The 115,343-nt window shown below is 37.0% G+C and carries 120 protein-coding genes, 16 tRNA genes, 2 rRNA genes and 1 other annotated feature (1 of these 139 running past the window's edge); of the genes, 101 read left to right on the forward strand and 37 right to left on the reverse strand.

From position 1 onward, the window contains the following. The 34 genes from NY607_RS17320 to NY607_RS17480 form a co-directional block, all read left to right on the forward strand. Positions 1-125, forward strand: a 23S ribosomal RNA gene (locus tag NY607_RS17320); the annotation flags it as partial. Positions 126-237: 112 nt separating this feature from the next. Continuing rightward, positions 238-353 (forward strand): 5S ribosomal RNA (rrf, locus tag NY607_RS17325). 16 nt (positions 354-369) lie between these two features. Continuing rightward, positions 370-446: transfer RNA gene (locus tag NY607_RS17330), tRNA-Asn, on the forward strand. Positions 447-451: 5 nt separating this feature from the next. Further along, a tRNA-Ser gene (locus NY607_RS17335) sits at positions 452-543 on the forward strand. Positions 544-567: 24 nt separating this feature from the next. Then, positions 568-642 (forward strand) — tRNA-Glu (locus NY607_RS17340). A 15-nt stretch (positions 643-657) separates the two neighbouring features. Beyond that, positions 658-733, forward strand: a tRNA-Val gene (locus tag NY607_RS17345). A 26-nt stretch (positions 734-759) separates the two neighbouring features. Further along, positions 760-834: transfer RNA gene (locus tag NY607_RS17350), tRNA-Met, on the forward strand. Positions 835-837: 3 nt separating this feature from the next. Next, positions 838-913 (forward strand) — tRNA-Asp (locus NY607_RS17355). 15 nt (positions 914-928) lie between these two features. Next, a tRNA-Phe gene (locus NY607_RS17360) sits at positions 929-1,001 on the forward strand. A 12-nt stretch (positions 1,002-1,013) separates the two neighbouring features. Then, positions 1,014-1,089 (forward strand) — tRNA-Thr (locus NY607_RS17365). 9 nt (positions 1,090-1,098) lie between these two features. Beyond that, positions 1,099-1,182 (forward strand) — tRNA-Tyr (locus NY607_RS17370). Positions 1,183-1,195: 13 nt separating this feature from the next. Then, positions 1,196-1,269 (forward strand) — tRNA-Trp (locus NY607_RS17375). A gap of 12 nt (positions 1,270-1,281) precedes the next feature. Continuing rightward, positions 1,282-1,357, forward strand: a tRNA-His gene (locus NY607_RS17380). Positions 1,358-1,392: 35 nt separating this feature from the next. After that, a tRNA-His gene (locus NY607_RS17385) sits at positions 1,393-1,468 on the forward strand. A 4-nt stretch (positions 1,469-1,472) separates the two neighbouring features. Then, positions 1,473-1,547, forward strand: a tRNA-Gln gene (locus tag NY607_RS17390). A 5-nt stretch (positions 1,548-1,552) separates the two neighbouring features. Further along, positions 1,553-1,627 (forward strand) — tRNA-Gly (locus NY607_RS17395). A gap of 8 nt (positions 1,628-1,635) precedes the next feature. After that, a tRNA-Cys gene (locus tag NY607_RS17400) sits at positions 1,636-1,709 on the forward strand. 47 nt (positions 1,710-1,756) lie between these two features. Beyond that, a tRNA-Leu gene (locus NY607_RS17405) sits at positions 1,757-1,837 on the forward strand. Between the two features lie 892 nt (positions 1,838-2,729). Further along, the gene (locus tag NY607_RS17410; protein WP_131521047.1) at positions 2,730-2,990 is read left to right on the forward strand and encodes a PqqD family protein; all 261 of its coding nucleotides are present in this window, start codon (positions 2,730-2,732) and stop codon (positions 2,988-2,990) included. Then, entirely contained in the window at positions 2,983-3,405 is a 423-nt protein-coding gene (locus NY607_RS17415) for a lasso peptide biosynthesis B2 protein (protein WP_227744937.1), read from the forward strand. The genes NY607_RS17410 and NY607_RS17415 overlap by 8 nt, the downstream gene beginning before the upstream one ends. Then, complete coding sequence (locus NY607_RS17420) at positions 3,402-5,129, forward strand: asparagine synthase-related protein (RefSeq protein ID WP_131521048.1); 1,728 nt, start codon at positions 3,402-3,404, stop codon at positions 5,127-5,129. The genes NY607_RS17415 and NY607_RS17420 overlap by 4 nt, the downstream gene beginning before the upstream one ends. A gap of 75 nt (positions 5,130-5,204) precedes the next feature. Next, a complete protein-coding gene (locus NY607_RS17425; protein ID WP_131521049.1) occupies positions 5,205-5,444 on the forward strand; it encodes a hypothetical protein in 240 nt (79 codons plus the stop codon). A gap of 394 nt (positions 5,445-5,838) precedes the next feature. Beyond that, the gene (locus NY607_RS17430) at positions 5,839-6,072 is read left to right on the forward strand and encodes a hypothetical protein (protein ID WP_131521050.1); all 234 of its coding nucleotides are present in this window, start codon (positions 5,839-5,841) and stop codon (positions 6,070-6,072) included. Between the two features lie 123 nt (positions 6,073-6,195). Further along, complete coding sequence (locus NY607_RS24345; RefSeq protein ID WP_373565033.1) at positions 6,196-6,558, forward strand: hypothetical protein; 363 nt, start codon at positions 6,196-6,198, stop codon at positions 6,556-6,558. After that, on the forward strand, positions 6,555-7,046 hold the full coding sequence (locus NY607_RS17435; protein WP_131521051.1) for a MauE/DoxX family redox-associated membrane protein: 492 nt from the start codon (positions 6,555-6,557) through the stop codon (positions 7,044-7,046). The genes NY607_RS24345 and NY607_RS17435 overlap by 4 nt, the downstream gene beginning before the upstream one ends. 2 nt (positions 7,047-7,048) lie before the next feature. Beyond that, positions 7,049-7,561, forward strand: coding sequence for a hypothetical protein (locus NY607_RS17440; protein WP_131521052.1), 513 nt, complete (start codon positions 7,049-7,051; stop codon positions 7,559-7,561). Next, positions 7,548-9,395, forward strand: a complete 1,848-nt coding sequence (locus NY607_RS17445) for an ABC transporter ATP-binding protein (RefSeq protein WP_259420058.1) — start codon at positions 7,548-7,550, stop codon at positions 9,393-9,395. Before NY607_RS17440 ends, NY607_RS17445 begins: the two co-directional genes overlap by 14 nt. After that, positions 9,373-10,173: an ABC transporter ATP-binding protein gene (locus tag NY607_RS17450; RefSeq protein WP_396631600.1), complete on the forward strand. Its 801-nt coding sequence runs from the start codon at positions 9,373-9,375 to the stop codon at positions 10,171-10,173. Before NY607_RS17445 ends, NY607_RS17450 begins: the two co-directional genes overlap by 23 nt. Then, positions 10,166-12,547 carry an ABC transporter permease gene (locus NY607_RS17455; protein WP_259420059.1) on the forward strand — a complete coding sequence of 794 codons (2,382 nt, stop codon included), beginning with the start codon at positions 10,166-10,168 and terminating at the stop codon, positions 12,545-12,547. The genes NY607_RS17450 and NY607_RS17455 overlap by 8 nt, the downstream gene beginning before the upstream one ends. A gap of 59 nt (positions 12,548-12,606) precedes the next feature. Beyond that, positions 12,607-13,146, forward strand: coding sequence for a hypothetical protein (locus NY607_RS17460; RefSeq protein ID WP_205445576.1), 540 nt, complete (start codon positions 12,607-12,609; stop codon positions 13,144-13,146). A gap of 162 nt (positions 13,147-13,308) precedes the next feature. Next, complete coding sequence (locus NY607_RS17465; protein ID WP_193767371.1) at positions 13,309-13,872, forward strand: accessory gene regulator B family protein; 564 nt, start codon at positions 13,309-13,311, stop codon at positions 13,870-13,872. After that, positions 13,872-14,024 carry a cyclic lactone autoinducer peptide gene (locus NY607_RS17470; protein WP_131521057.1) on the forward strand — a complete coding sequence of 51 codons (153 nt, stop codon included), beginning with the start codon at positions 13,872-13,874 and terminating at the stop codon, positions 14,022-14,024. The genes NY607_RS17465 and NY607_RS17470 overlap by 1 nt, the downstream gene beginning before the upstream one ends. Before the next feature lie 223 nt (positions 14,025-14,247). After that, positions 14,248-15,387 (forward strand): sensor histidine kinase, encoded by a 1,140-nt coding sequence (locus tag NY607_RS17475; RefSeq protein WP_193767372.1) that lies wholly within the window; start codon positions 14,248-14,250, stop codon positions 15,385-15,387. A 2-nt stretch (positions 15,388-15,389) separates the two neighbouring features. Beyond that, positions 15,390-16,097, forward strand: coding sequence for a LytR/AlgR family response regulator transcription factor (locus tag NY607_RS17480; RefSeq protein ID WP_131521058.1), 708 nt, complete (start codon positions 15,390-15,392; stop codon positions 16,095-16,097). Positions 16,098-16,475: 378 nt separating this feature from the next. Here the strand turns inward: NY607_RS17480 and NY607_RS24350 are convergent, their stop codons facing one another. Together NY607_RS24350 and NY607_RS17485 are read right to left on the reverse strand one after the other, a co-directional pair. Further along, complete coding sequence (locus NY607_RS24350) at positions 16,476-16,598, reverse strand: beta-lactamase family protein (protein WP_259949915.1); 123 nt, start codon at positions 16,596-16,598, stop codon at positions 16,476-16,478. After that, positions 16,561-16,761: a hypothetical protein gene (locus tag NY607_RS17485; RefSeq protein WP_227744950.1), complete on the reverse strand. Its 201-nt coding sequence runs from the start codon at positions 16,759-16,761 to the stop codon at positions 16,561-16,563. Before NY607_RS17485 ends, NY607_RS24350 begins: the two co-directional genes overlap by 38 nt. Positions 16,762-17,151: 390 nt before the next feature. Between NY607_RS17485 and NY607_RS17490 the strand changes: the two genes are divergently transcribed. Together NY607_RS17490 and NY607_RS17495 are read left to right on the forward strand one after the other, a co-directional pair. Then, complete coding sequence (locus NY607_RS17490; protein ID WP_259420060.1) at positions 17,152-18,183, forward strand: ABC transporter permease; 1,032 nt, start codon at positions 17,152-17,154, stop codon at positions 18,181-18,183. 2 nt (positions 18,184-18,185) lie between these two features. After that, positions 18,186-18,860, forward strand: coding sequence for an ABC transporter ATP-binding protein (locus NY607_RS17495; protein ID WP_131521061.1), 675 nt, complete (start codon positions 18,186-18,188; stop codon positions 18,858-18,860). Positions 18,861-18,900: 40 nt separating this feature from the next. Here NY607_RS17495 and NY607_RS17500 read toward each other — a convergent pair whose 3' ends face one another. The 3 genes from NY607_RS17500 to NY607_RS17510 are packed head-to-tail and all read right to left on the reverse strand — an operon-like array spanning position 18,901 to position 21,011. Then, a complete protein-coding gene (locus NY607_RS17500) occupies positions 18,901-19,710 on the reverse strand; it encodes an SDR family NAD(P)-dependent oxidoreductase (protein WP_259420061.1) in 810 nt (269 codons plus the stop codon). Positions 19,711-19,712: 2 nt separating this feature from the next. Further along, positions 19,713-20,414 (reverse strand): SGNH/GDSL hydrolase family protein, encoded by a 702-nt coding sequence (locus tag NY607_RS17505; RefSeq protein ID WP_259420062.1) that lies wholly within the window; start codon positions 20,412-20,414, stop codon positions 19,713-19,715. After that, positions 20,415-21,011, reverse strand: coding sequence for a TetR/AcrR family transcriptional regulator (locus tag NY607_RS17510; protein ID WP_259420063.1), 597 nt, complete (start codon positions 21,009-21,011; stop codon positions 20,415-20,417). A gap of 176 nt (positions 21,012-21,187) precedes the next feature. On the opposite strand from NY607_RS17510, the gene NY607_RS17515 reads away from it, so the two are divergent. Together NY607_RS17515 and NY607_RS17520 are read left to right on the forward strand one after the other, a co-directional pair. Continuing rightward, positions 21,188-21,547, forward strand: coding sequence for a VOC family protein (locus tag NY607_RS17515; protein ID WP_048391834.1), 360 nt, complete (start codon positions 21,188-21,190; stop codon positions 21,545-21,547). Between the two features lie 82 nt (positions 21,548-21,629). Next, positions 21,630-22,715 carry an S-layer homology domain-containing protein gene (locus NY607_RS17520; RefSeq protein ID WP_259420064.1) on the forward strand — a complete coding sequence of 362 codons (1,086 nt, stop codon included), beginning with the start codon at positions 21,630-21,632 and terminating at the stop codon, positions 22,713-22,715. Positions 22,716-22,754: 39 nt separating this feature from the next. Here the strand turns inward: NY607_RS17520 and NY607_RS17525 are convergent, their stop codons facing one another. Next, positions 22,755-23,501, reverse strand: coding sequence for an arylamine N-acetyltransferase family protein (locus tag NY607_RS17525; protein WP_112116655.1), 747 nt, complete (start codon positions 23,499-23,501; stop codon positions 22,755-22,757). 186 nt (positions 23,502-23,687) lie between these two features. Here NY607_RS17525 and nagB point away from each other — a divergent pair, with 186 nt between their 5' ends. Then, on the forward strand, positions 23,688-24,401 hold the full coding sequence (gene nagB, locus NY607_RS17530) for a glucosamine-6-phosphate deaminase (protein ID WP_048391828.1): 714 nt from the start codon (positions 23,688-23,690) through the stop codon (positions 24,399-24,401). A 20-nt stretch (positions 24,402-24,421) separates the two neighbouring features. Here nagB and NY607_RS17535 read toward each other — a convergent pair whose 3' ends face one another. Further along, positions 24,422-25,321, reverse strand: a complete 900-nt coding sequence (locus tag NY607_RS17535; RefSeq protein WP_131521069.1) for a DMT family transporter — start codon at positions 25,319-25,321, stop codon at positions 24,422-24,424. Between the two features lie 121 nt (positions 25,322-25,442). Between NY607_RS17535 and NY607_RS17540 the strand changes: the two genes are divergently transcribed. Beyond that, on the forward strand, positions 25,443-26,348 hold the full coding sequence (locus tag NY607_RS17540; protein WP_131521070.1) for a S66 peptidase family protein: 906 nt from the start codon (positions 25,443-25,445) through the stop codon (positions 26,346-26,348). A 14-nt stretch (positions 26,349-26,362) separates the two neighbouring features. Then, positions 26,363-26,764, forward strand: coding sequence for a cytidine deaminase (locus tag NY607_RS17545; RefSeq protein WP_131521236.1), 402 nt, complete (start codon positions 26,363-26,365; stop codon positions 26,762-26,764). 43 nt (positions 26,765-26,807) lie between these two features. Here the strand turns inward: NY607_RS17545 and NY607_RS17550 are convergent, their stop codons facing one another. From NY607_RS17550 to NY607_RS17560, 3 genes are all read right to left on the reverse strand, one after another. Next, positions 26,808-28,394 carry a catalase gene (locus NY607_RS17550; RefSeq protein ID WP_259420065.1) on the reverse strand — a complete coding sequence of 529 codons (1,587 nt, stop codon included), beginning with the start codon at positions 28,392-28,394 and terminating at the stop codon, positions 26,808-26,810. Between the two features lie 297 nt (positions 28,395-28,691). Continuing rightward, positions 28,692-29,201 (reverse strand): hypothetical protein, encoded by a 510-nt coding sequence (locus NY607_RS17555; protein ID WP_048391820.1) that lies wholly within the window; start codon positions 29,199-29,201, stop codon positions 28,692-28,694. Between the two features lie 15 nt (positions 29,202-29,216). Continuing rightward, positions 29,217-29,906, reverse strand: a complete 690-nt coding sequence (locus NY607_RS17560) for a B3/B4 domain-containing protein (protein ID WP_048391818.1) — start codon at positions 29,904-29,906, stop codon at positions 29,217-29,219. Between the two features lie 59 nt (positions 29,907-29,965). On the opposite strand from NY607_RS17560, the gene queG reads away from it, so the two are divergent. Both queG and trmL read left to right on the forward strand, forming a co-directional pair. Further along, complete coding sequence (gene queG, locus NY607_RS17565; RefSeq protein ID WP_054548666.1) at positions 29,966-31,096, forward strand: tRNA epoxyqueuosine(34) reductase QueG; 1,131 nt, start codon at positions 29,966-29,968, stop codon at positions 31,094-31,096. Positions 31,097-31,280: 184 nt separating this feature from the next. Further along, positions 31,281-31,754 carry a tRNA (uridine(34)/cytosine(34)/5-carboxymethylaminomethyluridine(34)-2'-O)-methyltransferase TrmL gene (gene trmL, locus NY607_RS17570; protein ID WP_004230835.1) on the forward strand — a complete coding sequence of 158 codons (474 nt, stop codon included), beginning with the start codon at positions 31,281-31,283 and terminating at the stop codon, positions 31,752-31,754. 37 nt (positions 31,755-31,791) lie between these two features. Here trmL and NY607_RS17575 read toward each other — a convergent pair whose 3' ends face one another. Beyond that, positions 31,792-32,637 carry a VOC family protein gene (locus NY607_RS17575; protein ID WP_054548665.1) on the reverse strand — a complete coding sequence of 282 codons (846 nt, stop codon included), beginning with the start codon at positions 32,635-32,637 and terminating at the stop codon, positions 31,792-31,794. A gap of 391 nt (positions 32,638-33,028) precedes the next feature. Here NY607_RS17575 and NY607_RS17580 point away from each other — a divergent pair, with 391 nt between their 5' ends. After that, complete coding sequence (locus tag NY607_RS17580) at positions 33,029-33,199, forward strand: hypothetical protein (RefSeq protein ID WP_175400789.1); 171 nt, start codon at positions 33,029-33,031, stop codon at positions 33,197-33,199. Between the two features lie 79 nt (positions 33,200-33,278). Next, complete coding sequence (locus tag NY607_RS17585; RefSeq protein ID WP_281217497.1) at positions 33,279-34,109, forward strand: aldo/keto reductase; 831 nt, start codon at positions 33,279-33,281, stop codon at positions 34,107-34,109. Positions 34,110-34,151: 42 nt separating this feature from the next. Here NY607_RS17585 and NY607_RS17590 read toward each other — a convergent pair whose 3' ends face one another. Both NY607_RS17590 and NY607_RS17595 read right to left on the reverse strand, forming a co-directional pair. Further along, positions 34,152-34,991: an RluA family pseudouridine synthase gene (locus NY607_RS17590; RefSeq protein ID WP_259420066.1), complete on the reverse strand. Its 840-nt coding sequence runs from the start codon at positions 34,989-34,991 to the stop codon at positions 34,152-34,154. A 54-nt stretch (positions 34,992-35,045) separates the two neighbouring features. Further along, on the reverse strand, positions 35,046-35,471 hold the full coding sequence (locus tag NY607_RS17595; RefSeq protein ID WP_259420067.1) for a disulfide formation protein C: 426 nt from the start codon (positions 35,469-35,471) through the stop codon (positions 35,046-35,048). A gap of 188 nt (positions 35,472-35,659) precedes the next feature. Between NY607_RS17595 and NY607_RS17600 the strand changes: the two genes are divergently transcribed. Both NY607_RS17600 and NY607_RS17605 read left to right on the forward strand, forming a co-directional pair. Further along, entirely contained in the window at positions 35,660-36,775 is a 1,116-nt protein-coding gene (locus NY607_RS17600; RefSeq protein WP_054548662.1) for a GAF domain-containing sensor histidine kinase, read from the forward strand. 12 nt (positions 36,776-36,787) lie between these two features. Beyond that, positions 36,788-37,435, forward strand: coding sequence for a response regulator (locus NY607_RS17605; protein ID WP_048391803.1), 648 nt, complete (start codon positions 36,788-36,790; stop codon positions 37,433-37,435). A 48-nt stretch (positions 37,436-37,483) separates the two neighbouring features. Here the strand turns inward: NY607_RS17605 and NY607_RS17610 are convergent, their stop codons facing one another. Further along, positions 37,484-38,605 (reverse strand): response regulator, encoded by a 1,122-nt coding sequence (locus NY607_RS17610; protein WP_259420068.1) that lies wholly within the window; start codon positions 38,603-38,605, stop codon positions 37,484-37,486. A 555-nt stretch (positions 38,606-39,160) separates the two neighbouring features. On the opposite strand from NY607_RS17610, the gene NY607_RS17615 reads away from it, so the two are divergent. Further along, entirely contained in the window at positions 39,161-40,087 is a 927-nt protein-coding gene (locus NY607_RS17615; RefSeq protein ID WP_048391799.1) for a helix-turn-helix transcriptional regulator, read from the forward strand. A gap of 65 nt (positions 40,088-40,152) precedes the next feature. After that, the gene (locus NY607_RS17620; RefSeq protein ID WP_048391797.1) at positions 40,153-40,890 is read left to right on the forward strand and encodes an effector binding domain-containing protein; all 738 of its coding nucleotides are present in this window, start codon (positions 40,153-40,155) and stop codon (positions 40,888-40,890) included. A 17-nt stretch (positions 40,891-40,907) separates the two neighbouring features. Here NY607_RS17620 and NY607_RS17625 read toward each other — a convergent pair whose 3' ends face one another. From NY607_RS17625 to NY607_RS17640, 4 genes are all read right to left on the reverse strand, one after another. Then, a complete protein-coding gene (locus NY607_RS17625; RefSeq protein WP_048391796.1) occupies positions 40,908-41,810 on the reverse strand; it encodes a cation diffusion facilitator family transporter in 903 nt (300 codons plus the stop codon). A gap of 190 nt (positions 41,811-42,000) precedes the next feature. Next, a complete protein-coding gene (locus NY607_RS17630) occupies positions 42,001-43,320 on the reverse strand; it encodes a hemolysin family protein (RefSeq protein ID WP_004230815.1) in 1,320 nt (439 codons plus the stop codon). Positions 43,321-43,748: 428 nt separating this feature from the next. Beyond that, positions 43,749-44,165 (reverse strand): hypothetical protein, encoded by a 417-nt coding sequence (locus NY607_RS17635; protein ID WP_131521082.1) that lies wholly within the window; start codon positions 44,163-44,165, stop codon positions 43,749-43,751. 171 nt (positions 44,166-44,336) lie between these two features. After that, a complete protein-coding gene (locus NY607_RS17640; protein WP_131521237.1) occupies positions 44,337-44,540 on the reverse strand; it encodes a YheE family protein in 204 nt (67 codons plus the stop codon). Positions 44,541-44,748: 208 nt separating this feature from the next. Between NY607_RS17640 and NY607_RS17645 the strand changes: the two genes are divergently transcribed. From NY607_RS17645 to NY607_RS17660, 4 genes are all read left to right on the forward strand, one after another. Beyond that, on the forward strand, positions 44,749-45,891 hold the full coding sequence (locus NY607_RS17645) for a DUF445 domain-containing protein (RefSeq protein WP_131521083.1): 1,143 nt from the start codon (positions 44,749-44,751) through the stop codon (positions 45,889-45,891). A 15-nt stretch (positions 45,892-45,906) separates the two neighbouring features. Further along, complete coding sequence (locus NY607_RS17650; protein WP_004230811.1) at positions 45,907-46,254, forward strand: YlbF family regulator; 348 nt, start codon at positions 45,907-45,909, stop codon at positions 46,252-46,254. 141 nt (positions 46,255-46,395) lie between these two features. Then, the gene (locus NY607_RS17655; protein WP_259420069.1) at positions 46,396-47,058 is read left to right on the forward strand and encodes a ribonuclease H family protein; all 663 of its coding nucleotides are present in this window, start codon (positions 46,396-46,398) and stop codon (positions 47,056-47,058) included. A 119-nt stretch (positions 47,059-47,177) separates the two neighbouring features. Further along, positions 47,178-48,089 carry a copper amine oxidase N-terminal domain-containing protein gene (locus NY607_RS17660; protein ID WP_237898693.1) on the forward strand — a complete coding sequence of 304 codons (912 nt, stop codon included), beginning with the start codon at positions 47,178-47,180 and terminating at the stop codon, positions 48,087-48,089. A gap of 50 nt (positions 48,090-48,139) precedes the next feature. Here the strand turns inward: NY607_RS17660 and NY607_RS17665 are convergent, their stop codons facing one another. Next, positions 48,140-48,538, reverse strand: coding sequence for a hypothetical protein (locus NY607_RS17665; protein ID WP_054548655.1), 399 nt, complete (start codon positions 48,536-48,538; stop codon positions 48,140-48,142). A gap of 165 nt (positions 48,539-48,703) precedes the next feature. On the opposite strand from NY607_RS17665, the gene NY607_RS17670 reads away from it, so the two are divergent. Beyond that, the gene (locus NY607_RS17670) at positions 48,704-50,209 is read left to right on the forward strand and encodes a coproporphyrinogen III oxidase (protein WP_131521087.1); all 1,506 of its coding nucleotides are present in this window, start codon (positions 48,704-48,706) and stop codon (positions 50,207-50,209) included. A gap of 22 nt (positions 50,210-50,231) precedes the next feature. Here the strand turns inward: NY607_RS17670 and NY607_RS17675 are convergent, their stop codons facing one another. After that, complete coding sequence (locus NY607_RS17675) at positions 50,232-51,329, reverse strand: CdaR family transcriptional regulator (protein ID WP_259420070.1); 1,098 nt, start codon at positions 51,327-51,329, stop codon at positions 50,232-50,234. Between the two features lie 165 nt (positions 51,330-51,494). Between NY607_RS17675 and NY607_RS17680 the strand changes: the two genes are divergently transcribed. The 5 genes from NY607_RS17680 (at position 51,495) to NY607_RS17700 (ending at position 56,396) form a co-directional block, all read left to right on the forward strand. Then, positions 51,495-52,634 carry a glycerate kinase gene (locus tag NY607_RS17680; RefSeq protein ID WP_103118804.1) on the forward strand — a complete coding sequence of 380 codons (1,140 nt, stop codon included), beginning with the start codon at positions 51,495-51,497 and terminating at the stop codon, positions 52,632-52,634. Further along, complete coding sequence (locus NY607_RS17685) at positions 52,635-53,981, forward strand: GntP family permease (RefSeq protein ID WP_048391781.1); 1,347 nt, start codon at positions 52,635-52,637, stop codon at positions 53,979-53,981. Between the two features lie 69 nt (positions 53,982-54,050). Further along, a complete protein-coding gene (locus tag NY607_RS17690) occupies positions 54,051-55,241 on the forward strand; it encodes an MBL fold metallo-hydrolase (RefSeq protein ID WP_237898690.1) in 1,191 nt (396 codons plus the stop codon). Continuing rightward, the gene (locus tag NY607_RS17695; protein WP_048391776.1) at positions 55,228-55,476 is read left to right on the forward strand and encodes a DUF3006 domain-containing protein; all 249 of its coding nucleotides are present in this window, start codon (positions 55,228-55,230) and stop codon (positions 55,474-55,476) included. The genes NY607_RS17690 and NY607_RS17695 overlap by 14 nt, the downstream gene beginning before the upstream one ends. Positions 55,477-55,607: 131 nt before the next feature. Then, on the forward strand, positions 55,608-56,396 hold the full coding sequence (locus NY607_RS17700; protein ID WP_259420071.1) for an HAD family hydrolase: 789 nt from the start codon (positions 55,608-55,610) through the stop codon (positions 56,394-56,396). A gap of 44 nt (positions 56,397-56,440) precedes the next feature. Here NY607_RS17700 and NY607_RS17705 read toward each other — a convergent pair whose 3' ends face one another. The 3 genes from NY607_RS17705 to serA form a co-directional block, all read right to left on the reverse strand. Then, positions 56,441-57,364, reverse strand: coding sequence for a hypothetical protein (locus NY607_RS17705; RefSeq protein WP_259420072.1), 924 nt, complete (start codon positions 57,362-57,364; stop codon positions 56,441-56,443). Beyond that, on the reverse strand, positions 57,354-57,848 hold the full coding sequence (locus tag NY607_RS17710; protein ID WP_259420073.1) for an RNA polymerase sigma factor: 495 nt from the start codon (positions 57,846-57,848) through the stop codon (positions 57,354-57,356). Before NY607_RS17710 ends, NY607_RS17705 begins: the two co-directional genes overlap by 11 nt. Positions 57,849-57,953: 105 nt before the next feature. After that, positions 57,954-59,567, reverse strand: a complete 1,614-nt coding sequence (serA, locus tag NY607_RS17715) for a phosphoglycerate dehydrogenase (protein WP_131521096.1) — start codon at positions 59,565-59,567, stop codon at positions 57,954-57,956. A 159-nt stretch (positions 59,568-59,726) separates the two neighbouring features. Then, positions 59,727-59,968: a binding site (T-box leader), on the reverse strand. 404 nt (positions 59,969-60,372) lie between these two features. Between serA and NY607_RS17720 the strand changes: the two genes are divergently transcribed. Both NY607_RS17720 and NY607_RS17725 read left to right on the forward strand, forming a co-directional pair. Then, positions 60,373-62,022, forward strand: coding sequence for an FAD-binding dehydrogenase (locus NY607_RS17720; protein WP_131521097.1), 1,650 nt, complete (start codon positions 60,373-60,375; stop codon positions 62,020-62,022). 8 nt (positions 62,023-62,030) lie between these two features. Beyond that, complete coding sequence (locus NY607_RS17725; RefSeq protein WP_193767373.1) at positions 62,031-62,171, forward strand: hypothetical protein; 141 nt, start codon at positions 62,031-62,033, stop codon at positions 62,169-62,171. Here the strand turns inward: NY607_RS17725 and trhO are convergent. Next, entirely contained in the window at positions 62,160-63,131 is a 972-nt protein-coding gene (gene trhO / locus NY607_RS17730; protein ID WP_237898689.1) for an oxygen-dependent tRNA uridine(34) hydroxylase TrhO, read from the reverse strand. The two genes, NY607_RS17725 and trhO, sit on opposite strands and share 12 nt — an antisense overlap. Before the next feature lie 137 nt (positions 63,132-63,268). Here trhO and NY607_RS17735 point away from each other — a divergent pair, with 137 nt between their 5' ends. Next, the gene (locus tag NY607_RS17735) at positions 63,269-64,051 is read left to right on the forward strand and encodes an enoyl-CoA hydratase (RefSeq protein WP_131521099.1); all 783 of its coding nucleotides are present in this window, start codon (positions 63,269-63,271) and stop codon (positions 64,049-64,051) included. 52 nt (positions 64,052-64,103) lie between these two features. Here the strand turns inward: NY607_RS17735 and NY607_RS17740 are convergent, their stop codons facing one another. Further along, complete coding sequence (locus NY607_RS17740; RefSeq protein WP_036075853.1) at positions 64,104-64,289, reverse strand: YhzD family protein; 186 nt, start codon at positions 64,287-64,289, stop codon at positions 64,104-64,106. 259 nt (positions 64,290-64,548) lie between these two features. Here NY607_RS17740 and NY607_RS17745 point away from each other — a divergent pair, with 259 nt between their 5' ends. The 4 genes from NY607_RS17745 to NY607_RS17760 all read left to right on the forward strand — a co-directional run bounded on the left by NY607_RS17745 (position 64,549) and on the right by NY607_RS17760 (position 71,058). Next, positions 64,549-65,763 (forward strand): metallophosphoesterase family protein, encoded by a 1,215-nt coding sequence (locus NY607_RS17745; protein WP_237898687.1) that lies wholly within the window; start codon positions 64,549-64,551, stop codon positions 65,761-65,763. Between the two features lie 4 nt (positions 65,764-65,767). Then, positions 65,768-68,656: an ATP-binding protein gene (locus NY607_RS17750; RefSeq protein WP_259420074.1), complete on the forward strand. Its 2,889-nt coding sequence runs from the start codon at positions 65,768-65,770 to the stop codon at positions 68,654-68,656. Next, a complete protein-coding gene (gene yhaM / locus NY607_RS17755; RefSeq protein ID WP_048391758.1) occupies positions 68,653-69,588 on the forward strand; it encodes a 3'-5' exoribonuclease YhaM in 936 nt (311 codons plus the stop codon). The genes NY607_RS17750 and yhaM overlap by 4 nt, the downstream gene beginning before the upstream one ends. A gap of 165 nt (positions 69,589-69,753) precedes the next feature. Further along, entirely contained in the window at positions 69,754-71,058 is a 1,305-nt protein-coding gene (locus NY607_RS17760) for a methyl-accepting chemotaxis protein (protein ID WP_259420076.1), read from the forward strand. 61 nt (positions 71,059-71,119) lie between these two features. On the opposite strand, the gene NY607_RS17765 is transcribed toward NY607_RS17760, so the two are convergent. Further along, positions 71,120-72,100, reverse strand: a complete 981-nt coding sequence (locus NY607_RS17765) for a peptidylprolyl isomerase (protein ID WP_131521103.1) — start codon at positions 72,098-72,100, stop codon at positions 71,120-71,122. Between the two features lie 142 nt (positions 72,101-72,242). Here NY607_RS17765 and NY607_RS17770 point away from each other — a divergent pair, with 142 nt between their 5' ends. Further along, positions 72,243-72,347, forward strand: a complete 105-nt coding sequence (locus NY607_RS17770; protein WP_004230765.1) for a YjcZ family sporulation protein — start codon at positions 72,243-72,245, stop codon at positions 72,345-72,347. A 246-nt stretch (positions 72,348-72,593) separates the two neighbouring features. Here the strand turns inward: NY607_RS17770 and NY607_RS24375 are convergent, their stop codons facing one another. From NY607_RS24375 to NY607_RS17800, 6 genes are all read right to left on the reverse strand, one after another. Then, positions 72,594-72,779 (reverse strand): hypothetical protein, encoded by a 186-nt coding sequence (locus NY607_RS24375; protein WP_008173337.1) that lies wholly within the window; start codon positions 72,777-72,779, stop codon positions 72,594-72,596. A gap of 70 nt (positions 72,780-72,849) precedes the next feature. Further along, positions 72,850-73,395 carry a DUF3267 domain-containing protein gene (locus tag NY607_RS17780; RefSeq protein WP_016992098.1) on the reverse strand — a complete coding sequence of 182 codons (546 nt, stop codon included), beginning with the start codon at positions 73,393-73,395 and terminating at the stop codon, positions 72,850-72,852. Positions 73,396-73,600: 205 nt separating this feature from the next. Then, positions 73,601-74,161 (reverse strand): HTH-type transcriptional regulator Hpr, encoded by a 561-nt coding sequence (locus NY607_RS17785; protein WP_004230760.1) that lies wholly within the window; start codon positions 74,159-74,161, stop codon positions 73,601-73,603. 157 nt (positions 74,162-74,318) lie between these two features. Next, positions 74,319-74,714 carry a YtxH domain-containing protein gene (locus NY607_RS17790; RefSeq protein ID WP_131521104.1) on the reverse strand — a complete coding sequence of 132 codons (396 nt, stop codon included), beginning with the start codon at positions 74,712-74,714 and terminating at the stop codon, positions 74,319-74,321. A 134-nt stretch (positions 74,715-74,848) separates the two neighbouring features. Next, on the reverse strand, positions 74,849-75,385 hold the full coding sequence (locus NY607_RS17795) for a tryptophan transporter (protein ID WP_259420077.1): 537 nt from the start codon (positions 75,383-75,385) through the stop codon (positions 74,849-74,851). Positions 75,386-75,533: 148 nt separating this feature from the next. After that, a complete protein-coding gene (locus tag NY607_RS17800) occupies positions 75,534-75,947 on the reverse strand; it encodes an HIT family protein (protein WP_259420078.1) in 414 nt (137 codons plus the stop codon). Between the two features lie 104 nt (positions 75,948-76,051). Here NY607_RS17800 and NY607_RS17805 point away from each other — a divergent pair, with 104 nt between their 5' ends. After that, a complete protein-coding gene (locus NY607_RS17805; RefSeq protein ID WP_131521106.1) occupies positions 76,052-76,801 on the forward strand; it encodes an ABC transporter ATP-binding protein in 750 nt (249 codons plus the stop codon). Beyond that, entirely contained in the window at positions 76,785-77,966 is a 1,182-nt protein-coding gene (locus tag NY607_RS17810) for an ABC transporter permease (RefSeq protein WP_237898681.1), read from the forward strand. The genes NY607_RS17805 and NY607_RS17810 overlap by 17 nt, the downstream gene beginning before the upstream one ends. A gap of 70 nt (positions 77,967-78,036) precedes the next feature. On the opposite strand, the gene NY607_RS17815 is transcribed toward NY607_RS17810, so the two are convergent. Beyond that, a complete protein-coding gene (locus NY607_RS17815; protein WP_237898679.1) occupies positions 78,037-78,552 on the reverse strand; it encodes an antibiotic biosynthesis monooxygenase family protein in 516 nt (171 codons plus the stop codon). A 233-nt stretch (positions 78,553-78,785) separates the two neighbouring features. On the opposite strand from NY607_RS17815, the gene hemE reads away from it, so the two are divergent. From hemE to hemY, 3 genes are all read left to right on the forward strand, one after another. Next, entirely contained in the window at positions 78,786-79,835 is a 1,050-nt protein-coding gene (hemE, locus tag NY607_RS17820) for a uroporphyrinogen decarboxylase (protein WP_131521109.1), read from the forward strand. 155 nt (positions 79,836-79,990) lie between these two features. After that, positions 79,991-80,911 (forward strand): ferrochelatase, encoded by a 921-nt coding sequence (gene hemH, locus NY607_RS17825; RefSeq protein WP_259420079.1) that lies wholly within the window; start codon positions 79,991-79,993, stop codon positions 80,909-80,911. 14 nt (positions 80,912-80,925) lie between these two features. Further along, entirely contained in the window at positions 80,926-82,347 is a 1,422-nt protein-coding gene (gene hemY / locus NY607_RS17830) for a protoporphyrinogen oxidase (protein WP_237898678.1), read from the forward strand. A 139-nt stretch (positions 82,348-82,486) separates the two neighbouring features. Here hemY and NY607_RS24265 read toward each other — a convergent pair whose 3' ends face one another. Then, positions 82,487-84,895: a beta strand repeat-containing protein gene (locus NY607_RS24265; RefSeq protein WP_310794752.1), complete on the reverse strand. Its 2,409-nt coding sequence runs from the start codon at positions 84,893-84,895 to the stop codon at positions 82,487-82,489. Between the two features lie 179 nt (positions 84,896-85,074). Further along, entirely contained in the window at positions 85,075-86,160 is a 1,086-nt protein-coding gene (locus NY607_RS17840; RefSeq protein WP_131521113.1) for a glycosyltransferase family 2 protein, read from the reverse strand. Positions 86,161-86,343: 183 nt separating this feature from the next. Here NY607_RS17840 and NY607_RS17845 point away from each other — a divergent pair, with 183 nt between their 5' ends. The 6 genes from NY607_RS17845 to NY607_RS17870 all read left to right on the forward strand — a co-directional run bounded on the left by NY607_RS17845 (position 86,344) and on the right by NY607_RS17870 (position 92,925). Continuing rightward, positions 86,344-87,312 (forward strand): YncE family protein, encoded by a 969-nt coding sequence (locus tag NY607_RS17845; RefSeq protein ID WP_227744938.1) that lies wholly within the window; start codon positions 86,344-86,346, stop codon positions 87,310-87,312. Beyond that, positions 87,312-87,995, forward strand: coding sequence for a response regulator transcription factor (locus NY607_RS17850; RefSeq protein ID WP_131521115.1), 684 nt, complete (start codon positions 87,312-87,314; stop codon positions 87,993-87,995). Before NY607_RS17845 ends, NY607_RS17850 begins: the two co-directional genes overlap by 1 nt. After that, positions 87,992-89,380 (forward strand): sensor histidine kinase, encoded by a 1,389-nt coding sequence (locus NY607_RS17855; RefSeq protein WP_131521116.1) that lies wholly within the window; start codon positions 87,992-87,994, stop codon positions 89,378-89,380. Before NY607_RS17850 ends, NY607_RS17855 begins: the two co-directional genes overlap by 4 nt. A gap of 3 nt (positions 89,381-89,383) precedes the next feature. After that, a complete protein-coding gene (locus NY607_RS17860; RefSeq protein ID WP_259420081.1) occupies positions 89,384-89,908 on the forward strand; it encodes a FixH family protein in 525 nt (174 codons plus the stop codon). A gap of 121 nt (positions 89,909-90,029) precedes the next feature. Continuing rightward, on the forward strand, positions 90,030-90,602 hold the full coding sequence (locus NY607_RS17865) for a TetR/AcrR family transcriptional regulator (RefSeq protein WP_009373269.1): 573 nt from the start codon (positions 90,030-90,032) through the stop codon (positions 90,600-90,602). Positions 90,603-90,735: 133 nt separating this feature from the next. Then, positions 90,736-92,925: a YhgE/Pip domain-containing protein gene (locus NY607_RS17870; protein WP_237898677.1), complete on the forward strand. Its 2,190-nt coding sequence runs from the start codon at positions 90,736-90,738 to the stop codon at positions 92,923-92,925. Between the two features lie 397 nt (positions 92,926-93,322). On the opposite strand, the gene yhfH is transcribed toward NY607_RS17870, so the two are convergent. Then, complete coding sequence (yhfH, locus tag NY607_RS17875; RefSeq protein WP_004230455.1) at positions 93,323-93,448, reverse strand: protein YhfH; 126 nt, start codon at positions 93,446-93,448, stop codon at positions 93,323-93,325. Between the two features lie 144 nt (positions 93,449-93,592). Here yhfH and lplA point away from each other — a divergent pair, with 144 nt between their 5' ends. The 15 genes from lplA to NY607_RS17950 all read left to right on the forward strand — a co-directional run bounded on the left by lplA (position 93,593) and on the right by NY607_RS17950 (position 108,011). Further along, a complete protein-coding gene (gene lplA, locus NY607_RS17880; protein ID WP_131521119.1) occupies positions 93,593-94,585 on the forward strand; it encodes a lipoate--protein ligase in 993 nt (330 codons plus the stop codon). 100 nt (positions 94,586-94,685) lie between these two features. After that, complete coding sequence (locus tag NY607_RS17885) at positions 94,686-95,390, forward strand: response regulator transcription factor (protein WP_004230457.1); 705 nt, start codon at positions 94,686-94,688, stop codon at positions 95,388-95,390. Continuing rightward, positions 95,390-96,373, forward strand: a complete 984-nt coding sequence (locus tag NY607_RS17890) for a sensor histidine kinase (RefSeq protein WP_131521120.1) — start codon at positions 95,390-95,392, stop codon at positions 96,371-96,373. Before NY607_RS17885 ends, NY607_RS17890 begins: the two co-directional genes overlap by 1 nt. Before the next feature lie 11 nt (positions 96,374-96,384). Continuing rightward, positions 96,385-96,810 (forward strand): hypothetical protein, encoded by a 426-nt coding sequence (locus NY607_RS17895; RefSeq protein ID WP_131521121.1) that lies wholly within the window; start codon positions 96,385-96,387, stop codon positions 96,808-96,810. 12 nt (positions 96,811-96,822) lie between these two features. Beyond that, a complete protein-coding gene (locus tag NY607_RS17900; RefSeq protein ID WP_004230460.1) occupies positions 96,823-97,599 on the forward strand; it encodes an ABC transporter ATP-binding protein in 777 nt (258 codons plus the stop codon). Next, positions 97,571-99,505, forward strand: coding sequence for an FtsX-like permease family protein (locus NY607_RS17905; protein WP_131521122.1), 1,935 nt, complete (start codon positions 97,571-97,573; stop codon positions 99,503-99,505). Before NY607_RS17900 ends, NY607_RS17905 begins: the two co-directional genes overlap by 29 nt. A gap of 142 nt (positions 99,506-99,647) precedes the next feature. Then, positions 99,648-101,195 carry a fatty acid--CoA ligase family protein gene (locus tag NY607_RS17910; protein ID WP_048390826.1) on the forward strand — a complete coding sequence of 516 codons (1,548 nt, stop codon included), beginning with the start codon at positions 99,648-99,650 and terminating at the stop codon, positions 101,193-101,195. A 249-nt stretch (positions 101,196-101,444) separates the two neighbouring features. Next, a complete protein-coding gene (locus tag NY607_RS17915) occupies positions 101,445-102,092 on the forward strand; it encodes a VTT domain-containing protein (RefSeq protein WP_004227966.1) in 648 nt (215 codons plus the stop codon). Positions 102,093-102,256: 164 nt separating this feature from the next. Next, positions 102,257-103,486, forward strand: a complete 1,230-nt coding sequence (locus tag NY607_RS17920) for an EAL and HDOD domain-containing protein (RefSeq protein ID WP_131521238.1) — start codon at positions 102,257-102,259, stop codon at positions 103,484-103,486. A gap of 164 nt (positions 103,487-103,650) precedes the next feature. Further along, on the forward strand, positions 103,651-104,493 hold the full coding sequence (locus tag NY607_RS17925) for a YitT family protein (protein WP_004227970.1): 843 nt from the start codon (positions 103,651-103,653) through the stop codon (positions 104,491-104,493). 48 nt (positions 104,494-104,541) lie between these two features. Further along, positions 104,542-104,865, forward strand: coding sequence for a cytochrome c551 (gene cccB / locus NY607_RS17930; RefSeq protein ID WP_048390832.1), 324 nt, complete (start codon positions 104,542-104,544; stop codon positions 104,863-104,865). Positions 104,866-105,007: 142 nt separating this feature from the next. Then, complete coding sequence (gene hprK, locus NY607_RS17935; protein ID WP_131521124.1) at positions 105,008-105,943, forward strand: HPr(Ser) kinase/phosphatase; 936 nt, start codon at positions 105,008-105,010, stop codon at positions 105,941-105,943. A 43-nt stretch (positions 105,944-105,986) separates the two neighbouring features. After that, a complete protein-coding gene (gene lgt, locus NY607_RS17940) occupies positions 105,987-106,808 on the forward strand; it encodes a prolipoprotein diacylglyceryl transferase (protein ID WP_259420082.1) in 822 nt (273 codons plus the stop codon). 13 nt (positions 106,809-106,821) lie between these two features. After that, complete coding sequence (gene ppaX, locus NY607_RS17945; RefSeq protein ID WP_259420083.1) at positions 106,822-107,463, forward strand: pyrophosphatase PpaX; 642 nt, start codon at positions 106,822-106,824, stop codon at positions 107,461-107,463. Positions 107,464-107,468: 5 nt separating this feature from the next. Then, positions 107,469-108,011, forward strand: coding sequence for an acyltransferase (locus tag NY607_RS17950; protein WP_237898674.1), 543 nt, complete (start codon positions 107,469-107,471; stop codon positions 108,009-108,011). A 92-nt stretch (positions 108,012-108,103) separates the two neighbouring features. On the opposite strand, the gene NY607_RS17955 is transcribed toward NY607_RS17950, so the two are convergent. Next, positions 108,104-108,307: a hypothetical protein gene (locus NY607_RS17955; protein ID WP_131521128.1), complete on the reverse strand. Its 204-nt coding sequence runs from the start codon at positions 108,305-108,307 to the stop codon at positions 108,104-108,106. Between the two features lie 524 nt (positions 108,308-108,831). Here NY607_RS17955 and NY607_RS17960 point away from each other — a divergent pair. The 8 genes from NY607_RS17960 to NY607_RS17995 form a co-directional block, all read left to right on the forward strand. Beyond that, entirely contained in the window at positions 108,832-110,004 is a 1,173-nt protein-coding gene (locus tag NY607_RS17960; protein WP_131521129.1) for an ATP phosphoribosyltransferase regulatory subunit, read from the forward strand. Next, a complete protein-coding gene (hisG, locus tag NY607_RS17965) occupies positions 109,997-110,632 on the forward strand; it encodes an ATP phosphoribosyltransferase (RefSeq protein WP_048390844.1) in 636 nt (211 codons plus the stop codon). The genes NY607_RS17960 and hisG overlap by 8 nt, the downstream gene beginning before the upstream one ends. A gap of 42 nt (positions 110,633-110,674) precedes the next feature. Further along, the gene (hisD, locus tag NY607_RS17970; protein WP_259420084.1) at positions 110,675-111,949 is read left to right on the forward strand and encodes a histidinol dehydrogenase; all 1,275 of its coding nucleotides are present in this window, start codon (positions 110,675-110,677) and stop codon (positions 111,947-111,949) included. 4 nt (positions 111,950-111,953) lie between these two features. Then, positions 111,954-112,553 (forward strand): imidazoleglycerol-phosphate dehydratase HisB, encoded by a 600-nt coding sequence (gene hisB, locus NY607_RS17975; protein ID WP_004227994.1) that lies wholly within the window; start codon positions 111,954-111,956, stop codon positions 112,551-112,553. Next, the gene (gene hisH, locus NY607_RS17980; protein WP_131521131.1) at positions 112,550-113,182 is read left to right on the forward strand and encodes an imidazole glycerol phosphate synthase subunit HisH; all 633 of its coding nucleotides are present in this window, start codon (positions 112,550-112,552) and stop codon (positions 113,180-113,182) included. Before hisB ends, hisH begins: the two co-directional genes overlap by 4 nt. Then, positions 113,176-113,937: an imidazole glycerol phosphate synthase subunit HisF gene (gene hisF / locus NY607_RS17985; RefSeq protein ID WP_131521132.1), complete on the forward strand. Its 762-nt coding sequence runs from the start codon at positions 113,176-113,178 to the stop codon at positions 113,935-113,937. Before hisH ends, hisF begins: the two co-directional genes overlap by 7 nt. After that, complete coding sequence (gene hisIE / locus NY607_RS17990) at positions 113,934-114,551, forward strand: bifunctional phosphoribosyl-AMP cyclohydrolase/phosphoribosyl-ATP diphosphatase HisIE (protein WP_131521133.1); 618 nt, start codon at positions 113,934-113,936, stop codon at positions 114,549-114,551. The genes hisF and hisIE overlap by 4 nt, the downstream gene beginning before the upstream one ends. Before the next feature lie 90 nt (positions 114,552-114,641). Beyond that, positions 114,642-115,343 carry the start of a tetratricopeptide repeat protein gene (locus NY607_RS17995; RefSeq protein ID WP_131521134.1) on the forward strand. It continues 822 nt past the right edge of the window, so only the first 702 of its 1,524 coding nucleotides appear in the window; the start codon lies at positions 114,642-114,644; its stop codon lies beyond the right edge, outside the window.

Consider the following 115,343-nt stretch of genomic DNA (forward strand, 5'->3'; position numbering starts at 1 on the left):
AAGATGAGATTTCCCATTACGCAAGTAAGTAAGATCCCTCAAAGACGATGAGGTAGATAGGTTCGAGGTGGAAGTGTGGTGACACATGGAGCTGACGAATACTAATCGATCGAGGACTTAACCAAAAAAGTTTGAAACATTCAATGCACCGTTTATCCAGTTTTGAAAGAATAAAATATTAGAATATACTTGTAATTTTTATAAGATATGTTATAATAAGTATTGTCTTTCAAATAGTCTAGTGATGATGGCAAAGAGGTCACACCCGTTCCCATACCGAACACGGAAGTTAAGCTCTTTAGCGCCGATGGTAGTTGGGGGCTTCCCCCTGTGAGAGTAGGACGTCGCTAGGCTATATACTAAAATTATTCCGAAGTAGCTCAGTTGGTAGTAGCACCTGACTGTTAATCAGGTTGTCGCAGGTTCGAGTCCTGCCTTCGGAGCCATTCTTGGAGAGTTGTCCGAGTGGCCGAAGGAGCACGATTGGAAATCGTGTAGGCGGTTAACACTGTCTCAAGGGTTCAAATCCCTTACTCTCCGCCAGCACTTTGATGTGTTCCAAACGATGGCCCCTTGGTCAAGTGGTTAAGACACCGCCCTTTCACGGCGGTAACACGGGTTCGAATCCCGTAGGGGTCACCAATTCAATACCCAGATGGAGGATTAGCTCAGCTGGGAGAGCATCTGCCTTACAAGCAGAGGGTCGGCGGTTCGAGCCCGTCATCCTCCACCATTATTTTAACAATATTATAGTATTATCGCGGGGTGGAGCAGTGGTAGCTCGTCGGGCTCATAACCCGAAGGTCGTTGGTTCAAATCCAGCCCCCGCAACCAAATGGTCCCGTGGTGTAGCGGTTAACATGCCTGCCTGTCACGCAGGAGATCGCCGGTTCGATCCCGGTCGGGACCGCCATTTATTTTAAAATATGGGTCAGTAGCTCAGTTGGTAGAGCATTAGATTGAAGCTCTAAGTGTCGGCGGTTCGATTCCGTCCTGACCCATCTTATTTTTTTGCCGGTTTAGCTCAGCAGGTAGAGCAACTGACTTGTAATCAGTAGGTCGTGGGTTCGATTCCTATAGCCGGCACCAGATATTCCCGGAGGGGTAGCGAAGTGGCTAAACGCGGCGGACTGTAAATCCGCTCCTTAGGGTTCGGCGGTTCGAATCCGTCCCCCTCCACCAGTTTTATTATTTTAGGGGCATAGTTCAACGGTAGAATAGAGGTCTCCAAAACCTTTGGTGTGGGTTCGATTCCTACTGCCCCTGCCAATTAATTTTATGGCGATTGTGGCGAAGTGGTTAACGCACCGGATTGTGGTTCCGGCATTCGTGGGTTCGATTCCCATCAGTCGCCCCATCTCATATAAAATTAATAAACATCATAATACAATGGCGATTGTGGCGAAGTGGTTAACGCACCGGATTGTGGTTCCGGCATTCGTGGGTTCGATTCCCATCAGTCGCCCCATTGTTGGGGTATAGCCAAGCGGTAAGGCAACGGATTTTGATTCCGTCATGCCTAGGTTCGAATCCTAGTACCCCAGCCATTTTTGCGGAAGTAGTTCAGTGGTAGAACACCACCTTGCCAAGGTGGGGGTCGCGAGTTCGAACCTCGTCTTCCGCTCCATGTATGACGGCGGCATAGCCAAGTGGTAAGGCACGGGTCTGCAACACCCTTATCACCGGTTCAAATCCGGTTGCCGCCTCCATATTTTAACTGTTAATCGGTTTATCCGATTTTTTTTATCTCCATTATGCCGGTGTGGCGGAATTGGCAGACGCGCACGACTCAAAATCGTGTTCCTTTGGAGTGTCGGTTCGACCCCGACCACCGGTATCATCAAATTAATAAAAATTAAGAAAGCTCATAAATCTTGATATAACAGGGTTTATGAGCTTTTTATATTAGGGGAATTGCAACAGGTTTAGAAAGAGAAGGATTCTTTTTGAAGAAAAGGTCAACGAGAATAAAAAAAGTATAGAAAATTCATTGGAAGAGAATAGTATGAGTTTTAACATAGAAGTTACTCATGGGTTTGAATCTCCAAAGGAATCATTAGAAACATAATTAAAACAAGAATGTTTATATTAGCATTCTTGTTTTTTTATGTGATAAAACATTGTGTGTCAGAACGTTCGCTATGATAGACTAAGCAGTTATGTTTATGTAAAACAGGTAAATTTGTTTTACAAATTTTACAGGGCTTTAGAGGGTAATAAATATCTTTACAATATTTTTCTATAAAGGTTGTGCCATTTTAGACGCCTGAAAAGAATAGGTTTATCCTATAGATTTTAGGTAAAAGACAAAGACATCTGTTTCAACATCAATAATTTTTTGAACTTTGGTGGAGAGAGAATATTTTCTTTTATACATTGATTTTTAGATTTCTATTTTTAAGATCTTTCATGGACCAATAAAACCCTACGAGTTGCATCTTCTAGTTGATTGAAAGTTAACAATCAACTAGAAGGTGCAGTTTTTATATATGTGTTGAGTGATGGACTTGATGTGGATGTAATCGATAGCACAAGAGTTGTCATTTTACTCCACTACATTTATATAATCATAAACGTAATGGAGTAAGTAGAAAAAATACGGTTATGTGGAAGAAAGAAGATGATAAGAGTAAAGAGACTGTTAGAGCTTATGACTGTGTATAGTAGTAATACAGGAACAGTATTAAAGGATTGTTCACAATGTAAAAGAGGAGGAAGTGGTAAAAGGGATGCGTGTAAAAAAATCAAAGTATCTTCTTTCCTATAAAGAAGAGGATGAATATCTAATTATTAATATTTATACGAATCAAATTTACGCACTAGATAAATTTAGTTCATTTATTTGGGAAGAGTTTGATAAAACACCAATAGTCTCTGATATTTCCAAATTAATAGCTAAAAGGACAAATGAAGATATTTTAATTATTCAAAAGGATTTAGATGGATTTTTAAATTCGTTGTCAAAAGGAGGTTTAATTAAATTTGTATAATATTTTATATTTATACAAAGAATTAATATTTTTAGATTTCCAAATACGGAGAAAAGGTTTTGATGAAGTCTTTAGACGCTATATAAAAAAATATACTATAGAGGGTTCTAAAGAGATTTTTACTGAGGAGAATTCTGAAGAGATTTTGGAGTGGTTTATTCTTTTAGACCAAGTTTGCTGTTGGTATCCTAGGAAAGCAGATTGTATACACAAAACGTTAATTGGTTATAAGATACTTCAATCTAAGTATGGTATACCAGTAAACATGGTAATAGGGATAAAAAAATTTCCCTTAGAGGCACATGCCTGGATTCAATATCAGGGCCACAATCTATTTGAAGAAATGGAAAATCTTGATTCGTTGAAAGTGATTATAGATTCAAACTCGTATATGAAGGGAGTTGAACTTAGGTGAATTGGTATGTGTTTGAATTTATGGATAATTCGGAGGGAGAAGTGGATAAAAATGGACATCTTAAGATCAACAGTAAATCAAAAGTAAATTATTTCAACACATCCTCACAGAACTTTGTTTTGAAAGCAGCATATGCTCAAAATACGACCCCATATGTGTTTTTTGAAAATAATGATGTGTTAATAGTGGGAGACATTGTGATATACAATATTTTGAATCATGGTGTATATGAAAATGTTGATTGGACTGAGCAAGAATTACTCACTAATTTAATTTCCCTTTATAACACATTTGGTTTGGATTTTGTGAAGCGTTTAGATGGCGAGTTTTCATTTGTTCTATTTGATAAAAAGAATTTAACATTAATGGCCTGTAGAGATACCTTGGGGGTAAAAAGGCTCTTTTATTTAAAAACCGATACAAAATTAGTAGTTGCGAGCGATATCTTTCTATTGAAAAGTTATCTAAATACACCTGAGTTGAACGGTGTTTACTTTCAAGAATATCTAAATGCAAAAGGAATTGTTGATTCCTATTTAACGCCATATAAAGAGATCTTGCGTTTACCGAGTGGGAATATGTTTGTTTATGAAAATAAGGAAATTAACCTAATAAACTATGTGAATTATGATGAATTATTTTCTGATAAATGGATGATGAAGGAGACAACTATAAATCGGGAAGCGTTAATTGAAGAATTCGAAAGTATTTTGAACAAAGCAGTTTTGAGGAGAGTACGGAAAAGCGAGCGAAATACGGTGTTATTAAGCGGTGGCTTAGACTCAACTACTATTTTTAATGTGTCAAAACGATTGGGGCATAGATACGGAGAAATTAATTCGGTAAGCGTTGTTTTTGATGAATTAAAGGAATGCGATGAAAGTGCATATATAACGGAATTATTAGAACAATATAATTCTAAAGGTACTTTTCTAAATTATGATTCAGTATTGATGTATGAAGATCTTCGGAATAATATATTACGTTTTGACGAACCGTATGCTACTGCTCCTACATGTGAATTTATTTCTCCCTTAATAGAGTCAAGTGTGAACAATAATACATATAGTATCCTAACAGGTTATGGTGGTGACCAACTTTTAACGAATCCGCCGTATTTATTAAGAGATTACGTTAGAGAAGGAAAAATAAAGGATATGTTCGGCGATTTAACTAAATATTGTATGTATACAAATATGTCTGCTTTTAAAGGATTACGTGAGTACATCATTCAACCACATCCTTTTAGTAGAACAACTAAAAATAAACGGAATCATGCTAGAAATTTATTGCATCAAATGTTAAATGCAAAAGCCAATCATTATATGGATAGGGCGATAGGTGGCTTTTATGGTGCGGATATAAAACATCCTTTTTTAGATAGGGAGTTAATTTCTTTTATGATTAAAATCCCTAGTCATATTCTCTTTGATCCCTTCTACACGAAAAAAATTTTAAGAGACTCTCAGAAAAATAAGTTACCTGACAGTATTCGACTGCGTATAAATAAAACATCACACATTGCTCATACATTAAAGAGTATAAGGAAAAATTGGAATTCAATTTATTCTAATGTAAAGTCACCTTTAGTTGTCTCAAAGTTAGGTCTTTGTTCCGAAGAGTTTTGGGAAGAAAATTTATATAAGTGGAGAAATGGTTTGTTGATAGATGAGGCTTTTTTATTACTGTTCTCCATTGAAGTATGGATTATGCAAGAAGTGTAATGAATCAATATTAATAAGGAGGCTGTTAGTGTAGGTGTATTGTGCTATTTCTAAGGGTTGCAGGAGGAAATAATTATGTTAATGACATATAGCAAACCAATGCTTTTAGATAGTGGAAATAGTTCGGAAATCATTAAAGGTCAATGTGGCTGGGGTAAAGAATTGCCATTTTTTGATGAAACAGGTGCTGTAAAAGGTAGTTATAGAAGACGTAAATATAGAACCGAACCATGTTATGGTCCTGGAGTTGTAAATATATGTTACGTTTGTAAGACTGAAACGGTTAGTTGTTCTGCAGAAAAAGATGACTGCTAACTTATAAATAGGTTAATACCAAAACTATTTTATTTATTTCGATGTTAACTGTAATTAATGTTCTACTTTTTTATTACATAAAAGTTGTAACAGGAATGTATAGTCAAGAACAGGTTTTGGTGAAGAGTCTACGATGAATCGTTATGGTTCTATAGCAGAAAATAAATACAAAAACTAAATTTGCCCTATAGTAATAGCACAATACTCCTACAAAATGTGAAATGAACGTTTTCATATTTTTCTAACTGATAAATAAAGTATGACACTAATTTTCGGGATTGTATTTTTGGTTTTCTTTTTTTACAATTTGACAAAATTAAGAAACTGCATTGATTTTCAGCGGAGATTTATACAGATTGAGCAAATAGATTTCCTGGAAAAGGGAAGAACATATTTGATTTCGGATGAAAATAACATTTTTGATAACTTATATGTTTTGAATGCTTTTTATCGTAGAATTTCAAAAAAGAGAGAAGTTATTTTGATAAAAGTGTTATTTGAAAACGATAACGAGATAAAAGTCGAACATTTGATGAAATTAAATCAATTGCAAATTGAAGAAATTCCAGTATTACTATATATGGGTGAAAAATATTATTGGGAAGATATAATGAATTTTTCTTCATAAGGTAAATCTCTTTGAAACAATATAAAATTTTGTGTGTATTTTACTATTAAAATCCTTGTATATTAAAGGATTTTAATAGTGGCTTGAAAGAAAAGGAGTTGACTGAATATCATTATTGTTTATCTGGTTGTAGCAATTATTTTTCTAAAAAACGGATTCAATAAAGTTTTTAAAATTTATCATTATTACGTGGCGATAAATGAAAAAATAACAATATCTCCGATATTCGTAAGCATTTTAGTGAGTTTAGATGTGCTTGTAGGTATCTCCTTATTAATTCAATTTGTGAATGTTTACATATGTATGACCGCTGTAATGTTGCAATTGTTCAATCTTTTTTTACTGTTTAAACCTTCTAAAGGAGGAAAGACACGTAACTGTGGTTGTTTTGAAAACATACCTATCAATATAAATATAAAAAATTTAGGATACAATTATGTGAAATTCACATTAACTTTCTTAATTTTTTTAGGAGAGATACTATGATTTATATTTTTTGTTATGGTTCTGCTTTAGTATTGATACTTTCTGGGATTTCTAAATTAATCTCACATTCAAATACAAAGCAGTTTTTTTTAAAGTATATTCCTATCAATGATATTTTAATTACATTTTTGGCATTGTTATTCCCATTATTTGAAATTGTAATAGGTGTCAGTTTGTTTATTTATGCTCACCCTATACTTTATATTAGTGCCTTATCTTTAATTTTACTCTTTATAATTATTAATTCGTATGCACTTATTAATAAGATAGAAGAGGACTGTAAATGTTTCGGCAATTTAATTCCAACTAAGACAGGACTGGGTGGCTTAATACAAAGTCTATGCATGTTTTTCAGTATAGTGCCACTACTCTATTTTGATAAAGGTAATATGAATATACTTGACTTTGGCAATATATTTTATCTCGTACCTGTTCTTTTATGGTTCATCACTTTAATAATTATTAGAAGAAACGTAGAGGTGGTGTAACGATGGACATGGAAATTTATTATGCTTTCGTCATCATTTCTTGTGTATTAATGCTTAGCATTTTGATTTCATTAAGAACTAGACGAGTGCTAAATGTAGAAAAATGGGGACCGATGGAAAAAAACGTTTTTCCGTTGATTCCATTGAAGAATAAACAATTTGAATCTGTTAAAGTTCAAGATATTATGAATGAGATTAATGTGCAGACTTTAGTATTTATTGATAGTCAGTGTTCTGCTTGTAAAGCAACATTAAAAAAACTCAATTTTTTAATTCCTGTTAAAAAAGAAAAGTATATTTTTATAGCAACGGATACGATAGAAAATCGGGATAACCTGAGCTATTTAGAGGATGAATATATTTATTTTATAGAAGAAGAAATTCTTTCTAATCAGTTAAAAATAGATGTCTTTCCAATGTATCTAGTTTTGAATACTAATAATTTTGTAGTAGAGAAGAAAGGAATCGCAAGTTTAGAAAATCTTTTGGATGTGAATGACTATGAAGTTGAATGAATTAAAATTCCATGAGAAAGATCGACCTGTTAGAGACTTTTTCTATTCACAGTATTTTTATTTGAAAAATATTTGGAGAGAACAAAAGAGCATATTTCTTTTTTTAACTATTTTAAGCATAATAACTTCTATTATGTTACCTTTAGAAATTTTGCTACAGAAAAGGTTGATAGATCAACTAACGGTGGTGCAGAAAATTCCTAATGAATTGGGGTTTGTGTTAGTTCTCCTTGTAGCAATAACGTTTCTTAGTCTATTTGGACAACTATCTGGAAAAATTCAAGATTATCTATTTCGAAAAATTTCTTTAAGAGTGAATTATTTATTTAAAGCGATGTTAAACAAAAAAGTAACTAGCGTTTCTTTAGAAAACTTTGAGTCTAGCTTTTTTTACAATCAAGTGAATCTGGCAGCCAAAGCATTGGAAGGAAATGGGTTAGGTACAACATATTCTTTTTTGCAGATCATTACAAGTGTATTTTCGTTATTTTCAGTTTTTGCGATTTTAATGGCTATTCATTGGACATTACCTTTAACTGTGCTTTTATCAACAATTCCCGGGGTTGTCATTGTTTTTTTTAGCAAACTTAAAAATTATAAAGTTGAAAAAAACGTTGTATTTAAAGAAAGAGAGCTTTCTTATACAGAATCCCTTTTTTTTGACAAAAGCTATTTAAAGGAAATTAAAGTGTATACATTGAGTGATTATTTACTGGAAAAATGGAAAAAACTTTATTTTTATACGATGAACAAGAGACTTGAAGTGACAAAGTGGGAACTGAAAAATAGTGCAGTGATGATACTATTTGTAGGAGTTATCAATACAGGTGTATCTGTATTCTTCGTTTATCAACTAGTAGAGAACGCTTTAACAATAGGGAGTTATGTGGCGTTAACTGCAGCTATAATTACTTTACAGGGCATTTTTGCTCAAATTGGTGCACATATAGCTTCTATTTTTGAAGCAGCTATTTATAATAATGCATTAATCAAGTTGTTGAAAATAGAACATTTTGATGACGAAAAGAGAGAAGAAATTAATTCTATTGAAACGATTGATATTAAAAATGGCACTTTCAACTATTCTTATTCTGATATTTCAGCTTTTTCAAAATTGAACTTTTCAATACGAAGAGGAGAAAAAATTTCGATTGTAGGTGGAAACGGTTCAGGGAAAACAACACTCGCCCATTGTTTAGTAGGATTATTCAATTTGACAGAAGGAACGATTTTAGTAAATGGAGAAAATATGACCGACATTGATAAATCTAGTTTACATAAACAAGTTGCTGTTGTTTTTCAAACATTCCCTAAATATATGTATTCCTTAAGAGAAAATATTGGTTTTGGCAATGTAGATGACATGGAGAATGACCAGAAAATATGGGATGTCATAAGAAAAGTAGGATTGGGACATAAATTATCAATCCATAATGTTGACTTAGATACTTATTTATCTAAAGAAATGGATGGCGGAATTGATCTATCTGGGGGAGAATGGCAAAAAATAGCTTTAGGACGAGCGCTAATGAAGGATGTTAGTTTGATTTTGTTGGATGAACCTACAGCGTCATTAGATCCTCATTCAGAATTAAAAACACTTGAATTATTTGATAGCATGACAGATGATAAAACAACGATTACGATTACACATAGAATCGGACCCACGAAATTATCAGATAAGATTATCGTAATGGATAAGGGGAAAATTGAAGAAATTGGTACTTTTGATGAATTAATAAATAATAAAGGATTATTTTATCGTATGCATCAAGCCCAATCCAAATGGTATGAGCGAAAGGAGCATTTTCATGAAACCGTTGAAACTACATGAGACACAAAATATGAAAGAAACCCCATTAGTAGTGATGAAAAATGTGTCAAAGGAATTTCAGTCAAAGGATTTTATTGTACAAGCACTAGATACAATCAATTGTGAAATTTACCAAAACGAAATCGTAGCAATAATGGGTACGAGTGGTTCAGGGAAAAGTACATTACTTAATATTTTAGCTGCTTTAGACAAACCTACACATGGGGAATTAATGTTTCAAGGTGTACCAATGATTGAGCAATTTCAAGAACCGATAGCATCGGAATTTAGAAAACGAAATATAGGTTTTATATTTCAAAATTTTAACTTATTAGATGAATTGACGGTATCAGATAATGTGGCTCTGCCTTTAATTTTGCTAGATGAGGACTCTAAAAAAATTGCGCAAAAGGTGAAAGATGTTTTAACAAAAATGTCAATTAGTGATTTAGCTGTGAAGAAACCACATGAATTATCTGGTGGGCAAAAACAACGAGTGGCTATAGCACGAGCGATTATTGCCAATCCGCTATTATTACTGGCAGATGAGCCAACAGGGGCCTTAGATGTGAATACAACTAATGATATTTTAACAACACTTGTTCAATTGAAAAATCTAACAAATCAAACAATTATATTGGTAACACATGATCCACATGTATCGACTTATGCTGATCGTGTACTATTCTTTCATAAAGGGAAATTAGTAGATAGTTATATCAATCAAGTAAATAGCGATAATTTATCGATGATTTTTGACAAATTTAAAAACATACAGAGGAGTTATCTCAATGTATGATTTAAAGAATATTGCTTGGAAACTTTGTAGAGCTGCTAAAATACAAGTAATCATTGCCATACAAGTTGTAGCACTCGCTGTTTGTTTAATTGCAACAATGTTGATCTATGTTGAAAATGCACGAACAGAAATGGAAGACAATATTCGTAACTTGTATGGGGATGTGGATATTTCTGCTGGTTATAACCTTTCATCTAGTCAAGAGTCTAGTCAATGGATTACGAAAGAAAGTTTTAATCAGATTAAAACTTTAGAAGAAGTCGAGCTTGTGGAACCGATTTTACTACAATTTACATCTATTGATAAGATTGAAGGAGCCTATACATTAGGTGTTACAAATGGGCATTTAACAAAAGGATTTTATCATTTGAACGACATACCGAAAGATAATGAAGTTATTATTTCACATTCGTTATCAAAAACATTAAATAAGTCTGTTTCAGATTCAATTATGGTAAATGGTAAGCCGTTTCTTATAAAAGGAGTGCTATCTCCTAATGAATATGGAGAAGATGCGCCTATTCTCTATATGGACATTGATTCTTTGAAAATTGTAAGTAGTATTCCATCGGATGTAAAAGGCTTGTTTGTCATGATTAAAACAACGGATGTGTGGCAGACAGCTACTGTATTACATCAATTTTTCCCAAATATACGTGTAGATATAACGAAAGAAACGGACTGGGTACAAGCAAATTTAAATTCCTTACTCGTTTTCATCATGATGTTAGTGTTTAGTATTATCATTATTAGTGGTCTATTATTGAAGTCCACTTTTTCATTATTATTTAGTCGTTTACAAGCCCAATTTTTCGTTTTAAGAACAATGGGAGCAACGACAGGGCAACTAAAAAAGATTGTCAACTATCAATCGACTATCATATTACTAATAGGTGTGGGGACAGGCACAATCAGTAGCCTTTTGTTGCTAAAATTCGTTGTCCCATCTTTGGTTGAGATGGTTGGCTTACCACAAGCCCATTTTAACATTCCTGTTGTCTATTTTTCAGCAATTTTACTTGCTATTTATTTCTTACTCTACATGTTTGTGTTTGTTCAAGTAGCGAGGGTAACTAAAATATTACCTTTAGCAATGAAAAGAAATTATGAGTTTAAATCATATCATTGGACGAAATGGAAGACCGTACTTACTTTTATAGTAGGTGTGATGTCCTTACTTATTCTTGCACAAGGTATTTTGCAAAATGATGCAATTCAATCAATTATTCTCATTTTTACTGGAAGTGTATGTATCATAGGTTGTCTATTCTTTTTATTCCCATATTTGATAGTATACACATTGAAAAAATATTCTTCCTGGATTCATCGCTATTTAGGAAACAAAGCGCACTATGTAAAAATTCAATTCATCCCTAATTTAAGTAACTATGTTCCTGTTGTTTGTATATTAGCGATTTTGATTATGATTATTACGTTTAATGGTACATTTTTGAAATCTATTGTACAATCCGAGGAAACAACGATTGAAAAAACCTATCCGTATGAAGTAGCGATTGATAATCCTTATTTTGAAAATATTTCTTATAATGATATAGAGTTATTGCGAAAAAAAATTTCAATAAAAGAAATACAATTAGATAGTAAGGGTAGTTCTTTTCTCACTAATAACGGTGTTAATCTGAATTATTTTGCCAAAGATTTTGGTGGAGCAGATAGAGTTGAAATTACAGATGATGTAGCTGATAAGTATGATTTAAAAATAGGCGATGTTTTAGAAGGCGATTACTTAGATAGACGGTCAAATGAAAAAGTCATTCGTTTAAGAATTACTGGAATTGTTCCAACTGAAAACAAATATAAACAACTTTTTGTTGATTGGAATTCCCCTTTGATTAAAGATGTTGTAACAATTGATAAAATCCATTTAACTTTAGGTAATGGCACAACATTAGACGATCTCCAACAGACGATTCATGATTGGCCAACGTTAAAAATTGTGGAGCGAGCTGTTCTTTTAGAGCAAGCCTCGGAATGGTTTTATCAACGATGGGCAATGTTCATGCTCATTTTGACTGCTTTAGTAGTAGCGAGTTGTACTGGTCTAGTGCAAACGATTTTTCATATAATCTTTAAAAGAAGAGACCAATACAATACACAACGTTTAATCGGGCTTGCCCCAAAAGAATTAAAACAGGTTATTTGGTCTGAAGTTCTCTTTATTGTCACTATCGGTTTACTACTTGGATTAACAAGTGGCATGTTTTTAACAAAGTTAATCATGCAAATTGACGCAGATGGGCCAATAGAATGGGATTTCTTATTTATATTTAGTTCAAGTATAGGTACAGCGATGATTATTTTAGTATGTTGTCGACTATATATTGCTCGATTTGTAAAACGGAGTGTTATATAGAAATGTTCGTGTCAGATAACAGAATAATGTATATCTTAGTACATTCAGATTACACGCTTATGCAAGAGCTTTTAAAAAATATGTTCACTATGTATAGACCGTCTTGGGTAGTTGATACCATTAACTTGTTGAGTGAGGTTGTCATAAGGATAAATGCCAATAAAAAATATGATGTTGTGTTAATTGACACATCTTATAAGCATTTTGTTCACTATATACCATATTTAAAAAACCTCGAAACAATGAAATGCCAAATTGTTTTTATGACAGATGAAAATATTGGAGAGATTCATTACTACACAAATAATATCTTGAATTGTAAGGTAATAAATAAAAATATGACGATAGAACAACTAGTTCATATCATTGAAGGAGACTCAATAGAAATAGTTGATACAAGACGATTGGGCGGATTGAATATGTTAGAAATGAATGTGCTCATGGAATTGGCAAAGGGTCACTCCATTGACTTTCTTTGTAACTCTCAAAAATTTACAAATACAGAGATAGAGCAATCGATTAGACATATTAATGCATATTTTGGAACATCTCATTATTTAGAAGCAGTTTATAAAGCATATACAGAAAAACTTATTTAAGGGAACGTTAAGTGGCACTTTACGCTTACGTTCTTTTTTTTGAACGTTTATGTAAAAGAGAAGATTGAAAATAGGTGATTATCTTTAAAAATATACTTTTTAGGATATTTTTAACTATTTTGATGTTACATGTTTTATACTAGTGATCAAGGAGGTGATGAGATGGAATTTACTGCAAAAGAGGAAATGCTAGTAGATTTTTTTGAACATAGAAGACCGTTAACACAGTTAGATAAAATTAAATTAGTGTATGGATTTCGTGTTGTTACAAGCGAGTTAAAAAAATTTTTGATTATTTACGGTATAGCTATAGCGTTCGGTTTATTTTGGAGAATGTTACTGGTTCAAATTGGATTTCTATTGGTGCGTCAAGTAGCATATGGTGCGCATTGTTCATCATTTAAAACGTGTCTTATTGTTAGTTGTATTTCATTTCCGTTCATCACATGGCTAGCTGTAGCATTGCCTATCACTTCACTCGTTGTTTGGGGGGCGTTTTTGCTAGGAGCTGTCATCTTATTGTTTATTGGTCCAGTGAGTTCTAAAAAAACAAAAGTACAGGGTGAAGCTCATCGAACATTTTTGTTTAAAAAACTGTATAGCAGACTTATTGTGTTGGGGGGACTACTCGTTATTTTTCCAACATCCATAAGTGTATTTTTCTTAGCAGGATTTTTGAAGGGGATTGTTTTAGTGGTTATTGCAAAAATAGGAGGATCTCATTAATGAAATTTATTATCGACAATATTATTGATTATTTATATAATTTATTCGTTAAATTGGCTGACTTTAGCTCTGTTTATATGTGTTGGGGAGCTTTAGGAGAAGAGGAGTTGCCACAAGAATTAAATTTCAATAAATTTGAAAAAAATACATAAATATTCTAAGATAGATATTGATTATATGTTATTTTGGAAGGATCATGTTATTCGTATGTGGAGTATATCCTATTTAACTTTGATTATTTATCAATTTTTGATATTAAGTATTTTACCGTTATATTTTAGCAAAATTGCAATAACAAAAAAAATGATATTGAAGATTTCTTTATTAATAGTTTCGCCATCAGTAGTGTTGTTTGCTTTTATAGGTGTCTATGCTATGGCGTACATCCTATTAGTGGAAAGTTTCTTCGTCTACCGGCAAACAAAGCGTTGGCGGAATGTGGCCCATGTGCTGTTTACGATTGTTTTAGTTGTTTTGGCAGATCATATTTCTTCGCTTGTCGTGTATCATTTATCGAATGGCATGGATGCTATCATCACTTCTCCATTGGTACAACTCATTTTTTCGATGAGTATCCTATTTATATTGGTGCTTGTCTACATAAAGTTATTCGATTATTTTGTTAGATGGTATGTGTTTAAGCAATACATTATACCTGCAATGATTCCCTTGATGCTTATGACGATTGTCTTTATGTATACTGATATTGTGTTGATGGATGGTACATCGTTTATCAAAAGTGTCCAACATAATTTGTTCTTTTTTGTGATTTATTTGATGATCTTTATCATTATTATTGGTTTCTTTGTTTACTTAGCTATTAAGAACATACATATTAAACAAAAGGAAATGGAATTAGAAGAATTTAATTCATATGTGTCTTCGCTTGAAGAAATTAATAGAGATATGCGTCAATTTAAACATGATTATATGAATATTTTAACATCAATGCGTCATTTTATAGATTCTAAAAGTTACTCAGAACTAGAAACCTATTTTTATCGACATATTTTACAAACTGAAAAGAAAGAGCAAGCGCATGAAATATCCTTTTCGATGCTTAACTGTTTAAATATAGCTAGTTTAAAAGGACTTTTAACAACAAAACTTATTCAAGCGCAAACGTTTCACGTTCCAATGTACATTGAGATTGTCGAAAAAATCGATAGAATAGCATTGGATGAGATTCAATTAAATCGTATGTGCGGCATACTATTGGACAATGCGCTTGAAGCCAGTAAACATGCTACAGAGCCTTGGATTCGATTAGCATTTATTCGAATGGAAAAAGCTGTGTTAATTGCATGTATGAATACATTTTCATCCAATAAAAGTTATGAGTTAAAAGTGCATGAAATTTTCAAAGAAGGCTTCTCGACAAAAGGAGAGGAGCGAGGCTTGGGCTTATCTATATTACGTCAAATGGTAGATGCATCTCCAAAACTTCGTTTAAATACAAAAATAAATGGCAATTTATTTATACAAGAGTTGTTTATTGAGGAGGAGGGGGTGTAAATATGAAAGTGATTATTTGTGAAGATAATGTTGTACAATTAGAGCATATCAAAAAAACCATTAAAAACTATGCTATGATGGAAGGGAACGGGATTGAAATTGTACTTACAACTACAAACCCTAATGAAGTCATTACATATGAAAAAGCAGATTGTTATTTTTTGGATATTGATTTGAACCATGAGGTGACAGGGCTTATGTTAGGGGATATGATTCGCCAACGTGACCCATTGTGCAGTATTATATTTGTCACAACCCATGCAGAAATGACCTATTTAACGTTTATGTATAAAATTGCTGCGTTAGATTTTATTATTAAGGATCACACAGGTATGTTACAGCAAAAAATATTAACAACACTAAAAGTTGCATATGAAAAGTATATACAAATTGGCCAACAACAATCACCTTCACAGATTCAAATAAGAGCAAATGGTTATACAAGGAATATTGCTATTCAGGATATATACTTTTTTGCGGCATCCCCAAAATTACATAAAATTATATTACATTTAGAAAATGAGCATATTGAGTTTTATGGTCGCTTAAAGGATTTTAAGGAAGCACATACATCGATGTATCAATGTCATAAGGCTTTTATTGTGAATAAACAAAACATTGAATTTGTAGATCATAAGGAACGAGTTGTATATTTCAAAAATGGTGAAACTTGCTTTGCCTCTGCACGACTTATAAAGGGGTTAAAATAGTTAGACATCCACCTAGTAAAAAAACTTATGCTTACTTTTTCATCGATATAACAAGGATTGTGAGTTTATTTTGTATGACTGAACTCGCAATCCTTTTGCTTTAGACGTTCCTTATAAATGTGTGAAACAACCTTTGTTAAATGTGCTATATACTCTGTTGCTTCAATCTATACTACTACGGATAAGAAATGTTTAAAGATACTATTCTAATCACCATTAAACACTGTATTATAATAATGAAATAGTTCTATTATTCTTCCCATATCCAAATTGGCTGCTGAAGAACGATGGAAGTAAAATGAGGGTTGATTCTTTTAGAATTCACTGTCATCTCGTTGCTAAGAACAATCACTGTTAACTTCTCGTCATTGAGCCGTGCTATGACGGAAACGACTTAGATAGGAGATGACTTATTTGAATAGACCCTCCATTCGGAAAGTCTGGAAAGTATTGTGAAATTGGATTATCTAGGTTTAAAAGTCCTTTTTCTTCTAGTTGCATGATCGCTACAGCAGTGAATGTTTCTGAGTGTGGTTGGGCTATTAGGTAAATCAGTGTCTGCCAAACCGTAACCTTTTGTAAATAAAATTTTACCTTTCTTTGCAATAAGAACGATACCTTGAAATTTTTTATTTTTTAAGTATTGATCGATTTTTTCAGCCATACTTCCAATAGATTACTATGATTATTACGTCCAAAATTACTATAGACACTATGACAATAACAAGGGTAGAAATAAAGAAATTCTTGGAAATTTTTCGTGTATATAACTTTTGATTTATGTAATCTGTTAAACAAACCTTATTATAAGTTTTACAAAATATATAATTGTTATTAAAAATATCAACTCATTTATAGTAGGAGAAATTTTGTTAGCAAAAAAGATTTTAGCAAGTAAAGATAAATAAGATTCAAAAAAGAAGCCACTCTATGGGATAAAAATGTCTTTATAGAGCGGCTTTTTATATAATCTCTAAATTTTTACGATTAGTTCATGCTCTGTTCATTTAACAATTTTAAGCTAGGAGTAATCAAAGAAATGGAGGGGTTAGTGATGAATCTTGCCTGGAAAGAAATGAAGAAGAATAAAGTACGGTTTTTAATCTTGGGCTCCATTATCTTCCTAGTTAGTTTTTTAACGTTTATTATCTCGGGTTTAGCAAATGGTTTGTCACAGGATAATGCAGCTTTAATTAAGGATTTACCGAAGGGTCAATTTTATATGGCTGAGGATGCGGATGGCACGTTTAATCTTTCAAGAATCGATAGCGACCTGCAACAGAAAGTCATAAGTAAAGAAAAAGAGGCAGTAGCTTTTTCGATCCAGATGGGCTTTTTAAATGATCAGGATGATAAACAACAAAGTGTAGCCTTTGTGACATCAACGGAATCTACACTTTTTAGCAATGTGCATCAAGACGAGGTGCTTTTGGATAGCTCACTACAAGATAAAGGAATACAAGTTGGAGATATATTAACGAATAATCAATACAGTGGAAAGTTCATTGTAAAAGGTTTTGTAGAGCAAAAAAAATATAGCCATGCTCCCGTTGCTTATATTAGTGAAGAGGCTTATCAGGAGATTTATCGGGTAGCTGATAAACAATTAATTTTTGTACCAAATAGTGAGCCAAATGATATTAAGGGATTGCAAGCATATAGCAATAAAGAGTTTCTCAATACTATCCCTAGTTATAATGCGGAACAATTATCTTTAAATATGATTATATGGTTCTTAGTTGTCATTAGTGGGATGTTGTTTGCTATTTTCTTCTATATGATGAATGTGCAAAAAATTGGCTTGTATGGCATTTTAAAAGCGATTGGATTAAAAACAAGTAAGCTATTTAAAATGATCTGGACACAGATGGCTATTATTACAATCTTTTCACTTGTGGTATCTGTCAGTCTTAGCCAGCTATTTAATATAGTTGCTCCTAAGGGGATGCCATTCACTTTAACAATAGGCACTACAACACAGTTATCCGTTGTATTCCTCCTCATAGGCTTTATTGGTGCGACCTTGTCAGGAATGCAAATTAAAAAAATTGAACCGTTACAAGCAATACAGCAAGGGGAGGCTTAATCATGACGTTATTTACAATTGATGAAGTACGAAAAACGTTTAAGAATGGTGAAGTCGAGGAAGAGATCTTAAAGGGCATCAATCTTTCTTTAAATGAAGGAGAGATTACAGCATTGGTAGGTGCTTCTGGCTCTGGGAAAAGTACATTATTAACGATCGCTGCAGGACTACAACCCGCAACAGATGGGCAAGTGTTATTTGAAGAGCAGAATCTTACGACGATGAAAACCGACCAGGTACGAAAATTACGTGCAAGTAAATTCGGTTTTGTTTTTCAATTTGCACATCTCGTTCCCTTTTTGACAGTGGAGGAACAATTGCTATTAATGCTAGATGTAGCTGAATCTCCATTAAAAAAGAATGAACAGAAATATGAAGTCAATCGGCTATTGGAGTTAGTTGGAATGGAACATCGTAAAACTGCCTATCCTTCCTCCTTGTCAGGGGGAGAGAAGCAACGTGTAGCAATTGCACGTGCTATTATTCATCAACCGAAAGTATTGTTTGCTGATGAACCAACGGCTAGTTTAGATTCACAGCGCTCTAAAGAGATTATGGTGTTATTAAGAACATTAACAAAAACTTTAAATATAACAACATTATTAGTGACGCATGACGAAGAAATGTTGGCATATACAGATCGTATTATTAAAATGAGCGATGGTGTCGTATTATAAAATAAGCAAGGCTCCCATTAGAAGGGAGCCTTGTGAAACATTAGGTTAAACGTGCATTACGACTCACTTTACAAACCATTCTCATTAACGCTTTGTGTAAAAAAGGAAAAATAGTAAAAACAACATCCAGTGTTTTACGCATTGGCATTGGACAAATGATAGGCTTATTTTGATGAACACCCTCTATAGCCATTTTTGCAATTCGCTGAGGTGAGATCATTTTTTGCTGCTTTAATTGTTTGGTGATAATGGATTTATCCATATGAATCGCCTTTGCATTATCGAAAATTGGTGTATCCACAAACGTTGGACATAAAGTACTCACCTTAATCCCGAATTCCTCAGCCTCATAGTGTAGAGAGGTTGTTAGTCCTATAACAGCATGTTTGGTAGTAGCGTATGCAGCAGAAAAAGGAGAAGGTCCTAACCCTGCAGCAGAGGAGGTATTGACGATATAACCAAAACCTTGTTTTTTCATAAGTGGGTAGCCTATTTGAGTCCCATAAATGACACCCCATAAATTAATGGCCATAATTTCCTTCCAATCCTCAATAGTCATTTCACCCATCTCCCCATACATAGCGATACCAGCATTATTAAACAGATAATCTATACGGTGAAATTCTTCAAATACATCATGAATGACAGAAGTTACATTTTTATAATCGGTTACATTTAAATGTACAAATTTTACATTGGCGATATCCTTATTTAACTCTGCTTCTAACACACGACCCTCATGATCTTGAATATCAGCAATAATGACAAATATATGTCGAGCAATTAATTCTTGGCAAATAGCCTTTCCTATCCCTGAAACACCGCCAGTAACAACAGCAATCTTTCTCATCTTTAGGACCTCCCGATTTTGTCTCCTTCGACTTTATAAAGTTCAATGATAGAGCTATATTGCTGTGCCACTAAATCAGCACCTTTACTATTCAAATGAACACCATCTAAAGTTACATGTAGCCCTCTTTTTTGAGATAATTTATCGATACGTAAAGGACTTTTGTAAAATAAAACATCCAGTAGGACTCTTATTACATTCGTATTAATAAAGCCTGAGCACTCCAAATGTTCTAAATGATCTTTAAAGAGATTTTGCATATTTACAAAATAAACATTGCCAGATTTCATTGAAATAGACTCCATAACAGACGTTAATTGTGTTATTTCTTTGTTAGAGGGATTTTGAAGATCTTCTCCTACTAATGCTGGAGATACTAATACAACATTTTTGGAAGCGTCATGTGCTTTCTCTAATACCTTAAGGCAGTATTCTTCGAATTCAATGTGATCCTTCGCCACAGGCTGTGCTTGCACCTTTAATAATTTTGAATAGACGTCATTGACGCCTATCCAAAGAATAAGGAGATCATAGGAAGATTGGAGCGGCATTTTTTCCAAGCGAGTAAATAAACTTTTAATCGTCTCGCCTGGATTTCCAAGATTATCGAATGAAATATGGGGATATTGATGTTTCAAGAGATCATAAAATGAAACGCCTGGACGACCTTCTGTTAAGCTATCACCTATTAAACCTACTTTCATTTAAACCCCACCTTTTTTAATTTCTTTTAAGAAAATCGTTATTGCCTGTTGAAAGAGTGGTTCTAATGATTTCAAGTTATGAGTATTGGTAAGCTGACATAATCCACCTAGCCATGTGCCAAGTAAGACGGTCCATGTATCTACATTGCCATGAACAAATTCGTTTTGGTCGATGCCCTCTTGAAGAATTGCTCGATAAGCATTCATTGGTGTAATAGCTAAATTGTATAACTGTTGTATTGAATCAGGACTTGATTTGGGATTAGATGCCAGTTCCTGACCTGACTTTAGTAAGGGTGTTTGATACTCATAGAGGACATGCATGGCCATACCATACAATTTATCTGTGGATGTGGTGTATGAAGATTCTTGTTGCAACCATTTGTCATGCCAATTTTTCATCGATTGCTGCGCCAAAAGCACAAATAACTTTTCTTTATTTTCGAAATGATAATAAATATGTCCTTTACTATAACCAGAGGCTTTCGAAATATCACCAACAGATGTCTGATTATAGCCATGTTGAGAAAATAATTGGATGGCATGTTTGATAATCTCAATCTTTGCCTTGTCACTGTCATAGCGTCTTTTACTCAATGTTGTACTCCTTTAATGATTTGAACAATCGTTCTAATTTAATTATACATAATTTTCTAACTAATTAAATACATAAATTTTTTATTTGGAATATTGTCAAATTTCTAAAGTTGCAGGAAGGGAATTCCAATTAATTGTTGAATTATTTGTTATGCTAAAAATGAGGGGGTACATGTATGGGAAAAGTGATTGGCTTTGAATTAAATAGTCAGGAACCGGAGAAAGCGGCAGCTTTTTATAGTAAAGTGTTTGGCTGGGAGGTGGCAGCTCCAAAGTGGGATTATTGGGCAGTTATGACTGGGAATGAAGACAAAGCTGGAATTAATGGTGGCATTGGTAAAGGACCAAGCGATTTTCCGCATGGTACAAGAATTCAAATTGAAGTGGAGGCAATTGACGAAGTCATTGCACAGGCAAAACACAATGGTGCTACTATTTTGCGTGACAAAATGGCGTTTGATGATTTCTATCTAGCTTATTTGGTCGATCCGACTGGAATAGGAATTGGATTAATTCAATATAAAAATAACGAATAAAGTCTCTTTTAATAGAGGCTTTTTTCATTTTAAGCATATGGGTACGTCTTTATGGGTATAGAATCGAAGGAGGAGGGATAATGTGAAGAACATATTGAAGCTAGTATGTTTGATCCTGATAACGATTGGTATATTACCGAAGGAAGTGCAGGCAGCCAGCTTTATTGATCTAACGGATGATACATTAACGACGGAAATTCATTATTTAGTAGAACAGGATATTGCGAAAGGCTATTCGACTAACTTGTTCAAGCCGAATGATTTTATTACGAAAGCACAAGTAGCTGTAATGCTAACACGTGCTTTAGGATTAAACACGATCCATGTGCAAAATCCAAACTATCAAGATGTCACAACTACTCATAAATTTTATAAAGAAATTGCGGCTGTGCAAAATAAAGGTATATTTGATACTGCCCATAAATTTCATCCAGATGCACCGCTTACTAGGGGGGAAATGGCGATTGTGCTAAATAGGGCCTTTCAATTAAAAGGTTCAGATCCTTATTATTTTACAGATGTGAGTAAGCAGACACCAGGTTATAAAGAAATTTTAACACTGGCCCATAATCATTTAGTAAGGGGCTATGAGAATGGTTCGTTTAAACCTAATGACCCTGTTACACGCGCCCATTTCTCAGCGTTTTTAGCGAGAGCAATGACTCTTTCTAAACCTAACTTGCTAAGGGACCCCGCATTTGAATATACGTATGCCTATTATTCTTTAAGTGACAATAAGCGTTATACTTTAAACTATCAATATCAGCAACACGACGGTAAAAATGATGTATGGACAGTCAAAAATGTAAGTACAGGACAAACTATCTCTGATGAGCTTTTATATGGTCATGATCGTGCATACGGACAAGCAATTGCTAGTGAAGCTAACACACATTATGATTTATATATAGAACTTCCACTTAGAATAGGTGTTGTTTTACATGAAGATGATCCAGGGGTTTCAGCAGGGGAACGAGTAACTGTAAAATCTACTGATGGTACGGTACAAGCTGGTGATGTGCAATATACGGGCGTGGTTATAGTCGAGAAAAGGTCAGAATTTAGTGATGTAGTGAAAACTTATTACTTTGTAGATGATATAGGTTTAGTTAAAGAGCTACACAATGACATAGTTGTGTTTGAATTGCTCAATAGGACAATGAAATAATGTGAAAGGAAAGCAAGCCAACCGATGGACTTGCTTTCCTTATTGTTGTACAGAGATATGAAAAAAACGCTGTAGAGCTTGCAGCCATTCCTTTTCAGTGTTTGTTGTATAAGTAGTTAAGGATTGTCCTTCATAAATTCTAAATTCGTTGTTCATCATGGTATGACGGCCACCAATGGTTCGAATCATAGCAATTTTATTTTTTTGCTTGGAAAGTCGTGGTGCAAATTTTGCATCATTGGCATCGTCGTGAAAACTATAAAGCAAACGCCAACTATGTTTAGCTTGTTCCAACAGCATCCAACCATTCGCTTCATCATAATCTATTTTATATAACTCTTTACCTTCACGGTGTTGATAGCCAGCAATCAGTGGCACTGGTTTACAGGGTGCTAATGCACCGACACCTACATCCGAGATATAGTATTGCCCACTCATATTTACTAGTAATAATTGATGCATAGGAATTTCCTCTGGAGGGGTATTTTCCGCTACGTTGCGCCAAAACTGGGCATAACGATTGGTGACAGAAAAGCCAAGCTCTCGTAGAAGCCAGCTGAATAAGATATTTAATTCAAAACAATTGCCACCACGTTTATCAATAATTATTTTCTTAAATATATCAGGAATAGCGAAGGAGATACCACGATTCAAGGCAACATCTAAATTTTCATAGGGAATGGTTAATAGATGTTTAGTTTGTAGTTGTCCAAGTAGTTGAATAGATGGCTCTAACGTTCCTTGAAATTGAATATACTGTAAATAGTGCTGAATCTGTTCATTCATAAAATCGCCTCACTTCCTTATTAATAACATAACCGAAATAGTCTTAGATTACACGCATAAACTGAAGTAGGAAATGATAGAAAAATAGCTAAATAACTAGTAAGATTAATATATTAGCTACTATAAAGTGAAATATTTTACATATTAGTTAATAATATTAATGGTAAGGTAGGTATCGTATAAAGAATGAAATGGATAGAAGTGAATACATATGAGGAAATGAGTGAAGTGGCAGCTACTATTTTCTCAAAACAAATACAAGAGAAACCTGATAGTGTTTTAGGTTTAGCAACTGGTGGATCACCTGTAGGCATGTATAAAGAATTAGTGGCACGACACCAAGCTGGCCATTTATCTTTTAAGGAAGTACAAACTTTTAACTTGGATGAGTATGTTGGCATTGAGCAATCAAGTCCAGCAAGCTACTTTACATTTATGCATGAGAATTTATTTAATTTTGTGGATATACAGCCGAAAAATGTCCATTTGCCAAATGGACAGGCAGCCAATTTAGCTGAAGAATGTGCTGCATATGATAAGCGCATTGAAGAAGCAGGAGGCATTGATTTACAGCTTCTAGGTATCGGTGTAAATGGACACATTGCTTTTAATGAACCAGGCACATCGTTTGATGCCAAGACGAATATTGTGGAGCTAACAGAGTCAACAAGAACAGAAAATGCTATTTATTTTGATGATCCGTCTGAAGTACCAACACATGCCATTACAATGGGCATCCACTCCATAATGAAGGCAAAGGAAATCATCCTCATTGCCTTTGGTGAAAAAAAGCTCGCGGCGATTGAGAAATTGAAAAGTGGTCATATTACAGAAGAATTCCCAGCAAGCCAATTATTAAACCATCCTAATGTTACAGTAATTTATGGTGGTACGAATTAGCAAAAATAAGCAAAGGCTTCTTAGGATTGAAGTCTTTGCTTATTTATTTTTCCTGATAAAATAACCCCTGCTACAACGGCTAGTCCACCTATAAGCTGAAAAGAATGCAATCTTTCATGTAGAAAAAGAACAGCAAAAATGGAGGCAAAAACAGGAATGAAATTTAAATAAATACTTGCCTTGTTCGCTCCAAGCTGTATAACACCACTGTTCCAGCAGAGAAAAGCAATGATAGAGGCAAAAATACCAACATATAAAATAGCACCAATGGTTGACCATTCCCAATGAATTGCTGTTGTACTAGACAATGTTTCATAGAGAGAAAACGGAAATAACACAATAGCCCCAAGTCCAATCGTCACTAGAAAGGTAGACTGCCCTGGTAAGCGAGTTGCATATTGTTTAATGAGCAATGAATATATGCTCCAACAAAATACTGCTGCGATTACAATTAAATCCCCTTTATTGAAAGTAAAATCGACAATCCTTGTAAAAGAGCCTCCCATTATAATAAAGGCAACTCCACTCAGTGATAAAACGGTCCCTATTAACTGAAATTTTGATAGTTTTTCCTTCAAAAAAATAAAGGAAAGTATGTAAATCATTATGGGCGTAGAAGAGTTCATTAAAGATGCATTAATAGACGTTGTGTAATGTAATCCAATGTAAACAAGTGTGTTAAATGCTGTAACCCCTGTTAATGAAAGAATGATGACAATCAACCAATGTCTTTTCAGTATCCGCCATTCACGTTTTAGTTGGTGAAATGCAATGGGAAAAAAGATAATAAATGCGACGCACCAGCGTAAAAAGGCAAGTGTTAGGGGAGGGATATCTTCACTAACGGCACGTCCAATAACAAAATTACCACCCCATAAAAGAGTTGCGAGTACTAATAATAGATATGGTGGAATTTTCAAGATGCTTTAACCCCTTTATTAATTGAATAGTAAAGTTAATTATAGGCAGTCAGTATAGCAATAATCAATGCCCCTGAAGTTTTGCTATGCTAAAATAAGGAAAACAAGAGGAGGAATAACTGTGAAAAGTACCGTACCATGTTTACAAAAGGGAGATTTAGTCGGTGTTGTTGCACTTTCAAGTCTTGTAGAGCCTGAAAAACTAGGAGAAGCAGTAGCTTTTTTGGACGAGTTGGGTCTTCGCTATATTGTGGGTGATACGATTCATGCAAAACATGAATATTTGGCAGGAAGTGATGAAATCAGACTAGCTGATTTTCATGAGATGGTAAAAAACCCAGAAGTGAAAGCAATCTTTTGTATAAAGGGTGGCTATGGCTCTGCCAGAATTGCTGATAAAATTGATTATGCTTTAATAGAAGAAAATCCTAAAATTTTCTGGGGCTTTTCTGATGTTACATATTTACATTGTGCGATTAATGAATATGCCAATATGGTGACATTTCATGGGCCAATGCTGATGTCAGCTAATAAGATGGATGATTTATCAAAGAAAATGTTTTTACAGCTATTCTCCCCGATGGAAATTCAATATACAGAGGCAATTTCTCCGTTAACAACGATTGCTGGGGGCATCACACGTGGTGAAATGATTGGAGGAAATCTCTATCGTCTTGTCAGCACACTAGGTACCAAATTTGAAGTGAGGACTGAAGGCAGGATTTTATTAATAGAGGATGTAAATGAAACAATTCCAGTTATTGATTCAATGCTTCAGCATTTAAAACAAGCAAGGAAGTTTGAGCAATTAGCAGGAGTCGTCATTGGTTCGTTTACACAGACAGGATCTGAGGAAGCGGCTCTTCATTCGTTAATGAAGGAGTATTTTGCAGATTTAGGAATACCAGTTGTGGCAGGTTTTAAGTTCGGACATGAAACAACGAATATAGCGATTCCATTAGGAACAGAAGCAATTTTAGACGCACAGGAAAAGGTATTGAAAATATTACCAGGTGTGCATGTATGATAGGAAGAGGAAATATGGCTATTGAAAAAATACTGTATGAAGCTGCCGTTGCACTAGCAGAAAAAAGATATCCCTCTGGATGGGGAGGAGCTGCAGCCTTATATACCGCGGATGGACAAATTTTAACAAGTGTCGCACCCGAGGTCATGAATGCTGCTACTGAATTATGTATGGAAACAGGTGCTATTTTAGAGGCACATAAATTGAATACAAAAGTTACACATTCGATTTGTGTTGCTAGGGAAGATGAAACATCTAAATTTGTAGTGCTGACACCCTGTGGAGTCTGTCAGGAAAGACTTTTCTATTGGGGAGAAAATGTAAAGGCAGCGATTACGAATGCAGATGGAGAATTGGTATTTAAATCATTAAAGGAAATTCAACCTTATCATTGGTATAAAGCATATGAACAATAAAGTAAAAGACATTACAAAAAATGTAATGTCTTTTTTAGCTTCGTTAATAAGGCTCAGCATCGTGTCCTTTATTCATGGCATCTTGAGGTGCTTGGTCACCCTTGATATTGCCAAGTGGTTTTGATGCAGAGGAATCTTTTTTAGCGTTGTGCAAACCTTCCTTGAGTAAGCGACCATATTCTTCGTCGGCTTCTTGTGCCAAAGCAATCATGGCATTTTGAATATCCTCATGACAGACCGATAGATCACGGATTAAATTTTCAAGAAGTTCATCGCGTTCCCACTGTTCAAAGTTACGATAAGTTTCACCAGCCTGTTTCGTATTACTTTGACGATCAATCGATTCACGAACAAGGTTTCCTTCAATGTATGGTGTATATTCTTTACCAGCTTGTGTTGCTTCCTTTAACCCATTCAGCATGGATGGCTCATAGTTAATATGTGGATTTTGTCCAGGTGCCAAATCACGCTTATACATCATTTGCCCACCATGTTGATTGGTCGCTACACGTTTTTTTGGTGCATTAATTGGAAGCTGTAAGTAGTTGGCTCCTACACGATGGCGTTGTGTATCAGAATAAGAGAAGGTACGACCTTGCAACATTTTATCATCAGAGAAGTCTAAGCCATCAACAAGCACCCCTGTCCCGAAAGTAGCCTGTTCCACCTCAGCAAAATAGTCTTCAGGGTTTTTGTTTAGCACCATTTTGCCAACTGGATACCACGGAAATTGATCGTTTGGCCAAAGCTTTGTATCATCCAATGGATCAAAATCAAGCTCAGGGTGTGAACCATCCTCCATAATTTGAACATGTAGCTCCCATTCGGGGAAGTCTCCACGTTCGATAGCATCATATAAATCTTGTGTAGCATGATTGAAATTTTTCTGTTGGATTTCTTCTGCTTCTTTTTGTGTTAAATTTTTAATACCTTGTAGCGGTTCCCAATGATATTTGACAAGGACTGCCTTGCCTTCACTATTCACCCACTTGTACGTATTAACCCCAGAGCCCTGCATCATACGATAATTTGCTGGAATCCCCCAAGGAGAGTAAACGAATGTTACCATATGGAAGGTTTCTGGTGAGCTAGCACAAAAATCAAAAAAACGTTCAACGTTTTGAATATTAGTAATGGGATCAGGCTTAAAAGCATGAATCATATCTGGAAATTTGAGCGCATCACGAATAAAGAAGATCTTTAAATTATTGCCCACTAAATCCCAATTGCCATCCTCTGTATAAAACTTTACTGCAAAACCGCGGGGATCACGCAATGTTTCTGGGGAGTGACCACCATGTATAACAGTTGAAAAACGCACAAAGACAGGTGTTTTTTTCCCTTTATCCTGAAAGACTTTTGCACGTGTATACTTAGAGATAGGTTCATTGCCAACAACACCATAGGTTTCAAAATACCCATGTGCTCCAGCTCCACGAGCATGCACAACCCGTTCTGGAACTCGCTCTCTGTCAAAATGACTCATTTTTTCTAGAAAATCATAATTTTCCAATGTTGCAGGACCTCGATTACCGACTGTTCGCAAATTTTGATTGTTGGTAATTGGATGTCCCTGTCTGTTGGTCAATGTCATATCTTGCTCATGTGTTGCATCATCTTGCTGTGTCATAGTATGACCCCTTTCCTATAGATACTTCCATTTTGTCCTTGAAAGGGGCAAACTAGTCATCCAAATTATCCCTTTGAACTACTTAAAAAAGCTCTCCATACATAAATGTAGGAGAGCCCTGGATGGCGTTTTCAAATGGAATCAAGTTGTTTTGAGTATGGCCATTGCTTATAGTTGGTCATTAGTCATCGGTCATACAGTAACAGGTAACTTGTTATTGGTTTTTAACTAATTAGCTGAAAAGCTAGATTTGAAAACAGCACATCCAACTCGGGTTGGAGTCTCACCGTCCCGAGTCTAGAAATAACGGGAATCGTCAAAATTAATTTGAATACTGTAATTTTTTGAATTAATAAGATTAGATAGCTTATGTGCATCTTTTTCAAGCTTTGTAGCTCGTTCTCTATATTCATCTGGCTCATACAAAGCAATTTCATATAACATTGTATTTTCGCCATAGCCAAATCTTACACTCTCTTTTTCTCGCATACTGAAATCTTTACACATATCAGCCTCGGCACGAAGTTGTGTTGCTAGTTCGATGGCTTCTACTAGTGCTAGCTTTTGACCTTTAAAGTCTACTGTGTTTTGGATGTTTGCTTCGTAAACGAGGCGGTCTAATGTACGAGTATCTAGACGAACTTGGGCTAAGTCAGCTTCAATAAGGGGGAGTGCTCGATTACTTGTTTTAGGGGCTTGTCCCTTTTCAACTGTTACAAAGGCACTGCGATGTAGTTCGTTTACTAGCTCTTGAGTTTTCTTTCCTAAAATACTTTTTAGTTTAACAGCTTCTGCAAGATTAATCACGAAAACACGTCCTTTTTATAGTGTTATAGATGGTACATCATTTGATATAATTGCGATTTGATAATGTCCGCCATGAATTTGATTAAACATTTTCCCAGCTGACGCTAGCAGTTCATTCGCTGCATCATTTGTTAAGGAAGGGCGGAAATAAAAAATATGTAACGCATCAGTTGTTTCCTCTGTGACAGCTGTGCGTTTAGAATCAACAAAAGGTGAGCCAAATGCTCCTACCTCATCACGACTATACAGAATATTTTCTAATGTGTTAAAGCGCCCATTCAAACCTTCATAACCAATCTCGTCATGACCAAGATCAATTGTTACAAACCCTTTGATTTGAGCAACATCATATAGCCCAATTGGCATTTCATATTGAAGTGAAAAGAAATTATTTAAATCAACACCTGAATGAATTGGCGTTAAATAGTTCTGCTTACTAATTCGACGCATAAGGCTTTCTGCTGAGTGACGATAGCGATTTGGATCAGCACCAAGCTTTTTCCAAATTTGTCGCCATTCTGCGATCCCCTCACGCTGTGTTACAGGAAGTTCCTGCATTTCAAGAAAAAGATTTTCCTGATACAATTGCATACGCCCTTTAATCATTTGAGGGGATTCTGCTACAACAATTTTGGTATAATGAATAATGCCGATTTTTAGCTCGGGATGTTGTGTTAATAGAGTTGGGTTAATGGAAATTTCCAATGAACATCACCTACTTTATCTATTTCTAATATTGTACCATGTAAGGAGTTGGAAATAAAATGAACATACACGACCTACAACGTGATTTTGTGGCATATGCGATGTCCATTGGTGTTGATAAAATAGGTTTTACAACAGCAGCTCCCTTTACAGAATTAAAAAACAGATTGCGTCGCCAGCAGGAGCTTGGCTATCAGTCTGGATTTGAAGAAAGTGATATTCAAAAACGTACAGAACCCCTTCAATTACTAGATGAAGCAGAGAGTATTGTAGCGATAGCTGTGGCTTACCCTTCACGTATGCAAAATGCACCAATTGGTAAAAGGGGTGCGCGACGTGGAATTTTCTGCCGTGCTTCATGGGGTGTCGATTATCATACAGCATTACGTGAGCGTTTAAAGCTATTATCCACTTGGCTTGAGGAACATGTCAAAGGTGTACGTATTGAATCAATGGTTGATACAGGAGCCCTTGTAGATCGGGCGGTAGCTGAACGTGCAGGCATTGGGTGGAGCGGAAAAAATTGCTCGATTATAACGCCTGAATTTGGTTCCTATGTGTATTTAGGAGAGCTCATTACAAATATTCCATTTGCGCCAGATAAGCCAATGGAGGATGAATGCGGAGATTGTCGACTGTGCTTGGATGTTTGTCCAACGGGAGCCTTAATTCAAGGTGGACAATTGGATGCACAGCGTTGTATTGCTTTTCTGACTCAAACGAAGGGTACATTACCAGATGAGTTTCGTAGTCATATCGGTAATCGACTCTATGGCTGTGATACATGCCAGACAGTATGTCCTAAAAATAAAGGGAAAATTAATTGGATTCATGAAGAATTTATACCAGATCCAGAGCTAGCCAAACCATTATTGACACCGCTTTTAACGATTACTAATCGGGAATTTAAGGGGAGATTTGGTCATGTTTCAGGCTCATGGCGTGGAAAAAAGCCTATCCAGCGTAATGCCATCTTGGCACTTGCTCATTTTAAAGAGGAAGCCGCCATACCAGATTTGATTGCTCTACTTCATAAAGATGACCGTCCTGTCATTCGAGGCACAGCCGCATGGGCTTTGGGTAAGATTGGCGGGGATACTGCACAAACTGCCTTACATGAAGCAGAAGCTACAGAGCAGGACAAAGAAGTGCGAAGTGAAATTTATAAAGGGTTGCAGTTTTTTAAGTAGTATTGGATGTAGAAGCAATTGACTAACTACAGTTTAATGTAGGGATGAAATCAATTGCTTGGAGTTCCTATGATTGAGAGCGGATCCGCTCTAATTGTGAGAAGAGTCGCTCCAAAAGAGGAAGGCTTCGTTAACTTTTTAAAGAGTCATCTTAAAGAATTTTTTAATAAGGAAGTGTGTCGTTATGCCATTGCATATCGTTTTATATCAACCAGAAATACCAGCCAATACGGGGAATATTGCACGTACCTGTGCGGGTACTAATACATCGCTCCATTTAATTCGTCCGCTAGGTTTTTCAACGGATGATAAAATGCTGAAACGGGCGGGCTTAGATTATTGGCATAGTGTAAATATTGTCTATCATGATTCACTTGAGGATTTTATAGAGTACTCTAAAAATGGAGATGTTTATTTAATCGAAACATACAGTGATGAGCCGTTTACGAAAAATGATTTTAGTGATCAAGACCGAGATATTTATTTTATGTTCGGAAAAGAAACTACAGGTTTGCCGAAGGACTTTGCTTATGAACGCCGAGATATGTGTTTACGTATTCCACAAAGTGATCATGTGCGATCACTTAATTTGTCCAATACCGCTGCAATTGTTATTTATGAGGCATTACGTCAACAAGGATATCCAGGGTTACATTAAAAAGCAGTTCTCCGCTTGTGAGAACTGCTTTTTAATATTAAAACTTTAATAACACAACATTCCCCGCAGGATCCTCTGTTTGGAACCCTCCGACGATTTCCGTAACGGGTGCACCTATACCACGAAGATTATCTTTCATAGTTGCCGCTTGTTCTTCGTTATCTAAACGCAATGAGAACGTTTTTAAGCCAACTTGATTTTTTCCAAGCTTTGGTGCATTCTCTGAGTGCCAAGTATTTAAGCCGATATGATGATGGTAACGGCCTGTAGAAATAAATAATGCTTGGGACCCGTAGCGTGTGACAATATCATAACCTAATCCCTTTGTATAAAATTGCTCGGCTTCAGCCAAGTTAGAGACCGATAAATGAATATGGCCCATTACTGTGCCAGCAGGCAGACCAAGCCAGTTGCCATCGCCCTCTTCTAAAATAGAACGAATATTGAGTGGTTCTGTCACCATATGCACCTGATTGTTATGCCATGTCCATTCACTTTCAGGACGATCTGCATAAATCTCGATTCCATTATGATCAGGATCATTTAAATAGAGTGCTTCACTTACAGCATGATCAGAAGCCCCAAGGTACACACCTTTTTCGTGAAAATGAGAAATAACATTAGCTAAGTCACGTCGACTAGGTAATAATAGGGCGAAGTGATAAAGTCCTGTCGTCATGCTAAGCTTATCTTCTACGGTTTTAGGCTGAACAAGAGTTAATAGAGCTGTTTCTCCATCGGCAGTTAACATAGCTTTATGTGAATCTTGTTGTAACACTTTAAAGCCAATAATTTCTTGATAAAAGGTTAAAGAGCGGTGTAAATCACTCACTTTTATTTCAACATTCGTTACATAGGTGTTTGGTTTTTCATGAAAATGCATTTTGAATACCTCCAAATAGTTATCTTTTTTCATTAAGTTACTTTATGTAAGTTAGTTTATTTTAAAAATAAAGGAAAGTCAAGTATTTCTATTGTTCCACAAAAAAAGAAAATCACTAAGCTTTTCGAAAAGCTTAGTGATTTTCTTGAGATATTATTTGTCAGCTTTGTAGTCGCCTTCGTATCCAGCAGTGAAAATAGCTGTTAAGAAAGCAACTGTTACACCAATGATTAATAATAATTTCATGGAAGTAACCCTCCTCATGTTATAAAGAAATCTCTTTTTAGTATAGCCTATCTACTTTAAAAATGAAACGACATAGCAGAATAAAATATGTCAGAAATGGTTCAAACAGCTTGATATCGGGAAAACTAAAAGTGAGGTGATTAGTATGGAAAAAAAGGTGCCAAATATTGAAAATGGGACAATGGTGAGAGATATGAAAGAATTAAAAGATTTGGGCAAGCAGATGGAGCATTTACGTGATGGTCTAGAGCTTGCGGAGGATGAGCGAATCGCTGATCCAATTCAATTAGAAGATGTTGAACAGAAGAAAAATTAGTATATAAACCAGCCGCTTTATTTTTCTTAAATCCAATTTTTTGTATAATGGAACGAGGATAAGAAAGGGGTTGTGCTTTTTGAATTTACAATCAACGAAAACATTATCAAATGGTGTAGAAATGCCTCGTTTTGGCTTAGGTGTTTACAAAATGACAGAACGTGAGGAAACATTACAGGCTATTGATAAAGCACTTCAATACGGTTATCGAGCTATTGATACAGCATCCTTATATGGGAATGAGGTAGAAGTAGGAGAAGCTATTCGTCATTCAGGCATTCGTCGTGAAGATATTTTTGTTACAACAAAAGTATGGAATAATGACCAAGGATATGATGCAACATTACGTGCTTTTGAGGTTTCGCTAAAGAATTTAAATATGGATTACCTAGATTTATATTTAACACATTGGGCTGTCCCTGAAACATTTGAAGAAACATATCGAGCTATTGAGCGCCTTTACGATGAAAAATTAATTCGCTCAACAGGTGTATCGAATCATCATGAGCATCATTTAGAAAAAATATTGGCTAAGGCAAATACTGCACCGATGGTTAATCAAGTGGAGGTACATCCATATTTACAACAGCAGCCATTAAGGGCATTTTGTAGTGAACACCAAATTGCTGTTACTGCATGGTCTCCACTAGGACGTGGTGGTGTACTTGCTGATCCTACCATAATGGAGATTGGGAAAGAAATCGATAAAACCCCTGCTCAGGTAGTACTGCGTTGGCATTTACAAAATGATACACTCGTTATTCCCAAATCCGTAACACCGAGCCGAATTGAGGAAAACGCACAGATTTTTGATTTTGAATTAACCCAAGATCAAATGGAGAAAATGGCAACATTAAATCGTAACCAACGATTTGGACAAGATCCTGATCATTTTAAATTTGATTTTTAAAAAAAGAATAAATCCCGCACTCCTATAGAGGCGGGATTTTTCTTATTGCTCGTCCTTGACGATAATACGTTTATTTAAAAAAGGATGGTCAAATTCTAATTGAATGGCATGTAGTTCGTAGTCATCACTTACTGTTTCTCGTGCACCATACATTGTATCCCCAATAATTGGATGGCCAATATAGGCTAAATGCACACGGATCTGATGTGTTCGCCCAGTCTCAAGTATGAGATGAACGACACAGGAATTTTTGTAACGCGCCACCACTTCATAGTGTGTTACAGCATGCTGTCCAGTTTTGGACACAACACGTCTTGTGGCATGGTGTCTGTCTTTGCCAATTGGTTCAGCAATCGTTCCAGAAGACGTTCGTAAGTTACCTTGCACCTCTGCTGCATACGTACGAATAATGGTTTTTTCCTCAATCATTCGATCGAAAATGGACTTTGCTAAAGGGTGCTTTGCTACTAGTAATAAGCCCTGTGTCCCTTTATCAAGACGATGAACATGTTCAGCATAAATGCCACCCTGTTCTTTGATATGTGCCATGACATGGTTCATACATGTATGTGTATCACGAGCATCATTAGGATGTGTTGCCATACCTTTTGGCTTTGATACGATTAAACAATGGTCATCCTCATAGACTACATCAATAGCACATACAGGTGTTGGTTTGTAGCTAGAAGTTGGAACAGGAAACGTAAATTTGATTATTGTTCCAGTTTGTAAAGGTGTATTCCATTGAACCAGCTCATCATTTGCCAATGTGATGGCTTTGGCCATACGCAATTCATGAACGAGTTTTTTACCGAGTCGCCAATGATTACGTAGCAATTCTTCCACACTTAAGTTATCTTCAGCAATTTCATAATGAAACATAGATCTTCCTCCGTAGAAAAAACCGTATTCCAAAGGTAGAACACGGTCTTCCGATTATTTTGCAGCTTTAGAAGCTTTGATTAAATAAAAGCTTGCCCCTGCGATTAAAATAAATGCAGTTAATGCTAAAAACGGAATAGTAATAAAGCCTAACCAATTAATATATTGTCCTGTACAAGAAACTGCGCCACAGGAGGGGGCAGTTTCAGCTAAAAAGCTAAGCTTTTGAATTCCGTAATGGTAAAGTGAAATACAGCCGCCAATCACAGAAAATACAGCAGTTGTGACAGCAATACGTGCATTTTTTTGTATAAATGCTACTGTCGTCATTATAACAATTGGGTACATAAAAATACGTTGAATCCAACATAATTTACAAGGTTCATAATGACGAATCTCAGAAAAATATAACGAACCTAGTGTTGCTATAGCAGAAACAATCCAAATAAATAATAAGCCATTTTCTTCTTTTTTAGACATATTCAATCTTCCCTTCATAAAACCATGTCCTTGTTCGATTATAGTGGTTCTAGTTTTATATGTAAATCAACTTACACAAAATAAGGTATGTGATGAATTTCAGTCTAAAGTATGAACGGTGGAAGCAGACGCTTTCAATAGCTTAATGGTATCATTAACAATAGTAATGCTAAAGAAGAGGTGTTTTCGTGAGGGAGAATGAGCATTCCAATATCAGTATTTTAAAAGAGATTGCTGAACTATTAAATGAAGAAACTGAAATTGTCACAATGCTAAAAGGTGCGCTCATCAAATTTTTAAATGGCACCAATTTTGAAACAGGCTGGATTTTTTTTATTGATGCAAAGGGGCGTTCAGAACTAGTTGTCCATGAAAATCTACCAGAGGCATTGGAATATAACAATTGCCATTATTTAAAAAAGGGCGGTTGTTGGTGTGTATCGCGTTATCGTAATGAAGAGCTAAAAAAAGCCTCCAATATTATCGAGTGTCAGCGTATTGAAAGTGCCATAGCTGCAAATGTTGGGGATCATGAAGGAATCACGCATCATGCGACAGTACCTCTTCAATCTGGACAAGAACGTTTTGGCGTATTAAATGTTGCATCTAAGGATACAGTACGCTTTTCAGAGGAGGAGCTTGCTTTATTAGAATCAGTTGCCTTTCAGATGGGTTCAGCTATTAAGCGAATTTTACTGACAAAGCAGGAGCAGGAAATGGCGCTTGTGAAGGAACGTAATCGCCTAGCTCGTGATTTACACGATTCAGTTAATCAACTACTATTCTCGGTTACGTTAACAGCTAGGGCTGGCATTGAAATGACGGATGATTGCGAAGTGAAAGAAACATTTAAAGAGATTCAGCATTTAACACAAGATGCACTTACAGAGATGCGTGCGTTAATTTGGCAATTGCGACCTAAAGGATTGGAAAATGGTTTACTTGAGGCCATGAAAGTATACGCTGAAATGCTTGGCTTAAAACTACATGTTACGGTTTCAGGCGTATTGCAATTTCCCTCACGTATTGAAGAAACATTATTTCGCGTAGCCCAAGAGGCGTTAAATAATGTACGTCGCCATGCAGGTGTATTAGAGGCAGCATTGTATATTACTGTTACGTCAACAGATATTTTGTTGGTTATTCGTGATGAGGGACGAGGCTTTGTCATTGACAACAATACAAAGTTGCTTTCGATGGGCTTACAATCTATCAAGGATCGTGCAAAATCAGTAGGTGGAACTGCCGACTGGGTAAGTGAAATTGGCAAAGGTACGGAGCTGCTAATCCGCTTGCCATATTAAGGGGGAGAGGACATGATACGTGTATTAATTGCAGACGATCATCACGTGGTGCGTAGAGGACTACTGTTTTTCTTAAAGACACAAAAGGATATTGAGGTTGTTGGAGAGGCAAAAAATGGGCACGAAGCGGTTGCATTAGCAGAAAGCATTCAACCAGATATTATCTTAATGGATTTAGTCATGCCTGAAATGGATGGCATTCAGGCGACTAAACGCATCAAAGCGAAATTTCCACAAATAGAAATTTTAATGCTTACTAGCTTTTCTGATCGAGACCATGTGGTGCCAGCAATGGAGGCTGGAGCGGCAGGCTATCAGTTAAAAGATATTGAGCCAGATGAATTGGTCTTATCCATTCGTCGTATTATGCGTGGTGAAAACACTTTACATCCTGAAGCAACGACAACGCTTGAAATGGATCGCCAGGAATCACAGAATGCACCCCATTTATTAAATCCGCTGACACCTCGTGAGCAGGATGTGCTAGCAGAGCTTACAAAAGGAAAGAGTAATCGGGAAATTGCATCCTCACTATTTGTCACAGAAAAGACGGTGAAAACCCATATTTCGAATATTTTTACAAAGCTACAGGTACAAGACCGTACACAGGCAGCACTGTATGCTGTTAAGCACGGGCTAACTGAAGGTAGTGGGATATAAATAAACGGCGAGCTTCTACTCACTTAGAAGCACTCGCCGTTTTTTACATTATTTATGTTGAACAAATAATTTTTTAGATATCTCTAATAATGTAGAGCTAGGTGTTAGTGCTAAATCTTCCTCTAGTCTTTGCGTATATGTTTGGAAAATTTTGAGTGCCTGTTCATGAAGCCCTGCCTGTATTAACGTATATAAATAGTGCTCAAGTTTTTGTTCATTATAGGGATCATACTCTATTAATGCATGTAAAAATTCCATAGCTCTTTCAGTATCTGAAAAGACCGTTGTTTGAAACCCTTTTTCTAATAGCTCTATGTATGATTTCATTAATTTATCTTTATAGGGTGTTGACCATTCATAATCATCAAAAACAAATAAGCCATTCTTATAAATAGAAAGACATTGATTAATCAAAGAAATAGAAGGAAATTCAAGTCTTGAAAAATCCTCATGAAGTTTTTGAAAATCGTATAAATCACATACGATATTTGGCTTTTCGAAGATATAGTATTTATTTGAAAAGACAATACAGTTTTCGTAGCCAATTGTATTTAGAGTTTTCCTTAAATAAGATAGAGCTGTATGAAGATTTGATTTGGCTCGTACATAATCTAAATCTGGCCATAGAATTTCAATTAAATAATCTCGATGAATCGGTATATTTGGATGCAAAATAAAATAAGCAAACAATTCTTTTGTCTTTTCTGTTTTAAATGCCACTAAACTATTGTTACTATAGACGGCAAATTGATCGAAGCATTGTACATTTAAGACAGTTTGTGTAGCCTGTTGAAGCATTTGCTGAATGGAAAATTCATGCTCAATACGGGCTACAGTTTTTTCTAAACGGGCATGACTGATAGGCTTTAATACATAGTCGAGACTGCCAATTTCATAGGCTTGTAATGCAAATTCATGATAGGCGGTAATGAAAATTACACTGACTTGTGGGCGTTCCGTTTTGATAATATCAGCAACTTCAAGTCCTGATAATTCCTGAAGTTTTACTTCTAAAAAGATAGCCTCAAATTCCATAGTTGGTAGTTCATTCAGAAATACTTCTACGCTTGTAAAGGTTTGCATCACCTGTATTTGTTGAAAGGCATGTAGTTTATTTTGAAAATAGTGTAAAGCTAACGGTTCATTGTCTATTAAAACGGCTCGAATCACATCAAACTCTCCTTTATACAATTAAATTAAAAACATTAAACTCTAGTTCATTTTGGGTGAAAAGGCTTCCTATATATAGTGAAGGGCAAGAAAAGTGAAAATCACTCAACTTTTCTATTAAAAATTTGATGCCAGAAAAAAGCAATTTATGGTGTAGTTCTTTCACGGGTGAGAGTCAATGAATCCCGATGTGTTTATCACATCGCGTCAAATCCATTCAAAGAAAATTTCGCCGTTCATTATATAGAAGAAAAAAGTTTTTTAGTTTGTGTTAAGAGAATTGAAATAATTGCTTAGGCGTTAAAATCAAACTATTCTTATACAAAAATGAAACAACATAGTATTGTTAATGAAAGTTGCATATGGGCATAAGCCTTGTTTTTTCTTTTATTGTTAAAATAGTATAATTGTTGTAACAATAATTAGGCGTTATTATAGTACATTTGTCTTAAAAAATACTCAAAAAGTACTTAAAAAATACTTAAAAAGATAGGTTATTAATTAAAATAGAAGTATATATAGGAAAAATGGGATGGCAAGAAAGGAGATTTTACCATGAAATTAGAAAGACTTCTAACCATGACGATGATATTAATCAACCGTAAAAAGGTTAAGGCACAGGAATTAGCAGAGTTATTTAATGTTTCGATTCGTACCATTTATCGAGATATTGAAACATTGAGCTGTGCTGGTGTACCTGTTATTAGTCAGCAAGGTGTAAATGGTGGCATTAGTTTAATCGATGGTTATCGTGTTGATAGGCAAGTGTTGACGAAGGATGAGCTCACGTCACTTTCTATTGCGATTAAAAGTGCTTTGACTACCTATGAAGATTCCCACGCTGAAGCCGTGCTCGAGAAAATAACGAGTATTGCTGATGATCATGTAAAACAATCGATGGACCATCTATTTGTTGATCTTAGTCCATGGGGACCAAACGCTCTCTTTAAAGAGCTTATTACGACGCTCAAGACAGCTATAGAGAATAATCGTTGCATAAGCTTTCATTATTCTACTACTTATGGTGAACAAACAAGCCGAATAGTCGAACCACATACAATTGTTCAAAAAGGGAAGATATGGTATTTGTATGGCTATTGTACATTAAGAAAGGACTTTCGTTTATTTAAGCTTGCGCGAATGAAACATTTGCTTCAAGCTGATTCTACCTTTGAGCGTAAGGAAGTGAATTTAAGTGAACTCCCTTGGGGTAAAGAATGGCATCGACCACAAAACGTAGTCGATTTAGTCATTTCTTTTGATAAAGACATTACAACATTAGTGGAGGAATCCTTTGGTGCAGAACATATAGACCATGAACAATCCATGATTTATATATCTATACCCGAAGATGAATGGCTTTATGGTTTCTTGTTAAGCTTTGGGCATCGCATTAAAATTATGGAACCACTTTATATAAGAGATATTATTCAAAAACGAGCTTTAGAAATTGTTCAATTATATAAAAATCTAAATAATTGATGACAGACAGTTGTCAGGTTTCCTTTGCTATAGTAAGTACAAATAAAGCGAAAGGTGGAATGACGATGCAAAGCTATTGTCAAAGCTGCGGTATGCCTTTAGTAGAAGAGGCATTATTGGGTACTGAAAAAGAAGGGGAAAAAAGTCAGGATTATTGTACATATTGTTACGAGGGGGGCGAGTTTAAACAACCCCAGTTAACAGTAGACGAAATGATTGAAATTTGTGTACCGCATCTTATGGAAGGTGGTATGCCAGAAAATGAAGCACGTAATATGCTGACTTCCTTTTTGCCAAATTTAAAGCGATGGAGAAAATGTGAGTGGCGAGAACCAAAAGTAGTTGAATTAAACTCATTTAACATCGTGGGTATTTCAACTCAAACAAGTAATGCCAATGAAATAACAGAGCAAGCTAAAATTCCGCAATTATGGGATCACTTTTATCAGCAAAATATTACGGACCAAATAGCCGAGCGAAAAAATGGTCATGTCTATGGTTTGTATTCAGACTATGAGACGGATGTGAATGGTAATTATACTCTTACACTAGGTGTAGAAGTAAATAATGATGACATTCAAGCTAATTTAGTAGTAAAAAAGATTCCAGCAGCTAAGTATCTAGTTTTTACATCTGATAAAGGCATGATGCCTGAAGTTGTCATTCAAACTTGGCAAGAGATTTGGGCTTGGTTTGCAAATTCTAAAATTGAACGAACGTATACAGGCGACTTTGAACTGTATGATGAACGATGCGCTAATCCACATGAATCACAAGTGGATATTTATATAGCTATTAAATAAGAAAAGTCTCCTACCAATCAATTGGTAGGAGACTTTTCTTCGTTTTGTGGAGGAATGATATGTGGCTCAATATGCACAAGAACCTGACAAAAGCGATTTTCACGCATAATGGTATGTTCGATTTCTTCAGTTATGCGATGACTTTCAAAGACATTTAAATAAGGATCTACTGTGACAGTTACGTCAATGAAATACATATTGCCATGGGCACGTCCTTTAAAGTCTAAAAGCTCCATTACCCCGTCCACGTTACGGATTAAGACCGATAACGTTTCAACTTCATCAATATCAAATGCATCTGTAAGACTTTGAACAGCTTCCCAAAAAATTTCTACTGCTGTTTTAATAATTAAAAGGGCAACAATGAGAGCTGTAAGTGAATCAATGATCGGAAAGCCGAAAATGGCTCCAAAAATACCAATGGCTGTACCGATGCTGACAAGTGCATCAGAGCGATTGTCAAAGGCAGCAGCTTTAACAGCGGCACTCTTAATTTTCTTTGATAGTGCCAAATTATAGCGATAAACCACATACATGACAACTGCACTACCTATTGCTACATAGGCTGTTAACAGTGAAGGTGTTGTACCAGTGGGCTCCCACAAGCTTTTTAGGGAACTAACTAATACTTGGAGACCGACAACAAGCATAATGAACGATGCGACTAAAGAGGCAACAGTCTCAGCTCGTAAATGTCCGTATTGGTGGTTGGAATCAGGTGGTCTTTGGGCAATGCGTAAACCAACCAGTACCGCGATGGAAGCAATGATATCAGTTGTGTTATTTAAACCATCTGCTTTTAGGGCCTCAGATGTACCAATGTAGCCTATTGTAAGCTTAGCAGAGCTTAGGATTAGATATGTACCAATGGATAGCCATGCACCTTTTTCCCCTTGACGTAAATTTGTATAGAGCTCCATTTTGTTTCCTCCTCGCAAAACTTTCGGACATTAGAAAACGACCCCCTTTTAAAAGGGAGTCGTTTCATCTATTTATTACGGTCGTTGCTCCCACCTATATAAGGTGTGAAGAAAAGATCATATTTATAGCCTAGATTATACAAGCGTGCTTCTAATAGTACCACGACAAGTATGGCAAATCAATTCAATTTTAGTCAATGACTGCGTCATATTCATTTGATAAATCACTGTTAGGTAATTTCAGAACTTCTAAGTATAAAATATGGTGACCATCTAATTCTTTTGCGATAAATTCAAAACCTTGCTCTTCAATACTGTCACCTTCGACTGCATCAAAACGCTTCGTCATGAACCAACCACCGATAGTATCAATATCATCATCTTCTATGTCAGTACCAAGCATATCATTTACATTTTCAAGAAGCATCTTAGCATCTAAAATAAAATGATTTTCTGCAATTTCTTGTACTTCCGGGATTTCGTCTTCATCAAATTCATCTTGAATATCGCCGACAATTTCCTCAATAATATCTTCAATCGTCACTAAACCAGATGTTCCGCCATATTCATCCATTAAAATGGCCATATGAATACGTTCACGTTGAATTTTTAGTAATAGATCGTTAATTTGCGTTGTTTCCATCACTCGAATAATAGGTTGCATATAATCAATGACTGGCTTATCACCATTTTTAGGATCTTTAATGTAAGCGGTTAATAAATGCTTCATGTTAACTAATCCAATAATATGATCTTTATCTCCATCCAGAATTGGATAACGAGTATATTGCTCAACACCCATTAAATCAAACACTTCTTTAATTGTTAGCTCTTTTTCTATGCCGACAATTTCAGTTCGAGGAACCATAATTTCTTTTGCAAGACGATCAGAGAACTCGAAAATACTGTTAACATATTCATATTCTGAGTTATTAATTTCTCCACCTTTTAAACTATCCGACAAAATCATACGCAGCTCTTCCTCTGTATGAGCAACTTCTGATTCTGACATCATTTTTAAGCCGAAAAGACCTGTTAAACCACGGGCAGAGCCATTTAATAGCTTAATGATGGGATAGGTAATATTGTGGAAGATAATTAATGGGCCAGAAAAGTTTAATGTGACAAATTCTGCTTTTTGGATGGCTAATGTTTTTGGCGCCAATTCCCCAATAACAACATGCATAAACGTAACGATTGAGAATGCAAGTATGAATGAAAGGATAGATGTAATACTACCATTCAAATTTAGAAATTCAAACACTGGGTGTAAAATGATTTCAAATGTAGGTTCACCTAACCAACCTAAACCAAGTGCAGTGATGGTAATACCTAACTGGCATGCAGATAAGTACTCATCTAAATCTGAAACAACACGTTTTGCATTTTTCGCTTTTTTATGCCCTTCCGCGAGCAATTGATCAATGCGGGTAGATCTCACTTTTACGATTGCAAATTCAGTTGCAACGAAAAATCCAGTCATTATAATTAGTAGGGCGAATGCCGCCAACCTAATGGTTATCTCCAATATGTCTCCGTCCAAATAATTCCTTTGTTCCCGCCCGAATGAGGGAAGTAAACAAAGTGTACACCTCCTATGATTTAAAAAATTGTTGGATGTTTCAATCATAAATTATTTAAAAGAAAAACACAAATATTGACAACAACTTTTTCACTTGTTTTTCATGGATCTTTTGTAAAAATGCAACTAGATTCAAATACCAAAAGATTGTAATTACCATGGCTATATGCTAACTTTAGAAAGATCAAAGATAGTTTGTTTAGGGAAAGAAGCATTTTGCATCTCATATAATACGACACGTCAAAAATCTCAAGAGTGCTTTAGCTTGCGGATTTTTTTAAATGAATTATTTTTTATAGAAAGGGGGGAGTCTCAATCATCATTTGAGACTCCCCCTTTCTAAATGTTTGACCTATTTATTCTTGCTGGAAGCGTAATTTTAAACACGCTTTTTCAACGTCATGAACCGTTTCCTTTAAAGGTATTTCACCTGTAAGCGGAGCGATAGATACAGGTGCTTTTTCCGTTATGCCTTGCTGTGTTAAAACATAGTTCTTATTATTATACGTTAAATAGAACGTTTTAATCGATTTCTTGCCGAAAGAGCTAGTAGAAGAATCAAAGAAGCCCTTTAGTTGACTGCAATACTCATTGTAAAAGTCGCTTTTATAGCCAGAAAGTTCCTCGAATTTCTTACTATTAACAGCACCCGCTTCATCCACTAATTCGAATATTTTAGCGGAAAATTCTGAAAAAAATTCTTTTACTTTTACACGAATTAACGCTTTTGAATTATAGCTATTTAAGTCATCCGAAAGTGTGACTTTACTCATTGAAATGGCCCCCTGCATAAAAAACATTTACTATTAAGCTGATATCATAAATGTATAAGAAAAATATACAAATTTCAACAGGATTCAACATAATTAGCTTAAATGGCGTGCTATTAATAGTAAATATAGGTATTTTTATACGGGATCACAACGAAAAATTGACTATCAAATTCAATCGTATACATGAAACAGCATAAGTTCATGTATCATTTTTTTAACAACCTCCTCGTCTGATGGAATGGCTCCTATCCACTCAATCGTACCGTCCTTTAAATATTCCCCTTGGTATCGTTCTCGTTGATAAAAAAACGAAATAGACCACCCAGGTAGTTGCGTGTTTTCAAATAGTGGTTTAAAACTGAAATGTTGAATCATCATCAAACCTCGCTTCTTATAGTATGTAGTCATATTATTCAAGTATAAAGGTATTTTTGCAACTATTCACTTTTCATAGAAGTAAATAGGATGAGATTGAAATTCTAAAGGGGTATTTCTTTCGTTGAAAATCATTGCTCTGCTATAATGAGTGCAGAAGGCGACAAAATACGCCAATCTTGAATACAATTGAAATGAGAGGATACTAATGGATAATTTTATAGTGACATTACTTTTTATGGCTATCATTGGGGCTGCAATTGGGGGCGTTACAAATCACTTAGCCATTAAAATGCTTTTTCGTCCATATAAAGCGATATATATTAAAAATTGGCGTGTACCGTTTACACCAGGCCTTATACCCAAACGACGTGATGAATTAGCTAAACAGCTGGGTCTTACAGTAGTTAATTATTTACTAACACCTGAAACATTTAGAAAAAAGTTTTTCTCTAAGGATATTCAAGACAAAGTAGAACACTTTGTGCAAACAAAAGTTGAAGAAACAATCTTTACAAACGACAAAACAATTCAGGATTGGCTAAACTTAGCTGGGTTTGCTCATCTACCTACTACCATTGAACAGAAGGTTGAAGCAATTGTTGAGGGACAATTTTCGTCAGTAAAGAATACACTATCAACAAAATCAATTCGTACGCTCCTATCAGATGATATCCAAAATACAATTGATGCTAAAATTCCAGTAGCAGTTCAGCACATTTTAGAAAAAGGCGAGGATTATTTTTTATCACCAGAAGGTGAAATGACGATTAAGGCAATGATTGATGACTTTTTATCATCAAAAGGGTCTCTAGGCGGCATGATCAATATGTTCTTAGGTGATTCCTCTTCATTAGTTGGGAAAGTTCAACGTGAGCTTGTGAAGTTTTTACAAGCACCAGGAACAACAACCTTACTAACAAAAATATTTTCGCAGGAATGGGAAAAACTTAAAGATCGACCAGCTATGGACTTTTTGCAAGATGTTCAATTTGACCCCATTTTATCGAAATTACAAGTGTACGTGAAAGAACAATTAGCAATCTCTGAACGTTTAAATCAACCGATTTCTTATTATTGGCCACAAGGAAATGACTGGGCGAAGTATACCGTGATTCCACAAGCTATAGAAAAAGCTTTTGTGAAGGCAGAGGAAAAACTTGAGGATGTACTAAAACGTTTAAACTTACAAGAGGTCGTGCGAGAGCAGGTTGACTCATTCCCAGTAGAGAAATTAGAGGAGCTTGTATTAGGTATTTCAAAACGTGAGTTTAAAATGATTACTGTATTAGGTGCAGTGCTTGGTGGATTGATTGGGATTGTGCAAGGCTTGATTGTTTACTTTATTTAAAAGGAGATTGTATGAATGATTAATATTTATAATGACATTAATGCGCTAGAAGCAACTTTCCGTAAGATTCCAGAATTTGAAGCGTTAAAAGCTGCTGTTGAAGTTGTTAAAAATGATGAAGAGGCATTAAATGTCTTTAAAAACTTCCGTAAAATCCAAATCGAATTACAGAAAAAGCAATTAGCTGGTGAGGATATTTTGGAAGATGAGCTTGTCTATGCACAAAAAGCGGCACAGCTTGCACAGCAAAATGAAAAAATTTCAACGATGCTTGAGGCAGAAATGAAGGTAAGTAAAGTAATCGAAGAAGTAAATCGCATTTTAATAAAACCTATCCAAGGTTTATATGAAGGAATTCAATAATAGGTGATAAGCGCAATTTAAAAAGGAATAATTTTTCTAGGAATTGCACATATAACAAGTGAGAGGAAAACGTGTATCCGCTATTGGTCGGTACACGTTTTTGCTTTATGTACCAGTTAAAGAGTATGGGAGGTTATGAATATGCATGTCATCATTGAATGGACCTATAAAACACCAAAAGGAGCAACAACAGTTTTACGTTCAGCTGAAATGCCTGCAGCTCAAGCATTTTTACTTGCAGAGGATATGGAAAGAACGGGAAGGGTAAAATCGCTACATTGTGTTGATCGGCAAGATACAAATTGGTCACTTAAAGAGCTAAAAGGATATTTAAAGGAAATTGATACAGAGCCTCATAATATTACGCTCTATTTTGATGGAGGTTTTGATCGTGGGACAAGGCAAGCAGGACTAGGCTGCGCCATTTATTACGAACAAAATGGTAAACCTTTACGATTGAGAAGGAATGCCTTTTCGTCTGAATTGAAATCAAATAACGAGGCAGAGTATGCAGCGCTTTATTTAGCCTTAGTAGAGCTAGAACTTTTAAATGTCCACCATTTGCCTGTGCGTATTATAGGAGATTCACAAGTGGTCATCAATCAGCTGAATGGGGAATGGCCAGCATTGGAAAAAGAACTAGCAAGCTGGGCAGATAAAATTGATGCTAAGCTGGAGCAACTTCACATTCAAGCCGAATATCAGCTTGTTTCACGTAAGGATAATTCAGAAGCGGATCGCCTTGCTACTCAAGCTTTAAATGGCATCGATATTACTGGTTTGAGCGAGATTGTTAAAGAATAGGAATAAGAGGTGGCAGTAGATACTGCCACCTCTTTCTCATAAAATCCTCGGTTTGCACTGAAACTTTTTCCATTTTAAAACTACTACTACTATGAATCCAAACAATAAGGAGAGATTTTATGAACATGAAAAAAATAGCACCTGCAGCTATGTCTGCATTATTATTTGGAAGTGCCCTTGTACCAGTAGCTTCAGCAAATGAGCAGCAATCTACAGAAGCGGAGGTACCACAAATACAAATTGATCCCGTACACATTTTTAATGATACTCGTGGTACTGTGGAAGATGTTCGTGTTGGGGAAAATATTACATATTACACAGTAAAAGAAGGCGAGCAAACAAATGTATTAGAAATTACTAAAGATACTCTCGTGTTCGACAATACTGGGAAGAAAGTGGAGCTACAAAAGGGTGATAAAGTATTAGCTTATACCTTTGCTAACAAACCGCAAAAATATATTTATCCACCACAATTCAATCCAGAGGTTGTCATCGTTGAAACAGAAGAAGTTGGTTTTGTAGAAGTGGATTATTTCTTTGAAGATTTAACTAATACGTATGATATTTTAAAATTAAATATTGGGAAAGAAACAGAGCTATTCAATGAAAAAGGTGAAAAGGTGGACGCTAAAGATTTAGCAGAGAAGCATCTGATTGTTTTCTATACGGCCTCTACTAAAAGTATCCCAGCTCAAACAACACCATCTAAAGTAATTGTACTGAACGATGATTCCTCAACTACTAAGAATCCAATACATGAAGAAATTGATAATATTATCGCATCAGATTCTTATGAAGTAGCTGGTACAAAAATGGTGCCATTACGTGTGATCGCTGAAAAGCTTGGCTTCAAAGTGGATTCTACAGGCAAGGGGGCAATCCTTTCAAAAGGGAATATATCTTACACAATTACTCGCGGTGAAAAAACATTTGGCTATAATAAGGCATTACGTACACTAACAGTCGCACCGACCTTAAAAGATACAAAGACATATGTACCTGTTGAATTTGTGGATGAATATTTAAAATAATTAAGAAAATAGTATGCCAACAATGCTTGGCATACTATTTTTATTTGTGGTTACTCAGCCATTGCTAGAGCGTAATGGTTCTTTGAGGAAATAAAGGCTGGATACTTTTTCGCAAATTGTTGGAGACATTGTTTAAAGGATATTGTACTCATGAAGTTTTTAGCTAATACCATTTCATCTGAATACAATAAAAATTGCTGAAAATGCTGTTGAATAAATACCCTTGTCTTTTCATAATGCTTGTTAATTGAAATAGCGCCATAGATTTCTTGTTGATCAATAATATAAATAAAATCACAAAGTACTTTATGTGTGCCGTAATTAAGTTTTACCGTGACATATAATGTTTTTTCGTCACAGCGCTCTAAATCAAAATGGTGGAATGCTACTTCTACTTGATGAATAAAGCTCGAAACAGATGTATAATTGTCATTTTTTAAAATAAACATTCTCGACACCACCTTTTCTGAAAATTATAATGACAAAAAAATAGTTTGTCTATATTTAAACTGAATATTCTGTTATTTTATAGATTCTAATTGTTATTTTGCTTATAGTCATAGAAATTTGTTAAACTTAAATCTGCAATATATAAAAGAAGAGAGCGAAACGAAATGAAAATTATTCATATAGATCAAAAATATCCTGAAGATTGGATTCGCGTATTAAATCATATTGCGAATTTATTTTTTGAGGATTCCAAGCTGAAGGTTGAACCAATGGGAGCAGATATGTCTGCTTCATTTGACTATCAGACTGGAGACGATTTTTCCATTTCTACAAAAGCAAACTTGATTGTAGATGGTAAGCAATACACGAATGAGTACAGTATTCAATATGATTCCCCAGCAACAGATCGTGAGCTAAATATTCGCATAAAACGTGCATTGTCACATGTATTTTTAGATGTTCTTGAACAGCATACTGGAGTGCATCAGCAATGGGGGATTTTAACGGGTGTACGCCCAACAAAGCTGTATCATAAATTTAGAAAAGAAGGTAAAAGTGAGCAAGAAATTGCTGATCTATTAATTCGAGATTTCCGCTTATCAAAGGAAAAAGTTGGACTATTAAAGGAAATTGTGGACCGACAACTAGTGACCATTCCTGATCTTGATGCCATTGGAGAAGAAATCAGTGTTTATATTGGTATTCCATTCTGCCCTACCAAATGTGCATATTGCACTTTCCCAGCCTATGCGATTGGTAGCAATCGTAAGCAGGGGCGTGTTACGACTTTTTTAGATGGCTTGCATATTGAATTGCGCGAAATGGGCAAATGGCTGAAGGACAATGATATGAAAATCACCTCCATTTATTGGGGTGGTGGTACACCGACTTCAATTGAGGCCGATGAAATGGATGCCTTATATCAAACGATGTTTGAATCATTCCCTAACCCTGAAACAATTCGAGAGGTGACAGTTGAAGCAGGAAGACCTGATACCATCACACCAGAAAAATTAGAAGTACTAAAAAAATGGGGTATTGATCGTATTAGTGTAAATCCACAATCTTATACTGATGAAACATTAAAAGCAATTGGTCGTCATCACACGGTTCAGGAAACCATTGATAAGTTTTGGCTTGCAAGAGCATCAGGTATGAATAATATTAATATGGATCTTATAATTGGGCTACCGAATGAAGGGATTGAAGAATTCCAACATTCATTAGAGGAATCGGCAAAGATGCAGCCAGAGTCTTTAACTGTTCATACGCTATCATTTAAACGTGCATCAGAGATGACGCGTAATAAGGATAAATACAAAGTAGCCGACCGTGATACGGTAGCTGAAATGATGGAAATGGCCCAAATTTGGACAAAAGAAAATGATTATGTTCCATACTATTTATATCGTCAGAAGAATATTTTAGGTAATTTAGAAAATGTCGGCTATAGTAAAGCGGGAGAAGAAAGTATTTATAATATCGTTATTATGGAAGAAGTGCAGACAATCTTAGGAATTGGCTGTGGGGCATCCTCAAAATTTGTTCATCCCGAAACAGGGAGAATTACACAATTCCATAATCCGAAAGATCCTGCTGCCTATATCATGACCTTTGAAGAGGCTATTGGGAAGAAAATAGAATTTTTAAATGAATTATATAAGGCTTAATGATAAAGGCAATCTGATCTGTTCAGATTGCCTTCATTGTTTGTAGTGTTCGTAATGTACAGGCCATTTTTAGCAGAACAGCATCCTCAAAGTATTGCGGATCATAGCCTGTTAATTCCCTTATTTTATTTAAACGATAAGTAAGTGTATGTCGATGAATATTCAATTGCTGAGCACAATGCTTTAGCTGTAAATTACAATCAAAAAACGATTGTAATGTTTCCAATTGTTTAGCGTCTAAATTTTTGAGTACACGACGGTAAAATGCTTGTACCTCCTCCGATTCACGAGGTTTAAAAAGGGAATATAACTCGACATCTTCAAAAAAAGTCAATTCATTATTGATTGCAGCAAATTTTAGAGCTGTTTTGGCACCTTGGTAGCTATAGGGAAGCTGAGATAAATGCTGAACCACAGGCCCTACACCAATTTGAAGGGAGGGAAGTTTCTGCTTCTGCTTACGCAGTGCTTTTATAATAGGACGGCAGCTTTGCTCCACACAATTTGTTAGTAGGATATAGTATTCCTGTAATTGGCTATGACCAGCAAGAATAGGCTGTTTGTAAAATAGATCCTCAAAAAAGAAGGGTATTGTATTTTCTGCGTAGGATGCTTCATTTAAGCTCACTAAAATCACCTGAAAAGGGCCCGAAAGAGCAAATGGTAATTTCTGAATCCGTTCAGTTAAGGTTCCGTCTAGCTTACTTCCATGAACGAGTGCTTCAAATATGTAATCGTTATTCTTTCGTTGCCATTCGCTTTTAGATTCAACAATCGCTTGATGGGCCATAATCTCTGTTGTGAGTTGAACGAGATTAGCAATTTCAAGCATATCCTCTGAATCTCCTGTAATACCTATAACACCTACAACCTCATCTTGGTACATAATTGGCATATTGATGCCTGGTTTTGTGTTTGGATAAAGTGCTATATTTTCCTCATTTATAATTAGAGTCTCTTTTGTCTGTGCTACGTATAGTGCACCTTCATGAATATTTTCCACCCTCATTTTATCCCCAGAAGCTAAAATGACTCCACTTGGGCTGATAACATTAATATTGTGACGCAAGCGCAACATCGTTTGATGGACGATGTCTTCTGCTAACTTTTTTGTCAACATGTTTATACACCTCGCATAAAAAACAGCCTGTTATATGACAGATAAATTGTACACCTATTATAATGTTTTCTGAATTTATTGTCATTATAATAAATTGTAAGCGCTTAACTTAGGGATATGAAAATTTACGTAAATGTCAATGGACGACATAAGTGGAGGTATAACATGAAAGTTATCATTAGTCCAGATTCCTACAAGGGTACTCTGTCAGCAGTTGAAGTAGCAAAGGCAATGCAAAAAGGAATCTTAGATGTGGATCATTCAATTGAAACAATTATACTACCAGTGGCAGATGGTGGTGAAGGTACACTGCACTCACTTATTGCCTCTACAGATGGTCGATATTGCTCAGCAACTGTGCTTGATCCATTGGGAAGAGCTATCCAGGCTCAATATGGTGTACTGGGCGATCAAGTAACCTGTGTAATAGAGATGGCTCAAGCATCTGGTATTATGCTGTTACAAGAAAGTGAGAAAAATCCTGAACTTGCTACATCTTATGGCACAGGACAACTAATTAAAGCCGCACTTGATCAAGGTTTTAGAAAATTTATTATTGGCATTGGTGGGAGTGCTACAAATGATGCGGGTACTGGTATGTTACAAGCATTAGGTGTGCGGTTATTATCAGCGGAAGGGGTGGAACTTGAGGCTGGTGTTTCTAACCTTATGCAATTAGATGTCATAGATATGAGTCTACTAGACACTAGATTAGCAGAATCCACATTTACGATTGCCTGTGATGTGGATAATCCGCTTATTGGTGAACGAGGAGCCACTGCCATCTTTGGTCCACAAAAGGGTGTTCAAAAACACCAGGTCGCTGAATTTGATCGTTGTTTAAAGCATTTTGCAGATATTGTTGAAGCTCAATTTGCTATACGATTACATGACTATAAAGGTGCTGGAGCCGCTGGGGGAATGGGGGGCGCATTAATCGCTTTTTTAAAAGGAACCTTCCATGCAGGAATTGACCTTGTGCTGGACGCTGTACAACTTCAGGCTCATTTAGCAGAAGCACAGTTAGTGATAACGGGTGAAGGAAAATCTGATCTTCAAACATTACATGGTAAGGCACCATTAGGTGTAGCAAAAGCTGCAAAGCAAGCGAATGTAGAGGCGATGCTGCTGTCTGGAGGAATTGATACCAAGGCAAATGCAGCATTACAAGCGTATTTTACAGTTGTTGAGTCATTGGTAGATGAGGAGATTGATGTGCAGCAGGCAATGCAAGAACCTGCACACTTTATTCGGTTAAAAACTAAAAGAATGATAGAGCGTTACTTACAAAAGGGGGATGTCTAGATGTTGTTCATTATTATATTAATAGGGGTATTATTTGTTGTCTTAGGAACAGCTAAGTTAAAGCTTCATCCGTTTTTAGCTTTATTAATCAGTGCTTTCTTCGTTGGAATTGCTTCAGGTATGCCATTGTTGACAGTAGTGGAAAGCATTAATACTGGATTTGGAGGCTTAATGACAAGTATTGGTTTAGTCATTATTGCTGGTACTATTATAGGCTTAATATTAGAAAAATCAGGTGCTGCTTATCGAATGGCAGAAGTAGTGTTAAGAATTGTAGGACCTAAACGTCCACAATTAGCGATGTCTTTAATTGGCTATATCGTATCCATACCAGTATTTTGTGATTCTGGCTTTATTATTTTATCCAGCTTGCAAAAATCATTAGCAAAGCGAGCAAATGTTACGATTGCATCTATGGCAGTAGCTTTAGCAACTGGCTTATTTGCGACGCATGTATTAGTACCACCAACTCCAGGTCCTATTGCAGCAGCAGGAAATATTGGCGCAGCAGATTATTTAGGAACAGTCATTGTCATTGGTTTATTAGTCGCGATACCAGCGACATTCGTAGGTTATCTATGGTCAGTAAAAGTTGCGACAAAAATTCGCGTTCCTGAAGATGAGGTAGAGGCATTAGATTATGAGGAAGTCATTAAATCCTTTGGTAAAATGCCCTCAACATTTAAAGCATTTTTACCAATCGTTCTGCCGATTGTGTTAATTGGTTTGGGTTCTATAGCAGCATTAGTTGGTGATACGGAAGCGACTTTCAATACCATCTTTAAATTCTTAGGTTCTCCAACAGTGGCCTTATTTTTAGGTGTAGCAGCAGCCTTTTTATTATTACCTGAAATCAATGAAACGACATTAACAGGTTGGATTGGCGAAAGTCTAAAAGAAGCAGCACCAATTTTACTTATAACAGGGGCTGGTGGTTCGTTTGGAACTGTTATAAAAAATGCTGGTGTTGGAGAAATGCTTCAAGAAATGGATTTAGGTATGTTTGCCTCAGGTACATTATTCCTTCTTGTGCCGTTTATAGTAGCAGCAGCGTTGAAAACGGCTCAAGGTTCTTCTACAACAGCTCTTGTGATTACATCTACTTTAGTAGCCCCAATGCTTGTGACATTGGGAATTGATGGAGCGGTACCATTAGCATTAGTGGTGATGGCAATAGGTGCAGGAGCAATGACAGTTAGCCATGTGAATGATAGCTTCTTTTGGGTGATTACGCAGTATAGTGGTATGGAAGTAACACAAGCCTATAAAGCCCAAACGGTGGCCACATTACTTCAAGGGCTTGTGACTATTATTATTACGATGATTTTATGGTGGATATTTGTTTAAAGTAAAAGGAGAGCAGCCCATGGCTAGCTCTCTTTTTGTATAATAGGAAAATAGAAAGGAAGTTAGTAGATGAAAAAAATAATAAAGGTATTACTCCTTTGTCTTTTTTTATTAGCCGGCTGTACCGAGGCAGTCAAGACAGAGAAAATTCCTGTAACAGCTGGTCATGAAATGCAGGTTCATTTTATTGATGTAGGACAAGGGGATTCTATACTGATCGAATCACCAAGTGGTAAAACGATGCTTATAGATGGGGGAGTGAAGGGCGCAGGGCAACAGATTGTCTCTTATTTAAAAGAACTTGGGATAAATAAGCTTGATATTGTAGTAGCAACACACCCAGATGCTGATCATATTGGAGGGCTTATTCCTGTATTAGATAACATGACGATTGAGCAATTTTATGATTCGGGAAAAGTACATACATCGCAAACCTTTGAAGAGATGCTGACACGTATCGATGAAAAAAATATTCCTTATCATGTGCCAAAAATCGGCGATGATATCGAATTTGATAAGGATGTAAATGTGAAAGTTTTAAATGCCAATGATCAGGCTACAGACAATAACGATGCCTCCATTGTCTTAAAAATGACTTATGGGAATGTCTCTTTTTTATTGACAGGAGATGCGGGAGTGGCATTAGAAAAGGAAATGTTGCAGTATGATGTGAAAGCAACAGTTTTAAAAGCTGGACATCATGGCTCTAACACAAGTAGCTCAGAGGAGTTCATTCAGGCTGTAAAACCAGAGGTCACGATATTAAGTTATGGAGAGGATAATAAGTATGGACATCCACATGCAGAAATTGTGGACCGTTTGCAGGCTATTGGTAGTAAAATATATGCCACCGCGGATTTAGGAACGATTACGGTGTCCACAGATGGGGTAAACTATACGGTGAACGGTAAGGAAACTTCTAGTGTAGAAACTGGTAATATACTATCTAAAGAAGAACCGACAACAGCTATTGAAATCGTTAGCAAGGATCTTGTTACTGAAATTGTAGGAATTAAAAATAGTGGACAACACGCAGTATCTTTAAAAGATTGGCAGCTTATTTCAATTGAAGGGCATCAAGTTTATAACTTCCCTAATCTTTCTTTACAGCCAGGGAAAACGATTTATATTACTAGTGGAACCAATGCACGGGAAGGGCAAAATTATTTGAAATGGACAACTAAACAAATTTGGTTAAACGCTGGAGATGCTGCGCAATTACGGAATGAGAAAGGGGAACTTGTAAGTGAGCTTGAGTAAATACACATTGGACCGTATTGAAGATGGCTATGCGGTTTTCTTAAAGTTTCCAGCAGAAGAGGAACAACTCATTATTTCACAGTCAGCCATGAACAAGCCTGTGCAAGTAGGTGATCGTGTTCAGATAGAAGAAAAAGATGGTATTTACCATATTGAAATTTTAAAAGAAGAAACACAGCAAAAAAGAGCAGACCTTCAGAGTTTAATGAATCGTTTACGAAATAAAAATAATTAATACATGACAAGCTGTAAGATTTGACGTACAGCTTGTTTTTAGATACAGGAATTGTACTTAAATTGTTATCCTAAATATTTCGAAAATATGCTAAAATAGTAGTATTAATCGGGAGCTAGGAGCGGACAAAAATGTCGATAAATACAATTATTTTTGATTTAGATGATACACTACTATGGGATAAAAAATCAGTCAAAACTGCATTTGAAAAAACATGTGACTATGCAGCAACAGTACATAATGTGAACCCTACTGAGCTAGAGGAAGCTGTTCGCCGAGAGGCACGTGCTTTATATGAGGGTTATGAAACATATGATTATACGGTATTAATTGGTATCAATCCATTTGAAGGACTTTGGGGAACGTTTGACGACTCGACGGACTCCTTCCAAAAAATGAAGGAAATTGTTCCTAGCTATCGTGCAGCGGCTTGGACAAAAGGGTTAGCTGCTCTTGGTATTGAAGATACAGCGTTTGGAGAGGAGCTAGGAGAGCGCTTTGTAGCCGAGCGTAAAGTAGTGCCATTTTTATACGAAGATACTTTTGCAGTGTTAGATGAATTAAAAGGAAAATATCAGCTTGTATTGCTTACAAATGGCGCACCAAGTTTGCAAAATTTAAAGCTAGAAATCACACCAGAAATTGCCCCATATTTTGATCATATTATTATTTCAGGTGACTTTGGTAAAGGTAAGCCGGACGCATCTATTTTTGAGTTTGTGATGGAGAAAGCAGGTATTATAGCCGACGAGGCAATTATGGTTGGCGACAATCTTAATACTGATATTTTAGGATCATCTCGTGTGGGAATGCGTAATGTATGGATTAATCGTGAAAGCAATATCGCCAGCGGGGCTGTGACACCTACCTATGAGGTGGATTCTTTGACAGCGTTGTTGGAGCTTGTAAATAAGCTATAGTATAAAAATGTACTGACCCTTCATGGAGTCAGTACATTTTTTTATTAAAAATAGACATTCAGTCCAAGGTATAAACATGTAAAAGCTATCGCTATACAAAGCTGAACAAGAGCGCTAGCAATTAAGTAACCCTTAGGTTCACCAGCCTTTTTACGATAATAGATTTGCATAAAGGAGTAGAGTGAGAAAAGGCCATAAATAATTGTTGCATGAATTGTATGGTGGACAAGATAGATACCAAATGAAATACCTCCAAACAACACGAGCATGATGGCATTGGCAATAGCATGCTCAACTGTCGCAGCGAAAAAGCGACGTTCTGTATAAGGCATTCTTTTTTTAGCAATCCATAGGATGAAATGCATAAGTAGGATGAAAATGTTCCCTAAAATAAGTTTCGTCGACCGCTTCTCATCATAAAAATAGCGTAGAGAGTCAATTGATTCTTCAATCAGAAAGGCTTGCTGGGTTTCAACATTGAAGAAAATCTTGTTATTGAGTACCTTCCATTTCTCTTGTGTACGGTCATTATAGAGAATCAAAATATCATAGATAGTACCACTTTTCCATTGACTAGCGGATATTGTTATAGGAGAAGCGTTGTCCCAATTCTGTTGTAGCTGTGTGATAGCCTTTGAATGAGCATAGCATTGCTGAGGAACATAAAGGCAAGAGTCCTTTGCTATAAAGGTTTCCTTGTTCAGATTCTCCTTTAAGTAGACTCGTTGGATTGCTTTGGAGGAATCCATTGTCGTAGGAGAATCAATCGGACGTTGAACAAAAGATAAAATTAATAAAGAAAGAACTACTATAAATAGTAATGTTACAGATGGGATTTTCCATTTATTTTTTGATTGTTGTTTATTAATTACTGAAGGCTCTGTCATATTGCGTAATATTTTTTTCTCCTGCTGATTAGATAATGTTAAATCATCTAAGTGTTGCCATGTCTTCTTATCATTCTTCATCCATTTCACCTCCTAGCTGTTTTTTTAATGCGACGAGTGCTCGTTTTAATGTGTTTTTTACTTTCCCCTCATTCCAGCCAAGAATAGCGCAGGTTTCTTCGATGGAAAGCCCCTCTATTTTGCGCAGAATGATCACATCACGATAGGTAATTTTTAGTTTTCGAATTGCAAGATACAGTATCTTGGCATCTTCTCGTTGCATCAGCCATTGATGAGGAGAAGGTGACGCTTGTTCTTCATGCTGTTGTAAAAAAGGGACAAACTGAATAATCCTTTTCCGACGATAATGATCATAGGCAAGGTTACGTGCAGTGCACCGCAACCAAGCGAGATCGGCTCCTTCTTTTATTGTTTGGTGATGGTTCAAATAACGGACAAAGGTTTCCTGTGTATAATCCTCCGCTAATTTTTCATCATTTAGTAAGTAATATAAGTATTTAAAAATGGTGTGATTATGTAAGTAAAATATTTCTTCTATGTTCAAGCTGAACACCTCCTTTTCTTTAAAGACGAAGAACTCATAGAAAAGTATCATTTTCCCAAAATAAAAAGCAGAGAGTAGAGACTCCCTGCTTCTTGTTATTATTAATTATAGGTTAATGGCTTTTACCTCATCAATGTTTTCAAGCTGTGCCACAAAAACTAAATCTTCTTCTGTTACAACATTATCAACCGTTAACATCATAACCGCTGTACCACCAACCTGCGCACGACCAACCTGCATTGTTGCGATATTGATTTCTTTTTCTGCAAGCTTTGTTGCTACACGGCCAATTGCACCTGGTTTGTCAGTATTTTTAATGTAAAGAAGGTGGCCTTGTGGAATGACGTCAACAACATAGTCCTCTACTTTTACAATACGTGCACCTAAACCGTTTAATAGTGTACCCGCTACAGTATGTGTTTCGTTAGCAGTAATAATTTCAATAGTAATTAAGCTAGTAAAGCCTTTTGCTGTTGTTGTTTTGTGCTCATTAATTTTCATACCAATACGTTCAGATAAGTAACGAGCATTCACATCATTGACATGATTACCATGATTTTTAGACAGTAAACCTTTTAACGCATTTGAAGTTAATGGACGAACATCATAGTTTGCTACTTCTCCAGCATAAGATAGGTTGATTTCTTTGACTGGCTCTGTTGTCACTTGTGATAGGAATGAACCAAGTTTTTCAGCTAATTCAAAGAAAGGCTCAACTTGTGCAAGAAGCTCTTTAGGTATAGATGGCATATTTACTGGATTTGTTACAGTCCCTGTTTTGTAAAATTTAATGATGTCATTTGACACGTCAACCGCTACAGATTCTTGTGCCTCGATTGTAGATGCTCCTAAGTGAGGCGTTGCGATAACTTGTGGTAAAGTCAGCAGCTTATGATCTGTTGCTGGTTCAGAAACAAATACGTCAAGAGCAGCTCCAGCCACTTTTCCTGCTACGATTGCATCATATAAATCGTCTTCATTGATGATACCGCCACGTGCACAGTTTATAATACGTACGCCATCTTTCATCATCGCAAATTTATCTTTATTAATTAGGTTGCGAGTTTCAGGTAGAAGTGGTGTATGAACTGTAATGAAATCAGCAGCTACACAAATTTCTTCAACCGTTGCTTTTGTTACACCTAATTCTTTGGCACGTTCATCTGTTAGGAAAGGATCATATGCCATAACACTCATACGTTGACCCTTAGCACGATAAGCTACTTCAACACCAATTCGACCAAAACCTACAACACCTAAAGTTTTATTTTTTAGCTCCACGCCAACATAAGATTTGCGATCCCATTTGCCATTTTTTAATGTATTAAAAGCTTGTGGAATATGACGGGCAAGTGAAGTCATCATCGCAATTGTATGTTCGGCAGCTGAGTTAGTATTACCATCTGGTGCGTTTACCACGATAATGCCGTGTTCTGTAGCAGCAGCAAGGTCAATATTATCGACACCAACACCAGCACGACCAATTAATTTTAGGCTTTTAGCTGCTTCAATTACTTCACGTGTTACCGTTGTTTGAGAACGAACAAGTAATACATCTACATCAGCAATTTTAGCGATTAATTCTTCTGGTGCTAAACCTGTGTCTACAATAATGTTTAAATCTAAATCTTGTTCCTGGCGTAATGGGAAAATACCATCCTCACTTAGTGGATCAGCGATAAATACGTTAATAGTTCTTGTTTTTGTTGCAGTAGTCATTATAATTAGCTCCTTTTTTATCATTATTGGCTATGGCTTTATTTACGATAGTCTGAAATTTGTAAAATTCGAACATCTTACAGCATACAAACAATCTCCTTTCTAAATCGAAGACAATATAAAAAGCCTTCCACGCCTTACAAACACAGTTAGTGTGTTGTAAGGGGCGAAAGGCTGTATAAACTTTGGTTCGCGGTACCACCCTTAATCACTGCTGGAAAATTTATTCTGGCAGTCTTAGCTATATGCGTAACGTGCATGAGACGGATAAGCTTACTTTTAAGTTGTTCAGCCTATCTATTCAGGAGTGGAACTATTATCGTAGAAATCACTGATTTGCACCAACCATCAGCTCTCTTTGGATTTTCTTGCGACTAGTGTGTCTCCGTCGTTATATTTTTTGTGATTAAATTTGTTAACATCATAATCCCTATTGTTCACCTTTGTCAACGATATTTCTTAAAAACTTTAAAAATGTTGACTTCAAAACTCTGAAAAATAACTAAAAACGAATATTTTGTATATATTTTTGTTATATAGTTCGTCTTTTTGGGGAGTACAATGAAAGCGCTAACGATATTTGAAAAGTCCGATAGTATCAGGTTTCTGTGTAGTTTTAGCATGAAAAATTATATGGGAATTAAATGGAATAAAATAGAGGGTTTATGCTAATTATCCACGGATTTGTTCTAAGAAAGCGAACGTTTTTGTTTGTCACATTTTAGACAAAAATATAAAAAGTAGAAGGTAAACAGACTGTGAGAGAAGAATGTTAGTTAAGGATGATTGATTTGGGGGTGTAAGAATGAAGTACGATGTTGCAATAGTCGGTGCTGGTCTTGCAGGATTAGTCGCAGCTTGTGAATTAATAGATGCAAAGAAAAAAGTGCTTTTAGTAGATCAAGAGCCTGAAAATTCAATCGGAGGACAGGCTTATTGGTCTTTTGGAGGAATATTTTTAGTAAATTCTCCAGAGCAACGAAGGCTTGGAATTAAAGATAGTAAGGAGCTTGCTTGGCAGGATTGGCAAGGAACTGCAGGCTTTGATCGTTTAGAAGATGAGGATTCTTGGGCATATAAATGGGCAAGAGCATATGTCGATTTTGCTGCAGGTGAAAAATACGACTGGTTAAAGTCAAAAGGTATAAAGTTTTTCCCTGTTGTTGGATGGGCAGAGCGGGGAGGTTCGTTGGCAGGAGGGCATGGCAATTCAGTACCTAGATTTCATATTGTCTGGGGAACAGGCCCTGGCATTGTAAAACCATTTGTAGATAAAGTAAAACAGGCTATGAGAGAAGGATTCATTGACTTCAAGCCAAGGCATCGTGTGGATGAATTTGTGCAGCAAGAAGGGAAGATTATAGGAGTTAGCGGAACGGTGCTAGCTGAAACCTTTATTAATCGAGGTGAAAAAAGTTCGAGATTAGGAATCGGTGAATTTTCCTACGAAGCGAAAGCTGTGATTGTGGCAAGTGGTGGTATTGGGGCAAATTTTGATTTAGTGAGAAAAAATTGGCCTGCTCGATTAGGAATCCCTCCAAAAAATATGGTATGTGGTGTACCAGCTTACGTTGACGGAAGAATGCTAGAGATCACGGAACATGCTGGGGGTCGCATTGTAAACCGTGATCGCATGTGGCATTACACAGAGGGTTTAAGAAATTGGGATCCAATATGGCCCAACCATGGAATTCGGATATTGCCTGGTCCCTCCTCCCTGTGGTTTGACGCAGAGGGGAATCGTTTTCATGCACCCAACTTTCCAGGGTTTGATACACTTAGTACGTTAGAGGCGATTCAAAAAACAGGTTATGACTATTCCTGGTTTATTTTAACGGAGAAAATTATTGAGAAAGAATTTGCTTTATCTGGCTCGGAGCAAAACCCAGATTTAACAAACAAAAGCATTGGCGATGTTCTAAAACGCATTTTACCAGGCCCACCTGCTCCTATCCAAGCTTTTAAAAATCACGGAGAGGATTTTGTGATTGCACATGATCTAAAGGAACTTGTAGATGGAATGAATAAACTTGCTGGGAATGAGCTACTTGATTTCATGAAGATTAAAGAGCAAATCTTGGCAAGAGATCGGGAAATGGACAATAAGTTTACCAAGGATTTGCAAGTAAACGCTATTCATGGAGCAAGAAATTATATTGGGGATAAATGGGTGCGTGTTGCCAAGCCACATAAAATTTTAGATACCAAAAATTGGCCTTTAATTGCTGTTCGCTTAAACATTCTAACAAGGAAAACTTTAGGTGGCTTACAAACAAATTTAAATGGCGCTGTTTTGGGCATGGACGGTCAGCCAATTCCTGGGTTATATGCAGCGGGTGAAGTAAGTGGTTTCGGTGGCGGTGGCGTCCATGGTTACCGCGCTTTAGAAGGGACATTTGTTGGTGGTTGTTTATTTAGTGGACGTCAGGTAGGACGCTATTTAGGACAAGGATAAGGTGCATAATGAAGAGCATCGTCTTGATGAACGATGCTCTTTTTAAATGGATTGATAATGCTGAAGTGGATCACTATGCTGAAGTTTTGAGCAGAAATCCAACAGCGATGCTCACCTTGATTAAATTATGGAATAGATTAGCAATTTGATTGTTGGACCTCTGCAATCTTAGCAATTTGTTCTTCAACCTGTTCCTTTGTCCAATTGTTTTCCTCCACGAAAAAGTTGCGTTCGGCACGGCGACAATCATCTGAACAGCTTCGCATGTAAAAAGCCTCATGTTTTTCTTCACAAAGCATTAATTTATGACACGCTGGATTTGCACAATTTGTATATCGTTCAGAAGGCTCACCAGTGAAATAATCCTTCCCAACAATGACATGTTCCACCTGATTAATCGGTACACTTCGACGACGGTCAAAAACAAACATTTGACCATCCCATAATTGACCTTTCACTTCAGGATCTTTCGCATATGTAGCAATACCGCCGTGTAATTGACCTACGCTCTTACCAAAGCCCTCGCGTTTTAGCCAACCAGAGAATTTTTCACAGCGAATACCACCTGTACAATAAGTTAAGATTTTTTTATCTGCAAAATCTCCTTTATGTGCCTCCATCCAAGCAGGTAGGTCGCGGAAGTTTTCGATATCTGGTCGAACAGCACCTCGGAAATGACCGAGATCATATTCATAGTCATTACGGGCATCGATGATTACTGTGTTGTCATCTTGCATCTGTTCCATAAATTCTTTAGGTGTTAAATAATCACCTGTGATTTCTAACGGATTGATATCTTGTTCTAAACCGAGGTGAACAATTTCTCGACGAGGACGTACATGCATTTTTCTAAAGGTATGCCCTTCAGCCTCATCAATTTTCCACATCATATCGCTAAAACGAGCATCTGCCTTCATATGGTTCATGTAAGCATCTGTTTGCTCAATAGTACCTGATACAGTTCCGTTAATACCTTCGTAACCTACTAAAATACGACCAAGAAGCCCTATCTCTTTACACAATGCTAAATGTTCTTCTGCGAACGCTTCAGGATCTTCAATCGTAATATATTTATAATAAAGTAATACACGATAGTCTTTTTTTGTCAAAATACATTACCACCTTATCTCGATATTCGTCCTTTAATATAGCATAACAGGAGCAATTTTGCTCAGAGAGAAGGAGTTTTCTAAAAAAACACGAATTATACATAGTGAATGACTATTCATATTTGGGGGTTATAGAAATGGAATTTTCAACGATTACTTTAGAAAAATTAGAGCGTCGTGCAACGTTAACGTTGAATCGTCCACAGGCGATGAATGCAATGGATGATGTCATGATGCGTGAACTTGCAGAATGCTTCGAGGCACTACAACAGGAAAAAGATATTCAGGTGCTTGTTATTCGTGGGGAAGGAAAGGTCTTTTCTGCGGGTGGTGATATAAAAGCAATGCTAGATGAAAGCAAACCACTGAATATTGATGAGGCAATGGTTTATCTGACACGTATCGTGAAGGCATATTATCAGCTACCAATGATTGTGATTGCAGCGGTTCATGGTGCATCAGCAGGTTTAGGATTTAGTCTAACACTAGGGGCAGATATTATTGTAGCCTGTGAAAATAGTAAACTTGCTATGAATTTCATTGGAATTGGACTGATTCCAGATGGGGGCGGTCATTTCTTCATGAAGGAGCGTGTAGGTACTGTTAAAGCGAAACAAATGATATGGGAGGGAAAGGTATTAACAGCAAAAGAAGCATTAGATGCAGGGTTAATTGATTATATTGCACCAGAGGGCACTGTATTTGCAATGGCAGATCAGGTGGTGGGGAAAATGCTTGCATCCCCGATTTCTTCCATGATTACAACGAAAAAAATTCTACATGCACAAAATATACCACAACTAGAAAATATCTTAGCATTAGAGGCTGAGGGCCAGTCTGCAATGCGTAAAACAACAGATCATGTCGAGGGCATTCATGCATTTGTAGAGAAAAGAACGCCTGTCTTTGTAGGCAAATAAAAATAATAAAAGGCGCGTAGCAAACCATTGACTACGTGCCTTTTATTAGCCACTAAACATGGAATAAAATTAATTTACCAGAAGCGTTTACAAGACGATGAGTTTTATCGGCAACACCTTTTTCCTCAATTTGTTGTTGTCCATTTAGTTTAGCAGCCTCATCATTTTCAAAAGTCCAAGTTTCATCAAACAATGTTTCCCCTGTTTTTTCAAAAGCTGTAAAACGATAATTCTCCATACAGACCCCACCCTTTTACTTGAATATATTTCTATTATACATAGAAGATTTATAAACTTCACGGTAAAACTAGTGAATTTATTGATAAATTACGAAAATTGTGGAAAAAGTAAGGCAATGTTGTTTTTTTGCGTAATAGCATTTTTCATCATACATGAATTATGATAAAATAGAACAAATATTCGGTTTTGATTAATCAGCATATTATTACTTTGGTTTTGCACTAAAGAGAGAATTATCTACTATTTGAGGTGATTGGATGTCAGCAATTCGTTTTTTCCATATGGCAGATTTACATTTAGATAGTCCATTTAAGGGCTTATTTGGTCTCCCCGAACCCATTTTAAAGAAAATACGGTCAAGCACTTTTGAAGCGTTTGATAAAATTATCCTTAAAGCGATTCAGGAAAAACCTGATTTTTTACTAATTGTTGGGGATATTTATGATGGTGAAAATCGTAGCTTGCAAGCACAACGAAGATTTCAAGATGCAATGGAGAAGCTTTTTCAACACAATATTCCTGTCATTGTAAGCTACGGAAATCATGATCATTTAAATGGCACATGGACACGCTTTTCTTTACCAAGTAATGTCTATGAATTACCCGCTGAAACGAGTGTAGTTCAATTAAAAATACGGGGTCAACAAGTGAATATTTATGGTTTTAGTTATCCTGAACGTCATTTAAAGGAATCCGTTATTGAAAGCTATCCAATTGCACATGATCAGCATGCTATACATATTGGTATGCTTCATGGCAGTGAGGCAGGCAATACGACACATGATGTGTATGCTCCTTTTACAAAGCAACAGTTACTTGAAAAGAACTATCATTATTGGGCGCTTGGCCATATTCATAAAAGACAGCTTTTACATCAAAACCCTCCAATTGTTTATCCAGGCAATATTCAAAGTCGACATCGTAAAGAACAAGGAATGAAAGGCTTTTATGATGTGACGTTATCCAAAACATCGACTGAGCTTGATTTTATCTCTACTTCTACAGTTGTTTATAGCACCATTGAGGTGGATTGTACGAATGTGGTACACGCCAATGAATTATTGAAGAGATGTGCAGAAGCTATTACAGCCAATAGGAAGAAATATGGCGCATCGGTAGTAGAGCTTCATTTGCAACATATTGACGAACAAACGGAAGCTTTATTTGAGCATGCAACAGTAGATGCTTGGTTAGAGACTATTCGAGAGGCAGAGGAAGGTATTGAGCCAATGTGTTGGGTACAAAAAATGGTGTTGCAAAAGACATCGAGATTTTTTGAGCATACAGCAACAACTCAATCCGTTGTGAGCTTGATGGAGCAATGGGACAGCAATGAATGGAAGGATATTCTAAAGGATTTGTACCAGTATGCTGGTGGTGCGAGGTTAATAGAGCCACTTAGTGAAAAGGAAATTGAGAACTTAACCAATCGTGCACAGACATTATTAGCTGAAGAAATTCAAAGGGCGTGATTACATGCTGACAATACAGAAAATCCAAATATATGGCTTTGGTAAGCATGAAAATATCTCCATTTCGTTAAATGATGGTGTCACTATTTTTTATGGATTAAATGAAGCAGGAAAAACGACGATTCAGCAGTTTATACTACAAATGCTTTTTGGTTTCCCAACAAGGCAGCAGATACAGCGCAAATATGAGCCGAAAATTTCAACGAAATATGGAGGTCAGCTGACACTTTTGCACCCAGTTTATGGGCAATGTACAGTTGAACGTGTGAAAGGAAAGGCTGCTGGTGATGTTACTGTCTACCTAGAGGATGGAACAACGGGGCATGAGGCGTTGTTAGTAAAGCTTTTATATGGTTATTCTAGGGCATCCTTTGAAGCCATTTTTTCTTTTTCATTGCATGAACTACAAGGTATTGAAAAAATGTCTGAAGAGGAGCTAACCCATTTGCTACTTGCCTCTGGTACAACAGGTATTCAGTATCTATCCACCCTTGAAAAGAAAATGGATAAAGAGGCTAGTGAGCTGTTTAAAAAGACAGGTAAAGTGCCATTGATTAATCAAAAAATTGAACAATTAAAGCAACTTGAGCGGACGATTAAACAGGAACAGGGGAAGATTCAAACCTTTGAGGATAAATTACAGCAATTACAATTACTTGAGCAAAAGTTGGAACAGCTATTTGGTACGCAAAAACGGCAACAGCAACAATGGCAGCAATTAACTGTTCAAAAGCAAGCACTCCCTCTTCTCAAGCAGCAACAGACGTTGCAACAGACAATGACCAATTTTCAACATGTTCAGTTTCCTTCAGAGGGTATCAGACGATATGAGCAAGTAAAGGATCGTCTGTTACATGAAAGCCAACAACTGATGCAATTAAAGGAGCAGCATCAAACATTGCAGGAGAAAATACTTGCTACAGTGGATGAGCAAAAGGTTAATGAAATGGCTTACCTTATGCAAAAGGAAGCAACATGGCATCAGCTAATAGTGAAAGAGCAAAATCTTCAGGATGATCTATTTTTGCTCGAACAAGAAATTGAAGCACAGTTTCGTTTACTAGGTGTAACAGAGAAAGAAGCACAAGAAAATCTTTTGAACGAAACAGTTTCACTCCAACAGGAGCAACAATTTCAGCTTCAATTAAGTAAATTAGAGGAGGCGGAGGAAGAGCTAAAATTTCATCTACGTTCACTAGAGCAAGTACACCTAGAATTAGATGCAATAGCCAAACAGAAACAACAGCTAATGGATGAGTCATTAACAAGTGAGGAAGAACATATTTTAGCACAATGGCCTCAACAAAAGCGAAGGCTTGAGCAATTACGTGCTGCCAAATCGCAACGAAGTAAGCAGAAGAAGCCTCATGACTTTATCTGGCTTGTACTACTGATTGGCTTCATGTCATTTGCTTATGGTGTATTTGAAAAAAACATAATTGTAATCCTAATTGGAGCAGTTTTATCATTGCTAACCTTTTTGTTTATTCGATATGTTAAGCAAGCAGATGAACCTACTAATAAAGAGCACAGCATCCTCCTACGGGAGTTAGAGCAAGAGGAATTGACAGTACAAGCAGTTCTTATAAAGAAGCAAAGATATGAAGATCGCTTGTTACACATCAAGGAACAGCAGAAAGAGAAGGAGCAGCAATATACTTCTCTTGAATATAAAATTCAACTAACGGAGGTGGAGAGTGAAGAAGCCACTCAAACACTCCAGCATTTTTTAAAGCGTTATCGCTTACAAGGAACGATAGCCAGATCGCTAATGCCCGAATTATTTATGCGTATTCGTGGTGTACAAGAATTAGCAGCTAAAAGAAACAGTACCTCAAGTCTGTTGCAAGAAACGCAGGTAGAAAAGAACAGCATTTATGAGCAGCTTCAGCGGGTTTTAGATGGAGCCTATGATGAACATGAAATTTATATGCATTTACGAACAGCCTACCTTGAAGCACAACAGCAACAGCAGCAAGCACAGCATGCAAAAGATCAGCTAGCCAGCGTCCAAATAAAAATAGAAGGTGGACAATCAAGAATGGATCGTTATACTGCTGAAATGTACGAGCTATTCAAAGAAGCAAAGATCCAAAATGAACAGGCTTATTATGAAATGCATGAGCAATTTGAACAGAGAAGAAAAATTGAGACAGAATTGCAAACCGTCCAGGCTCAATTATCTTCACTAGATCTTCAACAGAAGGAAAATCTGATTGAGAACTCTGTTAGCGAACGCATATTTGCTTTGGAACAAGAGCAGCAATCATTGCAACTAGAAATTGATCAATGTCTGGAACAACGTGCTGCTTTGCTTATGGAAAAAGAACAGCTATTAAATGATGAAAAGTATGGTCAATTACTTCAACAGTTTGAGCAGGAGAAAACAGAATTGCAGCAGTTAATTGAGCAGTGGGCAACTAGAAAAGCGGTGGCGACAGCTATTCATGAAACCCTATTCCGTCTTCGTGAAGAAAAATTACCTCATGTCCTTGAAGAGGTAAATGCTGTATTCCGTTTACTAACAGGAGGAAACTATGACAAACTTTCGATTCATGAGGATGGTTACTTTGTAGCACAGGATGCTGCAGGAATACGTTATCAAATGGTGGAGTTGTCACAGGCTACCAAAGAGCAAGCTTATATTGCATTGCGAATGGCTCTAGCAAAAACCCTAGTGAGTGCTGCTCCATTTCCAATGATTATGGACGATCCTTTTGTCCATTTTGATCGAAACCGCACAGACAAAATGGTACAATTAATGAAAGAAGTAGGATATGAACGTCAAATTTTGTATTTTACTTGTCATGACACAATGCTCAACTATTGGAAGAAAGAGCAGATTGTCGATATAGGAGCATTAGCAAATGAAAGGGGAGTGGCGTCAACATGAAAGGGATTACGACGCTCCAAGTTGGAGAAGTAGTTGATCAATTTTTATTAATAAAACAAGCGACAAAAGGGGTTACAACCGTTGGAAAGCCATTTATGTCGCTAATATTACAAGATAAGAGTGGGGATATAGAGGCAAAGCTATGGGACACGAATGAGGATCATGAAAAGATGTACCATGCGGAAGCCATTGTACGTGTTGGCGGAGAGATTCATGACTATAGAGGAAAGAATCAATTGCGTATTAAATCTATCCGTGTTGCTAAGCCAGAGGAAGGAATTGCTATTCATGATTTAGTGCCTTCCTCTGCAACACCAAAAGAACAACTATATGAAGAATTAACGCAATTTTTCTTTGACATTAAAAACCCTAATATCTCACGAATTACAAGAGCAGCAATTAAAAAACATCAAGAGGCTATTTTAGTTTTTCCAGCAGCGACTAAAAATCATCATGACTATGCGTCAGGTTTATTAGATCATATGGTCTCCATGCTCAAACTAGGTAAAGCCATTGCTGATCTATATCCAACATTAAATCGTGACTTATTATATGCTGGGATTATTTTACATGATGTAGGCAAGGTTGTAGAGTTATCAGGCCCAGTTGCCACAATGTATACAGTGGAGGGCAATTTATTAGGTCATATTACGATTATGGTAAATGAAATTGCTAAGATTGCTAGTGAGCTTGAAATTGAAGGTGAGGAAGTCATGCTGTTACAACATATGGTATTGTCTCACCATGGGAAAGAAGAGTGGGGTAGCCCAAAAAAACCTATGATTCAGGAAGCGGAAATTTTGCATTATATCGATAACATTGATGCAAAGATGAATATGTTAACAAGGGCGTTAGGTAAAACGACACCAGGGGAATTTACAGAGAGACTCTTCCCTCTTGATAATCGTTCATTCTATAAGCCTACTATTTAAACAGCAGTATCAATCAGCCCTTAAACTGACGTTACTGTCTAGCTATTCGTTATTAATTTCTCTGAGTCTAAATATTCATAAATTCAATTGTAGTGCCTAACTATTGTACCAATGGGAATATTTAATTTAGAATAGAGAGAGAAATTATAGGAATGGGGAAAAGTAATGGATACAGAGGGACTTTTTTCACGAAAAATTAAGTTTTGGAAAAGTTTAATTTTCAAAATGATACTAGCTATCGGCATAAGTTTATTTATTAGCTCCCATATTTCAGAATTTGTTAGTCGTCAATTCGAGAAGGTAGTGCATTTGAATGGAAGTGCTGGGGTTGCCATTAATACATTTATTTCGTTATTTATTGGCACGGTAATTATTTCGTTATGTACAAGGTATATTGTCTTAAGGCGTGTAAAGCGTGTGTTAAATGCTATGACCCAAGCTGCAGATGGCGATTTAACTGTTCGCATTGACGATCGATTAAAAGATGAAATTGGTCAATTATCAACTGAATTTAATCATATGCTAGAACAAATTGGGACGGTCATTGAAAAGGCGAATAAAGCATCGACAGATGTATCAACCTTTACAAAGGAATTTACAACGATTACCGAGCAAAGTAGTCAAACAGTTGAAACTATTTCTAGTGCCATTGGGGAGATTGCCTCCAGTGCAGAAGGACAACTAAGGCAAATGGATTTATTATCTGAATCACAACATTTAATTACTAAAGATATGGATCATGCATCCTCTGCTGTACAGGAAATGGCCTCAATAGCAAATGAAACAAACCAAAAGGCTGATTTAGGATTACAGTTAATTGAACAAACGATTGAAAAAATGAATACCATAAATGAATCTGTTCATCAGTCAACCGCAGTTGTGAATGCTTTAGGTGAAAAATCAAAGGAAATCAGTACGATTGTAGCGTTGATTACAAGTATTACAGATCAAACAAACTTGCTTGCATTAAATGCATCTATTGAAGCAGCTCGTGCAGGAGAGGCTGGAAAAGGCTTTGCAGTAGTAGCAGATGAAGTAAGAAAGCTAGCAGAGGAATCTGGGAAGGCTGCACATAATATTCGATCATTGGTGGATGATATCTTAAACCAAACCTCCAGTGCTGTTTATGCTATTAATAGTGGGACGCAATTTGTGGAGGAAGGTCGTGAATCAGTTGAACAGACAGGCGATACCTTTAAAAATATAGTCGTATATTTGCAACAGATAAGTCATCGTACAATGGAAGTAAAGGATATTGTCTTGCGTGTCAATGAGAAAGCAAGTCAAACAAATGAGGCTGTAAAAGAAGTCGTTGGCATAGCGAATGGCACATCTTCGGGCATACAGCATATTGCTTTATCTATTGAGCAACAAAGTGCTTCTAATGAGGAAATAGCAAGTGCTGCAAATGTTCTTCAAACAATGTCAAATGACCTGCAAACTGAAATTAGCCAATTTAAAGTAAAATAGAGTAAAAAAGAGAAGCATCTGATGTATCAGGTGCTTCTCTTTTTGTTACACTAGACTCTAATTATTTAGATTCCTTGTCAGTATCTTCTGCTTTATCTTCAGAATCCTCTTTTGGCGCATTTTCTTCAGCTTTTTTAGCTGCTTCTTCAGCTGCTTTTGCTTGTTCTTCACTTGTTGTTGTAAAGAATTTAAGCGGTTCTTTTAAATCTTTATCAGATGTTTTCACATCGGCATCTTTAGCCATTTTAGCAACGATATCTTTAAGAATCGTTTGAGCTTCACCAGTTTGGTTCAGTTTACTTAACATAGTTGAACGAATGTTTTCTTCTTCGTCTTTAAATGAACCAACACCTTTTACATCACGCTTGTCCGTAATTTCAATTACATGGTAACCAAAGCTAGATTTTACTGGCTCACTTAATGTATTTACTTCAAGAGCATAAGCAGCATCGTTAAATTCGTCTACCATTGAACCTACAGAGAACCATCCAAGCTCTCCACCTTTTTGAGCAGAGCCAGTATCTGTTGAGTACTCTTTTGCAACGTCCTCAAACTTAGCGCCACCCTTAATTTTTTCAATTACTTCTTTTGCTGTTTTTTCATCTGCTACTAAAATATGACGACCATTTAATTCTGTTTTCATTTGCTCGTAGTATTTTTTCACATCTTCTTCTTTAATGGCTTGATCTTTCAAAGCTTTCTCTTGAAGAAGTTGAACACGTAAAGAATCTTTAAAGCCCTGTTCTGTTAAGCCACTTTCAGCAAGCGCTTGTGTAAAGCCATCACCAAATTGTGATGCAGTTGTGTCATACGCTTCTTTGATTTCTTTATCTGTTACTTCATATTTGTCAGCTAAAACTTTTTCAGTCACCATTTGCTGCATTACATATGAGCCTGTTAAAGCTTTTGCCTTTTCATTAAAATCAGCTACTGAAATATCGCCCACTTTAGAAGTAACGATTGCTTTGCTATCTCCGCCGCTACAAGCACCAAGCGCTAATACAGACGCAGCTAAAGTTAAAGATAAAACTGTCTTTTTCATAGTGGATATTCTCTCCTAACATGGTTTCGTCCATTTTTTACTATAACATAAACGTTTTAAAAACAAAATGGTTCCCCCTTGAGTATTGCCTATATTTCAAATTTTGAAGCGCATAGGATATAGAAAGAAAGGGGGTGAAGTTATGGGCAACGGAGGATACGGTGGCGGTGGCTACGGCTCAGGCTTTGCTTTATTAGTTGTGTTATTTATTTTATTAATTATCGTTGGTGCAGCGTTCCTATACTAATTAATAAAACAGCGAAAAGCTAAGAGCATCAACTCTTAGCTTTTCTTAACAATGTTAGACATTCGCGCCGCATGCCTTAGGTTCTAAACAATTTATTTGATTAGTAAAAGTTGTTGCATGGGGGGCTCGACTTATCTTCGAGCGTGCGGACGGGCGCGGATGGTGCACTTTTTTAAAAAAGGGCCTTTTCAAAAAAAGCCCCAAAAAATTAGATTCCATTACGCCGAGGCGTAATGGATTTTTCTGTTAAACTGCATATAAAATTTCAATGTAGAATGAGACAAGTAGGATAGTAATAAGTATATTTATAGTTCGGAATATTTTTGGTTGGTTTTCTTCGGGAATTTCACGTCGCATGCATAGAGCATATGTCATGCGGTTAATTTGAAATAAATAGAATACCGAGAATAGAACTACAATCATTAATAGCAAGTCTATTCCTCCCCTCTTTCAATAGTAATAGCATAACAAAGAACGTCAATAAAAAACAAGTACAAGCCATTTAGTGAACGGTCGGTGGAACTAAAATTTCATAGCCTTTAGGTGTTTCCTCTATTTGTGAATTTTTAGGTGAATTCAAGAGATACTTTACGTAAAGGATATCAATCAGGCACAGACTACAGTGATAGGCTAACAGCAATGTCCCATAATGGGTATAGGCTGGTAAAAGCCATGTTCCAACTATAATACTAGTATTTAGAACGATAAAAGGCGTAAGTAATGCTAAGATGTATCGATTTTTAGATAATGGCTCTCGAATTCGCATGTGTAAAACAGGAATTATATAAAACTGACTACGTACACGTAATTTTAAATGTTGGCGTAAATCAAATAGGGCCACAAAGTGCAAAAATTTGTGAATGGGATAAAGTGTTAGCACAGCTATCACAAAGAGCCAGAATAGTCGATCTGTATAATGCTCTTCATTAAATAAATTAAACGTTACATACGAAACAGAAAAGACCAATAAAAAAGTAATGACACCCATTATAATAATACGCGTAGTACCGTAATGATGTTCTAAATTTAAAATTTTCCAGCAATGCATGGTTTTTTATCAACTCCGAATAGGAAGTGTCCTATTTAATGTAAATTGAATTATGTTAGAATGCAAGAAAAAGGAGGTACTTCAGAAATATTTCTGAAATACCTCCTTTCACATGACTCATTCCTGAATGAACAGTAGTATAACTCATTTTTGTTCAACTTATAAATAATTGCAGGAAAAATTATGTGCAGTTTGAAGCTTCGTCTTATCCTTTTACAGGTGTGCGTTCTTCTAGTGTGTCAAAGGAATCACGGAAATGTTGGAAGGAGCGTTCGAAAATATCGATGAAATCTTCACCATAGATATTACGAATAACAGCCATTACATCTAAAAAATCAGGGAAACGGCCATATAAATCTTTTAATGCTAATGATCCTTCCAGTACGGAATGATACGTATTATGGTAGTTTTTATTCATCTCTATAATGAGCTCTGTGCCAGCTTCTGTAAGTTCAACATACGTATTACGTTTATCGTCATCACGCTTGGAAAACTTGAGAAAGCCACGCTCTTCTAATTTTTTGGAGAAATTAAATGCTGTAGAAACATGCATCACGCCAAATTTCGCAACATCAGAAATGGAAGCGCCTTTTAAATGGTATGAAATCCATAAAATATGGTGTTCATTAATATTTAAATCATAAGGTTTAATCCATTGTTGCCAATCCTTTTCAACCGCTTTCCACAGCGCTTTTGATAACTGTGCGATTCTTTGACTATAAAGCATCGCTTCTTTTTGTGTATATAATTCCTCTGACAAAGCCATCACCTACTGCTTTCTTTCACATTTTTAAAAATATTATAGCAGTAAAGGAAAAAAGTTTAAAGTTAGAAAAATTAAAAAATTGAAAAGTGGCTAAAAAATAATATTATAGCAATAGTTTTTGATAAAAATACAGATTATCTAACTATCGATAAGGACTTTAGTCGCTAACTTTTTCTTGAGGTTTTTTCTTATTTTCTGTAATTTGTGCAATGTTTTTCTCGATTTCGCTTATCGAATTCTGTAAAGCATCTAATTCTTGTTGTAAATTATTTTTCGTTGGTTCGATTTCTTCAGTAAAAGTCGTAATTGTTTGCTTTAAATCATTTATTATTTGTGGGATATTATTTTTTACTTCAATTGTCAATGTATTAACAGATTGTTTAACAGTTCCTACTTGTTGTTTTACATCAAGGAGCATACCCTTTGTTTGGTCAACATTTTGTTTAACAGAAGCACGTAGCTGTTGCCCAGATTGTGGCGTGGAGAAAAGCACAGCGATTGTCCCCCCGATAATTCCTGTAGTTAGTCCAAGTAAAAATGGTTTTGCTTTCATATTAGATACCTCATTTCTAGTCATGTTTATTTACTATTAAACCATGAAATGCACCAATACAAAAAGAAAAAAGAAACTAAACGAATGATTTGACCTTCACAGTTTAGTTTCTTTTGATTATTTAAAATGTTTACTTATGAAATTTGAGAAATAGCTGAATTGAATTTAGAGCGCTTCACTAATTTTGAAACAATTGGGTAAATAACGGCAAACGCAACAACGTTAAATACGACAGCTGGAAGGACAACGCCAATAAATAGCATCGCAAACGTCGCGCCAACATTTGCATTAAATACAAAAAGCGCTACTGCTAAGAAAACAGTTCCTGAAAGAATTGTTCCCAAGCCAACTAATACAACAGATACGGCGAAATGACCTGCCAGTTTTTTGAGAATGATTAAAGCAGCTAAAAATACAAAACCAGTAACAGCTTTATCAATAATATTTGGAACTAGACCTGCTGGGAATGTTGTAAATAAACCTGAAAGCACCCCTGTTGAAAGAGAAAGTAGGAACGTTTCTTTCACTGTTGGGAATAACAGAATACCAATAAACATCATGGTTAACATAAAATCAGGCTTCATCCCATTCACCATTCCTGGTGTAACCACATAAAGTGCAGCACCGACACCAACTAATAGTGCCATTAATACTAAATTCTTTGTATTCATTTGAATCTCTCCTCGACTATGCTAATCTATTTGTCTCCTAACGTGTCCTCTTGACCGCTAGCGAAACTTATTTGTGATTGTACGCTAAATTTTTAAAATTTGCAATACAGTATTCTGAACATTCAGATGTTAAAATATTACAAATGGCTTATAGATTGGCTTTAATACTTTCTGCTACTTCTGTCAACTGCTCTGGTGAGTACTTTTGTGTTTGCCAAATTAAGCCTAGCCCTTCTTTTTCATCGTAACGCGGAATAAAATGTAAGTGGTAGTGGAAAACAGTTTGTCCAGCAGCAGCACCGTTGTTATTAATGGTATTCAAACCAATGGGCTGAAATGCTGCTTTAATAGCATTTGCAATTTTTGGCGCTACAGCATATAGATTACGCGCAACTTCCTCTGGCATTTCAAATAGATCTTGGCAGTGATGTTTTGGAATTAATAGTGTATGGCCCTTTGCAACAGGTGAAATGTCTGTGAATGCATAGACATGATCGTCTTCGTAAATTTTTGTACTTGGAATAGAACCATCGATAATTTTGCAAAATAGGCAATCGCTCATAAGAATTTCCCCCTTAACGTATATGTAAGTACATTCTATCATACTCAAACCTGTATCATTTGCTAATTTTTGATAATATATAATACAAGAAGAGGAGTGAGAATATGTCAGTATTAGAGGTACAGCGTGTAACAGGTGGTTATACAAGAAAACCTGTTATTAAAGATCTATCTTTTACGATTGGAAAAGGTGAACTAGTTGGCTTAATTGGCTTAAATGGAGCTGGTAAAAGTACAACGATTAAACATATTATAGGAACAATGTTGCCAAAGGAAGGTGACATTCGTCTAAATGGTGTAACATTAAAGGAAGATACGGACAAGTATCGTACAGCTTTTTCTTATATTCCTGAAACCCCTGTATTGTACGATGAGCTAACATTAAGAGAGCATTTAGAATTAACAGCAATGGCTTACGGTATTGACAAAGCAACACTGGATGCTCGTTCTGAGGTACTGTTAAAAGAGTTTCGAATGGAGAAAAGATTAAATTGGTTCCCTTCACATTTTTCGAAGGGAATGCGTCAAAAAGTTATGATTATGTGTGCCTTTTTAGTGAATCCAAGTCTATATATTATTGATGAACCTTTTGTGGGATTGGATCCACTAGGTATTCAATCGTTATTAGACCAAATGGATGAAAAGAAAAAAGAAGGCGCTTCTATATTAATGTCTACACATATTCTATCGACAGCTGAAAAGTATTGTGATCGCATTATCTTATTGCATGAAGGAAAAGTTCGAGCACAAGGAACAATGGCTGATTTACGTCAATCATTTGCTATGCCGAATGCGACATTAGATGACCTCTATATTGCTATGACAAAGGAGCGGGACCATGAAGAACTTGCGTGATGTATGGTCCTCTCGCTTCATGCATTATATAGGAGAAGTACAAAAATATATGCAATTTATTTTTACAGGGCATATAGCCATCGTACTTGTATTTCTAATAGGAGCAGGGGGCTATCAATATAGCGAATGGCTGAAAGTTGTTCAAACAGACTTTCCAGCAGAAGTCCTGATAGCTGTTATCATAGGGATTTTATTGGCCTTTAGCCGTCCGACTACATTGTTGAGAGAGCCAGATCAAGTATACTTATTACCTTTAGAATCAAAGATGTCTTTGTACTTCAGCAAGGCGTTGGCTTGGACGTTTTGGTCTCAAGTGTGGATTGTAGCGATTGTCTATATTGTTAGTATCCCTTTATTAAAAGCCGTGACTGAATTAACAACGGTCGAAATATGGACAATATTTTTACTTACTATTGTGTTGAAATATCTAAGTGTTCGAGGAGAATTCAGCTATCGTTATAGTGAACGAGGGCAGATGGTTTGGGTAGATAGGTTTATCCGAGCTGTCATTTTTGCGGCTGCTGTTTATATGGGGCTTCATGCGCAGTTGTTATTAGCAGTAATCGCGACAGTTATTAGTGTTGTTTATTTGATGGTCTTTAGTAAAAAATCAGTTGGCGAACCAGTGCCGTATGAGCATTTTGTCAAGCTTGAACAGAATCGTATGATGAGCTTCTATCGTTTTGCAAATTATTTTACAGACGTACCTCATTTACACGGTAGCATTCGACGTCGAAGCTGGATGGACTGGCTCTATAAATTTGTACCATACGGTCAGGGAAATGCTCAAAAGTACCTGGTATTTCGTACCTTTATTCGGACAGATGACCATTTCTATTTATGGGTACGCCTTACTGCTATATCAGCAATCATTGCGGCATTTGTAGATATTCCTGTCGTTACATGGATTGTAGCGGGTGCACTCAGCTTTGCGACAACTATTCAGTTAAAACAAGCTCTGTTAGCCAGTGGCGAATTTCGAATGGACATGCTCTATCCGTTACCAGATCATGCTCGTCAACTAGCTGTGAAGCAAATTGTGCGTTTAGCCATGATTACACAAGCTATTGTTGTGGGCTTATGTGCTATGACACAACCAATGTTTTATATTGCCTTCATCATTGTTATGATGATTAGTGAATTAACGTCGAAGGTTTCAAAGTAGAATAAAATACTAAAAAGCTCATTTACCAATGATATTGTTGGATAAATGAGCTTTTAATTATTTAAATTTATTATGAATCTTCTTCTTTCGGTATAGCACTATAGGTAGTTACATAAGAAGCTGATGAGAAGATATTTTGCTGGCGTATCCCAGTTGAATCATCTCTTCTAGCATGGGCAGTTTCATAGGCTTTAGAACTCTTCCATGCCTCAAATGAATGGGGTCCATGCCATTGAGTCATGACAATGTAAGTATCACTCTTGATAGGCCTTAATAAACGGAAGGCAACAAAGCCAGGCTCGTTTTCAATAGCGCGTGAACGTTCTAAAAAGCGATGCTCGAAAACTGGTCTTCCTTCATCTGTTACAGGAATATTATTGAAAACAAAGAAACCATGTTCCTCTAAATCATTTACTGAATCTAGCACTTCAAATTTACGGGGTGTCGCAAATACTGTTTTTCCTTCTGTTTCATGTATCAGTACAGAGTTACCTTCGCCATGAATTAAAATCATATGTTCATTAGGATACTTATTTTTTACCTGTTCCAAAAAATCGCCAGTACCAGAAGTTAAATAAATATACATGAATTTATCCTCCTTATGAATCTTACTAATATAGCGTGATTATACCCTTTCTGGCGTAAGTCTAACGCTCCGTTCAAAAAGAATATGCCTAGAAAGAACAATTTTATGACATTTCACTAGGAAAACTATACAATAACAGAGGAAGCGTTTACTATTGGAAACGGATATCAATAATAAAGGAATAAACATGCGATTTTTTATAGTAAGAATTTATTGAGGGGAAGGAACTATTCATGACAACTTTTAATGATACACTTCTACGTGCTGCACGTGGAGAAAGGACCGCTCATACACCAGTTTGGTATATGCGTCAGGCAGGACGTTCTCAGCCAGAATACCGTGCCATTAAAGAAAAGTATTCCTTAGAGGAAATTACACATCAACCTGAGCTATGTGCGTATGTCACTCGTCTACCTGTAGAAAATTACAATGTAGATGCTGCTATTTTATATAAAGATATTGTCACACCTCTCCCTGGAATTGGGATAGATGTGAAAATCAAGGCAGGTGTTGGTCCTGTTATTTCAAATCCTATTCGTTCAGTAGCGGATGTAGAAAAACTAGGTGAATTCAATGCTAAAGAGCATACACCATTTGTATTAGAGACAATCAAATTACTTGCAGAAGAGCAATTAAATGTACCTCTAATCGGTTTTGCTGGAGCCCCATTCACACTTGCAAGCTACATGATTGAAGGTGGACCTTCAAGAAACTATAATAAAACAAAATCATTTATGGTATCAGAACCTCAAGCTTGGTTTGCTTTAATGGATAAACTTGCTGACATGATTATTGCAGATGTAACGGCTCAAATTAAAGCTGGTGCAAAAGCTATCCAAGTATTCGATTCATGGGTTGGAGCCCTAAATGTAGAGGATTACCGTGTATTTATTAAACCGATTATGACTCGTATTTTTGCAGAGTTGCAAAAAGAAAATGTACCATTAATTCAATTTGGAGTGGGTGCTAGCCATTTAGCAAGGGAATGGAATGATTTACCGATAGATGTTGTGGGCTTAGATTGGCGTTTACCGATTAAAGACGCACGTGCCAATGGTATTACCAAGCCTGTACAAGGAAACTTAGATCCATCTCTATTACTTGCAGATTGGTCAGTGATTGAGAAACGAACGAAAGATATTATTGATCAAGGTCTAGAAATGCCAGGTCATATCTTTAATCTTGGTCATGGTGTTTTCCCAGAGGTTGACCCAGATGTCTTAAAACGTCTTACAACGCTTATTCATGAATATAGTGCTCAACAAATTCAAGCTCGTTCTTAATAGAAGACAATCAGGCGTGAATCATATGACCTTTTCTATATAGGAAATTTTTATTTCAATGTAGAAAAGGGGCTGTCCAACAAGCCAGATTGGGCAGCTTCTTTTTATCACATAATGTATGAAAACATAAAACAATTTTAGAGGTGAAAAGGGTAATGAAAGAAGTTAAAGGCTTATTAGTAATGGCATACGGCACACCTTATAAAGAAGAAGATATTGAACCTTACTATACGCATATTCGTCATGGACGTAAACCTTCTGCAGAGCATTTAGAAGATTTACGTAGCCGCTATGAAGCAATCGGTGGTTTATCCCCATTAGCTGCGGCAACACAAGCACAAGCTGAAGAATTATGTACACGTTTGAACGAAGTACAGGATGCTGTAGAATATAAATTGTTTATTGGTTTAAAACATATTCATCCATTTATAGAAGATGCAGTAGAGCAAATGGTGGAGGAGGGCATAAAAGAAGCGGTTTCTATTGTTTTAGCTCCTCATTTCTCTACTTTCTCAATTAAGTCTTATAATGGTCGTGCTGAAGAGGCTGCAGGAGGTCGCTTAAAGATAACTTCTGTGGAATCTTGGTATGACGAGCCAAAATTCATAGAATACTGGAAACAACAAGTGAATGAGACATTCAATGCAATGTCAGAAGAAGAACGTGAGACAGCTTGTCTAGTTGTATCAGCACATTCATTGCCTGAAAAAATTAAAAACTTAGGTGATCCATATGAAGATCAACTAATTGAAACAGCTCGTCTTATTCAAGCTGCGACTGGTTTAAAAAATGTAGAGGTTGGCTGGCAATCAGCAGGCCAAACCCCAGAGCCTTGGATTGGTCCAGATGTTCAAGACTTAACACGTGAGCTATTCGAAGAAAAAGGCTTCCGTTCATTTGTTTATACACCAGTAGGTTTCGTAACAGAGCATTTAGAAGTGTTGTATGACAACGATTATGAATGTAAAGTTGTTTGTGATGAACTTGGTGCAAAATACTATCGTCCAGCGATGCCAAATACACATCCTTTATTTATTGATGCGATGGTAGAGGCGATTCATAAAAAATTAAGCTAAGCGAAAAGAAAGTGATGATGTTGGTGACTCAGAAAAGACGAAAGGTAGTTGTCATAGGCGGTGGCATTACAGGCCTTACAGCTGCGTTCTATATGCAAAAAGAAGCAAGCGCAAAAGAATTGCCATTAGATATCGTACTTGTCGAGTCGTCATTACGTCTTGGCGGAAAAATTCAAACTCTAAGAAAAGATGGATTCATTATTGAGCGTGGGCCAGAATCTTTTTTTGATCGTGAAAACTATGTCAATGCTTTAGCGAAGGATCTCGGGATCGAACAGAAACTATTAACAAGTAATGCGGGTCCAAACTATGTTGCTGTTGGTAGTCAGTTATATCCAATACCTAGTCATCTCCTATCTGGAGAGACACCACATATCTCTTCATTCATAACTTCTGGCCTGTTCTCACTTAGTGGTAAAGTTCGTGCGGCGGGGGACTTTTTCATTCCTCGTTCTACACAGGATGACGATCAACCATTAGGCGCTTTTTTTAGAAGAAGATTTGGTGCAGAGATTGTGGAAAATCTAGTAGAGCCCCTACTAGCGGGTACATTTGCAGGGGATATTGAGCAATTAAGTATGAGTTCAACCTTCCCGCAGCTTTATAGTTTAGAACAACAATATCGTAGTTTGCTGATTGGTATGAAGAAGTCAGGCACGAATTTCTTAAGCAATCATCACATAGCTGAAAATAAAGGTATCTTTCAAACCTTTAGCAATGGCCTTGAAACACTTATCGAAAGTATTGAAGAATCCCTACTTCCGGGGACAGTGATGAAGGGTGTCAAAGTAGAGGAAATTGAGCATGGTAAGGATGGTTCAGTTCAGGTGATGCTCAATAATTTTTCGCATATTAAAGCAGATGCTGTTATTATTGCTACCCCCTTTAATATGGCTGAAAAAATGTTTAGTAAGTTAAGTCTATTACATGAATTGGGCACTATGAAGGCTGCAACTATTGCAACCGTTACAATGGCCTTTAAAAAGGAACAACTCGGTGATTTAGATGCACTTTCTTTTTATGTCTCTCGAAATAGTGATTTTTCAATTACTTCCTGCACTTGGATGAATCGAAAATGGCCAGGTACTTCACCAGAGGATTATGTATTATTACGTAGTTATATTGGTCGAGTGGGTGACGAAGCAATTGTGGCGTTATCGGATACGGAGATCGAAAAAACCGTGCTACAGGATTTAAAGAAAACGATTGGTATCGATGGAGCACCGATCACAACTGTTGTAACACGTTGGAAAAATGCGATGCCACAATATACAGTTGGGCACGAGGCGAAAGTCCTTCGTATCAAGCAAGAATTACAAGAACATTTTCCAACTGTAAAGCTTGCAGGAAGCTCGTTTGAAGGAATATCAATTCCAGAATGTGTACAACAAGGTAAACAGGTTGCGAATGAAGTATTAATGGAAATGTTCAAGTAATGCAAATCAGATAGTACAAACATTTATTATTAATGTTTGTACTATTTTTTATATTGTTACATGAAAAAGAAATAGCAAACCACAAAATAGTGGTTTGCTATTTCTACTAAGAGCTGTATTGCTGATTAATGTCCTAACGCTAAGAAATTCGATGACATGACCAAACAATACCACCAGAGTTAGCGCCGCCTAGTGTAAGAGAGATAGTCAATCCATTTGCTTCATAGAACAAATCAATCGTATCTCCAGCATTTAAATTCACTTCTCCTGCTAAAGTGATAGTGCCATTTCCAAGAACTGCGCGTAAAGTTAATACAAGCGCCACATTGACGTTTAGTACAGGGAACAAGCCACTAATTAAATTTGTAGTAGCATTTTGTCTAATTGCAAATGAAGGGTTTATTCCTGCTCCTAAAGTGACGGTAATAGCCGCAGCAGTGGAGTAGTTAATGGTTGCTTCAAAGGAATACCTACCTGTAGTTGGTACAGTGAATATCCCAGTTGTTGGATTGAAAGCAGGTGTTGTAAAGTATGGTGAAGCAACACTCCAGTTAGTGATTGAAGTAGATCCACTAACAGCCAACGTGTTTTTAAAGGCAGAGAATCCTTCAGTAAACGCAGCCCCAGTAGCACCGGTAGCGCCAGTAACGCCGATAGCCCCAGTTACCCCAGTAACGCCGGTAGCGCCGGTTACCCCAGTAACGCCGGTAGCGCCAGTTACCCCAGTAGCGCCAGTAGGTCCGATTGCACCAGTCACGCCAGTAGCCCCGGTTACACCCGTAGAACCAGTAACCCCAGTAGCGCCGGTCTCACCCGTAGCCCCAGCAACGCCGGTAGCGCCAGTAGGTCCGATTGCACCAGTCAAGCCAGTAGTGCCTGTAGAACCAGTAACGCCGGTAGCCCCAGTTACCCCAGTCGCCCCAGTAACGCCCGTAGCCCCAGCAACACCGGTAGCCCCAGTTACCCCAGTAGGTCCGATTGCCCCAGTAACGCCAGTAGCCCCAGTAACGCCAGTAGCCCCAGTAACGCCCGTAGAACCAGCAACACCGGTAGCGCCAGTTACCCCAGTAGCGCCGGTAGCGCCAGTAGCGCCAGTTACCCCAGTAGGTCCGATTGCGCCAGCAACGCCGGTAACGCCAGTAGCCCCGGTTACACCCGTAGAACCAGTAACCCCAGTAGCGCCGGTCTCACCCGTAGCCCCAGCAACGCCGGTAGCGCCAGTAGGTCCGATTGCGCCAGTAACACCTGTAGCGCCAGTAGGCCCGATTGCGCCAGTAACACCTGTAGCGCCAGTAGGTCCGATTGCACCGGTTACTCCAGTAACGCCAGTAGCCCCAGCAACCCCGGTAGCCCCAGTAGCGCCGGTAGGTCCGATTGCACCAGTCAAGCCAGTAGCCCCGGTTACACCCGTAGAACCAGTAACCCCAGTAGCGCCGGTCTCACCCGTAGCCCCAGCAACGCCGGTAGCGCCAGTAGGTCCGATTGCACCAGTAACGCCAGTAGCGCCGGTTACCCCAGTAGCCCCAGTAACGCCAGTAGCGCCGGTCTCACCTGTAGCGCCAGTAGGTCCGATTGCCCCAGTAGCGCCAGTAGCGCCGGTAGCGCCAGTCAAGCCAGTAGCGCCGGTTACCCCAGTAGCCCCAGCAACGCCGGTAGCGCCAGTAGGTCCGATTGCGCCAGTCAAGCCAGTAGCGCCGGTTACCCCAGTAGCCCCAGCAACGCCGGTAGCGCCAGTAGGTCCGATTGCGCCAGTAACGCCAGTAGCGCCGGTTACCCCAGTAGCCCCAGTAACGCCAGTAGCGCCGGTCTCACCTGTAGCCCCAGCAACGCCGGTAGCGCCAGTAGGTCCGATTGCCCCAGTAGCGCCAGTAGCGCCAGTAACGCCAGTAACGCCAGTAACGCCGGTTACACCAGTAACGCCAGTAACGCCAGTAACGCCGGTTACACCAGTAACGCCGGTAGCCCCAGTTACCCCAGTAATGCCAGTAGCGCCGGTTACACCCGTAGAACCAGTAACCCCAGTAGCGCCGGTCTCACCCGTAGAACCAGTAGCGCCAGTAGCCCCGGTTACCCCAGTAACGCCGGTAGCCCCAGTAGCGCCGGTAGCCCCAGTTACCCCAGTAATGCCAGTAGCGCCGGTAGCGCCAGTTACCCCAGTACCGCCAGTAACGCCGGTCTCACCAGTAGCCCCAGTACCGCCAGTAGCGCCGGTAGCGCCAGTTACCCCAGTACCGCCAGTTACCCCAGTAGCGCCAGTCACGCCAGTAGCGCCGGTAGCCCCAGTAGCCCCAGTACCGCCGGTAGCGCCAGTACCGCCAGTAGCGCCGGTTACCCCAGTAGCGCCAGTACCGCCAGTAGCGCCAGTACCGCCAGTAGCGCCGGTAACGCCAGTCACACCTGTACTACCTGTAGGTCCAGTTATCCCCCCGGTCGGTCCTGTAGGTTTCACTGGCCAAATTGGACAACTTGGAATAGGACCAGTTTTACAACAACAGGGAAATGAATGACACTTACTGCAAACTCTATCTATAAAATTTCCAAAATGCATAATCTCACCTCCTCTCTCAAATATCGTATTCTGAGGAAGGAGAGGAGAGGTAGACACATAACTATTAATTACTTGTAAATAGAGAGTTATTTATAGATTCGTTGCAATTGTATTTAAGATAATTGGATGTTTATCCTGTGAATAGAAGACGAAACTTTTTAGATGGTGATTGATATTTTTTAAGAGTCATTTTGATTGATTGTTAAAATACGCTTGAAATATTCTTTATTGTGTAGAATTTTTGGGTCATTCGGAATAAACGAGCCCGCTAATTCATTATGGGCATTGGCTAGTTCATATTGTTGTAAGCGATCGTAAAGAACACAGAGCTGTAAGTGGGGTAGCCATGTAGAAAAGCTTTTGTTTTGAAAGGGCGCATTTGGCTTCTGTTTAATCACTAGAGCTTGCTCATACCAAAATATAGCTTCGTAATTTCTAGATTGTTCCATAAAGTGATAACCTAGGCGACAGCAGGCTTCTGGTCGGGGGATATCGTATTCAAAGCTTCGTAGTATAGCGCTGAAATTGTTTCCTTTATCGTTTAAATGGGAATAGCAATCAGCTAATTTTAAGCAGGCACGTATGTTATCTTCAATCCACCCTAATTTGGACGTTAAAAATAATTCATAATAATAAATAGCTTCCTCAAACAGGCCATGATCTACTAACTCATTAGCAAAATAAAATGTATCACGTGGTGATAGTGTTTCTCCCGTTTCAATCAGTTGTCTATAAATCGTAATATTGCGGGAGTGATCATGGGTTAACGGTAAATGGCTGACAGCAACATCACTATCAAACAACATACCACAAACTTCTAAATATTCATGAACTGCACCAATCCATTGAAATTGCTTTTCCCTCCTGACAAGGCGATATCTTCTTATTAAGGTATCTGCATTTCCCTCATGATCGAAACTTAAATGATAATTCATAGAAACAGCATCAATATCGGAAGTAAGAGATGCTTTGAGTGCCTTTAATTTTTGGCGGTCTTCGTCTAAAAAAACATCGTCAGCATCAAGCCAGAGGATGTATTCTTTTGTTGCTTGTTGAAACGAAAAGTTTCGTGCTGCTGCAAAGTGATGTATCCATGTAAAATCAAAAATTCGGTCTGTATATTGTGCAACCACTTGCTTTGTACTATCTGTTGATCCCGTATCAACAATATTAATTTCGTCTACTATATCTTTGACAGAGTCAAGACATCGACCAATAACATCTTCTTCATTTTTTACAATCATACATAAGCTAATGGATATCATACTCTATTCCTCCTTACCATTATCTTTGTAATATATGTAAGGACGGAAATATTGGTTGGATGATTGAACTGTTAGAAGAATTGCGCGCCTGATATGTGAAATGTATTTTCATGGTTTGTCATAAATTTACCTTCCAAGTTTCACCCGAATTTCACAATTGTGAAGTATAGTAAAGGGGCAGAGGTGATAAAGTTGAAAAAATGGGCATTCTTCATTTTTTCGTTACTACAAATTATATGGTTAGCGGGTTGCGCTGAAAAGTCATATGAACCCATTGAAAAGGAACGAAGTTTTATAGCTTCATTAAATATACAAGAGCCATCATTAGATTTTATTGATGAGGATGGGAATATACTTGCGACATGGTTATTTGATAAGGCTTATTCAGGGGCCATCCTATTAGGAAATGACCAAGTTTTATTATATGGACACCAATTAAATAACATCGACGTCTATACAATATCCACTGGAGAAAAGCTCTATTCAAAAAAAGTAGAGATTGGTACGACCAATGTATACTACGATGACAACATCAAGCAATTTTTTATCACGAATAGTAAAACCAATACAGTGACAAGCTTTGATCAAGAAGGCAATCAGCTAGCTTCACAACAACTTGGCAATTATCCCATGTCAATGACATCGTATAGGGATAAACTATATGTTATTAATTTTAAAGATACAAAGTTATCTGTGTTAAATATGAAGGATTTAAAAATTGAGCAAGAGTGGCCGATTCAAAAATCTGCACATGGAATAGCTGTTCTAGAAGAAACACATGAGCTATGGGTAGGCGGTCATGGGGAAGGAAGTAAGCCAAATAGTTCTGTTAAAAAATATGATTTGACTACAGGTCAACTGCATGGAGAGATTGACATGCCTTTGATGCCAGTAGGATTAAAAAAGACCAAAGATGCTGTTCTTGTTGTAAGTCATGGTCACAACGAGTTATATGTGGCTGACTTTGATGGCCATATCAAATGGCAACAAGAGGTTGGGGCAAATCCATTTGTAGTGGATCAATTTAAAGATTATATTGTTGTCGCTGGCTATGATGATCATACATTGTATTTTATAAAAGATGGCCAGAAGGAAAAAACAGTTGATGTAGGGAAAGGTGCTTTTCAGCTGTTAGTAAGGGAGGAACAATGATGACAACTGTATTAATAGTTGATGATGAGCAGGATATGCGTAATTTAATTGAAATGATGCTCAATAACTCTGATATAGAGACATATACTGCCGCTAGTGGAACTGAGGCTTACGATGTAATAGTGCGTGAAAATATAGATTTAGTCTTACTTGATGTTATGATGCCACATGAGGATGGTTTTGTTGTTTGTCAAAGTATTCGGGCTATGTCCAATGTGCCGATTATTTTTTTAACTGCACGTGATGCGAATGAGGATAAAGTGAAAGGTCTTACACTTGGCGGAGATGATTATATTGTTAAGCCATTTACACATGATGAACTCGTAGCCAGAATTTATGCTGTATTAAGACGAAGTGGTGCAAATATTACAGAACTACAGCAAAAGTATGTAATTTTTGGCTCTATTAAAATAGATGAAATAGCACGAAAAGTATCTGTTGATGGAAAGAGTATTCCACTTACTTTAAAGGAATTTGAACTCTTACACTTATTTATGAAAAATCCAGGAAATGCCTATTCGAGAGAGCAATTATTAGAACGCATTTGGGATATTGATTATGTAGGTGGAACACGCACGGTAGATACACATATTAAAACTTTACGAATAAAGCTTGGAAAGGATGCGGCTTCACATATCCAAACCGTTTGGGGTGTGGGCTACCGCTTTGATCCTGGCGAATGAAAAAAATTGCCACGCGCATTTGGTTGTTAATTTTCGCCTTTTTAATTATTACCGTCGTCTTTATGTATGTTCTCACAAATTTTTTATATCAACGTTTATATGTACAAGATACAGAAGATACAATGGTCGAAGTTGGATTGAAGCTACAGACAATGTATGACAATGGCAAGGTAACGGATGAATTTATTGCAGATATTGAAGAATTTAATGATTATTCCAACTTGAATATATTTGCGGTAAGGAATCCTCGTGAATTAAGTGCCTGTGTTCCATTTGATATCGATTATGAGACATTGATTGGTCCTGAGGAAAGACAAAAATTATTGGCAGGAAAGTATGTGCAAAAAATTGGGTACGAGCCTCGTTTTGATCGACAACTTATTTCGGTGGTTGTACCACTTGTTGATCAAAATCGATTAGAAGGTATTATTTATATTTATTTCCCACTGGCCAAAATTAGTGAATTGGCAAATAGTGGCGTTATTTTATTGTTTATTAGTGCCTTCATATTTTTAGTAGTTGTTAGCTATTTAATTTATAAAGGGATTCGACATATTATGCGACCATTAAACGATTTACAGCTTGCAGTGGAGCAGATGTCCTATGGGAATTATGAGACTCGTGTACCTGTCAATTCACGGGATGAAATCGGTAAATTATCTAGTACCTTTAATAAAATGGCAGAGGCCATTCAGCAAGAGGATGAAGCCCAAAAAACATTCTTGGCAACAGTCTCGCATGAATTACGAACACCGATTAGCTATGTAAAGGGCTATAGCGAAGCCATGCAAAATGGCATCATCACAGAAGGCCAAAAAGAAGAAACTATTCAGCTAATCGTACGTGAGGCCAATCGCATGGAACGCTTAACAAACGAATTACTTCAGCTGGCAAGAACAGAAAATGAACAAACCGAAATTGATTTATATCCAATTCCGTTAGGTGAAACATTACGAGAGGTTCAAAAAATCTTAACGCATCAAGCAAATAAAAAGAACATAACTTTATATTTAGATGTAGATGATGCCCTAATTATTGAAGCGGATGAAGTAAAACTAAAACAAATTTTTATTAACATTATTGAAAATGCGATTAATTACTCGCATGAAAATTCTAAGGTGGAAATTGTTGCTGCTGAAAAGGCTGGTAGTGCACAAATTACCATTAGGGATTATGGAATTGGTATTCCTGCCGAGGATTTAACCCATGTCACTGAACGATTTTATCGTGTTAACAAAGCTCGAAGTCGTGCAGACGGTGGTAGTGGACTCGGTTTATCGATTGTTGAACAGTTATTAAAACAGTTACAGGGAACGTTAGAAATTGAAAGTGTTTTTGAAAAAGGCACATCCGTGAAGATACGGTTGCCATTAATGGAGGATTAAAAGATGAAAAAGTGGTTATTTGCGCTAATTGCAGCCCCTACATTATTAGTAGGATGTGGAGAAAAAAAAGAGGCATTGCCAGAACCAGAAGTACCACAGATCCCAGAAGTGGAAATTTTAACACCAAAAGAAGTAGCACTCAATGAAACGATTGAGCTGGCAGCACATGTTGAACAAGGTGGAAAAAATGTCGATGATGCTGTAGTAGAATTCGAAGTTTGGGAATCAGGAAAACGCGATGAAGGACAAATGATTGATGGGAAATTAGAGCAAGACGGTGTATATAAAGCAACGACTACTTTTGATTATGATGGTGTGTATTATATGTATGCACATACAACAGCTAACGGTGTTCATAATATGCCAAAGCAACAAATTATTGCTGGAAGCCCTGATATGACAAAGGTTGCCCCAGAGGATGAAAAAGCCAATAACAGCATGGATAATAACATGATGGACCATAATAATGACACTTCAAATGATATGGATCATGAGGAAGAGAAAAAAGATGAAAAAAATCATCATTAAAGGCTTGCAATTTTTTTGAAATAGGAATATGATAATGACCAGATGACCGAAATGGTTTTCTGGTCATTTTTATTAAAGTGTACGAGAGATGTACATAACCTAATTAGAAAGGATGTTACTAATGGATCGTAGGCAGGAAATTCTTGAAGCAGCTGCAAAATCTTTTACATTGTTTGGCTACAAGGCAACAACAATGGAGCAAGTGGCGAAAATTGCCAATGTAGGTAAAGGTACGATTTATACATTCTTTGCAAATAAAGAAATTTTATTTCAAGAGATCGCAATGTCACTTGTACGAGAGATGAAAGCGGAAGCAGATGCAGTGTTGGATGCATCAGCAAGCTTTATGGATAATGCGCATAATGCTTTAATGAAAATGCTACAGTTCCGAGAAAAACATCTTTTATTTGCAAAGCTAATCGAGGAAGAAAAAGAATTACGAACACCAGCAGTTAAACAGGTGCTACTACGTATCGAGACTGAAATCTTATCGTATGTCGCAGAGTTAATACAACGACGTATTAATAAAGGTGAAATTAGAGAGTGTGATGCGGAGCTAGTTAGTTACTTATTGCTGAAGGCATATCTTGCTTTTGTTGTCGATTGGCATGAGTTACATGGTGATGTAATCCCTGAAGAAAAGATTCTTAATCTTTTTAAGGAAACTATCTTTCGAGGTTTGATTCTAACTTGATTCGAAAAAATACAGCAGTATAAGTATCGAATCAAGTACTCTTTTTGCAATATTGTCGAGGTTGATTATTTTTTTTGAATGAAAATGACCAAATGACGTTTTCGGTCAAATAGTTTAGGAGTGAGGATATTATATGATTAAAGCTGAGTGGCTAAAGATCTTTAAAACAAGAAAAATGCTTGTTTCAATCATTGCTGTATTATTTATTCCAGTAATGTATGCGGGTATGTTTTTATGGGCGTTTTGGGATCCGTATGCGGGGCTTCCTAATCTTCCAGTAGCAGTTGTTAATGAGGATACTGGTGCTGAGATGGATGGCGTTAAATTAGACTTAGGGGATACCTTGGTCGATAAATTGATAGATAGCGAGCAATTTAACTTTATAGAAGTTTCAAAAGATGAAGCTGAAAAAGGCTTAAATAGTCGTGATTATTATATGATTTTGGAAATTCCAACAAATTTCTCTGAACATGCAACAACACTATTAGATGACAAACCATCAAAATTAGTAATGAACTACATTCCAAACGAGGGATTGAACTTCCTTGGTGCTCAGATTGGTGAGACAGCAATGGATCGTGTACGCGCTGAAGTAAATTCTCAAGTATCAGCGACGTATGCAGAAAAATTATTTGATTCCATTGCAACACTTGGAGATGGCTTTACAGAAGCAGCAGATGGCTCAAATAAGCTAGATGAGGGTGCACAAAAAGTAGCGAATGGTGCAAAAGATTTAAAAGGATATCTGGAGCAACTAGCATCGAGCACAGTTGAACTATCAAATGGTACTGATAAATTAACAAAAGGTGCGGGAGATGCGGCAAAAGGCGCGAATGACTTATCTAGTGGTTTAGTCAAACTACAAGATGGTACAGTTCAATTACAACAGGGTGCACAGCAAGCTGCAAATGGAGCAACGAGCCTTGAACAGGGGTTATCACAATATACACAGGGTGTTGCAAAAGTTGGAGCTGGTTTAACCACTTTAAACGACAAACAACAGCAAATTAGTACAGGTGCAGCATCTATTGCTGAGAACGCCGGTGCATTGAATGGTGCAGCAACCCAATTAACAGCGGGATCTGCAAAAGTAGAGGCAGGTATTACAGCCCTATCAAATCAATTACAAACGATGATGGCTTCAATGCCTGAAGAACAAGCAGCAGCGTTGACACAAACATTAGCGGAACTACAGGCAGGTAGTGCTAGTGTGCATAACGGTTTAACATCTTTATCAGCTGGTACAGAAAAATTACAAGCTGGTGCCAATCAAGTAAGCTCTGGTGCAACTCAAATTGCAGCAGGTCAAGCAGAAGTGCTAGCTGGTGCGAATGCATTAACAGCTAAAAGTAATGCTTTATTGGAAGGTGCAAAAGGTCTACAAGCAGGTAATGCTACATTAGCTGCAAAATTAGGGGAACTAAATGCAGGTGTGAATACAGCTGTAACAGGCTCTAAAACATTGGCATCTGGTTTAAATGAATTAGCGAATGGTACAACGACATTAAATCAAGGGACATCTACCCTTGCTTCAAAATCTGGTGAGCTAGCACAAGGTTCAGCAACACTTGCAGATGGTTCTACAGAACTTGCTGACGGTACGTCTACATTATCAGGCAAATTAGGTGAGGCAAGTGAAAAAGCAAATGAAGTCAAAGCAAATCAAGACACTTACGATATGGTAGGTAGTCCAGTTGAAGTTGAAAAAGAGTCTGTAAACCATGTTCCTAACTATGGTACAGGTTTTGCACCATACTTTATTTCTCTAGGTTTATTCGTAGGAGCATTATTAATTTCAATTGTGTTCCCACTTGTTGAACCTGCTATTCGTCCTAAAAACGGGGCATCTTGGTTTACAAGTAAAGTGACTGTACTAGCAGTCGTAGGTTTAGTGCAAACATTACTAACAGTAGTTATTGTCAAATGGGGTCTAGGACTCGAAGTGAATAACATGAGCTACTTTATTTTAACAGCCTTATTAACAAGCTATGTATTTTTAGCCTTAATTCAAATGCTTGTTTCGATCTTTGGTGACCCTGGTCGTTTCATGGCAATAGTTGTACTAATTTTACAATTAACAACAAGTGCAGGTACATTCCCATTAGAATTAATACCTTCACCATTACAAGTATTTAACAAGCTATTACCGATGACATATACAGTTCAAGCATTTAAATCAAGTATTTCTACTGGTGATACGACATTCTTAATGCAAAACTATGGTGTTCTAGCTGGTTTCTTAGTAGCATTCTTAGCAATCACATTTGGCTACTTCATGCTACTGCACAATAAACGTTACTCTAAAGTAGCTGAAGAGAACTAATCATGAAGCACTCACCGAATGTACGGTGAGTGCTTTGTTGTTCATTGGGGTTATGTAATAATTCTTCAGCCTCAAATGACATAAATAAAAACAAAGCAATCTATAGAAATTTTATGAAAAAGAGTATGATTCCATTGCGGCCATTTGTTTTTAAGTAGGCGAGCTGCTCCCTCTGGACGCTGGCAGAACGGAAATCCCCCTTTCCTTGCCAAAAGGTCTTTCTCTGCTAGTGATTGTCTTTTTCAAAAACATAAAAACAACAGCTGATATGAGCGTATCAGCTGTTGTTTTTTGTAAGTGTAAGAGATTTAATTAAGGGTTCATCAAAATATGATGAAGGGTGTCATGATTGCTACGTGTGGGGCACGTATATGACTATATCAGAATAGGCAAATGCTTATAGGTGGTTACATTTTTCACAAGTGTTGCTGTAGCATTCGCTTTGTTCTTCCATTTTTTCACCGCACTCAGTACATTGCTTAGCAGGTAAATTCTTGAAAAATTCAACTACGTTTTCTAACATTGTGGACTCCTCCTTTAAGTTCATCTGTACTATTACTGTTTTGATATTTTCTAGTGTATTATAACAGATGCTTTTCGTCAACACAAAATGCCTAATTTACGGTAAAATAAATATGGATATTTTGTGAAGGAGGAAACGTGAACTATGATTTTCGTTGATAATAAAGGGATCCATGATCCACGCATTAATCTTGCTATTGAGGAGTATTTGTTAAAAACAATGGACGTTGAGAAAGAGCCAGTGCTCCTTTTCTACATTAATCAACCGTCTATTATCATCGGTAAAAACCAAAATACGATTGAAGAAATCAATACAGACTATGTAGAGGACAATGGCATTATTGTTGTGCGCCGTCTTTCAGGTGGTGGTGCTGTTTATCATGATTTAGGCAATCTTAACTTCAGCTTTATTACAAATGATGATGGCGATAGCTTTATGAATTATAAAAAATTCACGCAACCAGTCGTTGACGCTCTAGCAAAAATGGGTGTGAATGCAGAGCTCTCAGGACGCAATGATATACTAGCAGAGGGACGTAAAGTTTCAGGAAATGCTCAGTTCTCTACAAAAGGACGTATGTTCAGCCATGGTACATTGATGTTTGATACAGAAATTGATGCGGTTGTCTCTGCCTTAAAGGTCAAAAAGGATAAAATCGAATCAAAAGGTATTAAATCGATTCGCTCACGAGTAGCAAACATTTCAGAGTTTTTAAAAGAGCAAATGACAGTTGAGGAATTCCGTCTTGAAATTTTGAAATCCATTTTTGGCGGGGAAGAAAATATTCGTTATTATGAGCTAACTGAAGATGATTGGGCAAATATCCACAAGCTATCAGAGGAACGCTATCAAACATGGGAGTGGAATTTTGGAAAATCACCACGCTTTAATATTCAAAAAACACATCGATTTCCAACAGGAGGCATTGATATTCGCCTAGAAGTAAATCATGGTGTGATGGAAGAAGCGCATATTTTTGGAGATTTCTTTGGCGTCGGTGATATGGCTGATATAGAACAGCGCTTAGTTGGGACAAACTATGACAGAGCGGCTATTGCTAAGGCATTAGCAGACATTGATATCCCTACATATTTTGGTGGCATTTCAACTGAGGACTTTTTACAATTAATTTATTAAGGAAAATACGGTTTCATGTAATGTTTTAGCCTAAAGGTTCGCTGACAATTATGTCGTCGAACCTTTTTTTGATACAATATAGAAAGAAAGGAGTGTTGATATGGAAAAGCATCGAATATTCATAGTTGAAGATGATGTCAAGATTGCATCATTACTAGCGGAAACGCTTAGAAAATATCAATACGAAGTTGCAACAATTCAAGAATTTGATCATCTTATAGAAGAATTTACAGCATTTAATCCACATATGGTGCTGCTTGATATAAATTTACCCGCTTACGATGGCTATTATTGGTGTCGCCAGCTACGTCAGCATACAACATGTCCGATAATTTTCATTTCTGCACGCTCAGGAGAAATGGACCAAATCTTTGCACTTGAAAATGGGGGCGACGATTTTATTACCAAGCCTTTTAACTACGAAATTGTGTTGGCTAAAATCCGTAGTCATCTACGCCGTACATATGGTGAATATGCAGCAAGGCAAGAAGAACGGACAATCAAGCAAGGACAGCTTGTACTTCATTTAGAAAGAATGGAGCTACATAAAAATGATTTAGAAATTCCACTTCAGAAAAAAGAATGTATCATCTTAGAGCTACTGATGGGCAATGCACCAAAAGTAGTTTCACGTGAGCAGTTGTTAGAGGAACTTTGGGACGATCAAGCATTTGTCGATGAAAACACTTTGAATGTGAATATGACCAGAGTTCGAAAAAAGTTAGCGGATTATCATATATCGTCAACAATCGAAACGGTACGTGGTGCAGGCTATCGATTCATTTTAAGTGCAGGTGAGCTATAGTGGGCTGGAAGCTTTTTTTACGTGATTATGCATCATTTATTGTGTTCCAGCTTTTATTAGTTGGCTTCATCATGGTTATCTATGCACTAGACGGTTTTCGAAATATTGATACGGCTATTTATTCCTTTTGTATTAGCCTTGTGCTATTAGCATCCTTTTTACTTGTTCGCTATTTAATGCGGCAACGCTACTTATTGAAGATAACTCAGCTTCCAACAGCAATGGAGGATGTGCTACAAAAAAACGCAAAAACGCCAGAAGCTATGCAAACCGAGAAGTATATGCATGAATTGTATCGACTTTATCAACATGAGCTGCATGCTTTATATGCAAGTCAAAAAAGGCATGATCAATTTATGAACCAGTGGGTCCATCAAATGAAAACACCTATTTCAGTGATTGAATTATTATTACAAGATGACCGACCTCTTGATAAAAAGAATGTTCAGGAGGAAATCGATCGCTTGCGAAGAGGATTGGACATGGTACTTGTTAATGCACGCCTAGAAAATTTTGAGGATGATATGCAAGTAGAGCGAGTTGCACTAAAAGGTATTGTAACTGCAACTGTTAATGAAAATAAACGTTTATTTATTACGAAAAGAGTTTTTCCGGAAATTCATATTGAGGACGATCTAATTGTTGCCAGTGATTCAAAATGGCTTCGTTTCATTCTTGGACAATTTATCACCAATGCAGTGAAATACACGTTTGAAGCCAATAAAAAAATTGTTATTTCTGCCATTGAAAAGGATGACTATGTACAACTTGCAATTTGTGATGAGGGTATTGGGATTCCAGCTTCCGATCTTTCACGTGTTACGAAAGCCTTTTTTACTGGCGAAAATGGGCGGAAAACAGGGGAATCAACTGGAATGGGCCTTTATTTAGCCAAAGAAATCTGTGAAAAGCTAGGCCATGAGCTGGCTATTACATCAGAGGTAGGAAAAGGGACGATTGTGACAGTAACATTTACAAATTAGGGGGCATTAGGATGGTAGAGGTACGTATAGAAAATTGGAAACTAACGATTGATAAGGAGAAAACAAATGCGCTTTATATGACACATCTGCAAGCGGGAGATCCATTAGCCTATCAAAATTTTATCCTGGCACATGAAAAGTTAGATGAAGAACTACTGCATTTTTCAAAGAGCCTTGGGTTAAACTTACAGCAACCAACATTATTGAATGCTTTTCCTGTAGACGGTCAACAGATTATGTATAGTGGATATTATACTGTATGTGGGGAAATTGTAGAGGGAGAAATGGATGCTTGGGATGTGATTATTGGGGAGCATTGCTTTAGTTTAGTAGAGGAAGAGTCAATACTGGCTTTAACAGAGCCTCATTTTCATATTGGTTTTGAGGTCGTTTTACAGTGGCTTTTACCTCAATCCTTAGAATTAATGAAGAAATAAGGTGAATGAAGTATGCCTATTTTACAAATTAAAGATGTGACTAAAGTGTACGAAGGTAAAGTAACACATCGTGCATTAAATCAATTGAGCTTTGACGTGGAAGAAGGCGAGTTTTTAGCTGTTATGGGCCCCTCAGGAAGCGGTAAAACGACATTACTGAATATTATTTCGACCATCGATGAACCAACTAGTGGGGAAATTATTTTAGATGGAATGAATCCACATAAATTGAATGCAACAGAGCTTGCCTATTTTAGAAGAAGACAGCTTGGCTTTGTGTTTCAGGATTTCAATCTTTTGCATATGCTGACCGTCGAGGAAAATATTGTGTTGCCCTTAACGTTAGATCAACAGCCGCTAGAGGTAATGGAGGAGCGTCTGGCAAGCATTGTAGAAAAGCTAGATTTAACTTCCTTCCTTCATAAACGTCCAAATGAAATATCTGGGGGACAGGCACAAAGAACAGCAATTGGTCGTGCGCTTATTCATAATCCTAGTCTCATTTTAGCGGACGAACCTACAGGTAATTTAGATTCAAATTCTTCACGTGATGTGCTTGAACTATTGACAAAGGTGAATCAGGATAAACAAACGACAATCGTGATGGTCACGCATGATCCAATTGCAGCAAGCTATTGTGATCGAGTGTTATTCATTAAAGATGGTGAATTTTTTAATGAAATTTATCGAGATGACCGCCGTCAGATGTTTTTCCAACGTATTTTAAATGTTTTAAGCTTACTAGGAGGAGGGCAAGTAGGTGACCTTTCGACAATTCGCTTACCGTAATGTCGTGCGGAACAGCCGGATATATGGCGCCTTCTTCATGGCAAGCTTTTTTTCTGTGGCTGTATTTTTTATCTATTCCATGCTGATGTTTCACCCTGATATTGAACGTGGGATATTAGGGGAGATGTCTCTCATTGGGATGGTGGGGGCTGAAATTGTTCTCGTCCTGTTTACATTATTCTTTTTATATTATTCCATGAGTGCCTTTTTAGAGGCCAGATCACATGAATTTGCTATTTTATTGCACTTGGGAATGGAAAAACGTCAGATGAATAAACTTGTCTTTTTAGAGACAATGATTATTGGAACAGGCTCCATTATTGTAGGGATTGTCTTTGGTTTCTCCTTTTCAAAATTCTTTTTTATGATTGTTCGGGAAATTTTACATTTAGAAGATTTACCACTCTATATTTCATGGGAGCCATTTTTATTAACGATTGGTGTTTTCACAAGTGCATTTTTCGTCATTTCCTTTATTAGTGTGTATTTTACACGAGAGAGAAAATTACGAGATCTTATAAAAGGCAGTGATTATTTAAATAGCTTAACAACGTATTCCAAAATACGAGCTTTCTATGGTATTGCTTTAATTGTAACGACGTATATTCTCGCGTTTGTTGTCGGACATACATCACTAATCGGGCTAACGCTGTTAATACCATTTTCCGCAACATTTGGCACCTATTATTTTTTCAGTGATTCTGTGCCTTGTTTTTTAGATTTAGCACGTGGGAAACGCAAATATCATTGGCAACGCTACCGTCTACTATCGCTAGCAGAACAAACGCATATAATGATGGATAACGTGAAAATGTTTTTCGTTGTGACGATGGTATCGACGCTTGCATTTTTATCTGTTGGTGTTTTAGCAACGATGTCCTCCTATACAACGCAATATGATCGATTAAATCCACTAGGGCTGGTTTATAAAGGGGATGTCGATAATCCATATGAACGGGAGCATATCAATTCTTTAAGGTTGCAATTAGAGGAGAAAGGTTTATCTTATCAGCTATCCCGTTTTATTGTTGTGAAGCAAACCTCCTCTTTCACTCGAAATGAAGTGGAGGTTTTTCGAGAGTCCGATATGAATGTTCTGCTTTCTTCCTACAGTTATCCATTACTGAATCTGGAAGCAGGTGAGGCAGTATTTATTCCTTATTCGGAGGATTCCCTAAAAAAATTAAAAGATCGAGTTGTGCATACTGTTTTAGAAGAAAATAATATACCGCTCACTATTGATAGTGTCTATCCAAAAATAGTGTTTCCAGGCTCTATTGTCAGTGTCAATTCGATTGTCATTAGTGATGAAGATTTCGCAAAGCTTATTCATCCAATTTCCGAGCAAGACATTATTCAACCAAGCTATCATCTGTTCACATTTGTTATTCCCCAATGGATGGAAACGAAGGAAATCGGTAAGGATATCGATTATCTAGAATCCAATTTATATTTTATTAAAAAGGATAAGTTTAGCCCTTTTTACTTTGAAAATGCAGGATTAAATTATTCTTATATACTAGCTACCTACTCATTATTTACATTAGTGGGTGTTTTAGTAGCCACTGTATTTTTACTTGCGGCTGGAAGCTTTATCTATTTTAAATTGCATACATCCCTCGAACGTGAAAAGCGTAAATTTGATGTATTAAAACGTATGGGTTTAACAGATACGGAGTTAAAAAAGCTAGTTAATCGCCATTTGTTTCCCCAATTCTTCTTACCTTGGGGTGTTGCGATGATGCATAGTGCCTTTGCTTTTCTAATGGTTCAAGGTATTTTAAGGGACATTGCGAATATATCGATTGTAAAAGAAGTATTCTTTGCTTTTGGCTTTTTTGTATTAATACAAGTGGTTTATTTTTATTTAATTCGATGGCGCTATATCTCCCATATTCGCTCATGAGGTAATGGTTTAAAGGAGAAAAAAATGAATTATTTAACGTAATTTATGACATGAGATAAAAAGTTTCATTGTTTTTTAGATATATTTCTTATATAATATTACTGAATAACGATTCATTTTATACGATAAGGGGATGGTGTAATTGAATTTAGTTTCACGTGTTCGTCAACAGGCAGCAGAACAACCTGAAAAAGTGGCGTATCATTTTATGGGGAAAGATACGACTTACGGGGAATTTGAGCATACAGTTGGCCGCTTTGCAAAGGGATTACAAGATTTAGGCGTTGAAAAAGGGGATCATGTGGCGTTTTTACTCGGCAACACGCCACACTACTTAATCGCTCTCTATGCAACAATGCGCTTAGGGGCAACAGCAATACCTGTTAATCCAATCTATACACCGGATGAAATTTCTTACATTTTGCATAATGGAGATGTAAAAGCAGTCATTGCTCTAGATATGTTGCTACCATTGGTTGAAAAAGGTGTACAAGCATTTCCACAGGTAAAAACATTTATAGTTTGTGAAACCACACCAGATATAGCAGAAAAAGTGGCAGCTTTATCACCACAAGCACAAGAAAAAACACATTTATTTACACATGTAATCGCCAAAACCACTCAATCTTTACAACCTGTTGAAGTTGCAGAGGATGACAATGCTATTATTTTATATACTTCAGGAACTACAGGTAGTCCAAAGGGAGCTATGCTGACACATGGCAATGTGTACTCAAATGCACGTGATGTTGCGCATTATTTAGGCATTAATGCAGAGGACCGTGTTATTGCGACACTACCTGTTTTCCATGTATTTGCCTTAACGGTAGTGGTGAATGCGCCTTTATTAAGTGGAGCAACAGTTTTACTTGCCCCACGCTTTAGCCCTAGCGAAATTTTCGCTTTAGCACGAGAGCAAAAAGCAACGGTATTTGCTGGTGTTCCTACTATGTATAATTTCTTGTACCAATTACCTGAAGGCAATCCAGAGGATTTCTCAACAATTCGCTTAGCTATTTCAGGTGGTGCCTCCTTGCCTGTTGCGCTATTACATAATTTCGAACAGAAATTTAATGTGCGTGTGTCAGAGGGCTATGGCTTATCCGAAGCTTCACCAGTTACATGTTTTAACCCATTAGATCGTGATCGTAAAGCTGGTTCTATTGGAACATCCATTAGTAATGTCGAGAATAGAGTTGTCGATGTTAATGGTCAGGAAGTACCTGTGGGCGAAGTTGGAGAGCTAATTGTACGTGGTCCAAACGTGATGAAGGGATACTATAAAATGCCTGAAGAAACGGCGATGGCGATTCGTGACGGCTGGCTCTATACAGGAGATTTAGCAAAGGTAGATGAAGAAGGGTATTTTTACATTGTCGATCGTAAAAAGGATATGATTATTGTAGGGGGCTTTAATGTTTATCCTCGTGAAGTGGAGGAAGTGCTGTTTGCCCATAATAATATTGTAGAAGCAGCAGTGGTAGGCTTCCCAGACCCTAACTTAGGGGAAGCAGTACATGCCTATGTTGTGCTGAAAGAAGTAGCTGCTACTACAACAGATGATCTACTATCCTATTGTGCTAAACATATGGTGAAGTATAAGGTTCCGAAAGTAATTGAAATACTGGATGAACTACCAAAAAACACAACAGGAAAAATATTAAGACGTTCATTAAAAGAAAAAGTTTAAACGAGAAAAGCTACTATTGAAAAATGGTAGCTCTTTTTTTGTACATTATTCGTATAATAGTAAAATCAGTTGAGAGTAGATGACTGTAAGTGATAAAATCAAACTTGTGAAATCTTCTACATACTTTTCAAGAGCTTGTCATATAGTGAGGAAGTAATGTAAAAAGACGTACAAAACTGGAACCCTTTGAGGTGAAGCCACGTCAAAGCTTTTAGGTAAAAATACTATTGAAAGAGAGCATACAAAAACATGTTAGAACTCATTAAGGAGTTAATAAGTTTTATTGTGCATATCGATGTGCATTTAGAAGAAATTATTCGTGATTTTGGCAATTGGAGCTATCTTATTTTATTTGCGATTGTTTTTGTAGAAACAGGAGTTGTTATTTTCCCATTCTTACCTGGTGATTCCTTGTTATTTGCAAGTGGAACATTAGCTGCGGCAATGGGCGCATTCGATATGTGGATTTTAATCCCTGTATTTTTAGCTGCAGCTATTTTGGGAGATACGATGAACTATCATATTGGACATAAGGTAGGGACATCTATTCCGCCAAAGAGCCTCCTCGGTAGAGTTGTTAAAAAAGAGCGTATGGAAGCAGCTGAAAAATTCTTTAATACACATGGTGGGAAAACGATCGTAATCGCACGTTTCATGCCATTTATTCGTACATTTATCCCGTTTGTGGCGGGTGCAAGTAAAATGAAATATAGTTATTTCTTATTTTATAATATTTTTGGTGCAATTTTATGGGTATTCAGTTGTACATTATTAGGTTACTTCTTTGGGAATATTCCAATTATTAAAGATAACTTCTCAGTTGTACTAATTTTGATTATCATTATATCTGTTGTGCCTGCAGTGATTGGTGCAATAAAATCCAAAGTAGGTAAATAATATGGACAGTCCTTAAGTGATTATTATCACAGGGACTGTCCTTTCCTTTTTATTGGCTGAAAAAGCCAAGTTGGCCTGTTAAGTTAGCTTGAAGTATAAGCATCAGGTCGTAAAAAATGTTATACTATAAATTACTAGAAAATGGAGAAATGGGGGGCAATGGAATGGAAGTATTCATTGGCAGACAGCCTATATTTAATCTTCATGAGCAAGTCATTGCATATGAATTGTTATACCGTAGCAAAAATGTAAATGCCTTTCCACTGGTCGATTCAGATGCAGCAACGATTGATGTACTTGTGAACTCATTTCTTTCAATTGGTTTTGAAGAGGTAACGAAAGGTAAACCTGGTTTTGTTAATTTTACTGAAAACTTATTGATGAGCTCTATCCATGAATTTTTAAATCCCTCACAGGTAGTGATTGAGATATTAGAGGATGTTCCACTTACCGCTCAATTAGTGGAGCGTGTAATTGAGCTAAAAAAACATGGGTTTCAAATTGCCTTGGATGATTTTATGATGGATGATCAAGTGGAAGTTTATGATGAATTATTTGAACAAATTGATTATATTAAGGTGGATTTTTTAGCATCTTCCATTGTAAAAAGAATGGAAATCGAAAATAAAGTTAAGGAGAAATTTCCACATATTCAATTGCTCGCTGAAAAAGTAGAGACGCGTCATCAATTTGAAGTCGCTAAATCCTCAGGCTATGTGTTATTTCAGGGTTATTTTTTTGAACAACCGCAAATAATACGAGCAACAGACATTCCAGCAAATGCGATTCAATATATTCACATTATCTCTTTATTAAAAGAGGAAGAACCAAATATTCATTTGTTAGCGGAAAATATTGAACGTGATATTTCATTGACATACAAATTATTGCAAATGATTAATAACTCATCTAAACGTTCTAAATCTAAAGTGCGCTCCATCAAGCAAGCGATTGTGTTATTGGGCGTATCCAATTTACGAAAATGGATTTATTTATTGGCCATGCGTGAAATTGATATTGATGCTGATTCTGATCTTTTTAAAGAAGTGATGTGCACGTCTTTATTCCGAGCTAAGGTTTGTGAAAAACTAGCTAAGCTTGCTTATAAAAAGAATTTCTCAGAATATTTTTTAGTCGGCATGTTTTCTCTAATTGATACATTACTTCAAAGACCGATGAATGTTATTTTACAGCAGCTACCATTCTCAGAGGCTATTACGAATACCATTTTAGGCTTTGAAACGGAAATGACCCCATATTTGGAGTTTAGTATTGCGTTAAGTAAACTTGATTGGCTACGATTAGAAGAGCTAGCTGTACAGTTGAATATTCAGTTAGTTGACATTGATCTTTTATATTATGAAGCCATCGAATGGGCAGAAAAATCATTTTAAACCAAATCAACAAAAGCTATCTTATTGAATACTGTAAGATAGCTTATTTTATACCTTCCTCAATCTAGTATCCCTTCATCATGATGAAGTTCTCAATGCTAAAAGTATTTGCTATAATCATCTCGTCTTTAAAAAATTCTGATAGTTGAAGTGGGCGTGGGGAAATGAAACATGATGTGAGAGATAGCATTGTGGAGTATGTGTATGTCATTGTAGGAGCGGCAATAATTGCTATTGGTTTTAATGTCTTTTTATTACCAAATCAAGTCGCTTCAGGTGGGGTAAGTGGAATAAGTACGATTTTGCATGGTTTATTTGGTTGGAATCCGGGAATTGTTCAGTATGCATTTAACATTCCGCTTTTTATTGCTGGTGTTTTATTGTTGGGCAAAAAATTTGGAATAAAATCCTTTATTGGGACAATTACATTACCTTTTATCGTCTTATTAACGAATAGCTGGGAGCCCTGGACTGATAATCCTTTATTGGGTGCTCTTTTTGGTGGAATTGTTGTTGGCCTAGGAATAGGACTGGTCTTTAAGGGGAATGCTTCAACTGGTGGCACTGATTTACTGGCGCAAATCATTACGAAGTTTACAGGATTGTCGCTTGGAACAAGTGTGCTGTTAATAGATGGCGTTATCGCAATTAGTGCAGCAATTGTTTTTGACTTAGAAAAAGGTTTGTATGCTCTGATTGGACTTTATGTTACCACAAAAACGATTGATATTATTCAGCTAGGTTTTAGTCAGTCTAAAATGGTCTATATCATTACATTGAAACAAGATGAGGTAAGGGAAGCCATTTATGCTGAAATTAATCGTGGTGTAACGAAGTTACCAGCAATTGGAGGGTATACAGGAGAAGCACGACCAGTTCTGATGGTTGTTGTTTATCAAACAGAATTCACAAAGCTGAAACAACTCATTAAAAGCGTTGACCCATCAGCGTTTGTTATCGTTTCTGATGCATATGAGGTATTAGGAGAAGGTTTCAAACGTGCATAATTTTGGTATAATGGCGGCGTAAGGTATTTATTATGAGGAGGGGTACTAATGAAAAAAGCAATGTTAACATTAGTGTTCGGATCAGCAATCTTCTTAGCTGCATGTGGCGGCGGAGATAAAACTGCATCAAATAATGGTAATGAGACTGCTACAGAGCCAGATGGCGAAGCAATAGCGATGAAATCTTGTGTTACTTGTCATGGTGGCGAGCTACAAGGTGCAAATGGTCCAGCATTAAATGATGTAGGTTCACGTTTGTCTGAATCAGAAATTTTAGATATTATAAATAATGGTAAAAACGGCATGCCTGCAGGATTAGTAAAAGGTGCAGATGCTGAAGCTGTTGCTAAATGGTTAGCAACTCAAAAATAATTGCTTTTTAAAAACTAGCGGGCTGGAGAGCCGCTAGTTTTTTTAGTGCAAGTAAACGCTGTATTGAGAGTAAATACATTTCTTTTACACATAGACATGCTAAAATAAGATGAACCTTATCCATTGATTGGAGGCTTTTTCATTGGTCGTAGTATTAACAAGAGATGTTATGGAGAAATTTAAATTAGAGTTATTAGCTGGTGAAGAAGGAATAGGCAGGACAATTGTGACAAGTGATATCTCAAGACCAGGGCTTGAGATGGCAGGATACTTTACTCATTATCCAGCAAATCGAGTCCAATTGCTTGGCAAGACTGAACTTTCCTTTTTTGAAATGCTCCCAGCGGATGTTAAGCTTGAGCGTATGCGTTTACTTTGTTCACAGGATACACCTGCTATTATTATTTCTAGAGATTTAGAAGTACCAGAGGAGCTTATTCAGGCCTCAAACGAAAAGCATGTACCTGTGTTTAAAACACATATGACAACAACCAAATTTTCGAGTAGATTGACGAACTACTTAGAGGGGCGCTTAGCTCCAATGACAGCAGCACATGGTGTACTTGTCGATGTGTATGGCATTGGTGTGCTTATAATCGGCAAAAGCGGCGTAGGTAAAAGTGAAACAGCACTTGAGCTTGTAAAAAAGGGCCATCGTTTAGTTGCTGATGATTGTGTTGAAATTCGTCAAGAATCAGAAAACCTATTAATTGGAAGCCCTCCACCTTTGTTAGAGCACTTATTGGAAATACGAGGCATCGGCATTATTGACATTATGACACTCTTTGGTGCAAGTGCAGTACGCCCCTATAAACGTATTACCCTCATCATTGAGCTCGAAATATGGGATCCACAAAAAGTTTATGATCGATTGGGCTTAGAAGAAGAAAAAATGAAAATAATTGATACGGAACTAACAAAACTAACAATTCCAGTAAGACCAGGACGCAATGTCTCCGTTATTATTGAAGTGGCAGCGATGAACTATCGTTTAAAGAAAATGGGCGTCAATGCGGCAGAGGAATTTTCAAGACGTTTAGATGAAGTGATTACATCAAATGATGTGTTAGACGATTAAAAAGCGAACAACATTGTTTATGACATATTGAGAGGAGTAGAAGATGGATTTATTACTATTGCAAATTGACCCGATTGCCTTTCATTTAGGACCAATTCCAGTTCGTTGGTATGGATTGCTAATTGTGTCGGGAATCATTTTAGCCTATATTGTTGGGCAAAGAGAGGCCGTTAAACGAGGTTTGCCTGATGATTTTCTTGCAGATTTATTATTATGGGCAGTTCCTATATCCATTATCTGTGCACGTATTTACTATGTGTCAATGCGATGGGATTACTATAGCGAAAATCCAGGCAAAATCATAGAGATATGGAATGGTGGTATTGCCATCCATGGTGCACTCATCGGGGCATTTGTCACAGCTTACATATATACTCGTATAAAAAATGTAAGCTTTTTACGAGTAGCAGATATTGCAGCACCTAGTATTTTAATCGGGCAGATTATTGGTCGATGGGGCAACTTTATGAACCAAGAGGCTTATGGTGGCGAGGTATCGAAAGCATTTTTAGAAAACCTAATGCTACCAGATTGGATTATTAATCAAATGTATATTGAAGAATTAGGTTCATATGTTCATCCCACTTTTTTATATGAATCGATTTGGAACCTGATTGGGCTTGTTATTTTATTAGCTTTGCGTAAAGTGAACTTACATCGTGGAGAAATATTCTTTAGCTATTTAATTTGGTATTCAATTGGTCGTTTCTATATCGAAGGAATGCGTACAGATAGCCTTTACTTAGTGGGAGATTTACGTTCAGCACAGGTTGTTTCCATTATTGGTATTGTAGTTGGTCTAGGTGCAATTATTTATCGTAGAATAAAGGTGAAACCAGCCGTAAAATACTTGGAAAATAAATAAGGGGTTGTAAAAGATGGCTGTAAAGGCACTACTATTTGATTTCGATGGGACTTTACTAAATACAAATGATTTAATCATTCAAACATTTATGCATGTATTAAATGAGCGATTTCCCGGGCAATATTCGCCAAAAGATTGCCTGAAATTCATTGGTCCATCATTGAAACAGACATTTAATGACATTGCACCAGGTGAAGAAGACGATTTGATAGAGATGTATCGCGCTTGGAATATCGCACACCATGATGACCTAGTCAGCCAATATCCTGATGTTGTGTCAACTCTAGAGCAGTTAAAAGCTCAAGGTATAAAATTGGCTATTGTTTCGACGAAACGTAATGAGACCATCAATCGTGGACTTGCTATTCTTGGTGCAACGCAGCTATTTGATGTGCGTATTGGTACAGATGATGTGAACAATGTGAAGCCTGATCCAGAGCCAGTATTGCTTGCGTTGGAACGATTAGGGATAGAAAAAGACTATGCGATTATGATTGGTGATAATTCGCACGATATTGAAGCTGGACATCGTGCTGGTGTAAGAGCAGCGGGTGTTGCTTGGGCAATTAAGGGAGAGGCTTACTTACAGCAGTATCAACCAGAATATATGTTGCAGCATATGTCAGATTTATTTGATATTGTGAAAGAGGGGTAAGGTAGATGGCGCGTAAAACCGAACGTTACCGTGTCGAAGGAGCCAATTCACTTTGGAACATCTATGACACGGTGTCCTTTTGGAAGGTGATGAAGTGTTTCATTGTCATTCAAATTGGACGCTTCACACCATTTTTACGTGTGAAAAACTGGCTATATCGTACTTTTTTAAACATGACTATTGGTAAGCAAACGTCATTAGCCTTAATGGTCATGCCAGATACCATGTTTCCTGAACGTATTTTCATTGGAGACAATACTGTGATTGGTTTTAATACAACCATTTTAGCGCATGAATATTTAATAGAGGAATATCGCTTGGGTGATGTTCATATCGGAAAAGAAGTAATGATAGGGGCAAATACAACTATTTTACCAGGTGTAACAATTGGTGATGGTGCCATTGTTTCAGCTGCCACTCTTGTACATAAGGATGTGCCAGCAGGCTGTTTAGCAGGGGGTAATCCAATGCGAATAATATATACTGCTGAACAAATGGCAGCGCGCAAACGTAATGAGGCTGTAGAGTGGTGTACACCAAAGAAATAATAAAACTCACGTAGTATAGAGATATACTTCGTGAGTTTTTTGCATAAAAAGCTACTCCCAAAAACACTAGCTTTTGGAGTAGCTTTTACTGTTTAAGCAAGAGCTGCGTCATAATCTGATTTGAATTCACAAGTGTTATGATCACCTAAGCAAGTTGTTTCAACAAAAGTTGATTTAATTGCAGTCCCATCAATGTCTTCAGTTGTGTGAAGTGTTACCTTGTCACCAGGATAAAATTCGCCTTTACAAATACTAACGATCATTTGCTCACTAATTTGTACGAATGGACATGCCATAATAAATCCCTCCAATGTGTAATGTATATGGTTCTTTTTGTTATTAATGCTATTCTATATTGAGTTTTTTGAAATGTAAAAAGTAAAATAGAATGAGAGTAATAATCAATAAATGTATTGATATAAAAGTATTGTTGATGATAATGAGATTGAGAATCATTTTAAGCGATTGGGTAAAAATAATTATATAGATATAATTATTGGGTTTCGATATTGAGAATACTCTATTGAAAACTCTTTATTTTTATCAATGATTTGTTAAGAGAGAATCATTATCAATTTTTAGCGAATACTTAAAGTGATTAAAAATTGGTTAGTCACAATTTGGACATATTCTCATAGTGATGCTTTTTTGGAAGTCTTTGCAATTCAATGTGTATAATTAACAGAATAATAAGTATTTAAAGATTTCGATAATTAATAAGGATATCGTTGACTGTCTTAATGAAATAAGTTAAAATTCTTTCATAATCTAATTCTCTAATACTCTAGTGAATTAAAGTAAAATGTGAGGAAGTGTCCATATGTCGTCGATAAAAATGTTTGAAAAGCCACTTGGAATGCGCGATACATTCCCGCAAATCTATGAGAAAGTTGAAGCAGTTAGACATGCGGGCAGAGACTTTTTATATAAAAGGGGTTATGAGTTTATTAAAACGCCTGCGGTGGAGTATTTCGATACAGTAGGGAAGGCTTCAGCGATTGCTGATGCTCATTTATTTAAGCTAGTGGATAGCCAAGGAAATACGTTAGTGCTGCGACCTGACATGACTACACCGATTGCTCGAGTAGCTACATCGAAACTATTAAAGGAAATGATCCCACTACGTCTTGCCTATTTTGCAAGCGTTTTTCGGGCTCAGGAAGCAGAGGGAGGCAGGCCTGCTGAGTTTGATCAAATGGGAATTGAGTTAATAGGTGATCAATCCGTTTTTGCCGATGCAGAAGTTATTGTAACGGCAATGGAGCTATTAAAGCATTTTAAATTGGAAGAGTTTAAAATCACAATTGGACATGCTGGTATATTAAATTGCATTTTACAAGATTACACAGAGAGTATCGAACAGCAAACAACGCTTAGAACATTGCTTGTCCAACGAAATTACGTAGGGTTTGAAGAAGCAGTAGAGTCATTTGATCTGCCTAAAGCTAAATCCGATGCCCTCTTACAATTTATTGAAGAAGCCATGAATGTCAGAGATATACGAGATATTGAAAAATATGTCCGCAAAAATGATGCATTAGAATATATGCAACAACTTGCTCAACTACTTGAAATGGCTGATTTAGCTGATTATGTAGCTTTCGATTTCACACTCTCGAGTCATATGAGTTATTACACGGGTATGCTATTTGAAGTATTTGCTGTGGGAAGTGGCTTTTTATTAGGAAATGGTGGTCGTTATGATGGCTTGTTAGAAGTTTTTGGTTCAAAGGTTGGTGCTACAGGATTTAGTATTCGTGTGGATCGTTTATTAGAAACATTAGATGGGCAGTCAGTGAAACGACAGGAAGCAACAGTTGTTCTTTTTGAAGAAGAACAATTTGAGGAAGCTTTACTAAAGGTTAAAAATTTACGAGCAGCAGGAAAATTAGCTACTTTGCAGTTACGTAGTAGTCTAGTCGATGAGGCGGCCTTTTTAGCATACTTTACAGAAGTGGTGGTAGTTGGACAGGAGGAAGTTGGCGGTGAATGAATTAACGATTGCAATGCCCAAAGGAAGAATCTTTGAAGAGGCATATCAAATGTTGTTAGAGGCAGGTTTTAATTTACCAGAAGAAGTAGAAATGTCACGTAAATTAATGATTGAAATACCAGAGGAAAAAATTCGCTTTATTTTATCGAAGCCAATGGATGTTCCTGTCTATGTTGAACATGGTGTTGCTGATATTGGTATTGCTGGAAAGGATGTTCTGTTAGAGCAACAGCGAGAGGTGCACGAATTACTTGATTTGAAAATTAGTAATTGCTATATCGCTTCTGCAGGCCTACCAAACACCTCCATGAATGAGATTGCACCTAGAATTGCTACGAAATATCCGAATATTGCCATGAAGTACTACAAAGGCATTGGAGAGCAAGTGGAAATCATCGAGCTCAACGGCTCTATTGAATTAGCACCAATGATTGGCTTAGCTGATCGAATTGTCGATATTGTTTCTACAGGTCGTACATTAAAAGAGAACGGCTTAGTAGAATATGAATTTATTACTGCTGTCTCTTCGCGATTAATTGCAAACCCGGTAAGTTATCGTATGAAAGGTGAACGTATTATTGATCTTGTGAGGCGATTAAAGAAATGTGTGAATGAGCAGAAAAAGTAATCATTTGTAGCTACATATGAAGGACTAAAGGGGATTAATCCTATGAAAATAACAAAGCTTGAAAAAGGCATTTCCTTAAAGAGACCACTTGAAGGAGGAAATGAGGAACAAATAAAAGTTGTACGACAAGTGCTTTCGGATGTTAAGACACAGGGAGATGCGGCGTTACGCACCTATACTGAGCGATGGGATGGCTATGTCCCTAACAGTTTACGTGTCTCTGAAGAAGAGATACAAGAAGCTGTAAGTGAACTCGACCCTCAACTATATAAGGACTTAGCGGAAGCAGCAGAAAATATTCGTTTTTATCATGAACAACAGATACGTTCAGGGTATCGCCTAGAACTGGGGGATGGTTCTTGGTTAGGCCAACGGGTAACGGCTTTAGATGCAGTAGGACTATATGTTCCAGGTGGTACAGCGGCCTACCCTTCATCGGTATTGATGAATGTGATACCAGCGCAGGTTGCAGGGGTGAAACGTATTGTTATTACCTCACCTGCAGGGCCGAATGGGAAACTACCAGCAGGTGTACTTGTGGCGGCTCACCTTTTAGGTATTGATGAGATTTATAAAGTTGGTGGGGCACAAGCAATAGCTGCACTTGCCTATGGCACGGAAACAATTTCCTCAGTCGATAAAATAACAGGTCCAGGAAATATTTATGTGGCACTTGCCAAACGTGAGGTATTTGGAGAAGTGGCCATTGATATGATTGCGGGACCGAGTGAAATTGCTGTGCTGGCTGATGACACAGCCTATCCTGATGAAATTGCTGCAGACCTTTTATCACAAGCAGAGCATGATCCACTAGCTTGTGCAATTCTTGTCACAACCTCAGAGCAATTAGCCAAAAAAGTAGGTGAGGAAGTAGAGAAGCAGCTGCTGAACTTACCGCGTCAAGAAGTAGCTCGTGCTTCCATAGAGAAATTTGGGGTAATTTATGTAGCTGAAACATTGGCAGATGCAGTGGAAGCCATTAATTCATTAGCACCGGAGCATTTAGAAATTGTGATGGAAAATGCGGAGGCGTTAGCTGAGCAAATAAGACATGCTGGTGGTATTTTTATAGGTCGGTATAGTTCTGAGCCAGTTGGTGATTATTTTGCAGGGACCAATCATGTACTACCAACCAATAGTACGGCTCGTTTTGCAAGTGGCTTAAATGTTGATGATTTTGTGAAAAAATCAAGTATTGTTTACTATAGTGAAAAAACCTGGAGAGACAATGCACCAAAAATTGCACGTTTAGCGCGTATGGAAGGCTTAGAGGGCCATGCTCGTGCAGTGGAATCACGTGGATGGGAGAAGGAATAGGACGATGACAGAAAAGAAACGATATGCAAAGATAGAGCGTACAACGAATGAAACGCAAATTTCTGTAGCAATTGATTTAGATGGTGAAGGCAAGGCAGATATCCAAACAGGCGTGGGGTTTATGGACCATATGCTTGACTTATTTATTAAGCATGGACTATTTAACGGCACAATACATGCAAATGGCGATACTTATATTGATGATCACCATACAACAGAGGACCTTGGTATTGTATTAGGACAGGCTGTTCGAGAAGCACTTGGTGATAAGAAAGGCATAAAACGCTATGGTAACGCCTTTGTACCGATGGATGACGCACTAGCTCAGGTAGTGGTCGATTGCTCGAATCGACCTCATCTAGAGTACCGTGTGCCAGCATTAAAAGAAAAAGTAGGAACGTTTGATACAGAATTAGTGCATGAATTTTTATGGAAATTTGCCCTTGAGGCAAGGATGAATGTTCATGTAATAGTACCTTATGGACAGAATACACATCACATTATTGAGGCAATTTTCAAAGCATTAGCACGTGCGATTGATGCCGCAGTGGAAATTGACCCGCGTGTTAAAGGCGTACCATCGACTAAGGGGCTGTTGACGTGAAAATAGGTGTCATTGATTATGGAATGGGTAATTTATTTAGTGTGGAGCAGGCATTAAAAAGGCTAGGCTGTGAAGTTATTATAACTGCTGATGAGAAGGCGTTAGATGCAGCTGACGCACTTTTATTACCTGGGGTGGGTGCATTCCCTGATGCCAGAAAACGTTTAGCTGAAACAAGCTTAGACCAATATTTACAGAAGGCACAAAGAGAAAACCGTCCTCTTTTAGGAATTTGTCTAGGTATGCAATTATTATTCGAGCAGAGTGATGAAGTAACCCCCACAAAAGGGCTAGGATTTTTCAAGGGGTGTATTAAACGCTTTAGTGGTAGCCAAGAGGGCCAAGCATACAGAGTACCACATATGGGGTGGAATGAACTGATTGTGACAAATCGTCCTGCATGGTTACACAATGAAGTATCAGCGAAGCATGTCTATTTTGTTCACTCCTTTTATGCAACAGATATCGTAGAATCAGAGCTTGTTGCCTATGCTGATTACTTCGGCATTCAAGTACCTGGTATTATGACGAATGGTTCTGTGACTGGCATGCAATTTCACCCTGAAAAATCAGGGGAATTAGGTGTTTATTTATTAGAGCAATGGTTGAAAGGTGTGAAGGCATGCTAACAAAACGTATTATCCCATGTCTTGATGTGAAGGAAGGTCGTGTTGTAAAAGGTATACAATTTGTCTCTATCCGAGATGCAGGGGATCCCGTGGAGCTTGCGAAGTTTTATGATGAACAAGGAGCAGATGAGCTTGTATTTTTAGATATCTCTGCTTCGCATGAAGGTCGAGAAACGATGGTAGATGTCGTTCGTCAAACAGCGGCTACGCTTGCCATACCCTTTACTGTTGGCGGAGGCATTCGTACGTTGGATGATATGAAGCGTATTTTACGAGCAGGTGCTGATAAAGTTTCAGTGAATACATCCGCGTTGGAAAGACCTGCCCTTATTCAGGAAGGCTCTGATTACTTTGGCGCACAATGCATTGTTGTAGCAATCGATGCTCGCTATAGTGAGGAAGATAGCACATGGATGGTTTATACACATGGTGGACGCAATAAAACATCTTGGTCAGCCATTGAGTGGGCCAAAGAGGCTGTACGCTTAGGAGCTGGTGAGATTTTATTAACAAGTATGAATCAAGATGGAGAAAAATCAGGCTTTGATTTAGCCTTAACCAAAGCTGTGCGTGAAGCTGTGACAGTCCCTGTGATTGCTAGTGGTGGAGCGGGAAATGCCGAACATTTTTACGAAGTATTAGCAAAAGAGGTTGATGCAGATGCTGCACTAGCAGCCTCCATCTTCCATTATAAAGAAACAAGTGTAGCCCAAGTAAAGGAATACTTACGTGAAAAAGGAGTGGCAGTAAGATGATAGAGAACATTCAATTTGATGAGAGAGGTCTTGTTACAGCTGTGGTACAAGATGCCAATACAAAAGAGGTATTAACGGTAGCTTATATGAATAAGGAGTCGTTAGCTAAAACAATTGAATCAGGGGAAACTTGGTTTTATTCTCGTTCCCGTCAAGAGCTTTGGCATAAGGGAGCAACAAGTGGCCATACACAACAAGTGATTTCAATCAAAGCTGATTGTGATCAAGATGCGTTAATAGTGGAGGTTCTTCCGACAGGGCCAGCATGTCATAATGGTACAATTTCTTGCTTCACTGAGGTTATTCAGCAAAAAGAGAAGGTAGGCTCTGTGGACATCGTTTCTAAACTTGCCCGTGTCATCGAAAAGCGAGAGCAGGAAATGCCAGAAGGAGCATACACTACATATTTATTTGATAAGGGTATTGATAAAATCTGTAAAAAGGTTGGAGAAGAAGCAACAGAGGTGGTCATTGGTGCCAAAAACCGAGATGCTGAGGAAGTAAAATGGGAGGCAGCTGATTTAATTTATCACCTACTCGTATTATTGCAAGAACAAAAAGTAAGCATTTATGATGTTCTACATGTGTTGGAAAAACGTCACGAGGAGAAATAACAGCATATTATTGATTGTGTGGTATAATAGGAGTTACTGTGTAAAGGAACGTAGAATACGTTCCTTATTTCTTGTTTCGGAGGAAATATATTGGAAAAGAAACGTCAAAATGAGACTCAATCGAATATAGTGTCGTTCATTCCAACAGGCGACTATTATTATAAGAAATCAATTCAAGCAATGAACAGTGGACAAATGAATAAAGCCTATAAATATTTACAGCGTGCGGTAGATTTAAGTCCCGACGATCCAATGATTATCTTGCAGTTAGCCATAGTAGAGTTAGAAGGTCAACGTTTTGAGGAAGCGTATGACCTACTTCGTCGCGCCTATCAAATTGATCCAGATAATCCAGAAATCATATTTTACATGGCAGAAGTATCAGGGTGTGTGGGCATCATGCATGATGCAAAACGCTTTGCAGAAGAATATTTAAAGCTAGAACCTGAGGGTGCTTATGCGGATGAAGCAGCAGAAATATTAGAGTTTGTTGCTTTTGAGCAAGATGATTTTGAAGAACTTGAAGGCTCTGGTGAGGATTTATATCGTCAGGAGCAAGCCCGTCGTTGTATGGAAAAGGGAGATTTTCCTGAAGCTATTACTATTTTAGAAGATTTAATTGAAGATCGACCAGCATTTTGGTCAGCTTATAATAATCTAGCACTCGCTTATTTTTATGTTGGAGAAGAAGAGCAAGCAAAGGCTCTCTTGCATACAGTGCTACGTGAAAATAAGGGCAATCTACACGCATTATGCAATTTAACGGTGATTGCGTATTATGAAAAAAATGAA

It is taken from the genome of Lysinibacillus sp. A4 (assembly GCF_024919535.1).
Classification (GTDB): domain Bacteria; phylum Bacillota; class Bacilli; order Bacillales_A; family Planococcaceae; genus Lysinibacillus; species Lysinibacillus capsici.

Coding starts and splice junctions, on each gene's coding strand:
- NY607_RS17410 (WP_131521047.1), top strand. CDS start 2,730: ATGCGTGTAAAAAAATCAAAGTATCTTCTTTCCTATAAAGAAGAGGAT.
- NY607_RS17425 (WP_131521049.1), top strand. CDS start 5,205: ATGTTAATGACATATAGCAAACCAATGCTTTTAGATAGTGGAAATAGT.
- NY607_RS17435 (WP_131521051.1), top strand. CDS start 6,555: ATGATTTATATTTTTTGTTATGGTTCTGCTTTAGTATTGATACTTTCT.
- NY607_RS17440 (WP_131521052.1), top strand. CDS start 7,049: ATGGACATGGAAATTTATTATGCTTTCGTCATCATTTCTTGTGTATTA.
- NY607_RS17445 (WP_259420058.1), top strand. CDS start 7,548: ATGAAGTTGAATGAATTAAAATTCCATGAGAAAGATCGACCTGTTAGA.
- NY607_RS17450 (WP_396631600.1), top strand. CDS start 9,373: ATGAAACCGTTGAAACTACATGAGACACAAAATATGAAAGAAACCCCA.
- NY607_RS17455 (WP_259420059.1), top strand. CDS start 10,166: ATGTATGATTTAAAGAATATTGCTTGGAAACTTTGTAGAGCTGCTAAA.
- NY607_RS17460 (WP_205445576.1), top strand. CDS start 12,607: ATGCAAGAGCTTTTAAAAAATATGTTCACTATGTATAGACCGTCTTGG.
- NY607_RS17465 (WP_193767371.1), top strand. CDS start 13,309: ATGGAATTTACTGCAAAAGAGGAAATGCTAGTAGATTTTTTTGAACAT.
- NY607_RS17470 (WP_131521057.1), top strand. CDS start 13,872: ATGAAATTTATTATCGACAATATTATTGATTATTTATATAATTTATTC.
- NY607_RS17475 (WP_193767372.1), top strand. CDS start 14,248: ATGGCGTACATCCTATTAGTGGAAAGTTTCTTCGTCTACCGGCAAACA.
- NY607_RS17480 (WP_131521058.1), top strand. CDS start 15,390: ATGAAAGTGATTATTTGTGAAGATAATGTTGTACAATTAGAGCATATC.
- NY607_RS24350 (WP_259949915.1), bottom strand. CDS start 16,598: ATGCAACTAGAAGAAAAAGGACTTTTAAACCTAGATAATCCAATTTCA.
- NY607_RS17485 (WP_227744950.1), bottom strand. CDS start 16,761: ATGGCTGAAAAAATCGATCAATACTTAAAAAATAAAAAATTTCAAGGT.
- NY607_RS17490 (WP_259420060.1), top strand. CDS start 17,152: ATGAATCTTGCCTGGAAAGAAATGAAGAAGAATAAAGTACGGTTTTTA.
- NY607_RS17495 (WP_131521061.1), top strand. CDS start 18,186: ATGACGTTATTTACAATTGATGAAGTACGAAAAACGTTTAAGAATGGT.
- NY607_RS17500 (WP_259420061.1), bottom strand. CDS start 19,710: ATGAGAAAGATTGCTGTTGTTACTGGCGGTGTTTCAGGGATAGGAAAG.
- NY607_RS17505 (WP_259420062.1), bottom strand. CDS start 20,414: ATGAAAGTAGGTTTAATAGGTGATAGCTTAACAGAAGGTCGTCCAGGC.
- NY607_RS17515 (WP_048391834.1), top strand. CDS start 21,188: ATGGGAAAAGTGATTGGCTTTGAATTAAATAGTCAGGAACCGGAGAAA.
- NY607_RS17525 (WP_112116655.1), bottom strand. CDS start 23,501: ATGAATGAACAGATTCAGCACTATTTACAGTATATTCAATTTCAAGGA.
- nagB (WP_048391828.1), top strand. CDS start 23,688: ATGAAATGGATAGAAGTGAATACATATGAGGAAATGAGTGAAGTGGCA.
- NY607_RS17545 (WP_131521236.1), top strand. CDS start 26,363: ATGGCTATTGAAAAAATACTGTATGAAGCTGCCGTTGCACTAGCAGAA.
- NY607_RS17550 (WP_259420065.1), bottom strand. CDS start 28,394: ATGACACAGCAAGATGATGCAACACATGAGCAAGATATGACATTGACC.
- queG (WP_054548666.1), top strand. CDS start 29,966: ATGAACATACACGACCTACAACGTGATTTTGTGGCATATGCGATGTCC.
- trmL (WP_004230835.1), top strand. CDS start 31,281: ATGCCATTGCATATCGTTTTATATCAACCAGAAATACCAGCCAATACG.
- NY607_RS17575 (WP_054548665.1), bottom strand. CDS start 32,637: ATGCATTTTCATGAAAAACCAAACACCTATGTAACGAATGTTGAAATA.
- NY607_RS17580 (WP_175400789.1), top strand. CDS start 33,029: ATGGAAAAAAAGGTGCCAAATATTGAAAATGGGACAATGGTGAGAGAT.
- NY607_RS17590 (WP_259420066.1), bottom strand. CDS start 34,991: ATGTTTCATTATGAAATTGCTGAAGATAACTTAAGTGTGGAAGAATTG.
- NY607_RS17595 (WP_259420067.1), bottom strand. CDS start 35,471: ATGTCTAAAAAAGAAGAAAATGGCTTATTATTTATTTGGATTGTTTCT.
- NY607_RS17605 (WP_048391803.1), top strand. CDS start 36,788: ATGATACGTGTATTAATTGCAGACGATCATCACGTGGTGCGTAGAGGA.
- NY607_RS17615 (WP_048391799.1), top strand. CDS start 39,161: ATGAAATTAGAAAGACTTCTAACCATGACGATGATATTAATCAACCGT.
- NY607_RS17620 (WP_048391797.1), top strand. CDS start 40,153: ATGCAAAGCTATTGTCAAAGCTGCGGTATGCCTTTAGTAGAAGAGGCA.
- NY607_RS17625 (WP_048391796.1), bottom strand. CDS start 41,810: ATGGAGCTCTATACAAATTTACGTCAAGGGGAAAAAGGTGCATGGCTA.
- NY607_RS17635 (WP_131521082.1), bottom strand. CDS start 44,165: ATGAGTAAAGTCACACTTTCGGATGACTTAAATAGCTATAATTCAAAA.
- NY607_RS17640 (WP_131521237.1), bottom strand. CDS start 44,540: ATGATTCAACATTTCAGTTTTAAACCACTATTTGAAAACACGCAACTA.
- NY607_RS17645 (WP_131521083.1), top strand. CDS start 44,749: ATGGATAATTTTATAGTGACATTACTTTTTATGGCTATCATTGGGGCT.
- NY607_RS17650 (WP_004230811.1), top strand. CDS start 45,907: ATGATTAATATTTATAATGACATTAATGCGCTAGAAGCAACTTTCCGT.
- NY607_RS17655 (WP_259420069.1), top strand. CDS start 46,396: ATGCATGTCATCATTGAATGGACCTATAAAACACCAAAAGGAGCAACA.
- NY607_RS17660 (WP_237898693.1), top strand. CDS start 47,178: ATGAACATGAAAAAAATAGCACCTGCAGCTATGTCTGCATTATTATTT.
- NY607_RS17665 (WP_054548655.1), bottom strand. CDS start 48,538: ATGTTTATTTTAAAAAATGACAATTATACATCTGTTTCGAGCTTTATT.
- NY607_RS17670 (WP_131521087.1), top strand. CDS start 48,704: ATGAAAATTATTCATATAGATCAAAAATATCCTGAAGATTGGATTCGC.
- NY607_RS17675 (WP_259420070.1), bottom strand. CDS start 51,329: ATGTTGACAAAAAAGTTAGCAGAAGACATCGTCCATCAAACGATGTTG.
- NY607_RS17680 (WP_103118804.1), top strand. CDS start 51,495: ATGAAAGTTATCATTAGTCCAGATTCCTACAAGGGTACTCTGTCAGCA.
- NY607_RS17685 (WP_048391781.1), top strand. CDS start 52,635: ATGTTGTTCATTATTATATTAATAGGGGTATTATTTGTTGTCTTAGGA.
- NY607_RS17690 (WP_237898690.1), top strand. CDS start 54,051: ATGAAAAAAATAATAAAGGTATTACTCCTTTGTCTTTTTTTATTAGCC.
- NY607_RS17700 (WP_259420071.1), top strand. CDS start 55,608: ATGTCGATAAATACAATTATTTTTGATTTAGATGATACACTACTATGG.
- NY607_RS17705 (WP_259420072.1), bottom strand. CDS start 57,364: ATGAAGAATGATAAGAAGACATGGCAACACTTAGATGATTTAACATTA.
- serA (WP_131521096.1), bottom strand. CDS start 59,567: ATGACTACTGCAACAAAAACAAGAACTATTAACGTATTTATCGCTGAT.
- NY607_RS17720 (WP_131521097.1), top strand. CDS start 60,373: ATGAAGTACGATGTTGCAATAGTCGGTGCTGGTCTTGCAGGATTAGTC.
- NY607_RS17725 (WP_193767373.1), top strand. CDS start 62,031: ATGAAGAGCATCGTCTTGATGAACGATGCTCTTTTTAAATGGATTGAT.
- NY607_RS17735 (WP_131521099.1), top strand. CDS start 63,269: ATGGAATTTTCAACGATTACTTTAGAAAAATTAGAGCGTCGTGCAACG.
- NY607_RS17740 (WP_036075853.1), bottom strand. CDS start 64,289: ATGGAGAATTATCGTTTTACAGCTTTTGAAAAAACAGGGGAAACATTG.
- NY607_RS17745 (WP_237898687.1), top strand. CDS start 64,549: ATGTCAGCAATTCGTTTTTTCCATATGGCAGATTTACATTTAGATAGT.
- NY607_RS17750 (WP_259420074.1), top strand. CDS start 65,768: ATGCTGACAATACAGAAAATCCAAATATATGGCTTTGGTAAGCATGAA.
- yhaM (WP_048391758.1), top strand. CDS start 68,653: ATGAAAGGGATTACGACGCTCCAAGTTGGAGAAGTAGTTGATCAATTT.
- NY607_RS17760 (WP_259420076.1), top strand. CDS start 69,754: ATGGATACAGAGGGACTTTTTTCACGAAAAATTAAGTTTTGGAAAAGT.
- NY607_RS17765 (WP_131521103.1), bottom strand. CDS start 72,100: ATGAAAAAGACAGTTTTATCTTTAACTTTAGCTGCGTCTGTATTAGCG.
- NY607_RS17770 (WP_004230765.1), top strand. CDS start 72,243: ATGGGCAACGGAGGATACGGTGGCGGTGGCTACGGCTCAGGCTTTGCT.
- NY607_RS17780 (WP_016992098.1), bottom strand. CDS start 73,395: ATGCATTGCTGGAAAATTTTAAATTTAGAACATCATTACGGTACTACG.
- NY607_RS17785 (WP_004230760.1), bottom strand. CDS start 74,161: ATGGCTTTGTCAGAGGAATTATATACACAAAAAGAAGCGATGCTTTAT.
- NY607_RS17790 (WP_131521104.1), bottom strand. CDS start 74,714: ATGAAAGCAAAACCATTTTTACTTGGACTAACTACAGGAATTATCGGG.
- NY607_RS17795 (WP_259420077.1), bottom strand. CDS start 75,385: ATGAATACAAAGAATTTAGTATTAATGGCACTATTAGTTGGTGTCGGT.
- NY607_RS17800 (WP_259420078.1), bottom strand. CDS start 75,947: ATGAGCGATTGCCTATTTTGCAAAATTATCGATGGTTCTATTCCAAGT.
- NY607_RS17805 (WP_131521106.1), top strand. CDS start 76,052: ATGTCAGTATTAGAGGTACAGCGTGTAACAGGTGGTTATACAAGAAAA.
- NY607_RS17810 (WP_237898681.1), top strand. CDS start 76,785: ATGAAGAACTTGCGTGATGTATGGTCCTCTCGCTTCATGCATTATATA.
- NY607_RS17815 (WP_237898679.1), bottom strand. CDS start 78,552: ATGTATATTTATTTAACTTCTGGTACTGGCGATTTTTTGGAACAGGTA.
- hemE (WP_131521109.1), top strand. CDS start 78,786: ATGACAACTTTTAATGATACACTTCTACGTGCTGCACGTGGAGAAAGG.
- hemH (WP_259420079.1), top strand. CDS start 79,991: ATGAAAGAAGTTAAAGGCTTATTAGTAATGGCATACGGCACACCTTAT.
- hemY (WP_237898678.1), top strand. CDS start 80,926: ATGATGTTGGTGACTCAGAAAAGACGAAAGGTAGTTGTCATAGGCGGT.
- NY607_RS24265 (WP_310794752.1), bottom strand. CDS start 84,895: ATGCATTTTGGAAATTTTATAGATAGAGTTTGCAGTAAGTGTCATTCA.
- NY607_RS17840 (WP_131521113.1), bottom strand. CDS start 86,160: ATGATATCCATTAGCTTATGTATGATTGTAAAAAATGAAGAAGATGTT.
- NY607_RS17850 (WP_131521115.1), top strand. CDS start 87,312: ATGACAACTGTATTAATAGTTGATGATGAGCAGGATATGCGTAATTTA.
- NY607_RS17855 (WP_131521116.1), top strand. CDS start 87,992: ATGAAAAAAATTGCCACGCGCATTTGGTTGTTAATTTTCGCCTTTTTA.
- NY607_RS17860 (WP_259420081.1), top strand. CDS start 89,384: ATGAAAAAGTGGTTATTTGCGCTAATTGCAGCCCCTACATTATTAGTA.
- NY607_RS17865 (WP_009373269.1), top strand. CDS start 90,030: ATGGATCGTAGGCAGGAAATTCTTGAAGCAGCTGCAAAATCTTTTACA.
- NY607_RS17870 (WP_237898677.1), top strand. CDS start 90,736: ATGATTAAAGCTGAGTGGCTAAAGATCTTTAAAACAAGAAAAATGCTT.
- yhfH (WP_004230455.1), bottom strand. CDS start 93,448: ATGTTAGAAAACGTAGTTGAATTTTTCAAGAATTTACCTGCTAAGCAA.
- lplA (WP_131521119.1), top strand. CDS start 93,593: ATGATTTTCGTTGATAATAAAGGGATCCATGATCCACGCATTAATCTT.
- NY607_RS17885 (WP_004230457.1), top strand. CDS start 94,686: ATGGAAAAGCATCGAATATTCATAGTTGAAGATGATGTCAAGATTGCA.
- NY607_RS17895 (WP_131521121.1), top strand. CDS start 96,385: ATGGTAGAGGTACGTATAGAAAATTGGAAACTAACGATTGATAAGGAG.
- NY607_RS17900 (WP_004230460.1), top strand. CDS start 96,823: ATGCCTATTTTACAAATTAAAGATGTGACTAAAGTGTACGAAGGTAAA.
- NY607_RS17915 (WP_004227966.1), top strand. CDS start 101,445: ATGTTAGAACTCATTAAGGAGTTAATAAGTTTTATTGTGCATATCGAT.
- NY607_RS17920 (WP_131521238.1), top strand. CDS start 102,257: ATGGAAGTATTCATTGGCAGACAGCCTATATTTAATCTTCATGAGCAA.
- NY607_RS17925 (WP_004227970.1), top strand. CDS start 103,651: ATGAAACATGATGTGAGAGATAGCATTGTGGAGTATGTGTATGTCATT.
- cccB (WP_048390832.1), top strand. CDS start 104,542: ATGAAAAAAGCAATGTTAACATTAGTGTTCGGATCAGCAATCTTCTTA.
- lgt (WP_259420082.1), top strand. CDS start 105,987: ATGGATTTATTACTATTGCAAATTGACCCGATTGCCTTTCATTTAGGA.
- ppaX (WP_259420083.1), top strand. CDS start 106,822: ATGGCTGTAAAGGCACTACTATTTGATTTCGATGGGACTTTACTAAAT.
- NY607_RS17950 (WP_237898674.1), top strand. CDS start 107,469: ATGGCGCGTAAAACCGAACGTTACCGTGTCGAAGGAGCCAATTCACTT.
- NY607_RS17955 (WP_131521128.1), bottom strand. CDS start 108,307: ATGGCATGTCCATTCGTACAAATTAGTGAGCAAATGATCGTTAGTATT.
- NY607_RS17960 (WP_131521129.1), top strand. CDS start 108,832: ATGTCGTCGATAAAAATGTTTGAAAAGCCACTTGGAATGCGCGATACA.
- hisD (WP_259420084.1), top strand. CDS start 110,675: ATGAAAATAACAAAGCTTGAAAAAGGCATTTCCTTAAAGAGACCACTT.
- hisB (WP_004227994.1), top strand. CDS start 111,954: ATGACAGAAAAGAAACGATATGCAAAGATAGAGCGTACAACGAATGAA.
- hisF (WP_131521132.1), top strand. CDS start 113,176: ATGCTAACAAAACGTATTATCCCATGTCTTGATGTGAAGGAAGGTCGT.
- hisIE (WP_131521133.1), top strand. CDS start 113,934: ATGATAGAGAACATTCAATTTGATGAGAGAGGTCTTGTTACAGCTGTG.